This is a genomic window from Pseudomonas sp. LH1G9 (assembly GCF_002949975.1).
Taxonomy (GTDB): domain Bacteria; phylum Pseudomonadota; class Gammaproteobacteria; order Pseudomonadales; family Pseudomonadaceae; genus Aquipseudomonas; species Aquipseudomonas veronii.
In genome coordinates this window covers 683,786-799,128 of record NZ_CP026880.1, presented here as the reverse complement: position 1 = coordinate 799,128, position 115,343 = coordinate 683,786, and the positions used below count along the sequence as shown (strand labels likewise).

95 protein-coding genes and 3 pseudogenes (2 of these 98 running past the window's edge) are annotated in these 115,343 nt (G+C 62.6%); 49 read left to right on the top strand and 49 right to left on the bottom strand.

Annotated elements, in window-relative coordinates; genetic code table 11:
- A protein-coding gene (locus C5F70_RS03745) for a LysR family transcriptional regulator (protein WP_017845874.1) crosses the window boundary here: on the bottom strand, positions 1–820 show its 5' portion. It extends 65 nt beyond the left edge of the window; only the first 820 of its 885 coding nucleotides appear in the window; its start codon is at positions 818–820; its stop codon lies off the left edge, out of view.
- A gap of 101 nt (positions 821–921) precedes the next feature.
- Between C5F70_RS03745 and lldD the strand changes: the two genes are divergently transcribed.
- Complete coding sequence (lldD, locus tag C5F70_RS03740) at positions 922–2,064, top strand: FMN-dependent L-lactate dehydrogenase LldD (RefSeq protein ID WP_017845873.1); 1,143 nt, start codon at positions 922–924, stop codon at positions 2,062–2,064.
- A 303-nt stretch (positions 2,065–2,367) separates the two neighbouring features.
- Entirely contained in the window at positions 2,368–3,294 is a 927-nt protein-coding gene (locus C5F70_RS03735; protein WP_017845872.1) for a GGDEF domain-containing protein, read from the top strand.
- Between the two features lie 21 nt (positions 3,295–3,315).
- On the opposite strand, the gene C5F70_RS03730 is transcribed toward C5F70_RS03735, so the two are convergent.
- From C5F70_RS03730 to C5F70_RS03710, 5 genes are all read right to left on the bottom strand, one after another.
- A complete protein-coding gene (locus C5F70_RS03730) occupies positions 3,316–4,086 on the bottom strand; it encodes a TenA family transcriptional regulator (protein WP_186355089.1) in 771 nt (256 codons plus the stop codon).
- Positions 4,087–4,164: 78 nt separating this feature from the next.
- Complete coding sequence (locus C5F70_RS03725; RefSeq protein WP_079444414.1) at positions 4,165–6,627, bottom strand: EAL domain-containing protein; 2,463 nt, start codon at positions 6,625–6,627, stop codon at positions 4,165–4,167.
- A 71-nt stretch (positions 6,628–6,698) separates the two neighbouring features.
- Complete coding sequence (locus C5F70_RS03720; RefSeq protein WP_046382588.1) at positions 6,699–8,516, bottom strand: ABC transporter ATP-binding protein; 1,818 nt, start codon at positions 8,514–8,516, stop codon at positions 6,699–6,701.
- Positions 8,509–9,111, bottom strand: coding sequence for a DsbA family protein (locus C5F70_RS03715; RefSeq protein ID WP_169883702.1), 603 nt, complete (start codon positions 9,109–9,111; stop codon positions 8,509–8,511). Before C5F70_RS03715 ends, C5F70_RS03720 begins: the two co-directional genes overlap by 8 nt.
- 36 nt (positions 9,112–9,147) lie before the next feature.
- Positions 9,148–10,089: a rhodanese-related sulfurtransferase gene (locus tag C5F70_RS03710; RefSeq protein ID WP_017845867.1), complete on the bottom strand. Its 942-nt coding sequence runs from the start codon at positions 10,087–10,089 to the stop codon at positions 9,148–9,150.
- An 86-nt stretch (positions 10,090–10,175) separates the two neighbouring features.
- Here C5F70_RS03710 and C5F70_RS30945 point away from each other — a divergent pair.
- Positions 10,176–10,298 (top strand): annotated as a pseudogene (locus tag C5F70_RS30945) (outer membrane lipoprotein carrier protein LolA); the annotation flags it as partial.
- A 17-nt stretch (positions 10,299–10,315) separates the two neighbouring features.
- Here the strand turns inward: C5F70_RS30945 and C5F70_RS03705 are convergent.
- Entirely contained in the window at positions 10,316–10,609 is a 294-nt protein-coding gene (locus C5F70_RS03705) for a BolA family transcriptional regulator (RefSeq protein WP_026139887.1), read from the bottom strand.
- A 6-nt stretch (positions 10,610–10,615) separates the two neighbouring features.
- Positions 10,616–11,134 (bottom strand): DUF2059 domain-containing protein, encoded by a 519-nt coding sequence (locus C5F70_RS03700; RefSeq protein ID WP_010567461.1) that lies wholly within the window; start codon positions 11,132–11,134, stop codon positions 10,616–10,618.
- 193 nt (positions 11,135–11,327) lie between these two features.
- Between C5F70_RS03700 and C5F70_RS03695 the strand changes: the two genes are divergently transcribed.
- Positions 11,328–12,716, top strand: coding sequence for a class II fumarate hydratase (locus C5F70_RS03695; RefSeq protein ID WP_046483948.1), 1,389 nt, complete (start codon positions 11,328–11,330; stop codon positions 12,714–12,716).
- A gap of 495 nt (positions 12,717–13,211) precedes the next feature.
- Here the strand turns inward: C5F70_RS03695 and C5F70_RS03685 are convergent, their stop codons facing one another.
- From C5F70_RS03685 to pap, 3 genes are all read right to left on the bottom strand, one after another.
- Positions 13,212–14,168 carry a DMT family transporter gene (locus C5F70_RS03685; RefSeq protein WP_017845864.1) on the bottom strand — a complete coding sequence of 319 codons (957 nt, stop codon included), beginning with the start codon at positions 14,166–14,168 and terminating at the stop codon, positions 13,212–13,214.
- Between the two features lie 108 nt (positions 14,169–14,276).
- The gene (locus tag C5F70_RS03680; RefSeq protein WP_046483950.1) at positions 14,277–15,461 is read right to left on the bottom strand and encodes a thiolase family protein; all 1,185 of its coding nucleotides are present in this window, start codon (positions 15,459–15,461) and stop codon (positions 14,277–14,279) included.
- Between the two features lie 92 nt (positions 15,462–15,553).
- A complete protein-coding gene (pap, locus tag C5F70_RS03675; protein ID WP_017845862.1) occupies positions 15,554–17,071 on the bottom strand; it encodes a polyphosphate:AMP phosphotransferase in 1,518 nt (505 codons plus the stop codon).
- A 141-nt stretch (positions 17,072–17,212) separates the two neighbouring features.
- Here pap and mnmC point away from each other — a divergent pair, with 141 nt between their 5' ends.
- From mnmC to C5F70_RS03650, 5 genes are all read left to right on the top strand, one after another.
- Entirely contained in the window at positions 17,213–19,198 is a 1,986-nt protein-coding gene (gene mnmC / locus C5F70_RS03670; protein WP_046382582.1) for a bifunctional tRNA (5-methylaminomethyl-2-thiouridine)(34)-methyltransferase MnmD/FAD-dependent 5-carboxymethylaminomethyl-2-thiouridine(34) oxidoreductase MnmC, read from the top strand.
- A 284-nt stretch (positions 19,199–19,482) separates the two neighbouring features.
- The gene (locus tag C5F70_RS03665; protein ID WP_104902736.1) at positions 19,483–21,255 is read left to right on the top strand and encodes an N-acetylglutaminylglutamine amidotransferase; all 1,773 of its coding nucleotides are present in this window, start codon (positions 19,483–19,485) and stop codon (positions 21,253–21,255) included.
- Between the two features lie 3 nt (positions 21,256–21,258).
- Complete coding sequence (gene ngg / locus C5F70_RS03660; protein ID WP_046483957.1) at positions 21,259–23,004, top strand: N-acetylglutaminylglutamine synthetase; 1,746 nt, start codon at positions 21,259–21,261, stop codon at positions 23,002–23,004.
- Between the two features lie 75 nt (positions 23,005–23,079).
- Positions 23,080–24,264, top strand: coding sequence for an osmoprotectant NAGGN system M42 family peptidase (locus C5F70_RS03655; protein ID WP_017845858.1), 1,185 nt, complete (start codon positions 23,080–23,082; stop codon positions 24,262–24,264).
- Between the two features lie 59 nt (positions 24,265–24,323).
- Positions 24,324–24,551 carry a YheU family protein gene (locus C5F70_RS03650; RefSeq protein WP_003236706.1) on the top strand — a complete coding sequence of 76 codons (228 nt, stop codon included), beginning with the start codon at positions 24,324–24,326 and terminating at the stop codon, positions 24,549–24,551.
- A gap of 9 nt (positions 24,552–24,560) precedes the next feature.
- Here C5F70_RS03650 and csrA read toward each other — a convergent pair whose 3' ends face one another.
- Both csrA and C5F70_RS03640 read right to left on the bottom strand, forming a co-directional pair.
- A complete protein-coding gene (gene csrA / locus C5F70_RS03645) occupies positions 24,561–24,758 on the bottom strand; it encodes a carbon storage regulator CsrA (RefSeq protein WP_017845857.1) in 198 nt (65 codons plus the stop codon).
- 169 nt (positions 24,759–24,927) lie between these two features.
- A complete protein-coding gene (locus C5F70_RS03640; RefSeq protein ID WP_046382578.1) occupies positions 24,928–25,743 on the bottom strand; it encodes an SDR family oxidoreductase in 816 nt (271 codons plus the stop codon).
- 331 nt (positions 25,744–26,074) lie between these two features.
- On the opposite strand from C5F70_RS03640, the gene C5F70_RS03635 reads away from it, so the two are divergent.
- A complete protein-coding gene (locus C5F70_RS03635) occupies positions 26,075–26,227 on the top strand; it encodes a DUF3309 family protein (RefSeq protein ID WP_010208879.1) in 153 nt (50 codons plus the stop codon).
- Between the two features lie 54 nt (positions 26,228–26,281).
- On the opposite strand, the gene C5F70_RS03630 is transcribed toward C5F70_RS03635, so the two are convergent.
- The 5 genes from C5F70_RS03630 to C5F70_RS03610 form a co-directional block, all read right to left on the bottom strand.
- Positions 26,282–28,369 carry an LTA synthase family protein gene (locus C5F70_RS03630; protein ID WP_046483963.1) on the bottom strand — a complete coding sequence of 696 codons (2,088 nt, stop codon included), beginning with the start codon at positions 28,367–28,369 and terminating at the stop codon, positions 26,282–26,284.
- A 353-nt stretch (positions 28,370–28,722) separates the two neighbouring features.
- Positions 28,723–28,914, bottom strand: a complete 192-nt coding sequence (locus tag C5F70_RS03625; protein WP_010567448.1) for a PLDc N-terminal domain-containing protein — start codon at positions 28,912–28,914, stop codon at positions 28,723–28,725.
- Between the two features lie 67 nt (positions 28,915–28,981).
- Positions 28,982–29,512, bottom strand: coding sequence for a hypothetical protein (locus C5F70_RS03620; protein WP_046483965.1), 531 nt, complete (start codon positions 29,510–29,512; stop codon positions 28,982–28,984).
- A 41-nt stretch (positions 29,513–29,553) separates the two neighbouring features.
- Positions 29,554–30,069 carry an ankyrin repeat domain-containing protein gene (locus tag C5F70_RS03615; protein WP_017845853.1) on the bottom strand — a complete coding sequence of 172 codons (516 nt, stop codon included), beginning with the start codon at positions 30,067–30,069 and terminating at the stop codon, positions 29,554–29,556.
- 111 nt (positions 30,070–30,180) lie between these two features.
- On the bottom strand, positions 30,181–32,007 hold the full coding sequence (locus tag C5F70_RS03610) for a long-chain-acyl-CoA synthetase (RefSeq protein ID WP_104902735.1): 1,827 nt from the start codon (positions 32,005–32,007) through the stop codon (positions 30,181–30,183).
- A 395-nt stretch (positions 32,008–32,402) separates the two neighbouring features.
- Between C5F70_RS03610 and C5F70_RS03605 the strand changes: the two genes are divergently transcribed.
- Positions 32,403–32,681, top strand: a complete 279-nt coding sequence (locus C5F70_RS03605) for a DUF3509 domain-containing protein (RefSeq protein ID WP_016970113.1) — start codon at positions 32,403–32,405, stop codon at positions 32,679–32,681.
- A gap of 55 nt (positions 32,682–32,736) precedes the next feature.
- Here the strand turns inward: C5F70_RS03605 and C5F70_RS03600 are convergent, their stop codons facing one another.
- From C5F70_RS03600 to aroC, 4 genes are all read right to left on the bottom strand, one after another.
- Positions 32,737–33,003: a response regulator transcription factor gene (locus C5F70_RS03600; RefSeq protein ID WP_017845849.1), complete on the bottom strand. Its 267-nt coding sequence runs from the start codon at positions 33,001–33,003 to the stop codon at positions 32,737–32,739.
- A 210-nt stretch (positions 33,004–33,213) separates the two neighbouring features.
- The gene (locus tag C5F70_RS03595; protein ID WP_104902734.1) at positions 33,214–33,744 is read right to left on the bottom strand and encodes an acireductone dioxygenase; all 531 of its coding nucleotides are present in this window, start codon (positions 33,742–33,744) and stop codon (positions 33,214–33,216) included.
- On the bottom strand, positions 33,741–34,904 hold the full coding sequence (locus C5F70_RS03590) for an MFS transporter (protein WP_017845847.1): 1,164 nt from the start codon (positions 34,902–34,904) through the stop codon (positions 33,741–33,743). Before C5F70_RS03590 ends, C5F70_RS03595 begins: the two co-directional genes overlap by 4 nt.
- Positions 34,905–34,956: 52 nt before the next feature.
- Entirely contained in the window at positions 34,957–36,048 is a 1,092-nt protein-coding gene (aroC, locus tag C5F70_RS03585; RefSeq protein WP_104902733.1) for a chorismate synthase, read from the bottom strand.
- 142 nt (positions 36,049–36,190) lie between these two features.
- On the opposite strand from aroC, the gene C5F70_RS03580 reads away from it, so the two are divergent.
- Together C5F70_RS03580 and C5F70_RS03575 are read left to right on the top strand one after the other, a co-directional pair.
- Positions 36,191–37,153: an alpha/beta hydrolase gene (locus tag C5F70_RS03580; RefSeq protein WP_104902732.1), complete on the top strand. Its 963-nt coding sequence runs from the start codon at positions 36,191–36,193 to the stop codon at positions 37,151–37,153.
- A gap of 99 nt (positions 37,154–37,252) precedes the next feature.
- On the top strand, positions 37,253–38,059 hold the full coding sequence (locus C5F70_RS03575) for a hypothetical protein (protein WP_017845844.1): 807 nt from the start codon (positions 37,253–37,255) through the stop codon (positions 38,057–38,059).
- 105 nt (positions 38,060–38,164) lie between these two features.
- Here C5F70_RS03575 and prmB read toward each other — a convergent pair whose 3' ends face one another.
- The gene (prmB, locus tag C5F70_RS03570; protein ID WP_057003896.1) at positions 38,165–39,073 is read right to left on the bottom strand and encodes a 50S ribosomal protein L3 N(5)-glutamine methyltransferase; all 909 of its coding nucleotides are present in this window, start codon (positions 39,071–39,073) and stop codon (positions 38,165–38,167) included.
- A 240-nt stretch (positions 39,074–39,313) separates the two neighbouring features.
- Between prmB and C5F70_RS03565 the strand changes: the two genes are divergently transcribed.
- From C5F70_RS03565 to C5F70_RS03545, 5 genes are all read left to right on the top strand, one after another.
- A complete protein-coding gene (locus tag C5F70_RS03565; protein WP_026139885.1) occupies positions 39,314–39,904 on the top strand; it encodes a cysteine hydrolase family protein in 591 nt (196 codons plus the stop codon).
- 140 nt (positions 39,905–40,044) lie between these two features.
- On the top strand, positions 40,045–40,365 hold the full coding sequence (locus C5F70_RS03560) for a hypothetical protein (protein ID WP_046382569.1): 321 nt from the start codon (positions 40,045–40,047) through the stop codon (positions 40,363–40,365).
- A 75-nt stretch (positions 40,366–40,440) separates the two neighbouring features.
- Positions 40,441–40,998, top strand: coding sequence for a Smr/MutS family protein (locus C5F70_RS03555; protein WP_017845840.1), 558 nt, complete (start codon positions 40,441–40,443; stop codon positions 40,996–40,998).
- A 78-nt stretch (positions 40,999–41,076) separates the two neighbouring features.
- Positions 41,077–41,622 (top strand): GTP cyclohydrolase I FolE, encoded by a 546-nt coding sequence (gene folE, locus C5F70_RS03550; protein ID WP_017845839.1) that lies wholly within the window; start codon positions 41,077–41,079, stop codon positions 41,620–41,622.
- Positions 41,623–41,722: 100 nt separating this feature from the next.
- Positions 41,723–42,094 carry a glutathione S-transferase N-terminal domain-containing protein gene (locus C5F70_RS03545; protein ID WP_017845838.1) on the top strand — a complete coding sequence of 124 codons (372 nt, stop codon included), beginning with the start codon at positions 41,723–41,725 and terminating at the stop codon, positions 42,092–42,094.
- A 16-nt stretch (positions 42,095–42,110) separates the two neighbouring features.
- Here the strand turns inward: C5F70_RS03545 and C5F70_RS30940 are convergent.
- The 4 genes and pseudogenes from C5F70_RS30940 to C5F70_RS03525 form a co-directional block, all read right to left on the bottom strand.
- Positions 42,111–42,236 (bottom strand): annotated as a pseudogene (locus C5F70_RS30940) (outer membrane lipoprotein carrier protein LolA); the annotation flags it as partial.
- Positions 42,206–42,523 carry a hypothetical protein gene (locus C5F70_RS03535; protein ID WP_046483978.1) on the bottom strand — a complete coding sequence of 106 codons (318 nt, stop codon included), beginning with the start codon at positions 42,521–42,523 and terminating at the stop codon, positions 42,206–42,208. The pseudogene C5F70_RS30940 and the gene C5F70_RS03535, both read right to left, overlap by 31 nt.
- Entirely contained in the window at positions 42,520–43,845 is a 1,326-nt protein-coding gene (locus C5F70_RS03530; protein ID WP_104902731.1) for an acyclic terpene utilization AtuA family protein, read from the bottom strand. The genes C5F70_RS03535 and C5F70_RS03530 overlap by 4 nt, the downstream gene beginning before the upstream one ends.
- A gap of 1 nt (position 43,846) precedes the next feature.
- The gene (locus C5F70_RS03525; protein WP_102618018.1) at positions 43,847–45,139 is read right to left on the bottom strand and encodes a CitMHS family transporter; all 1,293 of its coding nucleotides are present in this window, start codon (positions 45,137–45,139) and stop codon (positions 43,847–43,849) included.
- A gap of 111 nt (positions 45,140–45,250) precedes the next feature.
- On the opposite strand from C5F70_RS03525, the gene C5F70_RS03520 reads away from it, so the two are divergent.
- Positions 45,251–46,147, top strand: coding sequence for a LysR family transcriptional regulator (locus C5F70_RS03520; protein ID WP_057003892.1), 897 nt, complete (start codon positions 45,251–45,253; stop codon positions 46,145–46,147).
- A gap of 42 nt (positions 46,148–46,189) precedes the next feature.
- Here the strand turns inward: C5F70_RS03520 and C5F70_RS03515 are convergent, their stop codons facing one another.
- Positions 46,190–46,792, bottom strand: a complete 603-nt coding sequence (locus C5F70_RS03515; protein WP_017845833.1) for a glutathione S-transferase family protein — start codon at positions 46,790–46,792, stop codon at positions 46,190–46,192.
- Positions 46,793–46,802: 10 nt separating this feature from the next.
- Positions 46,803–47,969, bottom strand: coding sequence for a PLP-dependent aminotransferase family protein (locus C5F70_RS03510; protein ID WP_046483985.1), 1,167 nt, complete (start codon positions 47,967–47,969; stop codon positions 46,803–46,805).
- Between the two features lie 81 nt (positions 47,970–48,050).
- Between C5F70_RS03510 and C5F70_RS03505 the strand changes: the two genes are divergently transcribed.
- The 3 genes from C5F70_RS03505 to C5F70_RS03495 all read left to right on the top strand — a co-directional run bounded on the left by C5F70_RS03505 (position 48,051) and on the right by C5F70_RS03495 (position 50,721).
- Positions 48,051–48,485 carry a MarR family winged helix-turn-helix transcriptional regulator gene (locus C5F70_RS03505; RefSeq protein WP_046382563.1) on the top strand — a complete coding sequence of 145 codons (435 nt, stop codon included), beginning with the start codon at positions 48,051–48,053 and terminating at the stop codon, positions 48,483–48,485.
- Positions 48,486–48,681: 196 nt separating this feature from the next.
- On the top strand, positions 48,682–50,013 hold the full coding sequence (locus tag C5F70_RS03500; RefSeq protein ID WP_177410573.1) for an NCS2 family permease: 1,332 nt from the start codon (positions 48,682–48,684) through the stop codon (positions 50,011–50,013).
- A gap of 66 nt (positions 50,014–50,079) precedes the next feature.
- Positions 50,080–50,721 carry a LysE family translocator gene (locus C5F70_RS03495; protein WP_104902729.1) on the top strand — a complete coding sequence of 214 codons (642 nt, stop codon included), beginning with the start codon at positions 50,080–50,082 and terminating at the stop codon, positions 50,719–50,721.
- On the opposite strand, the gene C5F70_RS03490 is transcribed toward C5F70_RS03495, so the two are convergent.
- The 6 genes and pseudogenes from C5F70_RS03490 to uraH all read right to left on the bottom strand — a co-directional run bounded on the left by C5F70_RS03490 (position 50,702) and on the right by uraH (position 61,142).
- Complete coding sequence (locus tag C5F70_RS03490) at positions 50,702–55,966, bottom strand: dermonecrotic toxin domain-containing protein (RefSeq protein WP_104902728.1); 5,265 nt, start codon at positions 55,964–55,966, stop codon at positions 50,702–50,704. The two genes, C5F70_RS03495 and C5F70_RS03490, sit on opposite strands and share 20 nt — an antisense overlap.
- Positions 55,967–56,553: 587 nt before the next feature.
- Entirely contained in the window at positions 56,554–58,899 is a 2,346-nt protein-coding gene (locus C5F70_RS03475) for a DUF2235 domain-containing protein (protein ID WP_104902725.1), read from the bottom strand.
- The gene (locus C5F70_RS03470) at positions 58,887–59,402 is read right to left on the bottom strand and encodes a DUF3304 domain-containing protein (RefSeq protein ID WP_082643800.1); all 516 of its coding nucleotides are present in this window, start codon (positions 59,400–59,402) and stop codon (positions 58,887–58,889) included. Before C5F70_RS03470 ends, C5F70_RS03475 begins: the two co-directional genes overlap by 13 nt.
- Before the next feature lie 102 nt (positions 59,403–59,504).
- Positions 59,505–60,260, bottom strand: coding sequence for a DUF4123 domain-containing protein (locus C5F70_RS03465; RefSeq protein ID WP_104904523.1), 756 nt, complete (start codon positions 60,258–60,260; stop codon positions 59,505–59,507).
- 291 nt (positions 60,261–60,551) lie between these two features.
- Positions 60,552–60,659: pseudogene (locus tag C5F70_RS03460) on the bottom strand (IS110 family transposase); the annotation flags it as partial.
- Positions 60,660–60,788: 129 nt separating this feature from the next.
- Positions 60,789–61,142 carry a hydroxyisourate hydrolase gene (gene uraH, locus C5F70_RS03455; protein WP_017845823.1) on the bottom strand — a complete coding sequence of 118 codons (354 nt, stop codon included), beginning with the start codon at positions 61,140–61,142 and terminating at the stop codon, positions 60,789–60,791.
- Positions 61,143–61,531: 389 nt separating this feature from the next.
- Here uraH and puuE point away from each other — a divergent pair, with 389 nt between their 5' ends.
- The 6 genes from puuE (at position 61,532) to C5F70_RS03425 (ending at position 67,280) form a co-directional block, all read left to right on the top strand.
- Positions 61,532–62,458, top strand: coding sequence for an allantoinase PuuE (puuE, locus tag C5F70_RS03450; RefSeq protein WP_017845822.1), 927 nt, complete (start codon positions 61,532–61,534; stop codon positions 62,456–62,458).
- Entirely contained in the window at positions 62,455–62,970 is a 516-nt protein-coding gene (gene uraD / locus C5F70_RS03445; RefSeq protein WP_017845821.1) for a 2-oxo-4-hydroxy-4-carboxy-5-ureidoimidazoline decarboxylase, read from the top strand. The genes puuE and uraD overlap by 4 nt, the downstream gene beginning before the upstream one ends.
- 41 nt (positions 62,971–63,011) lie before the next feature.
- Positions 63,012–64,013 carry an allantoicase gene (alc, locus tag C5F70_RS03440; protein ID WP_017845820.1) on the top strand — a complete coding sequence of 334 codons (1,002 nt, stop codon included), beginning with the start codon at positions 63,012–63,014 and terminating at the stop codon, positions 64,011–64,013.
- A 141-nt stretch (positions 64,014–64,154) separates the two neighbouring features.
- On the top strand, positions 64,155–64,658 hold the full coding sequence (locus tag C5F70_RS03435; RefSeq protein ID WP_017845819.1) for an ureidoglycolate lyase: 504 nt from the start codon (positions 64,155–64,157) through the stop codon (positions 64,656–64,658).
- A 51-nt stretch (positions 64,659–64,709) separates the two neighbouring features.
- Positions 64,710–65,993, top strand: a complete 1,284-nt coding sequence (locus tag C5F70_RS03430) for a urate hydroxylase PuuD (RefSeq protein WP_104902724.1) — start codon at positions 64,710–64,712, stop codon at positions 65,991–65,993.
- Positions 65,994–66,494: 501 nt separating this feature from the next.
- Positions 66,495–67,280 (top strand): outer membrane protein OmpK, encoded by a 786-nt coding sequence (locus C5F70_RS03425; protein WP_104902723.1) that lies wholly within the window; start codon positions 66,495–66,497, stop codon positions 67,278–67,280.
- Between the two features lie 46 nt (positions 67,281–67,326).
- Here the strand turns inward: C5F70_RS03425 and C5F70_RS03420 are convergent, their stop codons facing one another.
- Both C5F70_RS03420 and C5F70_RS03415 read right to left on the bottom strand, forming a co-directional pair.
- Positions 67,327–68,481 (bottom strand): patatin-like phospholipase family protein, encoded by a 1,155-nt coding sequence (locus tag C5F70_RS03420; RefSeq protein ID WP_017845816.1) that lies wholly within the window; start codon positions 68,479–68,481, stop codon positions 67,327–67,329.
- Between the two features lie 30 nt (positions 68,482–68,511).
- Positions 68,512–69,447 (bottom strand): lipid A biosynthesis lauroyl acyltransferase, encoded by a 936-nt coding sequence (locus tag C5F70_RS03415; protein WP_046483992.1) that lies wholly within the window; start codon positions 69,445–69,447, stop codon positions 68,512–68,514.
- Positions 69,448–69,566: 119 nt separating this feature from the next.
- Here C5F70_RS03415 and minC point away from each other — a divergent pair, with 119 nt between their 5' ends.
- The 7 genes from minC (at position 69,567) to C5F70_RS03385 (ending at position 76,319) form a co-directional block, all read left to right on the top strand.
- Positions 69,567–70,304 (top strand): septum site-determining protein MinC, encoded by a 738-nt coding sequence (gene minC, locus C5F70_RS03410; protein ID WP_017845814.1) that lies wholly within the window; start codon positions 69,567–69,569, stop codon positions 70,302–70,304.
- Between the two features lie 200 nt (positions 70,305–70,504).
- Positions 70,505–71,317 (top strand): septum site-determining protein MinD, encoded by an 813-nt coding sequence (minD, locus tag C5F70_RS03405; protein ID WP_003209098.1) that lies wholly within the window; start codon positions 70,505–70,507, stop codon positions 71,315–71,317.
- A 3-nt stretch (positions 71,318–71,320) separates the two neighbouring features.
- Entirely contained in the window at positions 71,321–71,575 is a 255-nt protein-coding gene (gene minE, locus C5F70_RS03400) for a cell division topological specificity factor MinE (protein ID WP_003175252.1), read from the top strand.
- Positions 71,576–71,671: 96 nt separating this feature from the next.
- Positions 71,672–72,307, top strand: a complete 636-nt coding sequence (locus tag C5F70_RS03395) for an RluA family pseudouridine synthase (RefSeq protein ID WP_015885133.1) — start codon at positions 71,672–71,674, stop codon at positions 72,305–72,307.
- A 161-nt stretch (positions 72,308–72,468) separates the two neighbouring features.
- Entirely contained in the window at positions 72,469–73,758 is a 1,290-nt protein-coding gene (locus C5F70_RS03390) for a M18 family aminopeptidase (protein ID WP_104902722.1), read from the top strand.
- Between the two features lie 143 nt (positions 73,759–73,901).
- Positions 73,902–74,078 (top strand): hypothetical protein, encoded by a 177-nt coding sequence (locus C5F70_RS30755; protein ID WP_017845812.1) that lies wholly within the window; start codon positions 73,902–73,904, stop codon positions 74,076–74,078.
- Positions 74,079–74,150: 72 nt separating this feature from the next.
- Positions 74,151–76,319 (top strand): mechanosensitive ion channel family protein, encoded by a 2,169-nt coding sequence (locus C5F70_RS03385; protein ID WP_104902721.1) that lies wholly within the window; start codon positions 74,151–74,153, stop codon positions 76,317–76,319.
- 72 nt (positions 76,320–76,391) lie between these two features.
- On the opposite strand, the gene C5F70_RS03380 is transcribed toward C5F70_RS03385, so the two are convergent.
- The 5 genes from C5F70_RS03380 to C5F70_RS03360 form a co-directional block, all read right to left on the bottom strand.
- Positions 76,392–76,613, bottom strand: coding sequence for an MbtH family protein (locus C5F70_RS03380; protein ID WP_017845810.1), 222 nt, complete (start codon positions 76,611–76,613; stop codon positions 76,392–76,394).
- An 82-nt stretch (positions 76,614–76,695) separates the two neighbouring features.
- On the bottom strand, positions 76,696–78,108 hold the full coding sequence (locus tag C5F70_RS03375) for an aspartate aminotransferase family protein (RefSeq protein ID WP_046382551.1): 1,413 nt from the start codon (positions 78,106–78,108) through the stop codon (positions 76,696–76,698).
- Positions 78,109–78,281: 173 nt separating this feature from the next.
- The gene (locus tag C5F70_RS03370) at positions 78,282–79,049 is read right to left on the bottom strand and encodes an N-acetylmuramoyl-L-alanine amidase (RefSeq protein WP_104902720.1); all 768 of its coding nucleotides are present in this window, start codon (positions 79,047–79,049) and stop codon (positions 78,282–78,284) included.
- 124 nt (positions 79,050–79,173) lie between these two features.
- Positions 79,174–80,493, bottom strand: coding sequence for an ATP-binding protein (locus tag C5F70_RS03365; RefSeq protein WP_046382549.1), 1,320 nt, complete (start codon positions 80,491–80,493; stop codon positions 79,174–79,176).
- Positions 80,493–81,173 (bottom strand): response regulator, encoded by a 681-nt coding sequence (locus C5F70_RS03360; protein ID WP_046382548.1) that lies wholly within the window; start codon positions 81,171–81,173, stop codon positions 80,493–80,495. The genes C5F70_RS03365 and C5F70_RS03360 overlap by 1 nt, the downstream gene beginning before the upstream one ends.
- A 176-nt stretch (positions 81,174–81,349) precedes the next feature.
- Between C5F70_RS03360 and dsbD the strand changes: the two genes are divergently transcribed.
- From dsbD to dsbG, 3 genes are read left to right on the top strand one after another with little or no spacing between them, the layout of a single operon-like run.
- Positions 81,350–83,077: a protein-disulfide reductase DsbD gene (gene dsbD, locus C5F70_RS03355; protein WP_104902719.1), complete on the top strand. Its 1,728-nt coding sequence runs from the start codon at positions 81,350–81,352 to the stop codon at positions 83,075–83,077.
- Positions 83,077–83,937 carry a TlpA disulfide reductase family protein gene (locus C5F70_RS03350; RefSeq protein WP_046382546.1) on the top strand — a complete coding sequence of 287 codons (861 nt, stop codon included), beginning with the start codon at positions 83,077–83,079 and terminating at the stop codon, positions 83,935–83,937. The genes dsbD and C5F70_RS03350 overlap by 1 nt, the downstream gene beginning before the upstream one ends.
- Positions 83,913–84,674 carry a thiol:disulfide interchange protein DsbG gene (gene dsbG / locus C5F70_RS03345; RefSeq protein WP_017845803.1) on the top strand — a complete coding sequence of 254 codons (762 nt, stop codon included), beginning with the start codon at positions 83,913–83,915 and terminating at the stop codon, positions 84,672–84,674. The genes C5F70_RS03350 and dsbG overlap by 25 nt, the downstream gene beginning before the upstream one ends.
- 115 nt (positions 84,675–84,789) lie before the next feature.
- On the opposite strand, the gene C5F70_RS03340 is transcribed toward dsbG, so the two are convergent.
- A complete protein-coding gene (locus C5F70_RS03340; RefSeq protein ID WP_104902718.1) occupies positions 84,790–97,686 on the bottom strand; it encodes a non-ribosomal peptide synthetase in 12,897 nt (4,298 codons plus the stop codon).
- A 46-nt stretch (positions 97,687–97,732) separates the two neighbouring features.
- Positions 97,733–98,485 carry a thioesterase II family protein gene (locus tag C5F70_RS03335; protein ID WP_017845801.1) on the bottom strand — a complete coding sequence of 251 codons (753 nt, stop codon included), beginning with the start codon at positions 98,483–98,485 and terminating at the stop codon, positions 97,733–97,735.
- Between the two features lie 303 nt (positions 98,486–98,788).
- On the opposite strand from C5F70_RS03335, the gene C5F70_RS03330 reads away from it, so the two are divergent.
- Positions 98,789–99,340, top strand: coding sequence for an RNA polymerase factor sigma-70 (locus tag C5F70_RS03330; protein ID WP_017845800.1), 552 nt, complete (start codon positions 98,789–98,791; stop codon positions 99,338–99,340).
- Between the two features lie 36 nt (positions 99,341–99,376).
- Here the strand turns inward: C5F70_RS03330 and C5F70_RS03325 are convergent, their stop codons facing one another.
- Positions 99,377–100,165 (bottom strand): ABC transporter substrate-binding protein, encoded by a 789-nt coding sequence (locus tag C5F70_RS03325; protein WP_104902717.1) that lies wholly within the window; start codon positions 100,163–100,165, stop codon positions 99,377–99,379.
- A gap of 92 nt (positions 100,166–100,257) precedes the next feature.
- Positions 100,258–100,881 (bottom strand): TetR/AcrR family transcriptional regulator, encoded by a 624-nt coding sequence (locus C5F70_RS03320; RefSeq protein ID WP_046484016.1) that lies wholly within the window; start codon positions 100,879–100,881, stop codon positions 100,258–100,260.
- 154 nt (positions 100,882–101,035) lie between these two features.
- Between C5F70_RS03320 and C5F70_RS03315 the strand changes: the two genes are divergently transcribed.
- The 7 genes from C5F70_RS03315 (at position 101,036) to C5F70_RS03280 (ending at position 109,811) form a co-directional block, all read left to right on the top strand.
- On the top strand, positions 101,036–102,814 hold the full coding sequence (locus C5F70_RS03315) for an acyclic terpene utilization AtuA family protein (protein WP_102618027.1): 1,779 nt from the start codon (positions 101,036–101,038) through the stop codon (positions 102,812–102,814).
- A gap of 75 nt (positions 102,815–102,889) precedes the next feature.
- Positions 102,890–104,506 (top strand): geranyl-CoA carboxylase subunit beta, encoded by a 1,617-nt coding sequence (atuC, locus tag C5F70_RS03310; protein ID WP_104902716.1) that lies wholly within the window; start codon positions 102,890–102,892, stop codon positions 104,504–104,506.
- 508 nt (positions 104,507–105,014) lie between these two features.
- Entirely contained in the window at positions 105,015–106,172 is a 1,158-nt protein-coding gene (gene atuD, locus C5F70_RS03300; RefSeq protein WP_102619013.1) for a citronellyl-CoA dehydrogenase, read from the top strand.
- Positions 106,169–106,936, top strand: coding sequence for an enoyl-CoA hydratase/isomerase family protein (locus tag C5F70_RS03295; RefSeq protein WP_104902715.1), 768 nt, complete (start codon positions 106,169–106,171; stop codon positions 106,934–106,936). Before atuD ends, C5F70_RS03295 begins: the two co-directional genes overlap by 4 nt.
- On the top strand, positions 106,933–108,846 hold the full coding sequence (locus tag C5F70_RS03290) for an acetyl-CoA carboxylase biotin carboxylase subunit (RefSeq protein ID WP_371920058.1): 1,914 nt from the start codon (positions 106,933–106,935) through the stop codon (positions 108,844–108,846). The genes C5F70_RS03295 and C5F70_RS03290 overlap by 4 nt, the downstream gene beginning before the upstream one ends.
- A gap of 73 nt (positions 108,847–108,919) precedes the next feature.
- Entirely contained in the window at positions 108,920–109,462 is a 543-nt protein-coding gene (locus C5F70_RS03285; RefSeq protein ID WP_017849401.1) for an exonuclease domain-containing protein, read from the top strand.
- Between the two features lie 64 nt (positions 109,463–109,526).
- Positions 109,527–109,811, top strand: a complete 285-nt coding sequence (locus C5F70_RS03280) for a pyrimidine/purine nucleoside phosphorylase (protein ID WP_017849400.1) — start codon at positions 109,527–109,529, stop codon at positions 109,809–109,811.
- Positions 109,812–109,877: 66 nt separating this feature from the next.
- Here C5F70_RS03280 and C5F70_RS03275 read toward each other — a convergent pair whose 3' ends face one another.
- Positions 109,878–110,684, bottom strand: a complete 807-nt coding sequence (locus tag C5F70_RS03275) for an MOSC domain-containing protein (RefSeq protein WP_104902713.1) — start codon at positions 110,682–110,684, stop codon at positions 109,878–109,880.
- Between the two features lie 39 nt (positions 110,685–110,723).
- Positions 110,724–111,659, bottom strand: coding sequence for a chemotaxis protein CheV (locus tag C5F70_RS03270; protein ID WP_017849398.1), 936 nt, complete (start codon positions 111,657–111,659; stop codon positions 110,724–110,726).
- A 552-nt stretch (positions 111,660–112,211) separates the two neighbouring features.
- Between C5F70_RS03270 and C5F70_RS03265 the strand changes: the two genes are divergently transcribed.
- The 3 genes from C5F70_RS03265 (at position 112,212) to C5F70_RS03255 (ending at position 114,490) form a co-directional block, all read left to right on the top strand.
- On the top strand, positions 112,212–112,661 hold the full coding sequence (locus tag C5F70_RS03265) for a hypothetical protein (RefSeq protein ID WP_173677847.1): 450 nt from the start codon (positions 112,212–112,214) through the stop codon (positions 112,659–112,661).
- A gap of 279 nt (positions 112,662–112,940) precedes the next feature.
- A complete protein-coding gene (locus tag C5F70_RS03260) occupies positions 112,941–113,834 on the top strand; it encodes a sensor histidine kinase (RefSeq protein WP_017849396.1) in 894 nt (297 codons plus the stop codon).
- The gene (locus C5F70_RS03255) at positions 113,831–114,490 is read left to right on the top strand and encodes a response regulator transcription factor (RefSeq protein WP_017849395.1); all 660 of its coding nucleotides are present in this window, start codon (positions 113,831–113,833) and stop codon (positions 114,488–114,490) included. The genes C5F70_RS03260 and C5F70_RS03255 overlap by 4 nt, the downstream gene beginning before the upstream one ends.
- Here C5F70_RS03255 and yegS read toward each other — a convergent pair.
- On the bottom strand, positions 114,449–115,343 hold the 3' portion of the coding sequence (yegS, locus tag C5F70_RS03250; protein WP_046382530.1) for a lipid kinase YegS. 26 nt of this gene lie beyond the right edge of the window; 895 of the gene's 921 nt are visible here — the last part of the coding sequence; its start codon lies off the right edge, out of view — the gene reads right to left on this strand; it ends in the stop codon at positions 114,449–114,451. The genes C5F70_RS03255 and yegS overlap by 42 nt on opposite strands.

The following is a 115,343-nucleotide window of genomic DNA, read 5'->3' as shown; positions in this document are numbered from 1 at the left end:
CGCTGGCGCGCCAGGCCAGGGCGATGTGCCAGTCGGTGTGGGGTTCGTCCAAGGGGATCAGGGCGATGCCGGCGTGCTGGTGCTTGTGCGCGAGCATGCGTGGCAGGAAGGCGACGCCCAGCCCTGCCGCCACCAGGTCGACGATGAAGTCGATCTGCCCACTACGGGCGGTGACGCGGGGCATCACGCCCTTGCGTTCGCAGGCGGCGAGGATTAATGCGTTCAGGGCAAAACCGGCTTCGAACAGAATGAACGGTGAATCCGCGAGGTCGGTGAAGTCGATGCGCTGGCGCCGCGCGAGCGCATGGCTCATGGGCAGCACGGCCATCAGCGGCTCATTGCGCACGGGCTGGTAGTCGAAGCCATCGTCTACCGGCAGCAACAGGGCCGCCAGGTCGACCTCCCCGGCTTCCAGACATTCGTGCAGTTTTTTGCTGCCGTGCTCGGTGAGTTCGATATCGATGTCCGGGTAGCGGTTGCGGTAGGTGGCGAACATAGACGCGAACAACACGCCGCATCCCACCGGCGGCAGGCCGATGCGCAGCACGCCGCGCTTGAGGTCGCGCAGGTCGTTGATCTCGGCGACCAGATCGCTGCGTTCGGCGAGCAGCACCAGGGCGCGGCGGTAGGCAATTTCGCCTGCGGCGGTAAGTTCGTTCTTATGCCCAAGACGATTAAGCAGCGGCGCGCCCAGTTCTTCTTCCAGGGTCTTGACGGCCTTGCTCACCGTCGACTGGGTCAGCGACACCACCTGCGCCGCCTGGGAAAACCCGCCCTGGCGCACCACCTCGACGAAGACACGCAGTGTTCTCAGGTTCATCGGTATTCCTTTTGCGACTGGGCACTAGCGATAAAAGTTGTTTTTATCATGCCAGAAGTTTGCTTACCGTAACCCCCCTTTGCCCTGTGGAGTCACTGCTCATGATCATTTCGTCGGCATCCGATTACCGTGCCGCCGCCAGGCGCAAGCTGCCGCGCTTCCTGTTCGACTACATCGACGGTGGCGCCTACGCCGAACACACGATGCGCGCCAACAGTTCGGACCTGGCCGAGATCAGCCTGCGCCAACGCATTCTGCGCAACGTGGATAGCCTGAGCTTGAAGACCACGCTGTTCAGTCAGGAACATGCCATGCCGATCATCCTCAGCCCCGTTGGCTTGACCGGTATGTACGCACGGCGCGGCGAGGTGCAGGCGGCCAAGGCGGCGGCCAACAAGGGGATTCCCTTCTGTCTGTCGACGGTGTCGGTGTGTTCGATCGAGGAAGTGGCGTCGCAAAGCGCGCAGTCGATCTGGTTCCAGCTCTATGTGCTCAAGGACCGCGGCTTTATGCGTAACGCGCTGGAACGGGCGCAGGCCGCCGGGGTGACGACGCTGGTGTTCACCGTCGATATGCCGACGCCGGGCGCGCGTTACCGCGACGCACACTCGGGCATGTCCGGGCCGTATGCCTCGGCGCGCCGGATGCTGCAAGCCGTCACCAAGCCACAATGGGCCTGGGATGTCGGCGTGCTGGGCCGCCCGCACGACCTGGGCAATATCTCCAAGTACCTGGGCAAGCCCACCACCCTCGAAGATTACGTCGGTTGGCTGGCCAACAACTTCGACCCGTCGATCAGTTGGAAAGACTTGGAGTGGATACGCGAGTTCTGGAAAGGCCCGATGATCATCAAGGGCATCCTCGACCCGCAGGACGCCAAGGACGCAGTGAGCTTCGGCGCCGATGGTATCGTGGTCTCCAACCATGGCGGCCGCCAGTTGGACGGCGTGCTCTCCACCGCCAAGGCACTGCCGCCCATTGCCCAGGCAGTCGGCGATGACCTGACGGTGCTGGTGGACTCCGGCATCCGCTCCGGGCTCGACGTGGTACGCATGCTCGCCCTGGGCGCCAAGGCATGCCTGTTGGGACGTTCGACCGCCTATGCGTTGGCCGCCGATGGCCAGCACGGGGTGGAAAACCTGTTGGATATCTTCGCCAAGGAAATGCGTGTGGCCATGACGCTGACCGGCGTGACGTCGATCGAGCAGATCGACGCCACCACGCTGGTTCAGTACGGCGGGTAAACCGCCGTCACCTGCCAAATAACTGACATCCTTTCGCCATGGCTGTTTTTTACCCCATAAACAGCCTTTGATTTATAAGGATTTTATTAAAAATAAAACAAAGTGGCATGAATCTCGCTCTAGCCCTTTCAAGCAGGTTAAGCGATGACAAGACGTGTGGCAGTGCCCAAGGGTTATAACCCCTGGCAAAGCGGTTTAAACTGTTTCCAATGTTTTACGGAACTGAAGGAACAGTAAGACGCTTGGCACTCGCCACTCTCATCGAGCCTGTAAGACAGCTAAGTGCTTAGAGGCCGACTGCTTATGAAAACCCCGCCCCAGCTCCACGCAATTGACTTCGACAGTGCCAAATTGCAACGCCTGGGCTTTAGTCAGCCATCCCCTCTCTCGCACCGCCCCACCACGGTTGCTCAACTGCGCCAACAACTGGGCCTGCAACTGCAGACCAGCCTGGAACCGCAACGCATCCTCGGTCTGTTCTTTCGCGAGATCCAGCGCCTGGTGCCCCTGGACGCTCTGCACTACAGCCATCAGGCCAGTGACCTGCGCCTGGAATTCGGCCATCGCGGCCATCATTCGGTGAGCTACGCCTTGAGCCATGAAGGCGAACATCTGGGCGAGCTGGTATTCCGTCGCAACCAACGCTTGATGGAAGAAGAACTGAGTCAACTCGAATCGCTGCTGGCCACCCTGCTCTACCCGATGCGTAACGCCCTGCTCTATCGCGCCGCGACCCGCAGCGCCCTGCGTGACCCGTTGACCGAAACCGGCAACCGCATCGCCATGGACCAGACCCTGCAGCGGGAAATCGACATGGCGCGACGACACTCGACCCCGTTGTCCCTGCTGATGCTCGACATCGATCACTTCAAACGCATCAACGACACTCACGGCCACGCGGCCGGCGACAAGGTACTGCGCGCCGTGGCTGCGTCGATCAAGGGCCAGTTGCGCAATGTGGACATGGTGTTCCGCTTTGGCGGGGAAGAGTTCCTGATCCTGCTCTCCAACACCGGCCGGGATGCGGCGGCGGTCGTCGGCGAGCGCCTGCGCCAGGCGGCACAGGCCCAGGAATATTGGGCGGATGACATACGCATCGATCTGACGGTGAGCCTGGGCTGCTCGACGTTGTTGCCTGCCGAGTCTGCCGAAAGCCTGTTGCGTCGGGCCGACAGCGCCTTGTATGTGGCCAAGCGCGAAGGTCGCAACCGCTTGGCAATGGCGGGGTAAACCCCCGCCACGCGTTTCACATCACGCTTCGCTGGCGACGCGCACCAGGCGCTCGCGAACAGGCGCGGCCGCCGGTTTGTCTTTCTCCAGGCGCATGCAGTTTTCCAGGAACAGGTACATGTAGTTGTAGCTCTTGCACACGGCCTGGCGCAGCTCTGCCTGCAGTTGTCGGCTGGGGTTCGTACCGGCCAGGGTGCAGACGATTTCCAGCGCTTCCCAAGGGTGGGCGTCGTCGTACTGGGCATGCATCTTCAGCCACTTCATCGCGCGCTTGCGGTCTTCCTCGGGGAAGGCTGCCGCATAAACGCCGGTGGAGCACACCAACGCGGACCACTCCCCCGTCGCGCCCTCGATAGCATAGTTGGTGGCGGCGATCGCAACGATCAACGAATCGGCCGAACTGGTGTGCCAGCACCAATGGCTCAGTGCATGCAATTCCGGGGGTACGTTCTGTGCTTGCAGGTCTTCGAGGCTGACGCCGTGGGCGCGGGCCCAATGCAGCCAGTAATCGGCGTGGTTCAATTCCACCCGAATATTGCGCATCAGCCAACGCCGCGCCATATCCTCGCCAGGATGACGGGCAAACTTGGTCTTGGTGAGGTTCTGTGCCATATATAAGGCAAACTGTTCGACCACCGGCCAGCCACCGATCAGGTATTGGCGCATGGTCTTGGCGCTCAGCGTGTTATCACGCATGCGCTGATACAGTTCGTGTTCGACAACTCGGCGCTTGCTCTCGCTACAGTCCTGGATCAATTGCTGAGCCCAGGCGGGGTAACTCGAGGCTTCCATAAGCGGGCCGGTTCGGTTGAAGGTGTCGATCACTGTAAGGCTCCTTTTTAAGTGTGATTGTACAGACCAGCAAATGTTTCAGCGGAATGTGCCGGGCGCCTTGAATAACAGAGGCTGCGGCCGCACAGGTCGACACTGCAAACTATCAAAGGTAAACAATTGCGGGCGTTCAATCACATAGCCCTGAGCGTAATCCACACCAATCTCAAGCAATGCCTGTTCGATGTGCGGCGTTTCAACAAACTCAGCAATTGTGCGCTTACCCATGACGTGGCCGATGTGGTTGATCACTTCGACCATGGCGCGGTTAATCGGGTCGTCCAGCATATCCTTTACGAAACTTCCATCGATCTTCAGGAAGTCTACAGGTAAATGTTTCAGATAAGCGAATGAGGACATTCCGGCGCAGAAGTCATCCAGTGAGAAATGGCAACCTAAGGCTTTGAGTTCATTAATAAAGCGAATCGCACTGCCCAAATTGGCAATAGCGCAGGTCTCAGTTATTTCAAAACAAATCATTTCTGGCGGAACACTGTAAGCCGCGAACTTCTCGCGCAAAAAACCGAGAAAAGCGTCATCACCAATCGTTATGCCTGACAGATTAATCGCACACATTGCCATGGGCCGGCCCGGGCGCTCATGCATGCAACGGGCAATCAGGTTGAACACGTTGTCCACCACCCAGCGATCCAGGGAACTCATCAACCCGTAACGTTCGGCGGCCGGAATGAAACTGTCGGGCAGAATGATGCGGCCGGCCTCGTCATGCAGGCGCAGGAGGATTTCAATGTGCCCATTGTCGGCGTCGGTGGGCCCCAGGGGCGCGATTTCCTGGGAGTACAGGCAAAAGCGGTTTTCTTCCAGGGCCATGTGCAGGCGCTGCACCCAGGCCATCTCGCCAAAGCGCAAGGACAGCTCGGAGTCGTCCGCGTGGTAGACCTGCACGCGGTTGCGGCCCTTTTCCTTGGCCATATAGCAGGCCATGTCGGCGGCGCGCAGCGATGTTTCCAGGGTGGTCGGCACCTGGGAGATATGCACCAGGCCAATGCTGACGGTGGTCATGAACGGCCGGCCCTTCCACACGAAATGCAGGTTCTGCACCGTGTGGCGCAGGCTTTCGGCGATTTTTTCCGCCACCGACGCCGGGCAGTTCTCCAACAGGATGCCGAACTCGTCGCCCCCCAGTCGCGCCAGGGTGTCACCTTCACGCAGATCCGATTGCAACAGTGCGCAGATATGCCGCAACAGCTCGTCGCCTGCCGCATGGCCGCAGGTGTCGTTGACCAGCTTGAACTGGTCCAGGTCGAGGAACATCAAGGCATGCCGCCCGCTGTGCTCACGCGCGACCTGTTGCAGCACCTGTTCCAGGCGGAACTCGAACTCGCGACGGTTGGCCAGGCCGGTCAACGCGTCATGGGTCGCTTGCCACGACAGGTTGGCGATGTACTGACGTTCCTGGGTCATGTCGTGCAGCACCAGCACCGCGCCGCTGACTTTGCCGGCGCTGCGGATCGGCGCGCCCACCAGGGTCACCGAAACAGTGCTGCCGTCCAGACGCTGGATGGTTTTGGAGTGTTCGCTGCCGCCGCTCAAGCGGCCCTTGGTGATGTGCTCGATCAGCGCAAAACCATCGGGCTGAGCATTTTCATCCAGCAGGTTGAACAGTGCCGCCAGGGGCAGGCCCTGGGCATGGGCCGACGTCCAGCGCGTCAGGGCCTCGGCGGCCGGGTTCATGTAGGCAATGGCGCCATCGACATCGGTAGTGATCACCCCATCGCCGATCGACTCCAGGGTGATCTGTGCCCGCTCCTTCTCCACTTGCAGGGCATCGGCGAACGCGTGCCGCTGCGCCAACAACTTGTGGGTACGCAGCAGCGCCAGGGCGATCAGGCACAAGGCCGTGGCCAGGTTGGTGATCAGCAACAGCCGCAGGACGACGCGCGAGCCTTCACCCAAGGCATCGCTGAACGCCTTGGCCGCCGGCGTCACGCCGTCGTTGATGGCAAAGATATGCGCCTTCCATTGCCGCACATCGTCGTCATGGACCTGACCCGCGGTGATCGCCCGGTGCATCGACCGGGCCAAATCATCCAGCTGGACCAGGTAGCCATCGCCCACGGTCCACAGTTCGATGGCTTTCTCCAGGTAGCTGAAATGGCGAAAGTTGAGGTACAGCCAGATCACGCTGGAGACGTCGTCCGGGTGGTTGCCACCCTTGATGATCCCCTCGCGCGCCGCCTTGAGGTCGGGGGCGGGACGGTCCAGGGCGACACGCAGTTCATGCCCGCCCTGGGGCACGGCAATGGCTTGCTGGTATTTGAGGTAGGTGGCTTCGTCGCGATTATCGGCGTACAGCGTCAGATAGTAGATGGCGTCTTTCTGGCCCTTGGACCACAGGCTTTCGCCGCCCACATAGACGCGCACCGCTGAAAGCACATACAGACTGACACAGCCTAATAATGCCTGGAACAATACGACGGCAATAAAGGGCCAGACAATGCCCAACAACCTTGGCGTTCCGAGAGTCCGCTTCTGCTTCATGAAGTCCCTTGCACATGCACAGCTGAATACGCACGCGAACATCCGCTCCTAATAGCACAGCGTAGGCTAAATCAACGCACTTGTTGCAAGTGCCCGTAAAGTTTGGCGTACAAGCCACCCTCCGCGATCAGTTGCTGATGGTCGCCGTCCTCGGCGATATGCCCACCGTCGAACACCAGCACCCGATCAGCTTGTTTCACCGCCGAAAGCCGATGGGCAATAATCAGTGTAGTCCGCCCACTGAGAAACCGCGCCAACGCCTGGTGCAGGTTGTACTCGGTGGCGGCGTCCAGGGCCGAGGTTGCCTCATCCAGGATCACCACCTTCGGCTCGGCCAAGACCATGCGCGCAATCGCCAGGCGTTGGCGCTGGCCGCCGGAAAAGCGCACGCCAGAGCGCCCCACCACACTGTCCAGGCCCAGAGGCAACGCCTTGACGGTCGCCTCCAACTGGGCGATTTCCAGGGCCTGCCAACACGCCTGGTCACTGCGGTTGCGGCCCATGGTCAGGTTGGCACGCACGGTATCGTTGAACAGCGCGGGGTGTTGCAGCACCACCGCGACGTGCTCGCGGATGGTCTCCAGGCCGATTTCCTGCTGGGTTGCACCACCGAAACGAATACTGCCGGCCTGCGGTGTATACAACCCCAGCAGCAGTTGCACCAGGGTACTTTTACCGCCGCCGCTGGCGCCGACAATCGCGACCTTCTCACCAGGTTCGATGCTGAGGTTCAACTGGTCGAGCACCCGCTCTTCGCCATAGCCGAACGTCAGGCCACGCACGTCGATGCCGACCGTTTCGCGCCCAGTGAACGGGTCTGCGCCGCCGACATATTGCGGCTCATCGGCACGGGCGAGCAGCTCGTTGATCCGCGTCAGCGCCCCGCCCGCCGCGTAGTAGGCATATTGCAGGTTCAACAACTGCTCCACCGGGCCGATCATGAACCACAGGTAGCTGAACACGGCGAGCATCTGGCCGATGGACAGGTCGGAAAACAGCACGGTGAGCATGGCCGCCGCGCGAAAAATATCGATCCCGAACTGGAACAGCAAACCGCTGGCGCGGCTGGAGGCGTCGGTTTTCCATTGGGAGTGGATAGCATAGTCACGCACTTCCTGGGCGCGCTGGCCGAGGCGCCCGAGGAAAAAGCCCTGGCGATTGCCGGCACGCACTTCCTGGATGGCGTCGAGGGTTTCGGTCAACGCCTGGGTGAAGCGCGAAGTGCTGTCGTTTTCCAGTTTTTTCAGGTGTTTGACGCGCTTGCCCAACTGCACCGTGGCATAGATCACCAGCGGGTTGAACAGCAGGATCAGCAACGCCAGTTGCCAGTGCATCCACACCAGAATCGCCGAGGTGCCGACCAGGGTCAGCATGGCCACCAGGAAACGGCTGAGGGTTTCGCCGACGAATTTGTCCAGCGTGTCCAGGTCGGTGACCAGGTGCGTGGTGACGGTGCCGCTGCCGAGGCTTTCGTACTCGCCGAGGGAAATACGCTTGAGCCGCTCGATCAGACGCACGCGGATGCGGTAGACGATGTCCTTGGCCAGCCGCGCAAACAAGCGCGCCTGCACCACGTTGAACACCAGCGCACCACAGCGCAGGGCCAGCGTCACCAGCAGCATCAGGCCGATATAACCGGCGGCTTTCTGCCAGCCCAGGGGCAGCGCGTGGTTCATTACCTTGAGCGCGGCATCGCCATGGCCCAGCAGCACTTCGTCGACCAGCAAGGGCAACAACAGGGGGATGGGCACGCTGCACAGGGTCGCCAGTACGGCGACACCATTGGCGATCCACAGGGATTTCTTGTGACGCAAGGCCAGGCGGCGGATTTCCGCCCAGGTCAGTCGATCGACGCGGTGGGAGGGCTCTGTGTCAGGCTGATCAGGCACAGGCGGCTCGCTCCAGCCAGCGACCGAGCAGCGGCGACAGCTCGGACAGCGGCTGGTAGCCATTGGTCAGCAAGGCCAACTGGCCATTGCGCTCGGCCAGCAACGTCGGAAAACCGGCGATCCCCAAATCCTGCACCCAGGTGAAATCGGCAGCGGTGGCGGCGTGCTGCTCGGCGCGGTCAAACGCCCCGGCGAACTCGATACGCGGTATGCCGGCTTTTTCCGCCAGCTCCACCAGAATACTGGCGAGGGTCACGTCGCGCCCCTCGACATAAAACGCATGCTGGATCAGCCCCAGCAGCTTCCACGCGCAATCCGGCGCCAGGCTGCGCGCGGTGACGATGGCGCGGCACGCCGGCTCAGTGTCGTAGACAAAACCGTCGGGCAGCGCGCCTTCATGCTTGAACGTCTGCCCGGTGGCGTCGGTGACCGCCTGCCAGTGTTCCAGGATATAGCGCCGGGTCGACGGGTCCAGCGCCGCGCCGCTGCCGGTGCGCAAGCCGCCCACCACCAGGTGCAGCTCCACGCCGGCCGCCCGGGCCTGCTCGACCAACGCCTCGGCTACCGGAGCAAAGCCCCAGCACCAGGAACACATCGGGTCCATTATGTAGAGCAGGCGCGCGGACATGGTTCAGGCCTCGGAAGGGGTTTGCTTGTAGTTGTAGCCAATCGGGTGCGGCATATTGCGAGCCTTGGCCAATTCAATCTGCTTTTGCCGGTCGATCGCGCTGCGACGGGTTTTCTCCGGCAGCTTATCCCAGCAATGCGGGCAACTGATGCCTGCCACGTAGTGCTCGGATGCGCGGTCTTCCACACTAACCGGTGTGCGACAGGCATGACATTGATCGTAGTCGCCTTCGCTCAAGTCGTGGCGCACAGTGACGCGGTTGTCGAACACAAAGCAGTCGCCCTGCCATTTGGTCTCGGCCTGCGGCACCTCTTCGAGGTACTTCAGGATGCCGCCCTTGAGGTGGTAAACCTCATCGAAGCCTTCGCTGAGCATATAGCTGGAGGCCTTCTCGCAACGAATGCCGCCAGTGCAGAACATGGCGACTTTCTTGTGCTTGGCCGGGTCGAAGTTGGCTTTGATGTAGTCGGGAAATTCGCGAAAACTGGTGGTTTTCGGGTCGATCGCGCCTTCAAAGGTGCCGATGGACACCTCATAGTCGTTACGCGTATCGATCAACAGCACTTGCGGGTCGCTGATCAGCGCGTTCCAGTCCTGCGGCTCGACATAGGTGCCGACTTTTTTGTTCGGGTCGACGCCTTCGACGCCCAGGGTCACGATCTCTTTCTTGAGCTTGACCTTGGTGCGATAGAACGGCTGCTCGTCGCAGTACGACTCTTTGTGGTCGATATCGACCATGCGCGGGTCGTTCTTCAGCCAGGCCATCAAGCCATCAATGCCTTCGCGGCTGCCGGAAACGGTGCCGTTGATGCCTTCTTCGGCGATCAGCAAGGTGCCTTTGATGCCGTTGTCGACCATCGCCTGCAGCAGGGGCTCGCGCAGGGCGACGTAATCTTCAAGGGTGACGAACTTATACAGTGCCGCCACGACAATCGGTTGAGTCATGGGTGTTCTCTCCAGGTGGCTACCCTCGTAAGGGGTGAACCGGATGCAAAAAAAACGCGCCGGCTAAGCGGCGCGTTGCGGATTCTATCAGGGATGAACCGTTAACTGTAGGAGCGAGCTTGCTCGCGAAGGTCGTGAACGATGACACGGATAACCTGACGCCCAGCGGCGCTCTGAGTTTTTTCGCGAGCAAGCTCGCTCCTACAGTAGATTCAACATCAACCCGTCAATGGCCGCCAGCGCAGGTCGGCGAGGCCGGGGCTGCGTCGGTTTTCGCCCATTCCTCAGGCGTATAGGTATGCAGCGCCAGCGCATGAAACTCGCTCATCAGGTCACCCAGGGTGGCGTAGACCTTCTGGTGGCGCTTGACGCGGTTAAGCCCTTCGAACTGCTGGCTGACCAGCACGGCCTTGAAGTGGGTCTGCAACCCACGGCTGTGCATGTGGCTTTCGTCCAGCACGCTCAGGTGGTCCGGGCCCAGGGCGGCAAGCGCCGTTTCGATACGCTGTTGCATGGTCATTCCTGCTTACTTCTTCTTGGCCGGTGCGGCGGCTTTAGGTGTCAGCTCGTTGGTCATGTCTTCCAACAACTTGTTCACCACCGGCACGGCGCTTTCCAGCTTGGCCTGGGTCATCTGGGCCGATTGCTGGGTCAGTTGCGGCATTTTTTCCAGGACTTTCTTGCCCAGCGGCGACTGGTAGAAGGCAACCAGATCCTTGAGTTCGGATTCGCTGAAGTTGCTGGTGTAGAGCTTGACCATGTCCGGTTTCAGTTTTGGCCAGCCGATGGCCTGGTCCAGGGCGGCGTTGGCCTTGGCCTGGTAGCTGTCCAGTACGGACTGCTTGGCGGCAGGCGCTTTGGTCTGTTCGAAACGCTGGGCGAACATTTGCTGCACTTGCATGTACACCGGGGTCCCCAGCTTGTCAGCGTGGGCCAGGGTAAGGAAGGCTTCGGCACTGGCGTTGTGGCTGGCGGTATCGGCAAAAACCTGGCCGCTGGCGCAAACCAGAGCAACCGCGGTACAGATGGCACGAAGACGAGTCATCAAGTTTCCTTTTCTAGCAGGCGAGGTAAGACCCCAAGGGCGCCCATTCTGCGCCTAAAAAACGCCATGGCTCAACCCCACCGCTTGTCAGGCATGGATTTGCGGTGGATGAATCCGATGAAACGGCTTTTATGGAACCCCCAGGGCCGATCACGGCCTAAACTGCGCAAACGAACCTGAAGGAGTGTGCCCGATGAGCCGTATCGAAACCGACAGCCTGGGAGAAGTCCAAGTCCCGGATGATGCTTACTGGGGCGCGCAGACCCAACGCTCGCTGGTGAACTTCGCCATCGGTGAGCAGCGCATGCCCCTGGCGGTGTTGCACGCCCTGGCCCTGATCAAGAAAGCCGCCGCCCGGGTCAACAGCCGCAACGGCGACCTGCCCGCCGACATTGCGCGCCTGATCGAACAGGCCGCCGACGAAGTGCTCGACGGCCAGCATGACGACCAGTTCCCGCTGGTGGTGTGGCAGACCGGCAGCGGCACCCAGAGCAACATGAACGCCAACGAAGTGATCGCCGGGCGTGCCAACGAGCTGTCGGGCAAGACGCGCGGCGGCAAGAGCCCGGTGCATCCGAACGACCATGTGAACCGCTCCCAGAGTTCCAACGACTGCTTCCCCACCGCGATGAGCATCGCGGCGGTGCAGGCGGTCAACCAGCGACTGTTGCCAGCGATCACGCACCTGTCCGGCGGGCTGGCGGAATTGTCGGCGCGGCATATGAAGCTGGTGAAGACCGGTCGCACCCACATGATGGATGCCACGCCGATCACCTTTGGCCAGGAACTCTCGGCGTTCATCGCCCAGCTCGATTACGCCGAACGCGCGATCCGCAGCGCCCTGCCCCAGGTGTGCGAGCTGGCCCAGGGCGGCACCGCCGTCGGCACCGGGCTCAATTCGCCCCACGGCTTTGGCGAGGCGATTGCCGCCGAGCTGGCAGCCTTGTCGGGTTTGCCGTTCGTGACCGCACCCAACAAATTCGCCGCCCTCTCCGGCCACGAACCGCTGGTGACGCTGCACGGCGCCCTGAAAACCCTGGCCGTGGCCCTGATGAAAATCGCCAACGACCTGCGCCTGCTCGGCTCCGGCCCGCGCGCCGGGCTGGCGGAAGTCAAACTGCCGGCCAACGAACCGGGCAGCTCGATCATGCCCGGCAAGGTCAACCCGACCCAGTGCGAAGCGCTGTCGATGCTCGCCTGCCAGGTCCTGGGCAACGACGTGACCATCGGCATTGCCGCCAGCCAGGGGCATTTGCAGTTGAACGTGTACAAACCGGTGATCATCCACAACCTGCTGGAATCGATCCGCTTGCTGGCCGACGGCTGCAACAACTTCCAGGAACACTGCATCACCGGCCTCGAGCCCGACGCCGAACAAATGGCCGCGCACCTGGAACGCGGGCTGATGCTGGTGACCGCGCTCAACCCACACATCGGCTACGACAAATCGGCGCAGATCGCCAAAAAGGCTTACGCCGAAGGCCTGACCCTGAGGGAAGCCGCGCTGGCCCTGGGCTACCTCACCGACGAACAGTTCGACCAATGGGTACGCCCGGAAAACATGCTGGAGGCCGGACAATAAGCGCATAGCACGTGCTTTTGCTTTGCTCTTGATCTTGCTCTTGATCTGCTTTTGATCTTGATCTTAGGCGCCCCGTTAAACCACGCTGGCCGAACGCAGGTTTGAATCCGTGGGTAACCCGGCAGGACGCCGGGTTAGCCGTCCTGGGCCATGGATGGCCCATGACGGCGGCCCACGGATTCAAGCCTGCGTTCGGGCACACCGAGCCTAGGCGAGGTGCCGAGTGGTGGGGCAAGAGCCCTTTTGGTTACTTTTGGGGCTCTTTTCCAAAAGTGACCCGCTGTAAGAGCGGAACCCATAGCAGCCGTTACCAAAGAAACGGATATGTACTCAACCCAAAAAAATGGTCGGCCCAGAGGCCGCCATCGGGGGCAAGCCCCCTCCCACATTTAGAACGAGGTGAACCTGTTGGATATGTATCGGCTGTCAGGCCGCCATCGCAAGCCCGCTCCCACACTTAGGCCCGCGTACACCCGATAAAAACACCTGGGCCAATCAAGACACCAACCGCGCCCGCCGCGCCTTGAGCCCCGCAAACAACGACGGCGCCAACGCCACGGTCGCCGACCCCAACACCACCACCAACGCCCCCACATACCCCAGCGCATTGATCTCTTCAGCCTGCACAAAATCCGGCCACCACCACGCCGCCAGGGCCACCGCCACAAACGTCACCAAGGGCGTCAGCGCCAGGGTCGCACTCACCCGCGAGGCTTCCCAATGGGCCAGGGCCTCGGCAAATGCGCCGTAGGCCACCAGCGTGTTCATGCAGCACGCCAGCAGCAGCCAGCCTTGCAGCGGGCTCAGTTGCAGGGCCTCCAGCGGATGCGCCCAAGGCGTGAGCAACACCGCGCACGACAGGTAGATCACCATCATCACCTGCAGCGAATTCCACACCGTCAGCAATTGCTTCTGGCCCAAGGCGTAGAACACCCAGATAGTAGTGGCGAGCAGAACCGTCAGTACCCCGGCGGTGTAGGTGCCCAGGGACGTCAGCAACTCCACCAGACGCTGGTTGAAGAACAGGCCAAAGCCGATGACCAGCACCACCAGGCCCAACACCTGGCCCAGGCTGAAGCGCTCTTTAAACACAAACACGCTGGCGACCATCAGGAAGATCGGCCCCATCTGCACCACCAGTTGCGCCGTGCCGGGGCTGAGCATGTTCAGACCCACCAGGTACAGCACGTAGTTGCCCACCAGCCCGCACACGGCCATCGCCACCAGCCAACCGCGGCGCGGCCCGAGCACGCGCAGGCTGGGCAAGCGCTTGACGGCGGCGAGATAGACGAACAGGCAACTGCCGGCGACCGTCAGGCGAAACCAGGTGACGGTGATCGGGTCCATCACCTGCAACACTTGTTTGAGTTTGACCGGAAGAATGCCCCAGAGCAGCGCGGCCAGCAGGGTCAAGCAAAAGCCATAGACCCAGCGGCCGGAAGAGATGTGCATGAGTGCCCCAGAAGCCAGAGGAAGTGGAACCGGCATTCTAGGGGCAAGTACACGGATTGGGATACGGCACTGTACAAGTGCGGGAGCCGGCCTGCCCCCACAGTGGGCTCAGCGCACAGCTTCGAACAGCCCGGTCGCCCCCATGCCGCCGCCCACGCACATAGTGACGATGCCGTAACGCAGATTACGCCGCTGCAACTCACGCACCAGGTGCCCGACTTGCCGCGAGCCGGTCATGCCGAACGGGTGGCCGATGGAGATCGAGCCGCCGTTGACGTTGTATTTGGCATTGTCGATTTCCAGGCGGTCGCGCGCATACAGGCACTGGGAGGCGAACGCCTCGTTGAGTTCCCACAGGTCGATATCCGCCACCTGCAAGCCCTTGGCCTTGAGCAACTTGGGCACCGAGAACACCGGGCCGATGCCCATCTCATCGGGCTCGCAGCCAGCCACGGCAAAGCCACGGAAAAACGCCTTGGGCTTGAGCCCCAGGGCCAGGGCTTTTTCCAGGCTCATCACCAGGGTCATCGAGGCGCCGTCGGACAATTGCGAAGAGTTGCCCGCGGTCACCGAGCCGTCTTCGGCAAACACCGGCTTCAAGCCCTGGAGACTGGCCAGGGTGGTGTCGGGGCGGTTGCAGTCGTCGCGCTCGACCACACCGTCGAGCACCTGCACGGCGCCGCTGTTCTTGTCCTCGACGGCGTACTTGACCGCCATCGGCACGATTTCATCGTTGAACAAGCCATCGGCCTGGGCCTGGGCGGTGCGCTGCTGGCTTTGCAGGGCATACCGGTCCTGGTCCTCGCGGCTGACGTGATAGCGGCGCGCAACGATTTCGGCGGTCTGGCCCATGGGAAAATAGAGGCCCGGCACCTGCGCTTTGAGCAACGGGTTGATAAGGTTGTCGGTGTTGACGCTCTTCATGGTCAGGCTGATGGACTCGACGCCGCCGGCGACAATGATATCGCTGCAGCCCGAGGCGATCTGGTTGGCCGCGATGGCAATCGCCTGCAAGCCCGAGGAACAGAAACGGTTGAGGGTCATCCCCGCCGTGCCGGTGCCCAGTTGCGACAGCACCGCGACGTTGCGCCCGATGTTGTAGCCCTGGGCGCCCTCGTTGGAGCCCGCGCCGACGATGCAATCTTCCACCGTGGCCGGGTCGATGCCGTTGCGTGTCAGCAGCGCGTTGACGCAATGGGCCGCCATATCATCCGGTCGGGTCTGGTTGAACTTGCCGCGAAAGGACTTGGCCAGGCCGGTTCGCACGCTGTCGACGATCACTACTTCACGCATGGGGCTACCTCGATCTTGTCGTTGTTGGGAGAGCACTCGAGAATAAATCCAGGCCCGCCCAACCGCGATGATCATTCACCCCGCCTATAGGCCTACTTCTTCTTGCCTTTCTGGTCGTGCTTGTCGGACTGGGCGAACGCCTCCTCCAACGCCAGGTTGATAGTGCGCAACACCTTGACCCGCGCCCAGCGCTTGTCATTGGCTTCGACCAGGGTCCACGGCGAGACCTCGGTGCTGGTGCGGTCGACCATATCGCCCACGGCGGCACGGTATTCGTCCCACTTCTCGCGGTTGCGCCAGTCGTCGTCGGTGATCTTGAAGCGTTTGAACGGGATCGCTTCACGGGCCTGGAAGCGCTCCAGTTGGGTCTGCTTGTCGATGGCCAGCCAGAACTTGACCACGATCACTCCGGCATCGCGCAGTTGCTCTTCGAAATCATTGATCTCGCCATAGGCGCGCATCGAGTCCATCGGGGTGCAGAAGCCTTCGATGCGCTCCACCAGCACACGGCCGTACCAGGAGCGGTCAAACACGGTGAACATGCCCCGTGCCGGAATCTGCCGCCAGAAACGCCACAGGTAAGGCTGGGCGCGCTCGTCTTCGGTGGGCGCGGCGATCGGCACGATGCGGTACTGACGAGGGTCGAGGGCTGCGGCGACCCGGCGGATCGCGCCCCCTTTGCCGGCCGCATCGTTGCCTTCGAATACCGTGATCAACGCGTGCTTGCGCATGCGCTTATCCCGCATCAGGCCGGAAAGACGCGCCTGCTCGGTGATCAACTGCTCTTCGTAGTCTTCTTTTTCCAGGCTCAGGGTCATGTCGAGACTGTTGAGCAGGCTCACTTGGTCCACGGCCGCCGGCAACGGCGCCGGGTTCATCCCGCTGACTTTGCCCTTGGGTTGTCTCAGGGCGTTTTGCAGGCCCTCGAGCAGAATCTTGCCGACGGTGAGACTGCGGTAATTGCTGTCGACCCCTTCGATCACATGCCAGGGCGCGTAGTCGCGGCTGGTGCGACGCAGCATACGTTCGCCGAAGTGAACGAACTTGTCGTAGGTCTTGGACTGCTGCCAGTCCAGCGGGCTGATCCGCCAACTGTGCAGCGGGTCGTCGGCCAGGGCCTTGAGCCGCGCCTTCATCTGTTTCTTGGACAGGTGAAACCAGAACTTGAAGATCACCGCGCCTTCGTCGCAGAACATCTTCTCCAGGCGTTCGGCGCCGGCGATGCCCTGGTCGAGCCGGGCGTCCTTGATTTCGCCCTGCACCCGGCTCTGCAGCATCTGGCTGTACCAGTTGCCGAAGAACACCCCCATGCGACCTTTTGCGGGCAACTGCCGCCAGTAACGCCAGGCAGGCGGGTGGGCCAGTTCTTCGTCGGTCTGCTGGTCGAAGGTACGCACTTCGATCAGACGCGGGTCCATCCATTCGTTGAGCAGTTTGACCGTCTCGCCCTTGCCGGCACCTTCGACGCCGTTGATCAGGATGATCACCGGGAAACGTTTCTGCTGTTGCAGCTCGAACTGCACTTCCAGCAAGGCTTCGCGCAGGGCCGGTACTTCGGTGTCGTAAGTGTCTTTGTCGATGGCATGACCGATTTCAGCGGATTCGAACATGAGCAGCTCCGTTTCAAGATCGCTCAAGACTAGCGGATTGAGCAGCAACACGCGGGAGGAAATTCCACGTGCGCTTGCCGTGGGTCAATTCATTGCCGGTTGATCGGCTAGAATGGCCACCTTGCCTTTGCCGAGTCGCCCATGAACCCTGTAACCCACGCCCAGCTCGACTGGGATGACCAAGGTCGCCCGCATTCGCGGGTCTTCGACGATGTGTACTTTTCCGACCAGTCGGGCCTTGAAGAAACGCGCTATGTGTTCCTCGAACAGAACCGTTTGCAGGCACGGTTTGCCGCCTTGCCGGCGGGCGGGCGCCTGGTGATCGGCGAAACCGGGTTCGGCACCGGGCTGAATTTTCTCTGCGCCTGGCAGTTGTTCGAACAACACGCGGTGGCCGGCGCGCGCCTGCATTTTGTCAGCGTGGAAAAATACCCGCTGAGCCACGCCGACCTGCAACGCGCCCTACTCCTCTGGCCGGAACTGCAGCCGTTCGCCGCGCAATTGCTGGCGCAGTACATCGCCATCCACCCAGGCTTCCAGCGCCTGGTGCTGGATAACGGCCGCGTGACCTTGACCCTGCTGATCGGCGACGCGCTGGAGCAGTTGCCGCAGTTGGATGCGCAAATCGACGCGTGGTTTCTCGACGGTTTCGCCCCGGCGAAGAACCCCGACATGTGGACCGCCGAGCTGTTTGCCGAACTGGCGCGCCTGGCGGCCCCGGGGTCGACCATCAGCACCTTCACCAGCACCGGCTGGGTACGACGCCTGATCAATGCCGCCGGGTTCAAGATGAAGCGCACGCCGGGCATCGGGCATAAATGGGAAATCCTGCGCGGTGAATTCCTCGGCTGGCCGGCCGAGACGCCGTTGCCTGCCGCGGGTAAACCGTGGTTCGCCCGCCCGGCGCCGCTGCACGGCGAACGCAGCGCCCTGGTGATCGGCGGCGGCCTGGCCGGCTGCACCACGGCGGCCAGCCTCGCCGCGCGCGGCTGGAACGTCAGCCTGCTGGAACGCCATGCCCGCCTGGCCGAGGAAGCCTCGGGCAACCCGCAAGGGGTGCTGTACCTCAAGCTGTCGGCCCACGGCACCGCCCTTTCGCAATTGATTTTGAGCGGGTTCGGCCACACCCGGCGCCTGCTCGAACACCTGCACCGGGGCGTCGACTGGGACGGTTGCGGCGTGTTGCAACTGGCGTTCAACGCCAAGGAAGCCGAGCGCCAGGCACAGCTGGCCGCGGCGTTTGCGCCCGGCCTGCTGCAGCCGTTGGACCAGGCCCAGGCTCAAGCGCGCGCCGGGGTGGCGCTGGAACACGGCGGGCTGTTTTTCCCCGAAGGTGGCTGGGTACACCCGCCGGCCTTATGCGAATGGCAAGCCCGGCACCCGTTGATCAACGTGCTGACGCATCACGAGGCGCTTGAGTTGCAACGAGTCGACGGGCAATGGCAAGCCCTGGCCGGCGACACCCTGCTGGCCAGCGCCACGGTGGTGGTACTGGCCGGCGCGGCCGAGATCAAGCGGTTCCCGTTCAGCGCCGAGCTGCCCCTCAAGCGCATTCGCGGGCAAATCACCCGCCTGGCGCAAACCCCAGACAGCCAGGCGCTGGCCACCGTGGTCTGTGCCGAGGGCTACGTAGCTCCGGCGCGTCTCGGCGAGCACACCCTGGGCGCCAGCTTCGACTTCAAGAGTGACGACCTGACGCCGACAGTCGCCGAGCATGTCGGCAATCTGGAGATGCTGCAGGAAATCTCCGTCGACCTGGCCCACCGCTTGAACGCCGACACACTGGCCGCCGATCAGCTCGAAGGGCGCGCCGGGTTCCGCTGCACCAGCCCGGACTACCTGCCGATTATCGGGCCGCTGGCCGATCGCGCCCTCTTCGACCAGGCCTACGCCGCGCTGCGCAAGGACGCCCGTCAGCCCCCCGAAGCCGAGTGCCCGTGGCTCGACGGCGTGTACATCAACAGCGGCCACGGCTCACGCGGCCTGGTGACCGCGCCGCTGTGCGCCGAACTGCTGGCGGCCTGGCTGGACGATGAACCCCTGCCGCTGCCCAGAAGCGTGGCCGACGCCTGCCACCCCAATCGATTCGCCGTGCGCGCGTTGATTCGCGGCACCGGCGGGTCATAACAACGGCGCGGTCAAGCGTCCGAGCGACACACTGTTGGCCCTCTTCAAACAGCCGGTCCACAACGGCAAACCGCGCAAAACTTGTATATTCACCAAGCCTATTTACCACCCGCAAATCCGCCGCCACACGCGGCGCAGGCTCACGTCCGAACAGTCAAGGCGGTTTGCCTTATAACAGATTGATCTAAAACTCCACTGATAGCCGTGTGTCAGTTTCTGGGTACGCGCCTTTTGGGCGTATTGAGTATTGACCCCTCCCCAACGGAAAAACCGGTAAGGAATTTATGTGCGGATTAGCTGGAGAACTACGTTTCGATGCCCAACCTGCCGACCTGGCTGCGATTGAGCACATCACCCATCACTTGGCCCCACGCGGCCCCGACGCCTGGGGCTTCCATGCCCAGGGGCCGATTGCCCTGGGCCATCGACGCCTGAAAATCATGGACCTGTCGGACGGTTCTGCCCAACCGATGGTCGATGCACAGCTGGGGTTGTCCCTGGCCTTCAACGGCGCGATCTATAACTTCCCGGAACTGCGCCAGGAGCTCGAAGCCCTGGGCTACGCCTTCTATTCCGGCGGCGACACCGAAGTGCTGCTCAAGGGCTATCACGCCTGGGGCGAAGCTCTGCTGCCCAAGCTCAACGGCATGTTTGCGTTTGCGATCTGGGAGCGCGATGCCCAGCGTCTGTTCATCGCCCGTGACCGTCTCGGCGTGAAGCCTTTGTACCTGTCGCGCACCGGCCAGCGCCTGCGCTTTGCCTCGACATTGCCGGCCCTGCTCAAGGGCGGCGATATCAACCCGGTGCTCGATCCGGTGGCGCTCAACCACTACCTGAACTTCCACGCCGTGGTGCCCGCCCCGCGCACGCTGCTGGCCGGCATCGAAAAACTGCCGCCAGCCAGCTGGATGCGTATCGACGCCCACGGCAACACCGAGCAGAAAACCTGGTGGACCCTGCCTTACGGGCCGCGTGAGGATGAGCAGCACCTGACCCTCGAAGACTGGACCGAGCGCGTACTCGACAGCACCCGCGCAGCCGTGGCCATCCGCCAACGCGCCGCGGTGGATGTCGGCGTGCTGCTGTCCGGCGGCGTCGATTCGAGCTTGCTCGTCGGCTTGCTGCGCGAGGTCGGCGTGCAGGACCTGTCGACCTTCTCCATCGGCTTTGAAGACGCCGGTGGCGAACGCGGCGACGAGTTCCAATACTCGGACCTGATCGCCAAGCACTACGGCACCCGTCACCACCAACTGCGCATCGCCGAGGGCGAGATCATCGAGCAACTGCCGGCGGCGTTCCGCGCCATGAGCGAGCCGATGGTCAGCCACGACTGCATCGCCTTTTACCTGCTCTCGCGGGAAGTGGCCAAGCACTGCAAAGTGGTGCAGAGCGGCCAGGGCGCCGATGAACTGTTCGCCGGTTACCACTGGTACCCGCAGGTGGACGGCGCCAGCGACCCGTATGCGGCGTACCGCGAAGCGTTTTTCGACCGCAGCCATGACGACTACGCAGCCACCGTCGCGCCGAAATGGCTGACCGCCAATGACGCCGCCGGCGACTTCGTGCGCGAGCATTTCGCAATGCCGGGCGCGGACGCGGCCGTGGACAAGGCGCTGCGCCTGGACAGCACGGTGATGCTGGTCGACGACCCGGTCAAGCGCGTCGACAACATGACCATGGCCTGGGGCCTGGAAGCGCGCACACCGTTTCTCGACTACCGCCTGGTGGAACTGTCGGCCCGCGTACCGGGCAAATTCAAATTGCCCGATGGCGGCAAGCAGGTCCTCAAAGAGGCGGCGCGTCGGGTCATCCCGAGTGAAGTCATCGACCGCAAGAAAGGTTACTTCCCGGTGCCCGGCCTCAAGCATTTGCAGGGCGATACCCTGAACTGGGTCCGCGAGTTGCTGCTGGACCCGAGCCAGGACCGCGGCCTGTTCAATCCGGCCATGCTCGACCGCTTGCTCACCGACCCACACGGTCAACTCACCCCGCTGCGCGGCTCCAAGCTGTGGCAACTGGCGGCGCTGAACCTGTGGCTCAGCGAACAAGGAATCTGATCGATGAAACCTCTCGCAGCGGCTTACAGCCAACGCTTGCTCAAAGGCCAGGCGCCGACCTACGAGCGCCTGCAAGCGCGCCTGGCCGAAGACGGCAGCCCACTGGCCGCCGAGCCGATCGCGGTGCATTGCGGCTGGGGCCGGTTGTTGATCGGCCACACGTTTCCCGACCCGGCCAGCCTGGCCGAGGAACTGCTCAACGAGCAGGCCGGCGAGCGCGACATCGCACTGTACGTGGCGGCGCCCCAGCAGATCCTCGGGATCGATCCGCAGCAACTGTTCCTCGACCCGTCCGACACCTTGCGCCTGTGGTTCTCTGACTATCGTCCGTCGACCCGCGTGTTTCGTGGCTTCCGTATTCGCCGCGTCCAGACCGCGGCCGATTGGCAGGCGGTCAACCAGCTCTACCAGGGACGCGGCATGCTGCCGGTCGACGCCGAGCGCCTGACGCCCCGCCACGCGGGCGGCCCGGTGTATTGGCTGGCCGAGGACGAACACAGCGGCGCGGTGATCGGCAGCGTGATGGGCCTCAACCATCAAAAAGCCTTCCACGACCCGGAACACGGTTGCAGCCTGTGGTGCCTGGCGGTCGACCCGCACTGCACGCGCCCAGGCGTTGGCGAAGTGCTGGTGCGCCACCTGGTGGAACACTTCATGAGCCGTGGCCTGAGCTACCTGGACCTGTCGGTGCTGCACGACAACCGCCAGGCCAAGAGCCTCTACGCCAAGCTCGGCTTTCGCGCCCTGGCCACCTTTGCGATCAAGCGCAAGAACGGCATCAACCAGCCGCTGTTCCTCGGCCCGGGCCCGCAGGCGGGGTTCAACCCCTACGCGCGGATCATCGTCGAAGAAGCCCATCGCCGCGGCATCGACGTGCAGGTAGACGACGCCGATGCCGGCCTGTTCACCCTCAGCCATGGCGGGCGCCGCGTGCGCTGCCGTGAATCGTTGAGCGACCTGACCAGCGCCATCAGCATGACCCTGTGCCAGGACAAAAGCCTGACCCACAAGGTGCTCAAGGGCGCCGGATTGAAACTGCCGGCGCAACAGCGGGCGGGCAGCGCCGACGACAACCTGGAGTTCCTCGACCAACACCAGCGCATCGTGGTCAAACCGCTGGATGGTGAACAGGGCCAGGGCGTGGCGGTGGACCTGCAGACCATCGAAGAGGTGCAACAGGCGATTGAAGCAGCGCGTCAGTTCGACAGCCGGGTCTTGCTCGAAAGCTTCCACGAAGGCCTGGACCTGCGCATCCTGGTGATCGGCTTCGAGGTGGTCGCCGCGGCGATCCGCCGCCCGGCCGAAGTGGTCGGCGACGGCCAGCATTCCATCCGCGCCCTGATCGAGGCGCAAAGCCGCCGGCGCCAGGCCGCCACCGACGGCGAAAGCAAAATCCCGCTGGACGCCGAAACCGAACGCACCCTGCACGCGGCCGGTCATGACTACTCCAGCATCCTGCCCCGTGGCGCGCAATTGGCCGTGCGCCGCACCGCCAACCTGCACACCGGCGGCTGCCTGGAAGACGTCACCGGCATCCTCCATCCGACGCTGGTCGACGCCGCCGTGCGCGCCGCGCGTGCCCTCGACATCCCGATGGTCGGCCTCGACCTGATGGTGTCGGCCGCCGATCAACCGGAGTACGTGTTTATCGAAGCCAACGAACGGGCCGGGCTGGCCAATCATGAACCGCAGCCAACGGCAGAACGGTTTGTCGATTTGTTGTTTCCGCACAGTCAGCCCAGCGCCTGAACGAAGTATTGCCTGGGCCGGCGCCGCTCCACCCTCATCGAAACCATCGATGCCCTCAACCCATCAGGAGTTTCCATGACCCGAACCCTCCCCGAACCGGACCTCAACTACCTGCAAAAAGTGCTGCTGGAAATGCTCGCCATTCCCAGCCCGACCGGGTTTACCGACACCATCGTGCGCTATGTCGCCGAACGCCTGGAAGAACTGGGCATCCCCTTTGAAATGACGCGCCGCGGCACCATCCGCGCCACCCTCAAGGGCCAGAAAAACAGCCCCGACCGCGCAGTGTCGGCGCACCTGGACACCATCGGCGCCGCCGTGCGCGCGATCAAGGACAACGGTCGCCTGACCCTCGCTCCGGTGGGCTGCTGGTCGAGCCGCTTCGCCGAGGGCAGCCGCGTCAGCCTGTTCACCGACAACGGCGTGATCCGTGGCAGCGTGTTGCCGCTGATGGCTTCCGGGCATGCGTTCAACACCGCCGTGGATGAAATGCCGGTGAGCTGGGACCATGTCGAACTGCGCCTGGACGCGTACTGCGCCACCCGCGCCGATTGCGATTCCCTGGGGATCGGCATCGGTGACTATGTGGCGTTCGACCCGCTGCCCGAGTTCACCGAGAGCGGGCATATCAGCGCGCGTCACCTCGACGACAAAGCCGGTGTCGCCGCGCTGCTCGCCGCCCTCAAGGCGATCATCGACAGCGGCGAACCCTTGCTGATCGACTGTCACCCGCTGTTCACCATCACCGAGGAAACCGGCAGTGGCGCGGCCGCCGCCCTGCCCTGGGACGTCAGTGAGTTCGTCGGCATCGACATCGCCCCGGTCGCCCCCGGCCAGCACTCCAGCGAACACGCGGTCAGTGTGGCGATGCAGGATTCCGGCGGGCCGTATGACTATCACCTGTCGCGCCACCTGCTGCGCCTGGCGGCGGATAACGACCTGCCGGTGCGCCGCGATCTGTTTCGTTATTACTTCAGCGACGCGCACTCGGCGGTCACCGCCGGCCACGACATCCGCACCGCCCTGCTGGCGTTCGGGTGCGATGCGACCCACGGCTACGAGCGCACCCACATCGACAGCCTCGCGGCCCTCAGCCGGTTGTTGAGCGCTTACATTCTCAGCCCGCCGGTGTTCGCCAGCGACGCGCAACCGGCGCAAGGGTCACTGGATCGGTTCAGTCATCAGATCGAACACGAGACCCAGATGGAGAGCGATACCCGCGTGCCGTCGGTGGACAGCCTGGTCGGCCAGAAGTCCTGACACTGGCAACAACGGTCCCGGCGCAGTAGCATCGCCGGGACTTAACCCCAGAGGCTTGTATGCTGATTCCCTACGACGCACTTGAAGTCGACACCCTGACCCGCCTCATCGAAGACTTCGTGACCCGCGACGGCACCGACAATGGCGACGACACGCCCCTGGAAACCCGCGTACTGCGCGTGCGCCAGGCACTGACCAAGGGCCAGGCATTGATCGTCTTCGACCCCGACAGCGAGCAATGCCAGTTGATGCTCAAGCACGATGTGCCCAAGCACCTGTTCGACTGAAGGTGCAGTTCAGGGATTGGGCAGCGGATGGCTGGCGGTGTCCTGGCGTTCGACGATCTTCTGGTACACCTCGGCGCGGTGGACCGACACCTCGGCCGGGGCTTGAACCCCGAACTTCACCTGGGAACCGTTGAGTTCGAGGATGTGCAAGGCGATGTCATCGCCGATGGAAATGATTTCGCCTACGGTGCGGCTTAAGACCAGCATGGCGGTTGTCCTTTTCGAGTGACAGGACCCCGACCTTGCGCGCTTGGGTGATGCTCAGCAACGGCTTGCGGTCAAATCAGGCACCACCTACAACAGTAGGTAACTTGCCTGACAGACCACATGTTTTTTTGCGCCGAGCCCCGCTCCGAGATTTACGACAGTGCCCCACTCAGCCTTTAATCGCCTGGGCCTTGGCGCGCATTTTGTCGGCCATCACGGTCATCTCGTCATACAGCAACTGCGGGTTTTTCTGCTTCAACGCCCAAGCCATCCGCCCTTGCTCGTGGGGCAGGATCATGAACTCGCCCTCGGCCACCCGCTGATAGATGTAATCGGCGATATCCGCCGCCGAGATCGGCGAGCTTTCCAGCAGCTTGCCCACCTGCGCCTTCATCGCCGGGGTCGGCCCACGGAACGAGTCCAACAGGTTGGTCTGGAAGAACGACGGGCACACCACGTGAACCCCGATTTCCTGTTGTTTGAGTTCCACCAGCAGGCTCTCCGACAACGCCACCACGCCCGCCTTGGCCACGTTGTAGTTGCTCATCGCCGGCCCTTGCATCAGCGCCGCCATCGAGGCGATGTTGATGATGCGGCCCTTGCTCTTTTCCAGCAGCGGCAGAAAGGCCTTGCAGCCCTTGACCACGCCCATCAGGTTGATTGCGATCTGCCAGTCCCAGTCTTCCAGCGACAGTTCCGCGAAGAACCCGCCGGAGGCCACGCCGGCATTGTTGACGATCACATCGATCCCGCCCAGCTTGACCTCGCAGGCCTGGGCAAAGGCGGTGAGCTGGCTGTAGTCGCGCACATCGCAGCGCTGGACAAAGCCATCGCCACCCGCCTCGCGCACCAACCTGAGAGTCTCTTGCAAGCCTGGCTCGCTGACATCCGACAAGGCCAACTGCCAACCCTCGCGGGCCCAGCGCAGCGCGATTTCGCGACCCAGGCCGGACCCGGCACCGGTGATCATCATGCGATTTTGCATAGGAAAATAGCCTTGTGGTTCACAGAAGAAGTGATCGGCAGTGTAGCGAAGGTTTTTCCTACACCCACGCACCATCCAATTGATGAATGCCCCGAGCAAACCACGGGCCGGGTCGGATACCACGGCACGCCCTAAGTTCAATCTTTTTCAACTAAGCGCAGGCATTCAGCGACGCATTAAAAGAAATAAGCAGGTCTTCGAAATGCTTTAAAAAAACACGGAATTTTCTGCGAAGCGGCACAGTCGGAGTTATTAAGGCGTCCGCGATTAAACCCACGGGCCTAACTTTAAACAACCGGTCCTTGCAGAAGGCCTATAAGGAAATACAATTATGAGCCTCATTTTAATCATCATCCTGATTCTCCTGTTGGTCGGCGGTTTGCCAGTGTTTCCGCACTCCCGTAGCTGGGGTTATGGTCCGTCGGGTATTCTCGGCGTAGTCCTGGTGGTGCTGCTGGTGCTGTTGTTACTCGGCAAGATATAAACGCCGGGCAAAAAAAGAGGCCTTCATGAAGGCCTCTTTTTTATTGCCGGTCAATCAGTCCGGCTTGCCATCGACAACACCGGCGGTGTTATCCAGCAAACTTTTGGTCGCGGTCTGCAGGAACGATTCGAGCTTCTGTTTCAGCCCTGCCTCGTCCGGCGATTCCGCGATCACTTTACCGGTCGGCTCGGCGCCCAGTTCGTATTCCCACAGCTTCGGTGGCATTTCCTTAGGCAATACCAGCACGCGGTCGCCGGTGATCAGCGCCACGGTCTGATCGCTGCCCGAAGGCTTGATCACGCCGAAGCCCTTGTCGCCTTCCGGCAGGTTGAGCAGGTCACGCCCCCAGCACTGGTGCAGGGTGTCGCCACCCAGACGGCCCATGATGGTCGGCACGATGTCGATCTGGGTGCCCACGGTGTGGTCACGCACGCCGAACTTCTCTTGCATGCCCGGAGCAATCATCAGCATCGGCACGTTGAAGCGGCCCAGGTCCATCTCGGTGATCTGCTGCTCGTTGCCGAAACCGTGGTCGCCCACGATCACGAACAGGGTTTCCTTGAAGTACGGCTCCTTGCGGGCCTTTTCAAAGAACTGGCCGAGGGCCCAGTCGGAGTAGCGCATCGCCGTCAAATGCTCGTTGAGGCTGCCACGGTCGGTGACTTTCTCCACCGGCAACGGGGTCGGCAAGGCATACGGCGTGTGGTTGGACAGGGTTTGCAGCAGGGCGTAGAACGGCTTGCCGCCTTCACGCGCTTTCAGTTCTTCCAGGCCACGGTTGAACATGTCCTGGTCGGACACGCCCCAGGTCGGGTCGGAGAACACCGGGTCGACAAAGTCGTTGCGGCCGATGAAGTTGGTCATGCCCTGGTTGCTGAAGAAACCCGACTGGTTGTCCCAGGCGAAATCGCCGTTGTAGACATACACGTCGTCAAACTTGCGCGCACTGAGCAGCTGCGGCAGGCCCGACAGCTTGTGGCTGCCTTCCGGGGTCTGCATCAGGTATTCGAAACCCGGCAGGTTCGGGAAGCACGCCATGGTGGCAAACATACCCTGGTGGGTGTGGGTGCCGTTGGAGAAGAAGCGGTCGAACAGCAGGCCTTCCTTGGACAGTTTGTCGAAGTACGGCGTGATATTGCCCGGACGCCCCAGGGCGCCCACCGAGTGACCGGCGAAGCTCTCCATCAGGATCACCACGACGTTCTTGATCGGCAGGGTTTTCTCGGCCGGTGGCGTGAAATCACGGCGCACGGCGGCGGTGTCGGTATCCACCAGCTTCTCTTGCGGCAACACCAGCATGTCGCGCACGGTCTGGGTGGCCAGTGGTTGTTCCAGGGTAGCCTTCCAGATGTTGGTGCGTTCTTCGGAGAAGCGCGACTTGGCCGCGGCGATCAACGACAACGTGCCATTGAGGCCCAATTGGTTGGCGAAGTTCGAGTCGGTGGTGTAGACGTCACCCCAACGCAGCGGCGGGCCCTGGCGCAGGGTGCCGCGAGCGGCGACCACGGCGACCAGCAGGCACACCACAAACACCGCGATGCGCGAATACCACGGCGCCACCTGGCGGGTGCCGATACTGCCGCCGCTGAACGGGCCGCGTGGGCGCGTCGCCCGGTCGGCGCCCTTGAAGGCCACGCTCAGGATCAGCGTGCCGACGGCCCAGGCCAGCAGGTAGCGCACCACCGGGAAACCGTACCAGAGCATGCTCATCACGGTTTTCGGGTCTTCCTTCACGTACTGGAAGACCAGGCCGTTGAGGCGCTGGTGGAATTCGCGGTAGAAGTCCATCTCCATCAGGCCCAGGAACAGCGCGATGCTGGAGGCAAGGGTCAGCCAGAAACGGAAGAACCCCCGCGCGGCCATGGCCCGCACGCTGAACAGTGACAGCAGCAAGGGGATCGTCAGGTACACCACCAGGCGAATGTCCAGGCGCAGGCCGTTGGCGAACGCTTCCAGGAAGGTCGAGGCCGGTGTATCGAGGATCATCTCGCGGTTGTAGGCCAGCAGCGCCAGGCGCAGCAGGGAGAACATCACCATCATGACCAGTGCACAAAGCAGCGTGTATGCCAGATGGGATTTGACGGTCGGTTGCAGCAGGCGATTAGAAGCTCGCTGCTGATTCAGGGCGTCCGGGTTAGCCATGTCGTTTCAGGACCCATTGGAGGTTTAAGTTGCGAAAAAGAGTGCAGTGGCGTCCGGCCCTCGCCCAGGCTGGCTGGGGTAGGCGGTAAACGCGATGGCGCAAATGGTGCCCGATCACTGCCGGCAACGCCATTAATTACTGAACGCGTGCCGCAAACCTGCAACTGGCGGTGCTTGAGATAGAGCCGTTGCAGGGAGATAAAGCCGGCGAATTGTCTTGGATGAGATGTGAAAATTTCGTACAGCGAATATTTCGACACACAATATCAAGGCATTTGCTGAAACCATTGTGGGAGGGGGCAAGCCCCCTCCCACATTTTCCGTGCCCGCTTCAGCTTGAGTGAAGCTGGAGCTCAGAACCGCACGTTGCCCCGCGGCCCGGCAATCGCCCAGATGATCAGGCCCAGGACCGGCAGCAGCAGGATCAACAGAATCCACAACACCTTGGCACCGGTGCTCGCGCCGCTTTTGAACACATTGATGATCGCCCAGATATCCAGCGCGAGGATGATCAGCCCGACCAGACCGTTGAAAGTGGAACCCATGGTGTCGCTCCTAAGTGAGGGCATGCCCTTGTAGGATAGCCAGCCCTGGCCGGGGTTCCGTTTTATTTCAGACGTGGACCGCGACCCGCAGGGCTTCCAGGGACGGTTCGCCGTGGATGCCGACTTCGGCGCACAGTTCCAGCACGCGCGGCAGGTCGTTGCCGAACACCAGCACGGCCTGGATCTCGTCATCCAGCGGCTGGCTGAAGTTCAGCAACACATAACCACCGTCTTGCGGGCTGAGCGCACTCATCTGGATCTGGATGCGATTGAGCGCGGTGAGGGCTTCGGTCTTGGCCAGTTGCTTGGGCTTGAGGTTGAACGCCACGCCGGGGCCGAACGAGGCGACGATCTGCGCAAACAGGTCGCCATAGGTGTCGGCCTGGAACAGCACCGTGTCCGGCAGGCTGCCGACCACCACCCACTCGCCCAGCGGAATCGGGAAAGTATCGTCGTAGTTGATGTCCGGGTTCGCCGCCAGAAAGGCCACCGGGTCGGCGTAGGCCTGCGCCGCTTCCTCGGCGATGCGCGCCACCTCGTCGTCGCCCATGACGCCGGCGCTGATTTTACGGATGAGTTCGACGAGGGCGTTTTTCATGAAGGGGTCCTGTGGCGGGCGGGTTTTCGAGGGCGCGTAGCCTACACCAGTTTCTGCAACTGCGCCGCCGTATCCACCGCACCCATGGTCTGTGCCGCGGCCAATGCCGTGGCGCCCTGGGCGTCGGCAGTCTTGGGGTTGGCGCCCTGGCTGAGCAGGTAGTCGACCATTTCGACGCGGTTGAACATCGCGGCCATCATCAATGCCGTGCGGCCGTCGGAGGACGACGCGTCAACCGGCGCGCCGCCTTCGATCAGCGCCTTGACCACGGGCAAGTTGCCCTTGAACGCCGCGCCGGCGATCGGCAGTTGATGCTTGTCGTTGGCGATCTGTGGGTCGGCCTTGAACTCCAGCAGCACTTTGACCGCGTCGGCGTGGCCGTGATAGGCGGCCAGCATCAGCAAGGTGTCGCCATTGTGGTTACGCAGGTTGGCTGGCAAGCCCTTGGCCAGCAGCGCGGCAAGCAAGGCGGCATCGCCTCTGCGCGCGACGTCGAAGACCTGCTCGGCAAATTCGGCGGCTTCGTCTTCGGTCATTTGTTTGGCATGGTCTGACATGTGGGGGCTCCTTGTCGGGTACGGCTTCGGGTACTGAAGAGTAGGCGCCCAGTGTCGCGAGGGAGTTCCCCACTGTCATGTTTTTTTTGTCAACAGCCACCATAGGCAGAATCAATAGCGGAACTGTCCGCCCTGGATCTGCGCCAACAATTGCCCGGTGACCGGCACATAGCAATCCGAACCGGGCAGCCAGGCGTAGACCGGGTCGTTGCCGGCCTTGGCCGGGTCGAACGCTTCTTCCTTGAGCCGCACTTTCTGGTATTTGAACGTGCCCGTTGTCTCCATCTTCATCTTGATCCGCAGGAACAGCGGCACCGCATAGTGCGGCAACTGGCCATGAGCGAACTGCAGCAACTCGCGCATATCCAGGGCGGCCAGGGATTCGCTGGGGGTGATGGCGACCATGCCGGCGCGGCCATTGGTGTTTTCGATCTCGACACCGTAGGCCACCACTTCGGCGATCTGCGGGTGTTGCAGCAGGATGTTCTCGACCTCGGTGGTGGAAACGTTTTCGCCTTTCCAGCGATAGGTGTCGCCCAGGCGATCGACAAATTGCGCATGGCCGAAACCGATGCTGCGCAGCAAATCGCCGGTATTGAAGTAGCGGTCGCCCTTTTCGAACACGTCGGTCAGCACCACCTTGCGGTTCTTTTCCGGGTCGGTGTAACCGTCGAACGGGGCCTTTTCATCGATCCTCGCCAGCAACAGGCCCTCCCCGCCCGTTTGCACCTTGCGCATGAAACCATCGGCGCCACGCAGCGGCTCACCGTTGTCGTGGGCGTAGTCCACCAGCGCCCAGCGCTGCAGGCAGAAGCCGATGGTGTTGTCGAAATTCAACACATTGGTGAAGCCGATATTGCCGTCACTCGCGGCATACAGCTCACAGATATGCTCGACGCCAAAGCGTTGCTTGAACTGCGCCCATACACCGGGCCGCAGGCCATTGCCGACCATCTTGATCACCCGGTTGTCACGGTCTTGGGCGCTGGCCGGCTGGTCGAGCAGGTAACGGCACAGCTCACCGACATAACCCAGGGTGGTCGCGTTGAACTTGCGCACATCGCCCCAGAACTGGCTGGCGCTGAATTTGCGGCGAATCGCGAACCCCGACGCGCCGACGATCGCCGAGCCCCAGCACACGCAAAGGCCGGTGGCGTGGTACAGCGGCAAGGTGCAATACATGACGTCGGCGGGGCCCATGTCGAGGGCGATGCTGGCGAAGCTGACCGCGGTTTTGGTCCAGCGGCCATGTTTCATGATGCCGGCCTTGGGCAAGCCCGTGGTGCCGGAGGTATAGATATAGAAGCACGGGTCGTTGAAAAAGATCTGCCGGGAACTGGCCGGGTTGTCCAGCGCGCACTCGGCGCTGGCCGCCATCAGGTCGACATAGCCGGCAGGCACCGCGCTGCTGGGTTGATCCGCGACAAACCAGGTGCGATCGGCCGCGATCACCACTTGATCGCGCACCGCTGTGTAGGCCTCCACCAACTCCGCTCCCACCACAATCGCCACCGGGTTGACCAGATTCAGGCTGTGTACCAGCGCCGCCTGGGTTTGCGAGGTATTGAGCATGGCGCAGATGCCGCCCAGCTTGGCCACGGCCAGCACGTTGAGCAGCAATTCGGGGCGATTTTCAATAAACAGCGCCACCACATCGCCTTTGCGGATGCCCTGGCTCCGCAGGTGGTGGGCGATGCGGTTCGCACGCTGGTTGGCATCGCGGTAACTGAGCACGCTGTCGCCGTACAACAACGCCGCGCCGTCAGGGTTGCGCAGAGTGGCTTGCTCAAAATGCCAGCCCAGGCCACAGGGTTGCGCGGGGTCGGTGACATTCGCGGCACGCATGCCGCGGACCACCCGTGGCAAGGCGCGGACGATGGCGGGCACCTTACGCAGCAGCATGCTCCAGGTAATCATGTCGTTTTGCGGATGGCGCATGGAGGAACGTCCTTTTTCTTATTCTTCGTCGGGGCCAGAAACTCCGGCATTTTTTGTAGGCAGGAAGCCAAATGCTCAGGGGAAAATACGCCAGCGGTTCTTCGGCTGTACACGCGGGATTTGAAATGTTTTGTATCCCGAAGCCGCAACCGCCCCACAGGGAATTTTGCGACACATCGGCAGTCCCTATCAGTGACGAGGCGCCCGCCCGGCCGGATCGAGTAGCGCAAAATGCAGGATGCATGATGGCCATTCATGCAATTTGCACGAAATCAAAAATCCTGACTTTTTACAAGTTATTGATTTTTAAAGACTTTATATAAAATCGTGAGATGGCACAATCACTGCACCTATCACTCCATGCTTGCCAACTTGAGCCAACGGAGCTGATAGACATGAGCCTGATCCAAGATAAATTCGCCTCAGTATTCTCCCAATACGACGTCACCACTCAGCCACGGCCGGACGGCGGTATCCTGCTGACCCTGCGCAACAGCGAAGGCAAGCAGGTCAAGCGCTCGATTTCCTACCAGCAACTGCACACAGCCGATCAACTCACCTGGGTGATCAGCGCCATTCGCCGCGACCTGGCCGAACAAGCCAGCGAACTGCCGCAGATTTCCATGCTGCAGAGCCAGAACCGCTTTGCCCTGCCGACTTACCATTCGGCCTAAGACACACAAAAAAGGGCCGCGACGCCATCCAGCGTCGCGGCCCTTTTTCATGGGTTCAGGACAGGCCCAATCGGGCGGCTTCATTCATCGCTTGTACACGATTGCTGACTTGCAACTTGCCATAGATGTTACGCAGGTGGAATTTCACCGCGGCTTGGGACGTTTCACGAATCCGGCTGATTTCCCAGATGGTCTTGCCTTCGGAGGCCCAGCGCAAGATCTCCAATTCGGTCGGAGTCAGGGGCTTGCCGGACAGGGCCAAGCGTTTTCTGACATCGGTGGGCACGCTCAACGGCGCACCTGACGCCTCTGGATCACTCATCGCTTTCTCTCCTTATTGTTGGCTGATGCTTATCGCCTTTCGGATTCCTCCTATTGACAGGCGATACAAACATTAAGACCGGAGAGAGTTACATAATGGAGCGCGTCAAAGCGTAAGGCCGGCGATAAACAGCCAGGCCTTACAGATAAATAAGCTTCTTCCCACAACAACTTCCAACTCGTCGGGGTTGAAGATTCAAGTCGATTAAGCCTAGTCATCCAACCCAGGGAAACCAGCGGCGATATCGTCCCCGCTGAATTCAGGCACCCCGCCGCCTGCCGCATGGGACAGGCGCAGCGTCACAAAATGTGGGTGCTCGCCCATATCGAACCAATGGGGCATGCCGGCCGGGATCAGCAGCAGGTCATTTTTTTCACAGCGCACGCCGTACACATAGTCACCAATGTGCAAGGCAAACAGGCCTTGGCCGGCGATGAAAAAGCGCGCTTCATCTTCGCTGTAACGCCGTTCGGCAAGGAACTGATCGCGCAATGCCGCCTTCTGCGCAGGATCGCCGGGGGCATGCAGCACCTCGACGCAGGCGTAGCCGAGGGCGTCGATGCGTGGCTGGTACGCCGCGATCATGGTGGCGTCGTCCGCGCTTTTTTCAATAACGGCGGGCTGCCAGCGCTCGAATCGCACGCCATGCTCGGCCAGGGTCGACGCGATATCGTCGAAGTGGGTCAGGACTTTGTTCGGTGTATCCGGTGTGGCGACGTGGTAAACGGCTACATAACTCATAGGACGGTTCCTTGGTTCTGCTCGTGCAATCGAAAACCGATGATAAGGGCGGCGGCCAGGGCCGCGACGCTGGCGATACTGAAGGTCAGGGCCGGCCCCAACAGGTTCCAGCTGTAACCGGCGTACAGCGCGCCAAGCGCGCCGCCGGTGCCGGCCAAGGCCGCGTATAACGCCTGGCCCTGACCTTGCTGGCGGGCGCCGAAGCTGCGCTGCACAAAGGCAATCGCCGCCGCATGAAAACTGCCGAAGGTAGCCGCGTGCATCACCTGCGCCAGCAGCAGCACCCAGAAAAATTCCGCGAACGCGCCCAGCAACAACCAGCGCAGCGCCGCCAACAGGAAGCTCGCCAGCAGCACCCGGCGCACCGAGAAACGCGTGAGGATGCGGCTCATGCCCAGGAACATCAACACTTCCGCCACCACCCCAAGGGCCCACAGCATGCCGATCACGCCACGGCTGTAGCCCAAGTGTTCCAGGTGCAGGGTGAGAAAGGTGTAATACGGGCCATGGCTCATTTGCATCAACGCCACGCAGGCGTAAAACGCCAGGACACCGGGGCTGCGCAACTGCTTGAGGAAGCCCTCGCCGGCCAGGCGGGGGCCGTGGTTCGCCGGCTGCGCATTCGGCACCCACAGGCTGGCACCGATGATCCCGGCCATGATCACCACGACCACCACCGGGTAGATATCCAGGCTCAGCCAGTCGAACAGGCGGCCCATGATCACCACCGTGAGGATGAAGCCGATGGAGCCCCACAGGCGGATCTGGCTATAGCGCGAGGTCTGCTTATGCAGATGGGCCAGGGTGATCACTTCAAACTGCGGCAGCACCGCATGCCAGAAAAACGCATGCAGGGCCATGACCAGGGCCAGCCAGGCATAGGTCTTGCTGACGAAAATCAACGCAAAACTCACCAGCGTACACAGTGCGCCCACACGCACGATGGCCAGGCGCCGGCCGGTATAGTCGCCCAGCCAGCCCCACAGATTGGGGGCCACGCAGCGCATCAGCATGGGGATGGCCACCAGTTCGCCGATACGCGCGCTGGAGAACCCCAGGTGATCGAAGTACAGCGCCAGGAACGGCGCCGTGGCCCCCAGCAGGGCGAAGTAGAAGAGGTAGAAGCTGGAGAGTCGCCAGTACGGAAGTGCTGGAGTCATGCAAGAGGCCGCTTTGCGGCAAGGCGCGAGCAAGCTCGCGCGCCACACACCGTCACAACTGGCCCAGTACCGGAGTACTCACGCGCACATCGGCGTTTTGCCCACGGTTGCGCAGCAGGTGGTCCATCAACACGATCGCCATCATCGCTTCGGCGATCGGCGTGGCGCGGATGCCGACGCACGGGTCGTGACGGCCCTTGGTGATCACGTCCACCGGGTTGCCGTGTACATCGATCGAACGGCCCGGGGTGGTGATGCTCGACGTGGCCTTGAGCGCCAGGTGCGCAACGATCGGCTGGCCGGAGGAAATACCGCCGAGGATGCCGCCTGCATTGTTACTGAGGAAACCCTGCGGGGTCAGTTCGTCGCGGTGCTCGGTGCCGCGCTGGGACACGCAGGCGAACCCGGCGCCGATTTCCACGCCTTTGACGGCGTTGATGCTCATCAGCGCGTGGGCCAGCTCAGCGTCCAGACGGTCGAAGATCGGCTCGCCGAGACCCGGTTTCACGCCCTCGGCGACCACGGTGATTTTCGCCCCGACCGAATCCTGGTCGCGGCGCAACTGGTCCATATAGGCTTCCAGCTCCGGCACTTTGTCCGGGTCCGGGCTGAAAAAGGCGTTGTCGTCGACGCTGTCCCAAGTCTTGAACGGGATTTCGATCGGGCCCAGCTGGCTCATGTAGCCACGGACGACGATGTCCTGGGTCGCCAGGTATTTCTTGGCGATGGCCCCGGCAGCCACGCGCATTGCGGTTTCGCGGGCCGAGCTGCGGCCGCCGCCACGGTAGTCGCGCTCGCCGTATTTGTGGTGGTAGGTGTAGTCGGCGTGGGCCGGGCGGAACAGGTCCTTGATCGCCGAGTAGTCCTTGGACTTCTGGTCGGTGTTGCGGATCAACAGGCCGATGGCGCAGCCGGTGGTGCGACCTTCGAACACACCGGAGAGGATCTCGACTTCATCGGGTTCCTGGCGCTGGGTGGTGTGGCGGCTGGTGCCGGGCTTGCGGCGGTCGAGGTCACACTGCAGGTCTTCCAGGGACAGCTCGAGGCCGGGCGGGCAGCCGTCGACAATGGCGACCAACGCCGGGCCATGGCTTTCGCCCGCGGTGGTGACAGTGAACAGCTTGCCGAAGGTATTGCCGGACATGCAGGGCGCTCCGTGAAATCAGTTGTAATCACTCAGCGGTGATAACCAAGCGCACCAGTATACGCGGGCCAACCGACTAGTTCATCCTCGAAACCTTACCGGTAGACGTTGGTCGAACCGGCACCTCCTGAATAATGGCCCGATGATGCTTCGAGTTTTGCTGTTTACCCTCACCCTGTTCACTGCCGTAGCCCATGCCGCGTCCTCCGTGGTGTTGCAACGGCCCATCAGCCTCGACACCGGCAGCGGCGAGCTGTTCGGCTCGCTGCTGCTGCCGCAGTCCGACAAACCGGTGCCGGTGGTGCTGATCATTGCCGGCTCCGGCCCGACCGACCGCAACGGCAACAGTGCCGACGGCGCGCGCAACGACAGCCTCAAGCGCCTGGCCTGGGTGCTGGCCCGGCATAACATCGCCAGCGTGCGCTATGACAAGCGCGGCGTGGCGGCCAGCCTGGCCGCCACGCCCGATGAACGCGACCTGACCCTCGACGCCTACGTGGCCGACGCTGTGGCCTGGGGCAAGCTGCTCAAGGCCGACAAGCGCATGGGCCCGCTGATCGTGCTGGGCCATAGCGAAGGCGCGCTGGTGGCAGCCCTGGCGGCACCGCAACTCGACCCGGCCGGGGTGATTTCCCTGTCGGGCAGTGCCCGCCCGGTCGACCAGGTGATCCGCCAGCAACTGGCCGGTCACCTGCCCCCGGCCCTGCAGTTGCGCAGCAATGAAATCCTCGATCACCTCAAGGCCGGCCAAGTGGATACCGATGTGCCTGGCCCGCTTGAAGGGATTTTCCGACCCAGTGTGCAACCGTATCTGATCAGCCTGTTTCGCGCCGACCCGTCGGCCGCCTTTGCCAGACTGCACATGCCCGCGCTGATCATCCAGGGCACCAACGATATCCAGGTGGGTGTGGGCGATGCGCGGCAATTGAAGAACGCCAAGCCCGATGCCGAGCTGACGGTGATCGAAGGCATGAACCATGTGATGCGTATCGTGCCCAAGGAGGTGAAGCAACAGTTGGCGTCCTACAACGACCCGCGATTGCCCCTCGCCGCCGAGCTGGAAACCTGCCTGGTTGGCTTTATCGACGGACTTCAGCCCCGTTAACCGACTAATTGCCTCCAGTACTGGGAAAAACGGCCGATAAGCCGAAAGTCGACAGCAAAAAGCCTGTCGACTGGCTGGGCTAGGACAGGATCGCGCCGCATGACTAACACCGAAGCAACACCAGAACCTACCGCCGACACCCCGGCGGAACACACCGAGGTCGTCGACGCGGCGCCCCTGCCGTGGGCGGACGTACAGGCCGAACATTTCAAAATGCTGCGCCTGGCGCCCCTGCCCACCGACCGCTCCACCGGGGTACGCCCCTTGCGGTTTGTGCAATTTGGCTATGTCGAACGCCACGACCACCATCACAGCCTGTTGCGCATGGTCATCCAGTTGCCGGGCCAACGGGTGCGCCGCGAGCAGAATCACCTGGATATCTGGGTCGATCACGCTAAACACCGTGTGCATTTCGGCCCGGGCAACAGCCTGGAAATCGAACCGGCCAACCGTGGCATCGGCCGTTTCCTGGTGGCCCAGGGCGCCGCGTGGGCGAAGAAGAAGTGGTCGCACTACCGCGTCGACGGGGTGGACCTGGCCAACAAGGACGCCCTCAACGAAGCCACACGCCTGCGCCGCGATCACTTCCTGCGTATCCAGGGCTTTGATGTGGCCTACGCCGACGTGCAGCATCTGAAGGGCAACGTGCAGCCCGGCAAGGTCAGCGACGTGCTCGATAGCTGGAACACCGAGAAAGTGCAGTTCGTGGAAATCCTCGAAGCCGCGCAAATGCTGCAACAGGCCGAGCAGAACCTGACGGAGCAGGAAGTGAAGCTGCGCAAGGAAGAAGAAAAGGTCACCAAGTTCAAGCGTGAGGACAGCGGGCTACGCTTCACCATCACCTGTCTGGTGGCGTTTACCGTGTTTCAGGCGGGGTTGTTGATCTGGATTGCCACCCATCGGTGATGTGGGAGCGGGCTTGCTCCCGATAGCGGTGCATCAGTCAATGCATTCAGTGACTGACACGCCCTCATCGGGGGCAAGCCCCCTCCCACACGTCAGAGCGGTCGATTAAACCCGGGCGGCGAATACCGCCTGATGGTTGCGGCACTGCTCGGCCGTGAGCATGAACACACCGTGCCCGCCGCGCTGGAACTCCAGCCAGGCGAAGTCGACTTCCGGGTACAGCGCCTCGACATGCACCTGGCTGTTACCCACTTCGACGATCAACAAGCCCTTCTCGGTCAGGTGGTCCGCCGCTTCGGCGAGCATCCGCCGGACCAGGTTCAAGCCATCGTCGCCGCAGGCCAGGCCCAGTTCCGGTTCGTGCTGGTACTCGTCCGGCATGTCGGCGAAGTCTTCGGCGTCCACATACGGCGGGTTCGACACGATCAAGTCGAAGCGCTGGCCCGGCAGCCCGTCAAAACCGTCGCCCTGTACGGTATACACACGCTCGTCGACGCCATGGCGCTCGATGTTCTGATTGGCCACTTCCAACGCTTCGAACGACACGTCACCCAACACCACTTCGGCGTCCTGGAACTCGTAGGCACAGGCGATGCCGATGCAACCGGAGCCGGTACACAGGTCGAGAATGCGTGCCGGCGGCTGGGCCAGCCAGGGTTCGAAGCGGCTTTCGATGAGTTCGCTGATCGGTGAACGCGGGATCAGCACGCGCTCGTCGACGATAAACGACATGCCGCAGAACCAGGCTTCGCCAATCAAGTAGGCTGTCGGCACCCGCTCATGAATGCGACGGTGCAGCAGCCGTTGCAAGTGGGAAACTTCCTCTTCTTCCAGGTTGCAATCCAGGTAGCTGTCGGCAATTTCCCAGGGCAGATGCAAGGCGCCGAGCACCAATTGCCGGGCGTCGTCCCAGGCGTTGTCGGTACCGTGCCCGAAAAACAGCTCTTCCCCATGGAAACGGCTGACAGCCCAACGGATATGGTCGCGCAAGGTGCGCAGGCGGGAAGTGATCACGGGGGCAGACTCCTGGAAAAAACGACTGGCGATTCTAACAGCCTTCGTCTGTAGCGACGACGTGCGAAGAGCCTCAACCGTATGTCGGATTTCATCCAATTTGCCATCATTGCGTCAAACAACCGCACCGCTTGACACGGCTGCACGCCAGCAACGGCGTAGCTTACGATGGAAGCGATTCACAGAACCGCTCAGCCAGTGGACAATGGCGCAAAAGCCCCCCTCACAGGAGCCCCCAGAATGTCCGTTCCAAAGACGATGTTTCAAATCAGCGGTCGAGGTTATGCAGCGGCCAATCTCAGCCATGCGACCCTCGTGATCATCGACGCCCAGAAGGAATACCTCAGCGGTCCACTCGCCCTCGCGGGCATGGATGCGGCGGTGGGCAATATCAAGCAACTGGTCGCTGCGGCGCGCAACGCCGGTCGCCCGATCGTGCATGTGCGCCACCTGGGCACCGTCGGCGGCCTGTTTGACCCACAAGGCGAGCGCGGCGAATTCATTCCCGGCCTGGAGCCAATGGGTAACGAAACCATCATCGGTAAACTGCTGCCCAGCGCGTTCCACGGCACCGGCCTGGAAAAACACCTGCAGGACCTCGGCTCCCTGGACCTGATCGTCTGCGGCTTCATGAGCCACTCCAGCGTCAGCACCACCGTGCGCGCCGCCAAGAACCTGGGCTTTCGCTGCACCCTGGTGGAAGACGCCTGCGCCACCCGCGACCTGCCTTACAAGGGCGGTGTCCTGAGTGCCGAGCATGTGCAACAAACCGAAATGGCCATCATGGCCGACAACTTCGCCACCCTCGCCTTGACCAAAGACCTGATCTGATTGCCCCGAAATGAGCGGTGCGGCCGATTCGAGGCCCCGCTCATCCGCAAATGCCTGTCATTTGCTGCAATTACCTCTGGCGCCGGAACAACCTGTGTATCTTCCGGTCGAAGGGCCGATACCCTGGAGGAAAGGTCGGAATGAAGATATCCGATGGTTTTGATGCTCGTCGCTTGCGCCCCAAGGGCCCGAGCAACTGGCGTCTGCGCCTGGTAGCCGGCATTGCCGCGCTGCTGGCGATCATAGGTGTGCTGCTGGCGGTCGCCGGTGGCGCGGGCTTGTCGGGGCATTCCCCGGCGCTGGGCGAACTGAATGCCAGCCCCGGTGGCTCGGCGATGCTGTTGGTGGGCGGCCTGCTGGTGCTGTGGTTCGGCGTGTGGTTATGGCGCCGCAGCCGGCGGCGGATGCGCCAGCCGTTGTCGCTGAACATCGCCTCGCACCTGATGAAAAAGCACGACTGATGGCGCTTGGATAGCGTTTCCTGCGCCCCGGCCGCCGCGATTTAGGTAAACTGCCCGCCCCTCGCGGAGGCTGACATGCAAGACGACGATTTTTCCCTGTTCAAAAACGAGCTGCGCGGCGTCAAGCCGATCAAGCACGACCGCGCCGACACCGGCAAACCCAAGAGTGACCGAGCGCAGATCGCCAAGCTGCGCCAGGCCGCGACTGTACGCACTGACGCCACCACCGTGGACGGTCTGTCGGACCAGTTCGTGATTGACGTCGGCCCCGAAGACGAGCTGATGTGGGCCCGCGACGGCGTGCAGGAAAGCCAGATACGCAAGCTCAAGACCGGCCAGATCCCCTTCGAAGGCAGCCTCGACCTGCACGGCATGAGCGTGGAAAAAGCCCGGGAAACCCTCTGGGCCTTCCTCGCCGAAGCCACCCGGTTCGAGATCCGCTGCGTGCGCGTCACCCACGGCAAGGCCGTGCGCCTGGATGGCAAGCGGCCGATGATCAAGAGCCACGTCAACACCTGGCTGCGCCAGCATGCCCAAGTACTCGGCTTTACCTCCTGCCAGCCCCGCCACGGTGGCGCCGGCGCGGTGTATGTGATGCTCAAGCGCACCATGCTGGAAGGGCGCGACGAGTAACCAGTGCCATCGTCAGGCTTGCAGCGATGGGTCGGCCACCGTACCCTTGCGCTTTGCGAAAATCCCACAGGTAGTTTCATGTCCCTGGAACAGAATTACACCGCGATCCTCGGCCAACTCGGCGAGGACGTTACCCGCGAGGGCCTGCTCGACACGCCAAAGCGTGCCGCCAAGGCGATGCAGTACCTTTGCCGCGGCTATGAACAGACACTGGAAGAAGTCACCAACGGTGCCTTGTTCAGCTCCGACAACAGCGAAATGGTGCTGGTCAAGGACATCGAGTTGTACTCGTTGTGCGAACACCACCTGCTGCCGTTTATCGGCAAGGCCCACGTCGCGTATATCCCGAGCGGCAAAGTGCTGGGCCTGTCGAAGGTCGCGCGGATTGTCGACATGTATGCGCGCCGCCTGCAGATCCAGGAAAACCTCAGCCGCCAGATCGCCGATGCCGTAATGCAAGTGACCGGCGCCCTGGGCGTGGCCGTGGTGATCGAAGCCAAGCACATGTGCATGATGATGCGCGGTGTGGAGAAACAGAATTCGTCGATGATCACCTCGGTGATGCTGGGTGAGTTCCGCGAAAACGCGGCGACCCGCAGCGAATTCCTCAGCCTGATCAAATAACCGGTCGGGTAGGAAAAAGCCGGCGTTCATCGCCGGTTTTTTTTCGCCCCCACAAATCAAGTAAGATGCTGCCCTCTGTTCTGGGCAAGAGGTTTCAGCCATGTTCGTCAAAGCACTTCGAGTGGGCCTCGGCCACGTCATCATCGCGGGCGACTACATTACCCGTCCACGCAAAAAGCAGCGCCCCGCCGAGCAGCAAGCGCAGGTCAACGCGGCCGCCAAGGAACTGACCCTGTATCAGTTCCACGCCTGCCCGTTCTGCGTGAAGACCCGTCGCACCCTGCATCGCCTGAATGTGCCGGTAGCGTTGAAGGATGCGAAGAACAACGAACAGGATCGCCAGACCCTGCTGGAGCAAGGCGGCAAGATCAAAGTGCCGTGCCTGCGCATCGAAGAGAATGGCCAGACCACCTGGATGTATGACTCCAAGGTGATCATCGATTACCTGGACAAGCGCTTCGCCGCCGCCTGACAAACGCCCTCTCCTCTGTAGGAGCGAGCTTGCTCGCGAAAAACCTGAGGACGCCGCTGGGTGTCAGGTTCCCCTCGTTATCGTTGACGATTTTCGCGAGCTGGCTCGCTCCTACAGAGCGGGGATTTCCATGTCCAGTAATGCGGAGCCCAGGCACTTGCCATGGGCGTCCAGCGCCAGCGAACGGGTCACGCCGCCGCGCAAGATCCCCGGCAACACGAAGTTCAGCGCCTGCACGTTGGGCAATTCATAGCGTCGCACCGGCGCCGCCCCCGGCTCCAACAGCCCGGCGAAGAACGCCGCCACGCGCGCGGCCGTGAGCTGTTCGCAGAGCAGCGGATAATCCTCAGGGCGATAGGCAATGATCGAAATGTTCGAGGTGTCGCCCTTATCCCCGGTGCGGGAATGGGCCAGGGTATGCAGCTTCATGCTTCGATCCTCGGGTTGACGGCGTCACGCGGCAACAACAACGAGGCCACCGCCACCACCTGACGCACGCTCTTGCTGGCACCGCCGCCGCCGGACGGGCCGTTGGTGTAGAGGGTTTCCACTTCATTGCCGACCCGCACCGCTTCGCTGCGTTCCTCACAACGCGCAGCGACGCGCAGGCGCACTTCCCACGGCTCGACGCGGCTGCGCGGGCCGTGCAGCGAGTCCATGCCGATCAACTCGGCGCGCACGTCCTGCATCTTCACCCCCATCAGTTCCAGGCGCTTGAGCACCACCTCTCGCGCCAGTTGGGCGCGTGCGACGGCTCCCGGCCCGCCGTAGGACATCTGCCCCTCGCCGATCCAACCGTCCAGGTAACCCACGCTGACTTTCAACCGTTCCGGCCGCGCCCGTCCCGCAGCGCCCTGGGCGCGTACCCGGTCGACGCTTTCCTCGACAAAGCTCACCTGGGAAAAGTCGGCCGTCACGTCCGGCGTCAGATAGGCCGCCGGGTCGTGTACTTCGTAGATCAATTGTTCAGTACACGTAGCGCGGCTGACGCGCCCGCCCGACCCGCTCACTTTGGTGATCACGGCGTTGCCCTCGGCATCGATCTCGGCCAGGGGGAAGCCCAGGCGCGCCAGGTCGTCTACGTCCTTGAACCCGGGATCGGCGAAATAGCCGCCGCTGACCTGCCCCGCGCATTCGAGCAAATGCCCGACCAACGTGCCGCGCCCCAGGCGCAACCAATCGTCAGCCGCCCAGCCGAACGCAAACATCTGCGGCGCCAGAAATAGCGACGGGTCGGCCACGCGCCCGGTGATCACTACATCAGCCTCGGCGCGCAACGCCTGCAGAATGCCGTCGACGCCCAGGTAGGCGTTCGCGGAAATCAGCCGCGCACCCAGCGAGCCAAGGGTCTGGCCGTTATCCAACACCTGCTCGGGGCGCAACACGTCGAGCACATCATCGCCCACCACCGCCACGACCTTGAGGCTCAGGCCCAGCTCATTGGCAATGCGCCGCACTTCAATGGCCGCCGACACCGGGTTGGCCGCGCCCATATTGGTGATCACGCGCAAGCGCCGGCGACCTGCCTGCTCACCGACAAAGGGCAGTACCCGGCGCATGCGCTCACTCAGCAACGGGTCATACCCACCCTGCGGATCGCTGATGCGTGCCTGTTGCGCCAAGGCGATGGTGCGTTCGGCCAGGCATTCGAAGACCAGGTAATCGAGGTCGCCCTGTTCGGCCAGTTCCACGGCAGGTTCGATGCGGTCGCCGGAATAGCCGGCGCCGGAACCGATGCGCAAGGTTTTCATCTCAAAATACTCCCAGGAGCAACGCGGTCAGGGTCATCAACACCGACGCGGCGAACAGAAACGGAATGGTGAAGCGCTGGTGATCGGCCAGCTCGATCTTGCACAGCCCCACCAACAGGAAGGTCGCGGGGGTCAGCGGGCTGACCGGGAAACCGGTGGTGTGTACGCCCAGCAGCGAGGCCTGGGCCACTTGCAGCGGGTCGACGCCCAGGGCCTTGCCGACTTCGGCGATCACCGGCATCACCCCGAAATAGTAGGAATCGGGGTCGAACAACATGCTCAGCGGCATGGAAATAAAGCCCACCACTGCCGGGATCAACTTGCCGTGGCCGGCCGGAATCTGCGCCACCGCCACTTCGGCAATCGCCTTGAGCATGCCGGTGCCTTGCATGATGCCGGTGAACACCCCGGCGGCGAGCAGGATACTGGCCATGGTCAGGGCGGTCTTGGCATGGGCGTCGATGCGTGCGCGCTGGGCGTCGACATCCGGGTAGTTGATGCACAGCGCGACCACGGTGCCGAGCATGAACATCACCACCGGGTCGACCCAGCCGGCGATCATCACCACCATCACCAGCACGGTGAGCATCAGGTTGACCCAGAACAGCCGTGGGCGTCGCAGCTTGATGTCGTCGTCGCTGAGCACCCGTTGCGGCACGGCATCCACCGTCGAACCGGCGCCCAGGCCAAGGCGTTTTTCTTCACGATGGCCGAGCCACCAGGCGCAGGCGAAGACAAAGATCAGGCCGACGATCTGCACCGGGATCAGCGGCTGGAACAGATCTGCCACTGGCACATGCAACGCCGCCGACGAGCGCAGCACCGGGCCGGTCCACGGCAGGAAGTTGACCCCGGCAGCCATCGCGCAGACGCAAGCGAGGATGCGTTTGTCGATGCCCAGCCGCGTATACAGCGGCAGCATCGCCGGCACCGTCACCAGAAACGTCACCGCGCCGGAACCGTCCAGGTGGACCAGCAAGGCGAGGGTCGCGGTGCCAACGACAATTCGTGTAGGACGCGTCCCTACCGTGCGCAGGATGCGATCAATGATCGGGTCAAGCATGCCGGCATCGGTCATGATCCCGAAAAACAGAATCGCGAACACAAACATGCCCACCACCGGGGCAACGTTCTTGATCCCGGTAATGATGAAGGCACTGGTTTGCAGGCCGAACCCGCCGAGCAGCGCAGCGATGATCGGCAAGGCGATCAGCGCCACCAGGGGCGAGAGGCGTTTGCTCATGACGGCAGCGAGCAAGCAAAGGATGGTAATGACACCCAGGGTAGCGAGCATGGGTTACTCCAGAGCGGCCTTGGTGGCCGGTTATTGTTTTCCCTGGAGTATTGGAAACGCGTTAGTCTTTGTAAATTGGAATATTCACCAGCTATTGTTCGGAAAAACAAAATGAAGAACTCTATCCAACACATCCAAGCCTTCCTCGCTGTCGCGCGTACCGGCAGCTTTACCAAGGCAGCCAACGAACTGCATCTGTCGCCGTCCGCGCTCACCGTGCAGGTTCAGCAACTCGAGGACTGGCTCGGCGTCGCCCTGCTCGACCGCAGCCCGCGGCATGTCAGCATCACGGCCGCCGGCCAGGAAGCGCGCGGGCCGATGGAAAAGCTGCTGCTGGACCTGGACAACATCGTCACCGGCTCCCGCGACCTCGCGGCGTTACGTCGTGGCGTGGTGACCATCGCCGCCCTGCCCTCGGTGTGCGCCGGCGCCCTGCCGCCCGCGCTGCGCCTGTTTCGCGAACGCTTCGGCGGGATCGAAGTGCGCCTGCATGACCTGGTGGCCCATCGCATCCATGCCCAGGTGCGCTCGGGCGAGGTGGACTTCGGCATCGGCGTGCGCGCACGGCTGAACCACGGGCTGGCGTTCGTGCCGGTATTGAATGATCGGCTGTGCGCGTTCGTACCGCTGGATCATCCCCTCGCCCGCTATCCGGCGCTGACCCTGAAGCAACTGGCGGATCAGCCGATCATCCTGACCGGGCGCGACAGCAGTGTGCGCGAACACGTCGAAGCGCTATTTGATGAGACACGCCTGACGATGAACGCGGGCATGGAGGCCAACTACATGTCGACGGTATTGGCGCTGGTGCGTCAGGGCTTGGGGATCAGTGTGCTGCCGGAGTCGGCGGCGGACAGCCTGGAGGGGTTGAAGCGCATCAGCATCGATCATCCCGGCGTGAACCGCGAGATCGGGCTGATCAGTCGCAGCGCGATGGCGCTGAGCCCGGCGGCGCAGCGCTGTTTCGACTTGCTGCATGACAAATTATCCGACACACCACTGAGCTAAATGTGGGAGGGGCTTGCCCGCTCCCACAATTGACCGAGTGAGTCAGTCGAGCATCGCCACATGTCTGGGATGGCTGGCCACACGCTTCAGCCATGCCTGCAGCGCCGGGTAAGGCGTCAAGTCAAAACCGCCTTCATGCGCCACATGGGTGTAGGCATACAACGCAATATCCGCAATCGAATACTGCTCGCCCACCAGGTACGGCGTGCTTTGCAGTTGGCGCTCCATGACCTTCAACGCCTTGTAACCGCCCTTGTGGGTGGTTTTGTATTCGTCGAGGCGATCCTCTGGCATCCCCAAGTACAGTTGGATAAAGCGCGCCACCGCAATGTACGGCTCGTGGCTGTACTGCTCGAAGAACTGCCACTGCAACACTTGGGTACGCAAGCGCGGTTCGGTCGGCAGAAACTCGCTGCCATCGGCGAGGAAGTTGAGGATCGCATTGGATTCCCACAGGCAGGTGCCGTCTTCGAGCTCCAGCACCGGGATCTTGCCGTTGGGGTTCTTGGCCAGGAATTCGGCGGTCTGGGTGTCGCCCTTGAGGATGTCGACATCCACCCATTGATACGGGATGCCCAACAGGTTGAGCATCAATTTGACCTTGTAGCAGTTGCCCGACTTGTAATCGCCATAAACCTTGTACATGGGGCTCCCCTTATGCCGCTCGCGCGTGCTGTGCTTGACGGACCACCGCAGCCAGGCGCTTGAGACCTTCGTCCAGACGGGACGGGTCGATATGGCTGAAATTGAGCCGCAGTGAGCCAAGGTGCTGGTCCGGCTCGGAAAAGAACGGTTCACCGGGCATGAACGCGACGTTCTGATCGAGCGCAGGTGCCAACAAGGTGCGGGTGTCGAGCGGCTGTTTCAAGGTCAACCAGAAGAATAATCCGCCCTGGGGCACTTGCCAGTCGGCCAATTCGCCGAAATGCCGCTCAAGCGCCGCCTGAAAAGCATCCCGGCGCGCGCGATAGAAACCGCGCAGCTCGACCAGATGCTGTTGATATTTTTCGCTGCCGAGCCACTGCATCGCCTGCCACTGGCCGACGCGGTTGGTGTGCAGGTCGGCCGACTGCTTGAGCTTGAGCAAGTGCGGGAACAGGTCGGGGCTGGCGATCAGGTAACCGACGCGCAGGCCGGGCAACAAGGTTTTCGACACGGTGCCGGTGTAGATCCAACTGGCCTTTTTCAGGCGGCCGGCGATGGGCTGCGCACTGCCGCCGTCGAAGGTCAGTTCGCGGTACGGTTCGTCTTCGATCAGGGTCACGTCGAACTCATCGAGCAGCGCCGCGACGGCTTCGCGCTTGGCCTCGCTGTAACGCACGGCCGACGGGTTCTGGAACGTCGGGATCAGGTAGATGAACGCCGGGCGGTAGCGTTCGAGACGTGAGCGCAACGCGGCCAGGTCCGGGCCGTCGGCTTCCAGTTGTACGGTGAGGCACTCGGCGCCGAACAGTTGGAAAATCTGCAAGGCCGCCAGGTAGGTCGGGCCTTCCAGGAGGATGTTCGTGCCCTTGTCGATATACAGCTTGGCCGCCAGGTCCAGGGCCTGCTGGGAACCGCTGACCACCAACACCTGGCTGGCCTGGCACGGCACACCCAATGCACGCGCCTCGGCGGCGAGCAATTCACGCAGCTGCGGCTCGCCTTCGCTCATGCCGTATTGGCCGATGTTCACCGGCATGTCGTCCCAGTTCAACGCGGGCAACATCGCTTCGGCCGGCAGCCCACCGGCGAACGACATCATTTCCGGGCGCTGGGCCGCCGCGAGGATTTCACGGATCAAGGAGCTTTTGAGGCGCGTAACACGTTCTGAGAAGGCCATAGGGTCACCGGTAGCAAAGCCTGTGGGAAATACGTCAAACTGGTTGACCGAAATTACGACGACTTGCGTGGATACGTCAATATGCTTGACCTTAAAAACCAGACCAGCCAGCAAACCGCCATGGAAGCGTTCTTCTTCGGCTACCAGGCGTTCACCGCCAAGGCCGACGAAATGCTGGAGCGCCGCGGCCTGAGCCGGGTGCATCAGCGCATCGTATTTTTTATCGCGCGCTACCCCGGCCTGAGCGTGAAGGAACTGCTGGAATTGCTCGGCGTGAGCAAGCAGGCGCTGAACATGCCGCTGCGCCAATTACAGGAAATGCACCTGGTGCAGAGCGTCGCGTCGGAGACCGACAAGCGCAAACGCCTGCTGGAATTGAGCGCCGAAGGTCTGCGTTTCGAGCAGTCCTTGCGCCGCGAACAGGTGAAGTTGTTGCAGCGCGCCTTCAATGAAGCGGGGGAAGCCGCGGTGAACGGCTGGCTGGCGGTCAATCAGGCGTTGAGTGCGGTGAATTAGCCTTTCATCCTTTTTTGCGCAGACAATCGAAAACATTATTTGCTTTTTTTGTATACAAAAGCATAATTCGCTTCGTGCGAGTTCCTGACCTATCAGTCAACAAACCCGCCAGTACCTCACAGCGCCTGCGCGCTGACCATAACAATAAAATGCTTGAGGAGTACTTGCTGTGGATAGCCGCAAATCCGAAGCCCCGCTGGACCTCGCCGCGCCGAACCTCTCCGCCGCCGACAGCGGCTGGCTCGAACGCCTGTTCAAACTGCGCGTGCATGGCACCACAGTGAAGACCGAGTTGATCGCCGGCCTCACGACGTTTATCACCATGGCCTACATCATCTTCGTCAACCCGAACATCATGGCCGATGCCGGTATCGATCACGGCGCCGCCTTTGTCGCCACGTGCATCGCTGCCGCGCTGGGGTGCCTGTTGATGGGCCTGTATGCCAACTGGCCGGTGGGCCTGGCGCCGGGCATGGGCTTGAACGCGTTCTTCACCTACACCGTGGTCGGGACCATGGGCTACACCTGGGAGACGGCCCTCGGCGCGGTGTTTATCTCCGGCGTGTTGTTCATGGTGCTGACGCTGTCGCGCATCCGCGAATGGCTGCTCAACAGCATTCCGGTGAGCCTGCGCCATGCGATGGGCGCCGGTGTCGGCTTGTTCCTCGGGGTGATCGGCCTGAAAACCGCCGGCATCATCGTCGACAGCCCGGCCACCCTGATCAAGCTCGGTTCGCTGCACGAGCCGGCACCGTTGCTGGCGGCCATCTGCTTTCTACTGATCGCCATGCTCAGCTACCACCGGGTGTTCGGCGCGATTCTCATCAGCATCATCGCCGTGACCCTCGCCGGCTGGGGCCTCGGGCTGGTGCACTACAACGGCATCCTCGCCACCCCGCCGAGCCTGGCACCGACCTGGTTAGCCATGGACGTGATGGGTGTATTCAATGTGAGCATGATCAGCGTGGTGTTCGCCTTTCTGTTTGTACACATGTTCGACACCGCCGGCACCCTGATGGGCGTCGCGCAACGGGCCGGGCTGGTCAACCCCGACGGCAAGATCCACAACCTGTCCCGTGCGTTGAAGGCCGACAGCGCCTCCAGCGTGTTCGGCGCCATGGTCGGCGTGCCGCCGGTGACCAGCTACGTGGAAAGTGCCGCCGGTGTCGCCGCCGGCGGCCGTACCGGGCTGACCGCCGTGACCGTGGGCGTGCTGTTTGTGGCGGCGATGTTTTTCGCGCCGCTGGCGGGCATGATTCCTGCGTATGCCACCGCCGGCGCGCTGATTTATGTGGCGATGCTGATGATGGCGAGCATGGCCCATATCAATTGGGACGACGCCACCGACAGCATTCCGGCGATCGTCACCGCGATCATGATGCCGCTGACCTTCTCGGTCGCCGACGGGATCGCCCTGGGCTTTATCACTTACGTGGCGCTCAAGGCCGGCAGCGGCAAGTACCGCGAAATTTCCGTCAGCCTGTGGGTGCTGTGCGCGATCTTTATCGCGAAATTCATCTTCCTCTAGGTCGGCAACCCCCGAAGAAACCGCCTCACCTTTGGGTGAGGCTTTTGCATGAAAGGAGCACTGTGAATGAACCTGGAAACCTGGCTGCTGTTCAGCGGCGCCGCGCTGGTGGTGATCCTGATCCCCGGCCCCCTGTCGTTGCTGATGATCAGCAACAGCTTGAACTACGGCCTGCGCCGTTCGTACCCGGCGTTCCTCGGCGGCGTGTTTGCCTCGATCTGCCTGTTGAGTGCCTCGGCACTCGGCCTGGGTGCGCTGTTGCTCGCGTCGGAACAATTGTTCAGCGCCTTGAAGATAGTCGGCGCGCTCTACCTGTTTTACCTCGCCTGGCAGAGCTGGCAGCAATCGCGCCAACCGGCCCACGGCGCGGTGGTGCCTCTGGCCGTCGCCACGCCGCGTTTTCGCGCCTTGTTTGGCCGTGCGTTTGTGCTGGGCGCCAGCAACCCCAAGGACATCCTGTTCTTCGCCGCCTTCCTGCCGCAGTTCCTCAGCAGCCAGCAGCCGTTTCTGCCGCAACTGCTGGTGATGATCGCCACCTGGACCGTGCTCGACCTGTTGTGCAAGCTCGCCTACGGCCTTGGCGCCCACGGCACGGCACGCTATCTGCGCAGCGGCAACGGCCAGAGCTGGTTCAACCGCACCAGTGCCGGGCTGTTCGGGGCGGCTGGCGCGGCCTCGCTGCTCAATGTCAGAGCGGGGTCACTTTGACAAAATACACGCTGGGGCGGACCGACCCCGTCGCCTGCCACTGAATGCCGGCGGCGATCCGAACCAGGCGGTTTTCCCGCAGCGCACTCTTGACCGCAGCCAACGCCAGCGAGGTCGGGTGTCTGATGATTGCGGCATTGAACCAATGGTCTGTCAGGCGGTTTTCCAACGGCACAGAGCCGCGCCCAAGCCAATGCAACGACACGTAGTACAGTTTGTTTGAACCGCAGCGCGAATGTGTCACGAGCAATTCATGGCTGGGCTTTTTGCCGCGCATGACCTGCAGTTCCTGCACGTCGAAGCCCTGCTGTTCGAGCACGCGCTTGACGGCTGCGCGCTGTGCAATCTCCCGCTGCGGCGCACGCGCGCGGCCGCCGGTGCGCAGGGTCGGGTCCAGGCCGGCCACGTTGAAGTCGACGCGAGTGAAGCCCGGTGCCTTGCCGTCGAAGCCGATATAGATCGATCGGCCGCTGCTTTCGGTGGGCCGCAGCATTCTCAACAAATCATCGGTCTGGCCCAGCCGGTTGGCGGTGGGGGTCAACCAATTGTCCAGCGCTGCACGCACATTGAGCAGGTGGCTGGCCGTCGCCGAGCGAGAAGTATCGGCCAGTTCGACCAGCCGGGCGACGGCCATGCTGCGGCTATGGGTAGTAAGGTTCGGGAACGCCGTGGCGACAGATCGTTCCAACGGCGTGTCGAACAACGGCGCATGGAGCTGCCACTCGCCCGCCTGGGTGCGTGATACCGGGATGGGCTGTTCCTCCAGCGCAGTGTCTGTCCAACGCTCAAGGTCCGCCCGGGCCAGTGACACCAGCGGTTCATCCTTGGTAATGAATGCAAGGCCGCTCCAGGGCGCACTGTCCCCCGGCGCCAGCACCCGGTAATAGCCCACCCCCGATGCCGTCGGGCGGTCGTACTGGGCGCCGATATAGATGACATCGTAGGGAAACCCCGGCGGGTCCATATGCACATGAAACGTGCCGAACGCCGAGGAGCCAGGCACTTGGCCCGTGGGCACGCGCGCGCGCCAGGCGAACCACTCGGTGTTCGGCGCGGACGAGCGATAAATGCGGCTTTCCGTAGCGGCGCGCACCGTCGGTGGGCGCCAGTCCGGTGGCGGCGTCACGGGTGGACGCCATGGGTTGAGCACCCCGGAACTGGTGCCCGCGACCGGTTGCGGTGCATCCGCGCCGAGTAACCATTCCTTGGACTGGTGGATGTGCAAAATCAGTTCGTCCTGCCCCGGTGTCTGCGGGTTCTTCAGGCGGAACGCCGGTTCGTCTCCACGTCGGTAAAGGGGGTAAGTGTGGGTGTCGTCCGCCACAAAGAGCTCACCGTGTTTCACCTGCACGCCTGCCGTGTCCGGCCCTTTCAGCGCAACGGCGCCCTCAGGCACGCCGTTGATTTTGAAGCGATCCAAGGCCTTGAGCCGAGTCACGGGCGGCGTTGCCACGCGGGAAACCCCGGCATCCGTCGCCATCCGTAAACGATGTAGCCGCCCCAGCACGGCCCTCAGCGCCGGCCGCGCGACACCTGCGCCGACACGTCCGACTTTCCTGGGGCCGGGGACAAAGTTCAGCAACACGTCGATCACCATAAAGGCGCTCATGAAACCCACATCGACCGCGTCCCGGGGGTCGCCGAAACGGTGATAACGCCGTGATACCAGCAGCAGCTCATGGAAGTCATTGAACGTCCCGTACAACGGCGAAAAAAACCCCACCAGCGCCCGTGCGCGGGTATCACCCTGCTCATTCAGGCGCTGGTTCCGATAGTGCTCCAACGCCTTGCCGGAATGACTGGCCGCTTGAGTGCGGCGTTGCAGCTCCTGCACGCTGGCGTGGTAGAGCAATGCCTGGGCGTTGCAGTGGGGCACGGCCACAAGCGCGAGCCAGTCCTGCGGAGCACTGGCGATCTGTTCAAGGGTCTGGGCTTCGATCTCCTCGAGCACCACCGCAGGTTCCAGGTGCTTGATGCCAAATGAGCGCACGAAGTCGATCCCCCGCCAGATGCCCTTCATCATGAAAAACGCCGGTATGGCGTTCAGCGTTTTGGCGGCCTGGGCGCGCGCATCGACCCCCTCCGGTGGCTGGGGGAGCGCCTCGAATGCCCAGCCCGGCGCGACCTGCCGCGCCAGTGTCTTGACGTTATCCGCTAACGCACCGATGCGGTTCAATGCAGCATGGGCCTGTTGCAAGCTGCCGTACTCGGTCAGGACCAGGGCCGACGGCGCATCGGGCCAGTAAACCACGCACAGGTCGGTACGCGGGTCATGTACCGCGACGATCCCTGCGACATAGCGATCATGCTGCAGGGTGTGGCCGACCAGATGGACCACGTACAACTGCAGCGGGTGCTGACTGCTCGACAGGTCCTGCGGCGTGCGTGCCGCCATCGCCGTCTTGAACAGGCTTTGTGCCGTTGCCGTCAGCCCCCGTTGCACCGCATCGAACAGGTGATATGCAGCGCCCGCTTGCAAGGCGCGATTCAATAACCCAGGGATACGTCCGTCGCTGAGCACACGGTCGGTTTCACGACGGGGATAATAAACTTGGTGGATCAGGGCATCGTAGCGGCCACCGATGTCCAGTGAAGACACCAGCCCGATCAAGTAAGCGGCATTGAGGCGCTGCTTCCACTCGGGTTGCAGATAACGCGCATGATCGAATCGCCACTGCGTCCAGGGTGCCAGCGGGTCCAGGTTATGCAGCGCCAGTTGCAGCAGGCTGAAGGAGGTGCGCGTCGCGGTCGGGGTCAGCACGATGCGGCGGTCGCCCACGGCGCAGCCACTGGTCCAGCCACAGAAAGCGCCGTGGACATCATCGGGCATCTCAATCAACGCTTGGTCGATATCCAACTGCGGAAAAAAACCGTCCTCGCGCAAACGGGCGATCAAGGTGCGCCGGGCAAAGGTGTTCAGATCAGGCAGGCATTGCTCCAGCCGGCTTTTGAAGGCCAACGCGTTGCCCAGGTACAAGCGCAGCAAGCGCTTGAAGTGTTGACGCTGGGCCCGTGGTGCGTGCGCGAGCCAAGCGGGCAGCGTTTTCGCCTCAGACGCCGCCGTGCGCAGCAGCTCAATATTGGCCAGCGCCTGGCTCAGGGCATTATTGGGCGGGATCTTCAACTGCGCTTCCAGATCGACCATCAGCAGCGCGCGGCTCAGGTCGGCATCCGTCACTTCGCTGAACACCCGCGTGATGTCCTCGCTGCTGCGGTGTAAGCGGTCGTAGCTCCCCAGCAGTTTCTTGAGCGCAGCCAGCGCGGGCTTGCCGTTGATTTCAACGTAGCGCACGTCGAGTGTTTGCGCGGCGGCATGGGCGCGCAGGTCGGCGCGTTTATCGTGCTCGACGCAGCGCCACAACACCGAGTCGTCTGGGCTGTTCAGGCTTGCCTTGAGGCTGCGGGTCAACGCGTCCAGCCCGGCAAACGCCTTGATCCCGCCCTCCACGCCGAAAGCGTAAAGCACCACCGGCAGTTGGCGCGACGAGCGCTCTAGCGCCGCAGCCGTGGTCACCACCCACACGTTATGGAGCGGGTAGAAAGCGTCCGGCGCGCAGCCCACCGCGATCGACAGCACTTGGGCAAGACTGCCCGGGCGACGGCTGGCCAAGGGTTGGTCGACCACCTCGATCATCAGGTCGCGATGCGCCGTACTGATCAGCTTGAGGCGGTGTTGCAACTCCACCTCGCAACGCAGGGCTGCGGTTTGGGCCTGCATAAACAACGACACGCGCCTGGGCGTACCCGCTCCCCCCGGACGCTCAGCCCAAAAAGCCAACTCCAGCAGCCGTTGCCCGGCATCTTGCATCAACGTATTCAACGCTTGGATATGCACGTCAATTTGGCTCATCAGCGACGCAATGACCCGGTACGCCAGGGTATCCGCGCTGGGATCAGCCGGGACCAGCAGCGCGAGCAGCGCATCTTCGTAGCGTGCGACCTGACGCTGTGCCGTGTGCAGGGCCAGGCCGGAGGCCGTGCTGGCGAAGATGATTTCTGCGCCTCGGCGTTGCCGGTCCCACTTGAGTAATTGCGCGCCGATCACGCCAAGCCGAGCGCCGCCGACCCATTGCTGCCTCGCCCCTTCGACCGCGGCCAGAAACGGTGCGGCATCCGGCAGTCGAGGCCGCCCTTCGGAAAACACGTAGCCGTCATTCATCTTCGCCGCACACGCCAACTCGTTGCTCCATTGCCCACTCAGCAAGGCCTCGGCACCCAGCGCCAGCGCATCGGCCATCAGCGGCAGGCCGCGCATAAAGGCGCTCGTCGCAGACAAGGCAGCGGGGCGGTACACGTTATCGCGCCGACTTAACGGCAGGCACTGCCAGAGCGCGTGGAACCGCGACCGGTCCAGCGCCAGCAGGCCGTCCTGCAGGGCGGCGAAGGACGGGTACTCGTAGAAGTTGCGGCCCCCACCCGGCAGGTAAACCACGTGCGGCGCATCGCTGGGGTCGCCCTCGCGATACAGATGCAGTGCCCCTGGGATCGCGACCGCCGATGCCCCCGGCCACAGCAACTGGCCGACGCGCAGCGTAGCCCAAGCCCCGCCCGCACGACGGCGCGCCTCGGCGCTGGGCGCATCGATCAGGGCCTGAACCATGGCGAATCCCGCACGCGATAGCTCGTCCAGTTGCCACGCCAAAAAGGCCCGGTCCGCAAACAGCTCCGTGTGCAACTCGACCCAGCGTTCCCGGCGTGTGAGCCAGGTGCCCTGCGCCAGGCAGTCCCAGTAGGCGCTCACCGCATGGGCGAGCCGCTCGAACAGCTGCAGCGCGACGACGCGGCGCAGGGCTTCCAGCGGCGTATACGGCAAGCGCCGTTCCGGCGCGTCTTTGACACTCAGGGAGGTGAATTGATTGACGTTGATCAGCACCGTCGGCAGAACCAGCAACGCCAGCGCCCGCTCGGTCAGGCTCTCGACTTTGCGCGGCGCGGCGGGCGGCTTGGGCTCGCTGAACAAGAGGTGGTCCGGGTCCATTTCGAACGCTTTGCGCAGCTCGGCGCGGATGACCGTCAAGACTTTCGGCGAACGGCCTATCAGCCGCGCCAGTGCGCGTGTCGCGGCGACGCAACGCGCGTCGGCAAGCGCAATTCGATTGATCAGGCGACTGGGGTGCGTGTAGGCGTTGATCCGCCGTATCAGTTGCTCGCGAATCGCCTGCGCTTGTACTTGGGCGGCAAGGTCCGGGTCGTCGGCATTAACGGTGTCGGGTGAAGCACTCGCGTGGTCGGGGGACGAGGTCATGGGGTTTTCTTCTGCATGAGGAAAACACCCAGCCTAGGCAGCGCCGCAGGGCAAAAGGCGCTAGATAGTTGCATGCGCAAGCGGCATAAAATCTATGGTCACCCCCATTTTTGCAATACTGATTAACGGGTGGTCCAGACAAAGCGTCAGCCAAGAGAGTTCGAATTCCCTACGGTTATTGAAGTCACCGAATTCCTCGCGATATGTCAGCGCTTGAACATCCCCTCCGATATTGCTCCCATCGCAGAACATTGCGCAGTGGTTATCGAGCCGACGTCCATATATCTGGCAACTGCTCGCAGATCGACAGCAGGAAGTCGCTGATGACAATGCGATCCGCATTTTGCTTGAACAGCTACACAGCCATGAAGGTTTGCCGCCCAAGGCCGACAGCGTCTGCCATTTGATCAATCAGCATCTGTTGGAACACCCTCAACTGCTCTGGCCAATTGGTTGGGCAGCCGAGAACAGTTGCGGGCTGAATGGGGTGGGAAGCGAGAAGGTGCAGCTCGATTATCAAAGCCATCAGTTGAAGTTGGAACTGAGGTTTGTAGGGTAATCGACCAGAATGATTTATTTTTCGCGTCTTAAACGACACTATCCGGTTCGAACAAGCTGCCCGTCTTGCGCAACATGGCTGTGGTTCGTTCCATGCGTCGGGCAAAGTCATCCAGTTCAATCTGATGCTTTTGCTCCGACGCGATCTGACCCACATGGCTGCTTGGTTGCAGGAGTTGTTCCGCGCCTGGCAAGAACGGTACCACTAGGCCAGTGGCCTTATCGATCACCTGGTAGCCGATGGTCGCCGCCCCAATGCCCGCCGCCAGTCCGCCAACACCACCTAATACACCACGGCGCTTGATGCCATACACCGTAGCCCCGGCAATCATCGCCACGCCCAATATGCGACCGGCCACTACGACTGGGGACAGATCACGGCTATTGTCATTGCCGAAATAGGTCATGCGGTAAAAGAAATAACCGGCCCACAACTCCCTCGACTTCAACTTGTCGTGCATGAACCAGGCCCGCGAGTCGTGTATCTGGTCATCGAACAACGCCACCAGTAGGGCCATCTCAGGGTCTGCACCGGACGTGCCTTGAGCATCACGGAACAGTTGCTTACTGCGCAGATCACCTGCCGTCTTGAGGGCGTCATGGTCCTTGGACTCGTCATTCTCGTTAAGTAAATAGATCGCATCGCGTAACACCACGTCGGTCACCGTGCCTTGCCAACTGGATTGCTCACGCTTCTGGCCGGTGTAGTCAGACTTGAATTCCTCGGCAGCTTGGCTGAGTTGGGTCTGATCAATCTGCGGCTCATAGATTCGTGGGCCGGGATACTGAGGGTTCTCCCGCCGCATTTTCACGGCATCAGCCTGGTCTTTTTTATACTGTTCGCGCTCAGTAGTTTCCTGATAGGGCGTCGCCTCTTTGGCTTGGGTGAAAAAAGGCTGGCGCTTATAGCTGTCGTTATTACCTTGAGGATCATTGACGTAACGACCAATACGCCAACCGGTGATCCAGCCCAGTTGATCGGCAAGGGTGTCTTCTACGGTGGTGTTCAGACGCAGCGGCTTATAGGCCGAGTCCTCGACGGATTCGTCAGCCGCAACACCTGGTAGGATTTTGAGGCGCCAGGCGTTGAAGCGCTCAATCAGTTGCTGACTGACCACAAACTCTGAGGAAGTCCCAGGCCCCATTTTTCTCCACAACCTCTCCGAGCTAGTATTAAACGTGTCCGGCAGTACCTCTTCTGGCACTTGCAGAGGGGCACCCGCTGCAAAAGCAGCGGCATACAAGTCGTGCAAGACAATCTGCGACACCAGCTCATGAGTACCTTCACGAGCTTTGCCCTGGTCATTTTTCGGGTAGCCGCCGCCCACATCCGAATGCACACCGGGGTACACCACTTCGTAGGTATTGGCCGGATACTGGCCGTTTTCGTTACGAATCGAATCCAACGGAAAGCATGAGCGTTGCTCGAAGCCCGCGACAAAATGCCGACAACACTTGACCAGTTCCGGGAACCGCTGCGCATCCGGTAGCAACTGGGTGTTATCGGCCCAGTCCATATGCCCAGCAAAGAATGGGGCTACATGGGCAATACCCACCGAGGCCACCGTGTCCAGCACGCCAAGAAACTCGACGCTGACAGGCAAGCCCAACAGTTCCTGTTTTGGCAGTTCATCCCCTTCTGGGGTGTCGAACAACTGACTCAACCAGGTAACAAAAGTGCGAGCCTCTGCCGCTCCCCGAGAGAAACCGTACACGTACAGTTTGACCGCCAGCACTTTAGGCTGGGCCTCGTCCTTGCGAACGTGTAAAGGGGCCAGCAGCTCTTTCATGATTCGGCGGCGATTGCCTTCACCCAGAGCACTCATCAGCGGTGCCTTCCAGGTGCTCATGGCCTCGACCTTGGTCTTGGCGACAATGTCATCAATTCCGCTTTTATTGTTCAGAGCATAAGATAACGCGCTGGCCACCTGTACCAAGGCCCAGTTGATCCGGTCTTCCCCCCCAGTGGCATATTGCAGCCCGCTATCGCTGTAATCCAGTTCGCCAACTTCGGGGAATGGCGTGCCGACACCGGGCATATAATACGAAAAATAACCCTGCCCCATCGCGTCTTTACCTCGTAGTGAGGCATGAAACAGCTTGGCGATATTAGTGGGATGCCCCTCCTGGGTGTCGCTCTTTTCGTTATTGTTGGTGCCATCGAAAAACAGACTGATATGCAGGCTATGACAACAGGTAAAACGTTGTGTGCGACGCCCTTGATCGTCACGTTTTTGTTGAAGCCGATTTTGCTCAGCAATTTGCTTATTGTAGTTATCTGTCACATCCGATGTTTTCGTCGGGAAACGCCCTGCAGCAGGAAAAACTGGCGGTCCCCAAGCTTTGTCTTTTGAATTATTATTCACTTCGGACATACGGCCGGCTCCTTCATTTGCGAGGGTTCTTTAATCGGGTAATGCTCTGAGTTAAATGCCCAACATGAGCTCGTAACCTTGATCTGGTTACAAACCAAAAAGTGTACCTTCAGGCCGCATCGCTCCGTTCCAGGCCACTCTGGAATATCCACGGTGGTGCTGTGGCGCTGATAGTTGGCTGCATGTTTGGCATAAACCTCTCTGAACTCATCTGATGTTACAGAGGGCATTTTTGCAGACGGCTCAGGATCGACCTCCCATTCAATCTGGGCCTTTAAGCCAGGACGCCATTTGACGGGCATGATGATGCAACACGAGCTTCCACCACCACCGTCCGCTCGGTAACCATTGACCGACATCCAGTTAATACCGTGCATGGTATGGTTGATGGCTTGCAGGTTTCCCCCTGCCATTTCATTGTTCGCTGAAGAACACCCAGATAACGCGAACCCCAACAAGTAAAACGCGACTTTTTGTGTTGTTTTTTTTATTATCGATTGCATCGCTAGCAACTTCCTTGCTGATCACCTTGATCGCGTAAACCATTCAAACCACTTGTGCATGCAATACACTCTTGTCCCAGCGCAAAGTGGCTATCCAGGCACCTAGGTTCTGCTTAAGTTCTGTTTCACATACTCGGTCAAATCGCCGAAATAATTTTCCTGACCCGCTTGCACAACAAGTGAGTGAATTAGCGCGAAACGCCGCTCTCGGCTCTCATCCAGGAAATCAAAGTTTTTGCCATTTAACAGTTGCTGTGCATCGCTGATACAACCAAGCAGGTCAAATTGTTGATCGTTCATTTCCACGAAGGGACTGACCTGGATATTGCTCTGATGGGTGAGCCTCGTGCCTTGTAACCACTGCGGCTGGTTATCCCGATCAAGCCAGCCCCAATAAGCAGCGGCTTGCAGAAACTCGGCGCGCTGCTGATCGGTGAGGATCGAGGACATCAGCAGGGGAAAGATGCGTGAGTCGTAATACCGTAACAAACCGGTTTGTCCACCCCAAGCCAATTGCGAAAACCCTTGCAGGGCTTTACTCAAAACTTCGAAGGGCAATGACGAGATCACCACCATTAGGCGGCCATCGGTGGCATGCTCCACCAACTGTTCCAGCCAGGCCTTATGTCGCCACTGCGTCAAGTCCAGACGCATCAACAGAGGGGCCTGATCCAACAGGTTTTGCTCTGACGTGCCGGTGAACAACGAGAACCAGGGGACTTTTGGCGTTAGCATCTCCAAGGCAGGCACAGCACGGTGGCTCCATCCTGCCTGGTCGAGCAGTAAGTCAATCTGGCTTATGCCAATGTGGGCGCAAACATGTTCGATCTGTTCTTGCCATTGAGTGGGCATCGTCATGTCCATATTCCCTCGATTAATTATCGCGGATCAGTCCGGTCGAGGTTCTCGCGTCGGCGGGCAGACGCTCAAACGATGCGCCAAAGGCTGCACACATAAAAATCGAGAGTAAATAGGACATTTCCCAAAGATGAGAGCCTAGTCATGCAAAATATTTCATGGCGATCACACTGGAAACTACTCCCTGATGCAATTGCCACAAAGCAGCACTGATGTACTTAGCGTGTCAGAAAGTCGATGAATGCGAGTCGCATATTTTTCAAGCGCGAACCGTTACAAGTAGGCAGAATTTTGGTGTGAGCATTTTCTGCGAAAGACCTCGCGGCCCGACTTATCCTCGCCGTGCAGGTGGAAAGTGTGTTTACCGAGACCGATACCGATCAGTGCTGACTCGCTCATGATGATGGCCTCCGAAAACAAAACACCCCGTGAAAACGTAGCCCTCACAGGGTGTTGGGAGTGACCATCTCATTAGCCCGCAGTGTGGGCGGGCAAAAAAACCAACGAAGAGCGTCGAGGGGATGATGCTCAGCTACCGCGATAGGTGGAATAGCTGTAGGGCGAAATCAACAGCGGCACATGGTAGTGCTCCTGTTCGGCGCTGATGCCGAAGCGCAGCACCACCACGTCGAGGAACGCCGGCTCCGGCAATTGCACGCCACGCGCCCGGTAATAGTCGCCGGCGCTGAATTGCAGTTGGTACACACCGCTGCGGTAGGCGTCGCCTTGCAGCAACGGTGCGTCGCAGCGGCCGTCGCTGTTGGTGACGGCAGTGGCGACCAGTTCCAGTTGCGCGCCGTCGACGCGGTACAGCTCAACCGTGATGCTGCTGCCGGGACAGCCGTGAGCGGCGTCCAAAACGTGTGTGGTCAAACGTCCCATGGCGTGTACGCGCCTCCCGAGGTCAGTAGAAATGAGTGCCGCACTTTTTCAGGGCAGCGAAAAAGCTGGTGCGGGCCGATTAAGACACTTTCCAAAAAAATTGTACACAATAAAAATCACAAACCTTGCGATCCTTCCACTGGCCTGGCGCGACCGGCCGATTCATGAGTCATCCTTGCTTTTAAACGACCTTTTGTCCATTAGCTGACCAGTCAGGCAAGTTTCTTGCTACACCCTTGAAGGTGAGCGTTGCGGAAAAAATGCAGAAATCCAGGCTTACAAAGTGGCGAATAAGTTGTATACAATCACTCATCGCTGTGACGCCACTCAGTCTTTTCACTGCCCGGCCGCCACACCCACCGCTACCACGCACAAGAAGGAAGACTGCAGTGAGCGCTGACTACCCACGCGACCTGATCGGTTACGGCAGTAACCCTCCTCACCCCCACTGGCCGGGCAAGGCACGCATTGCGTTGTCTTTTGTACTCAACTACGAAGAAGGCGGCGAGCGCAATATCTTGCACGGTGACAAAGAGTCCGAAGCCTTCCTTTCCGAAATGGTCTCGGCCCAGCCGCTGCAAGGCGAGCGCAACATGAGCATGGAGTCGCTGTACGAATACGGCAGCCGTGCCGGCGTGTGGCGCATCCTCAAATTGTTTAAAGCATTCGATATCCCGCTGACCGTCTTCGCCGTGGCCATGGCCGCCCAGCGCCACCCGGACGTGATCCGCGCGATGGTCGCCGCCGGCCATGAAATCTGCAGCCACGGTTACCGCTGGATCGACTACCAGTACATGGACGAGGCCCAGGAGCGCGAGCATATGCTCGAAGCCATCCGCATCCTCACCGAACTGACCGGCGAACGCCCGCTGGGCTGGTACACCGGCCGCACCGGTCCGAATACGCGGCGCCTGGTGATGGAGGAAGGCGGCTTCCTCTACGACTGCGACACCTACGACGACGACCTGCCCTACTGGGAACCCAACAACCCCACCGGCAAGCCGCACCTGGTGATCCCTTACACCCTGGACACCAACGACATGCGCTTCACCCAGGTGCAAGGCTTCAACAAGGGCGATGACTTTTTCGAGTACCTCAAAGACGCTTTCGACGTGCTCTACGCCGAAGGCGCCGACGCGCCGAAGATGCTTTCCATCGGCCTGCACTGCCGCCTGATCGGCCGCCCGGCGCGCCTCGCGGCGTTGAAGCGCTTTATCGAATACGCCAAGGGCCATGAACAGGTGTGGTTCACCCGCCGGGTCGACATCGCCCGCCACTGGCACGCCACTCACCCTTATAAGGGTGCGGCGCAATGACCAGGTTCCAGACCGTCAAACCGTCGACCTTGAGCCGCGATGCATTCATCAGCGCCTTTGCCGACATCTACGAACATTCGCCCTGGGTGGCCGAAAAAGCCTTCGACCTGGGGCAGGACGCTTCGCTCGACGAGATCGAAACCCTGCACCAGCGCATGCGCGATATCCTGCTCAGCGCCGATCACGCCACGCAACTGGCGCTGATCAACGCTCACCCGGACCTGGCAGGCCGTGCAGCCGTCCAGGGCCAACTGACCGAAGCCAGCACTCATGAACAAGCCGGCGCCGGTATTCACCAATGCACGGCCGAAGAGTTCTCACGCTTCACCGAGCTGAATGAGGCCTACAAAGCCAAGTTCAAGTTTCCCTTCATCATGGCGGTAAAAGGCAGCAACCGGCATCAGATCATCAAAGCGTTCGAAACGCGCATCCACCACCCGGTCGACACCGAGTTCAAGTGCGCGCTGGACGAGATCAACAAGATCGCGTTGTTCCGCTTACTGACCCTCTAAACGACCATCCCCAGCCACTCTATCCAAGGCAGACAAGAAGAATGAAAGCGCAACCCGTACCTTTCGAAAAGTTCGTCAACCTGGCCGACGCCCGCCTCGGCACCAAAATCATCTCGGTGACCGATGACTGGTTCGCCGACGCCAACCGCCTGTTCCAGCCGACCCCGGCTGTGTGGAAGGAGGGCGTTTTCGATGACAACGGCAAGTGGATGGACGGCTGGGAGTCGCGCCGCAAGCGCTTCGAAGGCTACGACAGCGCGGTGATCCGCCTGGGCGCACCCGGCTCGATCAAAGGCGTGGACATCGACACTTCATTCTTCACCGGCAACTTCCCGCCGTCGGCCTCCCTGGAAGCCTGCTTCCTCGCCTCGGGCGAGCCGGATGACAGCACCCAGTGGGTGGAAGTGCTGTCGGCCGTCGAGCTGCAAGGCAACAGCCACCACTACCACGCAATCAACCATGACCAGGCGTTCAGCCACCTGCGCTTCAACATCTACCCGGATGGCGGCGTGGCCCGTCTGCGCGTGTACGGCGTACCGTTCCGCGACTGGTCCGCAGTGGGCGACAACGAACAGGTCGACCTGGCGGCAGCGCTGAACGGCGGTCGCGCCCTGGCCTGTTCCGACGAACACTTCGGCCGCATGGGCAACCTCCTCAACCCCGGCCGTGGCGTCAACATGGGCGACGGCTGGGAAACCGCGCGGCGTCGCACACCAGGCAATGACTGGGTGATCGTCGCGCTGGGGCATGCGGGCGAGATCGAGAAAGTCATCGTCGACACCCTGCACTTCAAGGGCAACTACCCGGACACCTGCTCGATCCAGGCCGCGTTCGTGAAAGGCGGCACCGACAGCCAGATCGAAACCCAATCGCTGTTCTGGCGCGAACTGCTGCCGGCGCAGAAGCTGGAAATGCACGCCGAACACACCTTCGCCGAGCAGATCAAGGCGCTGGGGCCGATCACCCACATCCGCCTGAACGTGTTCCCGGATGGCGGTGTGAGTCGCCTGCGCGTCCTGGGCAAGGTCGCCAAGTCATGCTGAACCTGTAGAAGCGAGCTTGCTCGCGAAAAACTCAAGGACACCGCGTTCATTCAGGATGCACGCGTTATCGTTGATGACCTTCGCGAGCAAGCATGCTCCTACAACGGTCCATCAATAACCCAACAGATTAAGAAGCCAGCCATGCGCACACTGATGATCGAACCCCTGACCAAAGAAGCCTTCGCCCCCTTCGGAGACGTGATCGAAACCGACGGCAGCGAGCACTTCATGATCAACAACGGGTCGACCATGCGTTTTCACAAGCTGGCAACGGTGGAAACCGCCCAGCCGCAAGACCACGCCATCATCAGCATCTTCCGCGCCGACGCGCTGGAAATGCCACTGACCGTGTGCATGCTGGAGCGACACCCGCTGGGCAGCCAAGCCTTCATTCCGCTGCTCGGCAACCCCTTTCTGATCGTGGTCGCGCCACTTGGCGATGCACCTGTATCAGGCTTGGTCCGCGCCTTCGTCACCAACGGCAGGCAGGGCATTAATTACCATCGCGGCGTCTGGCACCACCCGGTGCTGACGATCGAAAAGCGGGATGACTTCCTGGTGGTTGATCGCAGTGGCACAGGCAATAACTGCGATGAGCATTTTTTCAAAGAGGATGAGCGGTTGATCCTCGCCCCCCACCAATAAGAGAAGGCCGGATCACCCGACAACAAGGGTGACAGGCGAGAGGTAAAGACTGTGGAAGCACATCTGTTGGAATGGCTGAACCTCAGCGTGCGCTGGGTTCATATGATCACTGGCGTGGCCTGGATCGGCGCGTCGTTTTATTTCGTCTGGCTGGAAAACAACCTCAACCGCGTCAACCCCAAGGACGGTCTGTCCGGTGACTTGTGGGCGATCCACGGTGGCGGTATCTACCACCTGGAAAAATACAAACTGGCCCCGCCGACCATGCCGGACAACCTGCACTGGTTCAAATGGGAAGCCTATTTCACCTGGATGTCGGGCGTCGCGCTGCTGTGCGTGGTGTTCTACCTCAACCCGACGCTGTACCTGCTCGCCCCCGGCAGCAGCCTGAGCGGCACCGAAGGCGTGTTGCTGGGCATCGGCTCACTGTTCGCCGGCTGGTTCATCTACTCCTTTCTCTGCGACTCGGCCCTGGGCAAACGCCCGGCCCTGCTCGGCTTGATCCTGTTCGTGCTATTGATCGCGGCGGCATACGGCTTCAGCACAGTGTTCAGCGGTCGGGGCGCGTACCTGCATGTGGGGGCGATCATCGGCACCATCATGGTGGGCAACGTGTTCCGCATCATCATGCCGGCACAACGCGCGCTGGTAGCGGCGATCGCGGAGCAGCGCACGCCGGACCCGGCCCTGCCGGCCAAGGGCTTGCTGCGTTCACGGCACAACAACTACTTCACCTTGCCAGTGCTGTTCATCATGATCAGCAACCACTTCCCGAGCACCTACGGCAGCCACTACAACTGGCTGATCCTGGCGGGGATCGCCGTGGCGGCGGTGTTGGTGCGGCATTATTTCAACACCCGGCACAACAGCCAGAAATATGCCTGGACCTTGCCGGTGGGCGCGTTGGCGATGATTTGCCTGGCGTATGTCACCGGGCCCAAGCCGATCGCCGAAGTGGCCAAGGCACCGGCGGCCATCGAGTACCAGCCGTTGCCGGAGACCGCATTGGGCGGCGGCGAGAAACCCGTCGCACCGGCCGCCCCCGCTGCGGCACCCGTGCCGGCCCAGGCGACGGTTGACTTCGACAAGGTGCATGGGGTGATCCAGGCACGCTGCGCCGTGTGCCATTCGGCCAAGCCCACCAGCCCGCTGTTCAGCACCGCACCGGCGGGGGTGATGTTCGACACGCCGACGCAGATCCAGCAACAGGCCGCGCGCATTCAGGCGCAGGCCGTGGCGAGCCAGATCATGCCGCTGGGCAACATCACCCAGATGACCCAGCAGGAACGCGATCTGATCGGCACCTGGATCAACCAGGGCGCCCGCACGAACTGACTGACTCACACAGATCCCAATGTGGGCGGTTCTGAACGACCCGCCGTCGCCCACACTCATTGATTCCTTCGTCACAACAAAAACAATAACGAACAGGGAACGCCCACATGTACACCTTTGACCTGGGGACGGCCACAAGCCGTGCCCCATTCTCGCCCCACGCGCGCTCTAACAGCGCACTTGAGCCAAGGCTTTGGAGCCAGTATTCTCCGCGCCCGCTCGAATCGACTGAAAAAAAAAACAGCGAATGTAAAAGCTGACTGCAAGGCCAACTTATCCCGGCCTGCGGGCAGCGGCCCAAGTGCGCAAAAGCCCTCTGAATTCGACTGCAGCCGTTGCAGCCGACGGGGATTTTTTTGGCTTTTTTTACACCTTGGCGCAGCTCTTGCTAAAAGCATTAAAGCTGACCGAACAGACGATTTTTTCAGCGAACCAAAAGGCGCCACACCAGAGCGCCTGCTTAGAAGAAAAACCATAAAACTTTAACTCGGGAGCAACCGAATGAAACCTATGTTCAAAGGCCTGATGCTGGCGGGAACCCTGCTGGCGGGCGGCCAAGCCGTTGCCGGCGACTTGTTGCAGTGGCAGAACAACAGCCTGACGTACCTGTGGGGCAAAAACTTCACCGTCAACCCGCAGATCCAACAGACCGTCACGTTTGAACACGCCGATGCGTGGAAGTACGGCGACAACTTCTTTTTCCTCGACCGCATCTTTTACAACGGCAAGGAAGACGGCAACGTCGGCCCCAGTACTTACTACGGCGAGTTCAGCCCGCGTCTATCGTTCGGCAAGATTTTCGACAAGGACTTGTCCTTCGGACCGATCAAAGATGTATTGCTGGCATTCACTTATGAGTTCGGCGAAGGCGATAACGAATCGTACCTGCTGGGCCCGGGCTTCGACCTGAACATCCCTGGTTTCGATTACTTCCAGTTGAACTTCTACCAGCGCCAGACCGAAGGCAATCGCCCGGGCGACGGTGTGTGGCAGATCACCCCGGTGTGGTCGTACACCCTTCCCGTGGGCAACTCCAACATCCTGATCGACGGCTATATGGATTGGGTGGTCGACAACGACAAGAACGCCCGTGGCACTTATCACGCCAACCTGCACTTCAACCCACAAGTCAAATATGACCTGGGCAAGGCGTTGAACTGGGGCGAGAAACAGCTGTACGTCGGCTTTGAATACGACTACTGGAAGAACAAGTATGGGATCGAAGATTCCGGCGCGTTCAAGACCAACCAGGATACCGCGAGCTTTTTGGTCAAGTACCACTTCTGACCACACCGCGGGCCTGATGGGGGAGCTGGCGTGCCTGCTCCCAAATTCAGCTAGGGGACAGCCCCAAAAACCGGGTTATCTCCTCGCGCTTGGCCAGCGCATCACTGCGCCCCAACTCGATCAACTCGCTGCAATACCCCGCCTCGAACAGCAAGTAACTGAGCACCCCCGCCCCGCTGGTCTTGGTCGCACCCGGCCCGCGCAGGAACAGGCGCAACGCCGCGGGCAATTCCTGCCGATGCCGCGCCGCGATTTCATCGATCGGCTGACTCGGCGCAATCACCAGCACATCCACCGGCGCCAGGCCCCGGGCCGCGCTGTCGGCGGGCTGGAAATGGCTGAACTGGTTCAAGCGCTCCAGCAACTCGATATCGCTTTCCAGGCTGTCAATGAACGTGCTGTTGAGCATGTGCCCACCGATCTGCGCCAGGGTCGGCTGCTGGCCGGTGTAGGCGCGCTGCGAGGCGTGTTCATGCTCGACGCCGCGCGGGTTGCCGCTGACACCCACCACCAGCACGCGGCTGGCGCCCAGGTGCAAAGCCGGGCTGATGGGGGCCGATTGCCGCACCGCGCCATCGCCGAAATATTCCTGGTCGAGCTTCACCGGAGCAAACAGCAAGGGGATCGCCGAACTGGCCAACAGGTGTTCGACCGTGAGTCGGCTGGGCACACCGATACGTCGATGGCGCAGCCAGGCATCGATGGTGCCGCCGCCCTGGTAAAAGGTCACTGCTTGCCCGGACTCGTAACCGAAGGCCGTGACCGCCACCGCCTTCAGGTGTTTTTCGCGGATGGCCTGGTCGATGCCATCCAGGTGCAGCATCTCGTGCAGCAGATCCCGTAGCGGCGCGCTGTTGAGCAGCGCCACCGGGACCTGGGCGCCCAGGCCGAGCAGGCTGTGGAAACAGAAACGAGCGGCCTGGTGAATCACCCCCGGCCAATCGCTGCGCAGCACCAGGTGGCTGCGAAAGCCCTGCCAGAACGCCGTCAGACGCTCGATCGCCGCGCTGAAGTCCATGGCGCCGCTGGCCAGGCTCACCGCGTTGATCGCGCCGGCCGATGTGCCGACGATCACCGGAAACGGATTGGCCGCGCCCGGCGGCAGCAACTCGGCAATCGCCGCCAGTACCCCCACCTGATACGCCGCACGCGCCCCGCCGCCGGAAAGAATCAAGCCTGTAACCGGTTCAGCTGGGCGCATTGCGTCACTCCATGTAGAGAAAGGCGGGTCTTACCGACGGCGTTTTTCGTACAACCTGGGCTCACCCGGCGGCCGGCTCTTGAAGCGGCGATGGGTCCACAGGTATTGCTCGGGGCATTCGCGCACCGAGGTTTCGACCCACTGGTTGATGCGCAGGCAATCGATCTCATCGGTTTCGCCGGGGAAATCGCTCAACGGCGGGTGGATCACCAGGCGATAACCGCTGCCGTCGGCCAGGCGCTCCTGGGTAAACGGCACCACCAGCGCCTTGCCCAGGCGGGCGAACTTGCTGGTAGCGGTCACGGTGGCGGCCTGGATGCCGAACAGCGGCACGAAGATACTTTGCTTGGCGCCGTAATCCTGGTCCGGCGCGTACCAGATGGCGCGGCCGGCGCGCAGCAGCTTGAGCATGCCGCGCACGTCTTCACGCTCCACGGCCAGGGAGTCGAGGTTGTGGCGCTCGCGGCCACGGCGCTGGATAAAGTCGAACAGCGGGTTGCCGTGCTCGCGGTACATGCCATCGATCGTGTGTTTTTGCCCGAGCAGGGCCGCGCCGATTTCCAGGGTGGTGAAATGCAGGGCCATGAGGATCACGCCCTTGCCGTCCAACTGAGCCTGCTTGAGGTGCTCCAGGCCTTCGACGTGGGCCAGCCGCGCCAGGCGCTGGCGCGACCACCACCAACTCATGGCCATTTCAAAGAAGGCGATGCCGGTGGAGGCGAAGTTTTCCTTGAGCAAATGTTTACGCTCTTGCGCGGACTTTTCCGGGAAGCACAGTTCCAGGTTGCGCGCGGCGATGCGGCGACGTTCGCCGGCCACGCGGTACATGCCCGCGCCCAGCAGGCGACCAATGGTCAGCAGCACGCGGTATGGCAATTGAGTGACCAGCCACAGCAGGCCGAGTCCCAGCCATAGCAGCCAAAATCGCGGGTGAAAAAATACAGCTCGAAAACGCGGGCGATCCATTACAGATTCCGGTAAAGACAAGGGCCGCGCATTCTACAACGGTTCGACTCGGCTTGCGGCCAGTGGTTGTTCTCGTTATAAGTCTCGACACTTTTCGTGACAAGCCGCTTTTGCCGACCATGAGCCAAACCGAACCGCTAGACCAAGATCCCGTGTTCCAGCTGAAAGGCAGCATGCTCGCCATTACCGTGCTGGAATTGGCCCGCAATGACCTCGACGCCCTGGACCGCCAGCTCGCCGCCAAGGTCGCCCTGGCACCGAACTTTTTCAACAACGCGCCGCTGGTGCTGGCCCTGGACAAGCTGCCAGCCGGCCAGGGCGCAATCGACCTGCCGGGCCTGATGCGCGTGTGCCGCTCCCATGGCCTGCGCACCCTGGCGATTCGTGCCAGCCGTATCGAAGACATTGCCGCCGCCATCGCTATTGAACTGCCAGTACTGCCACCGTCCGGTGCCCGCGAGCGCCCACTCGATCCGCTGGCCGGTGAAGTGAAGAAAAAACCGGAAAAACCGCCGGAGCCGACGGTCAAGCCGACCAAGATCATCACCTCCCCCGTGCGCGGCGGGCAGCAGATTTACGCCCAGGGCGGCGACCTGGTGGTGATCTCGTCGGTCAGTCCGGGCGCGGAACTTCTGGCCGATGGCAACATCCATGTATACGGCCCCATGCGCGGACGTGCCCTCGCCGGCATCAAGGGTGATACCAAGGCACGTATTTTTTGCCAGCAGTTGACCGCTGAACTCGTGTCGATCGCAGGTCAGTACAAGGTTTCAGAAGATTTGCGCCGCGATCCACTGTGGGGCGCCGCGGTACAAGTCAGCCTGTCGGGCGATGTGTTGAACATCATCCGTCTTTAACGGATACTGCCGCATTTTCCAAGCATCTCTAGACTCTGATAGCACAGCGAAACCGGCAAGACTTGCGTAGGACTCATTTGAAGTTGGCGTTTCCCCGCGGAAACCACCTCTTTTCCCTACAAAGGCTGTCCGCCTGCAGCGAGTTCCAAGAGATGTTTTTCGGGGGCTGAAAAGTCCTTTTTCCTTAGGGGTGAAACACCTTGGCCAAGATTCTCGTGGTTACATCCGGCAAGGGTGGTGTGGGTAAGACCACCACCAGCGCCGCTATCGGTACCGGCCTCGCTCTGCGCGGCCACAAGACAGTCATCGTCGACTTCGACGTCGGTTTGCGTAACCTCGACCTGATCATGGGCTGCGAACGCCGCGTGGTGTACGACTTCGTCAACGTGGTCAACGGTGAAGCCAACCTGCAACAGGCCCTGATCAAGGACAAGCGCCTTGAGAACCTGTACGTACTGGCCGCCAGCCAGACCCGCGACAAAGATGCGCTCACCAAGGAAGGCGTAGGCAAAGTCCTCGCTGAACTGAAGGAAACCTTCGAATACGTGGTGTGCGACTCCCCGGCCGGTATCGAAACCGGTGCTCACCTGGCGATGTACTTCGCCGACGAAGCCATCGTGGTGACCAACCCGGAAGTCTCCTCGGTACGTGACTCGGACCGCATGCTCGGCCTGCTGGCCAGCAAGTCCCAGCGCGCCGAAAAAGGCGAAGACCCGATCAAGGAGCACCTGCTGCTCACCCGCTACAACCCTGAGCGCGTCAGCAATGGCGAGATGCTCGGCGTTGAAGACGTCAAAGAGATCCTCGCAGTGACCCTGCTGGGTGTCATTCCCGAGTCCCAGGCGGTGCTGAAGGCCTCCAACCAGGGCGTCCCGGTGATTCTGGACGACCAGAGCGACGCCGGCCAGGCGTACAGCGACGCGGTTGATCGCTTACTGGGCAAGACCGTGGAACACCGCTTCCTCGATGTCAAGAAGAAGGGATTCTTCGAGCGTATCTTTGGAGGCAACTAAACAATGAAATTTCTCGACTTCTTTCGCGCCAACAAAAAGCCAAGTACCGCGTCGGTAGCGAAAGAGCGTCTACAGATCATCGTGGCGCACGAACGCGGCCAACGCAGCACCCCGGACTACCTGCCAGCCTTGCAGAAGGAACTGGTCGAAGTGATCCGCAAGTACGTCAATATCGGTAACGACGACGTACATGTCGCCCTGGAAAACGACGGCAGCTGCTCGATTCTGGAACTCAATATCACCCTGCCCGATCGTTGATCGAAAGGGCGGTCGCCACGGCGGCTCCGTCACCTTGATCCCTTTGCGGGAGCCGGGTGATCGAGCCGCCGTTGGCGTTTGTTACGAGGCTGTTTAATGCCGTTGTCCAACATCCATATCCTCTACCAGGACGCCGCCGTCCTGGTGGTGAACAAGCCGACTCTGCTGCTCTCGGTGCCCGGCCGCGCCGACGACAACAAGGACTGCCTGATCACCCGCCTGCAGGAAAACGGCTACCCAGAGGCCCGAATCGTCCATCGCCTGGATTGGGAAACTTCCGGGATCATCCTGCTCGCGCGGGACGCCGACACCCACCGCGAACTGTCCCGCCAGTTTCATGACCGCGAAACCGAAAAGGCCTACACCGCCCTGGCCTGGGGTCAACCGGAATTGGACAGCGGCAGCATCGACCTGCCCCTGCGCTACGATCCGCCGACCAAGCCACGCCATGTGGTCGACCACGAGTTCGGCAAGCATGCGCTGACCTTCTGGAAGGTGCTGGAACGTTGCGGTGACTGGTGCCGCGTCGAGCTGACGCCGATCACCGGGCGCTCGCACCAGTTGCGGGTACACATGCTTTCCATCGGCCACCCGCTGCTCGGCGACGGCTTGTACGCCCATGAACAAGCCCTGGCCGCCTGGCCGCGCCTGTGCCTGCACGCGAGCATGCTGAGCTTCACCCACCCGCAAAGCGGCGAGCGGCTGCGCTTCGAGTGCCCGGCCCCCTTCTAAAGCTGTAAACACCGTCAAATGTGGGAGGGGATTGCAGTGGGTCAGTGAACAAATGCAGTGATTGACACTCCGCCATCGGGGGCAAGCCCCCTCCCACATTTGTTTTGTGCACTTCTTGCCATCGAACGGTAAACTTGCGGCATTGCTGTCTGGAGCTATTTATGCGCGAAGCGTTGAATCAAGGCCTGATCGACTTCCTCAAGGCCTCCCCTACTCCTTTTCATGCCACTGCGGCCCTGGCCCAACGCCTCGAAGCGGCCGGTTACCAGCGTCTCGACGAGCGCGACACCTGGACCACCGAAGCCAACGGGCGCTATTACGTGACCCGCAACGACTCCTCGATCATCGCCTTCAAGCTCGGCCGCCACTCGCCGCTGCAGGGCGGTATCCGCCTGGTCGGCGCCCACACCGACAGCCCGTGCCTGCGGGTCAAGCCGCAACCCGAGCTGCAACGCCAGGGTTTCTGGCAACTGGGCGTCGAAGTCTACGGCGGCGCATTACTGGCGCCGTGGTTCGACCGCGACCTGTCCCTGGCCGGCCGCGTGACCTTCCGCCGCGACGGCAAGGTCGAAAGCCAGCTGATCGACTTCAAGCTGCCGATTGCCATCATCCCCAACCTGGCCATCCACCTGAACCGTGAAGCCAACCAGGGCTGGGCGATCAATGCCCAGACCGAACTGCCGCCGATCCTCGCGCAATTCGCCGGCGACGAGCGCGTGGACTTCCGCGCCGTGCTCACCGAGCAGTTGGCCCGCGAGCACGGGCTGAACGCCGATGTGGTGCTCGATTACGAGCTGAGCTTCTACGACACCCAAAGCGCCGCCGTGATCGGCCTCAATGGCGACTTCATCGCCGGCGCCCGCCTGGACAACCTGCTGTCGTGCTACGCCGGCCTGCAAGCCTTGCTCACCAGCGAGACCGATGAAACCTGCGTGCTGGTGTGCAACGACCACGAAGAAGTCGGCTCTTGCTCGGCCTGCGGTGCCGATGGCCCGATGCTCGAGCAGACCCTGCGCCGCCTGCTGCCCGAAGGTGATGAATTTGTCCGCACCATTCAGAAATCGCTGCTGGTATCGGCCGACAATGCCCACGGCATCCACCCGAACTATGCCGACAAGCATGACGCCAACCACGGCCCGAAACTCAATGCCGGCCCGGTGATCAAGGTCAACAGCAACCAGCGCTACGCCACCAACAGCGAAACCGCCGGTTTCTTCCGCCACCTGTGCATGGCCGAAGAAGTCCCGGTGCAGAGCTTTGTGGTGCGCAGCGACATGGGCTGCGGCTCGACCATCGGCCCGATCACCGCCAGCCACCTGGGCGTGCGGACCGTCGACATCGGTTTGCCGACGTTCGCCATGCACTCCATTCGCGAACTGTGCGGCAGCCATGACCTGGCACATCTGGTGAAAGTGCTCGGCGCGTTCTACGCAAGCCGCGATCTGCCCTGATCCAAAGGCCGGATGCAGTTAAACATGTGGGAGCAAGCCCCCTCCCACATTTGGCTTTGCGTGGGCCTGATCTATATCACCTGCATTTCCCGCAATCCCACCTAGACTTGTCAGTATTCCCACTCTGAGAAGGCCATCGCCTCATGATCACCATGTCCTCCTTCCACGCCATGCTCATCCCTATCCTGATCGGCATGATCATGCTCGCGGTCGGCTTCAATTTTCGCGACAAGCCCCTCGGCGTGTTCGGCATGTGGATCGGCATGCTGTTGATTCTGGGCACCGTGGTTTACAAGATCCTCGCTAAACTCGCTGAATAACAAATGCACTCGCATTGGGCATAGGGGCCTCGTACACTCGGTCAATTCGTCGTTTTCAAGGTTGACCGCCTCGTGCTTTCCCGTCTGCTTGCCCTGCCCTGCTGTTTGCTGATCGCCCTGCTTACCCTGCTCCCGCTCGCCCCGGCCCAGGCCATGGGTTTGCCCGGGCTGCTGGGTGGCACCAGCAAGCCGCAACCCCAGGCCGAGCTGCCGCTGGGGCAGTCGCTGGACGAGGTGATCAAGACCCTGGAAAACGACCAGCAGCGCACCCAGTTGCTGAACGACCTGAAAAAGCTGCGTCAGACCACGCAAAAGGCCCAGCCGGCCGCCGAACAAGGCGTGCTCGGGCTGATCGGCAGCACGTTGTCCGGCCTTGAGCAGCAGTTTTCCGGCGCCGACAGCCCACTGGGACGCTGGTCCGACGAAGTGGACATGGCCACGGATGAACTCAAGGCCTTGATGCTGCCGGCCAGCGAATGGCTGCCGATCATCTTCGGTTTTGCCCTGATCCTCGCCGTGTGGAGCCTGCTGGCTGCCGCGCTGATCTGGCTCAGCCACCGGGTGCGCGAGCGCTTCGGCCTGACCGAAGAACTGCCGCAACACCCGCGCACCTGGGACTTGCTGCGCTTCGCCCTGCGCAAACTGGGGCCGTGGCTGATCGCGCTGGTGATCACCGTGTACCTGAGTTACGCGCTGCCCTCGTCCCTGGGCAAATCCCTGGCGATGGTGCTGGCGTATGCGCTGGTGGTCGGCACCTGTTTCTCGGCGATCTGCGTGATCGCATTCTCCGTGCTGGACGGCCCCCATCGCCGTCACGCGTTGTATATCCTGCGGCGCCAGGCGTTCCGGCCGTTGTGGTGGATCGGCAGTTTCGCCGCCTTTGGCGAAGCCCTGGGCGACCCCAGGCTGGTCGCTGCGCTGGGCCAGCACCTGGCGCACACGGCGGCAACCGTCGCCAATGTGATGGCCGCGTTGTCCACCGGCGTGTTCATCCTGCGCTTCCGCCGGCCGATTGCGCACCTGATCCGCAACCAGCCGCTGTCCCGTCGCCTGACCCGCCGCGCCCTCAGCGACACGATCGAAATCATCGGCACCTTCTGGTATATCCCGGCCCTGCTGTTGGTCGGCATTTCACTGTTCGCCACCTTCGTCTCCGCCGGCGACACCAGCACCGCCTTGCGCCAGTCGCTGCTCTGCACGGTGTTGCTGGTGCTGTGCATGGTGATCAACGGCCTGGTACGCCGCCATGCCCTCAAGCCGCAACGCGGGCACAAGCGCCATGCGCTGTACTCCGAGCGCTTGAAGAGTTTCGTCTACACCCTCGCCCACCTGCTGGTGTGGCTGACGTTTATCGAGCTGGGGCTGCGGGTCTGGGGCCTGTCGCTGATCCGCTTCACCGAAGGCGACGGCCATGAAATCAGCGTCAAGCTGTTCGGCCTCGGCGGCACGCTGCTGTTTGCCTGGCTGATCTGGATTCTCAGCGACACCGCGATCCATCACGCCCTCACCCGTTCGCGCAAAGGCCTGGCCAACGCCCGTGCGCAAACCATGATGCCGCTGATCCGTAACGTGCTGTTCGTGACCATCTTCATCATTGCCGCCATCGTCGCCCTGGCCAACATGGGCATGAACGTCACGCCGCTGCTGGCCGGTGCCGGTGTGATCGGCCTGGCCATCGGTTTTGGCGCGCAGTCGCTGGTGGCGGACTTGATCACCGGCCTGTTCATCATCATCGAAGACTCCCTGGCCATCGACGACTACGTCGACGTCGGCGGCCACCTCGGCACGGTCGAGGGCCTGACCATCCGTACCGTGCGCCTGCGCGACATCGACGGCATCGTGCATACCATCCCGTTCAGCGAGATCAAGAGCATCAAGAACTACTCCCGTGAGTTCGGCTACGCGATCTTCCGGGTAGCAATCCCCTACAACATGGAAATCGACGATGCGATCAAGTTGATGCGCGACGTCGGCCAGAAAATGCGCAACGACCCGCTGCAACGCCGCAATATCTGGTCACCGCTGGAGATTCAGGGCGTGGAAAGTTTCGAGTCGGGCAGCGCGATTCTGCGGGCGCGCTTCAAGACCGCGCCGATCAAGCAGTGGGAGGTGTCGCGGGCGTTCAACCTGTCGCTGAAACGTCATCTGGACGAGGCCGGGCTGGACCTGGCCACGCCGCGCCTGAGTGTGCAAGTGGTGACCGGCGCGTCGGGCGGGCTGGAGAAAGACAAGAACGCCTGAGTCCTGAGGGTCAATGTGGGAGCAAGCGGTCGAGCCCCACATTGGATCTTCGCTGATGTCAGTGTCGCGGGCTCAAGCCAGTGCGGTGCCGTCCATTTTCTGGCGCAGGCTCAACGGACGCATGTCGGTCCAGACCTCTTCGATGTAGGCCAGGCACTCCTTCTTCATGCCGCTCTTGCCCACGGTGCGCCAGCCTTCCGGCACGGCCTTGTAGTCGGGCCAGATCGAATACTGTTCTTCATGGTTGACCACTACCTGAAACAGGATGTCGTCGCGGTCGAATACTGAGGTCATTGCTGTTCTCCATCGCTCAAAGGCCGGCTGCGCACCACGCGCAGCGCTGATATCTGTAGGAACGTACCAGGCGGGTAAAAAATTAGAGGCTGGCGACCGCCGCAGCCAGGGCACGCCCGAAGATCTCGGCGACCTGGTCGATCTGGGCGGCACTGATCACCAACGGCGGCAGGAAGCGCACCACGCTGCCATGGCGGCCGCCCAGTTCCAGAATCAGGCCGCGCTTGAGGCATTCGCGCTGCACCAGCGGCGCCAGTTGGCGGTGGACCGGCGGGTGGCCCTGGATATCCGGCGCGCCGTTCGGGTCCACCAGTTCCACGCCGAGCATCAACCCGCGCCCGCGAATATCGCCCAATTGCGCAAAGTCGCGCTGCAGGATGCGCAACTGCTCCGCCAGGCGCTCGCCCATCGCCGCCGCATGGCCGGCCAGGTCGTGCTCCTTGAGGTAGCGCATCACCGCCGACCCTGCCGCCATCGCCATCTGATTGCCACGGAAGGTGCCGGCATGGGCGCCCGGCAACCAGGTGTCGAGCCAGTCGCGGTACACCACCACCGCCAACGGCAGGCTGCCGCCGATGGCCTTGGACATCACCACCACATCCGGAATGATGCCCGCGTGTTCGAAGGCGAACATCTTGCCGGTGCGCGCGAAACCGCTCTGGATTTCATCGACGATCAACGCCACACCCGCCTGCTCGGTAATCCGCCGCAGGCCGCGCAGCCAGTCGAGGTCCGCCGGGATCACGCCACCCTCGCCCTGCACCACTTCGACAATCACCGCCGCCGGCAACAGCACCCCGGCTTCCGGGTCGTTGAGCAGGTTTTCCAGATAATGCAGGTTGACCCGCACGCCTTGCGCGCCGCCCAGGCCGAACGGGCAACGGTAATCGTAGGGGAACGGCAGGAATTGCACGCCATTGCCGAGCAAGGCGCCCAAGGGTTTCTTCGGCCCCAGGCTGCCCATCAAGCTCAGCGCGCCCTGGCTCATGCCGTGATAACCGCCCTGGAACGACAGCACCGTGCTACGCCCCGTGGCGGTACGTACCAGCTTCAACGCGGCCTCCACCGCGTCAGTGCCGGTGGGGCCGCAGAACTGGATTTTCGCTTCCTGCGCCAACGCGGCCGGCAACAGGCCGAACAGGTCTTGCACGAATTGATCCTTGACCGGGGTGGTCAGGTCGAGGGTGTGCAACGGCAGTTCGTCGCTCAACACCTGCTGGATGGCGGCGATCACCACCGGGTGGTTATGCCCCAACGCCAAGGTGCCCGCTCCGGCCAGGCAGTCGATGAAACGGCGGCCTTCCACGTCTTCCACGTAGATGCCCTTGGCGCGCTTGAGTGCCAAAGGGATGCGCCGCGGGTAGCTGCGGGCGTTGGACTCCTGCTGGCGCTGGCGTGCCAGCAGCGGGCTTTCGTCGAACTGGTAGAGCGTTTCCACGGGCGCCGGGCTGACCTGCACCCGAGCGTCTGCGATTTGGCTGGTAGCGACTGACATCTCTGGATCCCTCGATACGCGGGTGATGGTGACCAAACTGCCGATCCGTTGGCGTCTGGCCCAAGGGCCTGCGCGCGGATTGCCTGTTGTGGAAACGCACCAGCGTCGAATGGATTTAGGTGTTGTGGCGGTTAACAGACGGATCAATCGCCCCAATTAAGCCGCGCTCGCTGTCAAAGGCCCCGGTACTTGTCATTCAGTGCATACAAAATCGCACACGTCTCAGCATCCAGGGCTCCGCCGTAATCCCTGGGCCGAAAGTGCATTTGAAACGCACGGGTCCGCAGCTCGAACGCCTGGCGATTCTGCGCCGGTTTATACCCGTAGCGCTGAAACGCCCGCTCCACTTCCACCTCGGGCGGTAACCCGACACAAAAGCGGCGCTGATACATCGCCCGCGTTGCTTCATCGAACCAGGCCCCTACGCCCGCCTCGAACAGGCCGCGCCAAGGCAAGCGAGGCCCCGGATCGCTCTTGCGCCAGTACGCCACATCCGAATGCCCGAGGATGTCGCTCGGGCCGATGTGCGGGTAACGCGCGAGAATGTCGCGCAGCAGTTCGATCAATACCTCCAACTGCTCCCGAGGGTACGCAGGAAAGGTAAACACCCCGCCCTCATCCCGCGCCAGGTTGACGACCTCGATGCCGATCGCGCGGCTGTTGAGGTTGTCCCGTCCGCCCCAGTGGCTCGCCCCCGCATGCCAGGCGCGCTGGCTCTCATCCACCAGGCGGAACACGCGCAACTCGTCGTAACCGGCGGCGCGGTAGCCGGGCTCGGCCGGATCGGGCAGCAGATAGTGCGCGCTGACGCCGTGTCGCGTCAGGGTGTGCAGGGATGACATAAAGGGCGCGGCGGTGTAATGCAGGACCACTTGCGCCACGGGCTCGCCGTTGCGTGCGTTGAAGTCCTTGGCGGGAAAACTGGTATCGATGACCAACATAAGAAGCGTCCTTTTCGGTACAGGCCGAGTCATTCGGCCCGTTCAAGCGCAAAACAATGACCGCCATCCTGAAGGGTTGAACGTCAGGCGGGCGGTAACTATTTGGCACACGAAAGAACGCGGGTCAGCGCCGCAGCGGCATACCCAGATCGACCCGCAGGCCATCCGGCTGGCTGTCGAACGTCAACGAGCAGGAGCAGCGCTGGACGATCGCCTGCACAATCGCCAGGCCCAGGCCGCAGCCCTCGCTGTTGCCGTTGCGCCAGAAGCGCTGGGTCAGGTATTGCAGGTCTTCGCTGGCGATCTGTTTGCCGTGGTCGCGCACGCGGAACACCACCTGATCGCCGGCCATCAACACACTCAGCTCCACCCGGGTATCGGCCGGGGTGTGGCGCAGGGCGTTGTCCAGCAGGTTGCGTAGGGCCGCAACGGCCAGGCCCACCGGCATTTCCAGCGGGGTATCGCTGAGGTCGTCCGGCAGGATCAGGTCGATGCGCTGGTTGTCGCCGGCGTTGGCATCCTGGATCGCCAGCCGTGCGACTTGCTCGGCACTCGACTGCACGCCGTCGTCGAACGACAGGCTGCCCTCCACCCGTGCCAGCAACAGCAATTGCTCGAGGGTGCGGTGCAGGCGGTCGGCGCCCTCCTCGGCATGGGCCAGGGACTGGTCGCGGGCCGCGCCGTCGGTCATGCGCGCCACTTGCAGGTGGGTCTTGATCGCAGTCAGCGGGCTGCGCAGTTCGTGGGCGGCGTCGCCGGTGAGACGGCGTTCGCGCTCGATGGTCTTGGCAATGCGCTGCAACAGCTGGTTCTGGGTGTCGAGCAGCGGTTTCAGCTCGCTGGGCAGCGGGTGGATCTGCAACGGTTCGAGGGAATCGGCGCTGCGCCGCATCAATGCATCGCGCATGCGATTGAGCGGCTGCAGGCTTTGACCGATCCCCAGCCACAGCAGGCACAGGCAGCCCAACAACGCCACGCCGACCGGCACCGAGGCCGCCAGCAGGATCGACAGGTTCAACGCCTCGCGCTCCACCTGGCGGTCGGCGGTGGTAATGAACAGATCGCCACGGGCCAGGGTGAAGCTGCGCCACGCCGCGCCGTCGATGATCTGGTCGCGAAAACCGCTGCGATGGGATTCCAGCCCCTGGTCCGGCGTGGTGTGGCTGCGCGCCAACACTTCGCCGCGCAAGGAACTGACCTGACAGGCCATGCCGCCCGGCACGTTCAGTTGCTCGGCGCTGAAGTGCTTGCCCTCGGCGCTGCTCGCCAGGCCCGGCATCTGCTCCATCAAACCGGCGACCATACGCGCCGACGCGACCAGGCGCTGGTCGAGGGAGAACATCATCTGGTTGCGCAGATCGTTGAGCATCCAGGCCGCCGCCAGCGCCCAGATCAACACAAAAGCGGCGCCGAGCTTGAAGGTCAGGCGCAGGCGCAGGCTCATCACGAAGCGCTCTCTCCACCATCCGCCGGCCCCAGGCGGTAGCCCAGGCCACGCACCGTTTCGACGATGCCGTTGCCCAATTTGCGCCGCAGATGGTGGATATGCACGTTGAGGGCGTTGCTTTCCAGTTCGTCGTTGAAGCCGTAGACGCTGTCTTTGAGCTGTTCGCTGGAGAGCACGCGACCCTTGTTGTGCAGCAGTGCCTGCAACAGCGCTTGTTCACGGCGGGAAAGGTCCACGGGCTGCCCGGCCAGCAGGGTTTCGCGGCTGCTCGGATCGTAACTGAGGCGGCCGTGTTCGATCAGGTTGACGCTGCGCCCGGCCACGCGCCGCAGCAAGGTTTGCAGGCGCGCGGCGAGCTCGCGCAGGTCGAAGGGTTTGAGCAGGTAATCATCGGCGCCGGCTTGCAGGCCGTCGACGCGGTTGGTCACCGAATCCCGCGCGGTGAGGATCAGCACCGGAATTTCCAGGCCCTGGCTGCGCTGTTGTTGCAGCAACTTGAGGCCGTCTTCGTCGGGCAGCCCGAGGTCGAGCACCATGATGTCGAATTCGGCAGCCTTGAGCATCGCCCGCGCGGCGGCGGCGGTGGCCACGCGCTCGACGGTAAAGCCCTGGGCACCGAGGCCGGCCACGATGCCGCTGGCGATCAATTCGTCGTCTTCACAGACCAGTACGTGCATGCTGAACCCTTCATGAAAGATGGGGGGATTAGAAGACAGATCGATTAAGCGCGCATTATGCCGGCAAAGTTCGCAACATCAGATAATCCCTACGCTCTAGAATAGCGTCCGGTTAATCATCGGTTAATCAACACCACACATTGTGTGCCTCACTTGCATCGAACTAAGGCTTGACCATGCGGCATCTATTTACCTTACTGCTGATGTTGTTCGCGGGATTCGCCCAGGCTGCGCCGGGTAACCCGTTCGAGACCAAACCCGACTTCCTCCCGGTGGGCAAGGCCTTCACCTTGACGTCCGAACGCCTGGAGTCCGGCGAAACCCAGCTGTTCTGGCAGATAGCCGATGGTTATTACCTGTACCAACAACGCATGAAGTTCGACGGCCTCGCCGAAAAACCCGCGCTACCCGAGGGTGAAGCCCATAGCGATGAGTTCTTCGGCGAACAGCAAGTATACCGCCAAGGCCTCGAAGTGAAGATTCCGGCGGGGACGACCGGCCAGGTCAAGCTGGGCTGGCAGGGCTGTGCCGATGCCGGCCTGTGTTACCCGCCACAGTCAATGACCGTGGACCTGGGCGGCAACCCGGCCGTCGCCGCCACCGCACAAGCCCAGGACCAGAGCCTGGCCAGCGGCCTGCAGCAGCGCAGCCTGGGGTGGAGCCTGCTGGTGTTCTTCGGCCTGGGCCTGTTGCTGGCGTTTGCCCCGTGTTCGTTGCCGATGTTGCCGATCCTCGCCGGCCTGGTGGTCGGCAGCGGGGCCAACCCGCGTCGCGGTTTTGCGTTGGCCGGCAGCTACGTGGTGTGCATGGCGCTGGTGTATGCCGCGCTGGGCGTACTGGCCGCGCTGCTCGGCAGCAACCTGGCGGCGCTGCTGCAAACCCCGTGGATACTCGGCAGCTTCGCGGCCTTGTTCGTGATCCTGGCCCTGCCGATGTTCGGCTTTTTCGAACTGCAACTGCCGGTGGCCCTGCGCGATCGCCTCGACAACGTCAGCCGCAACCAGAGCGGCGGCAGCCTGATCGGCGCCGGAGTGCTCGGCGCGCTGTCCGGCCTGCTGGTCGGCCCCTGCATGACCGCGCCCCTGGCCGGCGCCCTGCTCTACATCGCCCAGAGCGGCAATGCCCTGCACGGCGGGCTGATCCTGTTCGCCATGGGCATCGGTATTGGCGTGCCTCTGTTGCTGCTGGTGACCGTGGGCAACCGCTTCCTGCCCAAGCCGGGCACCTGGATGAACGTGCTCAAGGGCGTGTTCGGCTTCCTGTTCCTGGCCACCGCCGTGTTGATGATCCGCCCGGTGGTCGGGGAAAACCTGTGGCTCGGCCTGTGGGGCGCGCTGGCCATGGCCATGGCCTATTGCGGCTGGCGCCTGGCCCAGGATTTCGGGCGGGTTGCCATGCTGTCCGGCGCCATTTCCGTGGTGCTCGGGTTGTGGGGCGGCCTGCTGCTGGTCGGTGCGGCCGGCGGCAGCGACGATGTGTGGCAACCGCTGAAGGTCTACAGCGGCTCGCGGATCAGCGGCGCGCCGAGTGCCCACGATGCGTTCATGACGATCAACGACCCGGCCGTGCTGCAAAGCCAGCTCGACAGCGCCAAGGCCCAGGGCCAATGGGTGCTGGTGGATTACTACGCCGACTGGTGCGTGTCATGCAAGATCATGGAAAAACAGGTGTTCGGCAAACCCCACGTAATGGACGCCCTGAAAGACGTGCGCCTGCTGCGCCTGGACGTCACCGCCGACAACGCCGCCAGCCGCGCACTGCTTGATCGCTACAAAGTGCCGGGGCCACCGAGCTTCGTATGGATCGGCCCGGACGGTGAAGAACGCCGCGCCCGGCGCATTACCGGCGAAGTCGATGCCGATACGTTCCTGCAACGCTGGACCCAGACGCGGGACGCCCGCTGATGCTGACCCTGACCATCGGCACCTTCGCCATCGCCCTGAATCACATCCTGCTGATCGGCGCGCTGATTCTTGCCACCCTGGTGGGCTGGCGCGTGGCCAAGCGTGGTGGGGAAAACCCGGAGTCGGTGCTGTTCAGCCTGTTCCTGCTGGGCATGTTGACGGCCCGCGTCAGCTTTGTGCTGATGTACTGGAGTTACTACCGCAACGACCCGTTGCAGATCGTCGACCTGCGCGACGGCGGTTTTCTCGCCTGGCCTGGCGTCATTGCACTGATCCTCGGCGCGCTGCTGTATGGCTGGCGCCGCCCGGCCCTGCGCAAACCGTTGAGTGCCGGGGTCATCACCGGCCTGCTGTTCTGGGGCATGACCAGCCTGTCGCTGAGCCTGTATGACAAGGGCTCGCGCCTGCCGGACATCACCCTGCGCAACGCCAATGGCGAAGTGGTGCAACTGGGCGATTACCAGGGTGGTCCGCTGGTGATCAACCTGTGGGCCACGTGGTGCCCGCCGTGCCGTCGGGAAATGCCGGTACTCGAACGCGCCCAACGCCAACGCCCCGACGTGACGTTCCTGTTCGTCAACCAGGCCGAAAGCATGCAAAGCGTCAGCACTTACCTGGCAACCCAGGGCCTGACCCTGGACAACGTCTTGTTCGACGCCAGCGGCCGCCTCGGTCAGGCCGTGGGCTCCATGGCCTTGCCGACCACGCTGTTCTACCAAGCCGATGGACGCCTGATCAACAGCCACCTCGGTGAACTGTCCCAGGCCAGCCTGGCCCGTGCCATGGAACCCTTCGACACCGCCCCTGCCGTCACGCCCCCTACAAGGAAACCGACATGCCCCGCCTCCGCCACCTGCTGACCCTGTTATCACTGAGCATGGCCGCCACCCTGGCCCAGGCCGAAGACTGGCCGGCCCCAATCAAACAGATCGAAGCCAAGGGCGCCAAGATCCTCGGCAAGTTCGACGCCCCCAGCGGCCTCACCGGCTACGCCGCGCAGTACCAGAACCGTGGCATGGCGCTGTACCTGAGCGCCGACGGCAAAAGCGTGCTCGCCGGCACCCTGTACGACGCCCAGGGCAATGACCTGAGCAGCGCGCCCCTGGAACAACTGGTGTACGCGCCGATGGCCAAGGAAGTCTGGGCGAAGATGGAAAAAAGCAGCTGGATCCAGGACGGCGACACCAACGCGCCGCGCACGGTCTACCTGTTCAGCGACCCTAACTGCCCGTACTGCAACATGTTCTGGGAACAGGCGCGGCCCTGGGTCAAGGCCGGCAAGGTGCAGTTGCGTCACATCATGGTCGGCATCATCCGCCAAGACAGCCCAGGCAAATCCGCCGCCCTGCTGGCCAGCCCAGACCCGCAAAAAGCCCTGCAAGAACACGAAGCCGCCGGCAAGGGCAGCAAGTTGCAGGCGCTGGACAAAATCCCGGCGGCGATTGAAGCCAAGCTCGAGGCCAATATGAAGTTGATGGATGAGCTGGAGTTGTCGGCGACGCCAGCGATTTTCTATCTGGATGACAAGGGCGGCTTGCAGCAACAGCAAGGGGCGCCGTCGCCGGATAAGTTGGTGAAGATCCTTGGGCCGAAATAGGCGGCGTCTGGACTGACGCTATCGGGGGCAAGCCCCCTCCCACATTTGAAAGCATGAACCCGGTCGAGTGTGGGAGGGGGCTTGCCCCCGATGAGGCCCATGCAGGCAACGAAAACTACAAGCCCTCCAACTCCGCCATCAAATCACTCAACCGATCCACCTTCTCGGCACTGATCGCTGTCGCCGCCAGCCCATCGATGTACTCGGCCAACTGCGCCACCGTGCTGCACTCGAACATCGCCCGCAACGGCACATCCCGTTGCAACGTCTTCTGCACGCGCGAGGCGATCTGCGTGGCCAGCAACGAGTGCCCGCCCAGTTCGAAGAAGTTGTCCTGCACGCCCACCCGGTCGACCTTGAGCACCTCGGCCCAAATCGCTGCCAATGTCCCCTCCAGTGCCGTGCGTGGCGCCAGGTAGGCCTGGTCGTGCAACTGGCCGATTTCCAGGGCCGGCAGGGCGTTGCGGTCGAGTTTGCCATTGGCGTTGAGCGGCAGGCGCTCGAGCCAGAGCCAATGCAGTGGCACCATGTATTCCGGCAGTTCAGAACGCAGGTGTTGCTTGATGCGCTCCAGGCACTCGCCAGGGTTGAACGCAGCATCAGCGGCCACTAGATAGCCGACCAGATGCTTGCCATTGACGCCCTCCTGCACCCCGACCGCCGCGTCGCGCACTGCCGCTTGTTCATGCAGACGCGCTTCGATTTCCCCCAGCTCGATGCGGTAGCCGCGGATCTTCACCTGATGGTCGATACGCCCGACGTACTCCAACACCCCATCGCGGCGCCGCCGTGCCAGGTCGCCGCTGCGGTACAGACGCTCGCCCGCGGCGCCGAATGGGTTGGGCACGAACACCTGGGCGGTGCGCAGCGGGTCGCTGACGTAACCGCGCCCTACGCCGGTACCGGCGACGCACAGCTCACCCACCGCGCCCTGCGGCACCAACGCCAGCGCAGCGTCCAGCACGTACAAGCGGTTGTTGTCGGTCGGCGCACCAATCGGCAGGTAAGTGCCCCGGGTCGAGGCCAGGTCGACACGGAAGAACGCCACATCATCCGAACATTCCGCCGGACCATAAGCGTTGACCAAGCCAACCTCGGGGTAACGCAGCAACCACTGTTGCGCCAGCTCCGGCGGCATGGCTTCACCGGTCGGCAGCATCCAGCGCAGGCCGTCCAGGCGGATGCGTGCCTCGGCCAGCATGCCCTGGATCAGCGACGGCACGCTTTCCAACACGCTGATGCCCTGGGCCTGCACATGGGCGAGCAAGCCCTGGGGATCGTGGGCGACGGCATTCGGCACGATATCCACCCGCGCGCCGAACAGCGGCGCGGCAAGGAACTGCCACACCGAAATATCGAAACTCTGCGAGGCGGTTTGCGCGATCACGTCCACCGGGCTCAGGTCCAGGTACGGCACCTTGCTCAACTGGTTGTTGAGCATGCCGCGCTGTTCGACCATCACGCCTTTGGGCTGGCCGGTGGAGCCCGAGGTATAGATCACATAGGCAAGGTTGTCCGGGCCACTGTAAATGCCGGGGTTCGCCCCACGAGCAGGCACCTCCTCCCACACCAGCAACTGGCATTCCACGCCTTGCAGCAGCTCAATGGCCTGTTCGCGACACGCCTCGGTACACACCAGCAACGGGGTGCGGCTCAGCTCGATAATCCGGCTCAGACGCTGACCGGGCAGCCCCGGGTCGAGCGGCAGGTAACCGGCACCGGCCTTGAAGCTACCAATGATCATGCCGAGCAAATCGAGACTGCGCTCCGCCAGCAATGCCACCGGCTGGTCCAGGCCGACACCCGCGGCGATCAGTGCGTGGCCCAGGCCGTTACTGCGCCGGTTCAACTCGGCATACGTCCACTGTCGGTCGAGGCACGTAGCGACGGTGCGTTGCGGATGCTGCGCCACCTGGGCTTCGAACAGCTCGATATAGCTGCGCTCCAGCGGGTAGGCGTGCTCGCTCCGGTTGCAGCCGTGTACCAGGAATTCACGCTCCTGCGCGCCCATCAATGGCAGCTCGGCCATGTCGCCATGAAAACCCTGCATCAGCGCCAGCAGCAGGCGCTTGAACTCGCCCAACATGCCCTGCACGGTGCTTTCATCGAAGTAACGCTGGTCGTAGGACAGGTGCAAACCAAGCTCATCCCCCGGATAGCACACGGCCGTCAGCGGGAAGTTGGTGTGGGTGCGGCCGGAGTCCGAGGTGGCGTTCAGGCTTTGCGCACGGTCGAGTACCGAGACTTCCACCGGGGCGTTTTCGAACACGAACAGGCTGTCGAACAGCGGTTGGCCCTTGGGCAATTCGCTGTGTTCCTGAAGGGTCACCAGCGGCAGGTATTCGTACTCGCGCAGTTGCATATTGCTGTCGAGCAGGCCATTCAACCAGTGGCGCACGCTGCACTGTTGGCCCTCCTCGGGCAGCTTCACGCGCAGCGCGATGCTGTTGATGAACAGGCCGACGGTCCGTTGCATGTCCGGCATGTCCACCGGACGCCCGGCCACGGTGACGCCGAACAGCACGTCACGCTCGCCGCTCAAGCGCCGCAGCACCAGGGCCCATGCGGCCTGGGCAAAGGTGTTGACGGTCAGTTGATGGGCCTGGGCCAGTTCGCGCAGGTGTATACCGTCGCGGGCATCGAGGCGGATGTAGCAATCGCCCACTACCATGCCGCCGCTGCCACCGGCGTGTTCGCGCAGGAACGGGCGGTCGCTGGGGATCGGCGTGGTGCGCTCGAAGCCCCGCAGGTTGTGCTGCCACCACTGGCGCGCCGCACTCAGGTTCTGGCGTTGCAGCCAGGCGATGTAGTCGCGATAACGCGGCGGCGTGGCCAGTTGCGCGTCGTGGCCTGCGCCGAGGGCCGTGTAGAGGTCGAAGAAATCATTCATCAACAGCGAACGGCACCAGGCATCGATGAGGATGTGGTGGTTGCTCATCATGAACCAGTAGCGCGCTTCAGCGACGCGGATCAGACGCAGGTGGAACGGCGCCTGGTTGAGCAGATCGAAACCGGCTTCGCGCTCGGCCTTGAGCAGCGCTTGCAGGCGCGGTTCCTGTTCGGCCTCGGCAACGGCGCGCCAGTCCAGGTACTCGATCGGCGTGCTGCCGGGTTTGTGGATCACTTGCAGCATGTCCTCGCCGACGTTCCAGCAGAACGAGGCGCGCAAGGCTTCGTGACGGGCGATCACCGCTTGCCAGGCCTGGGCGAAACGCTCGGGGTCGAGGGCGCTGTCGATGCGGTAGCGGTCCTGCATGTAGTAGAGGCCGGTGCCCGGTTCAAGCAGGGTATGCAGCAGCAGGCCTTCCTGCATTGGGGTCAGCGGGTACACGTCTTCGATCGCACTGGCGGGCACCGGCAAGGCGTCCAACTGCGCCTGGGTCAGGCGCGCCAGGGGGAAGTCGGAAGGCGTGAGGCCGCCGGCACCGTCCTTGAGGCAATGGGCGATCAGGCTGTGCAGTTCGTCCAGGTAGGCCGCGGCCAACTCGCCAATCGTCTGCTGATCGTGGCGTGCGCGGCTGAAGGTCCAGCGCAGCACCAGTTCGCCGCCGTACACCTGGCTGTCGACACTCAGTTCGTTGGGCAGCGGCGCATCCGGGTCATGGGCGAGGCCGGCGGATTCCTCCAGCGGGTGGAACAGTGCATCGGCGCCGAAGCTCTGGTCGAACTGGCCGAGGTAGTTGAAGGTGATGTCGGCACTCGGCAGTGCGGCCATCGTCTGTTTGCACAGGTCGTCCGCCAGGTAGCGCAGCACGCCGTAGCCCAGGCCTTTGTGCGGCACGCCGCGCAGTTGCTCCTTGATGGCTTTGATCGATGCGCCCTGCTCCGCCAGCGGCGTCAGGCGCACCGGATAGGCGCTGGTGAACCAGCCGACGCTGCGGGTCAGGTCGATCTCATCGAACAGGGTTTCGCGGCCGTGGCCTTCCAGCTGGATCAGCGCCGAGGCGTGACCGCTCCAGCGGCACAGCACGCGGGCCAGGGCGGTCAGCAGCAGGTCGTTGACCTGGGTGCGATAAGCGCTGGGGGCTTGTTGCAGTAACTGGCGGGTGCGTTCGGCGTCCAGGCGCACACTGAGCGTCTCGGCATCGCGATGGCGCAATGCGCCGTGCGGGCGCGCCACCGGCAAGGGCACCGCCGCACCGGCCAAGCGCTCCTGCCAGACGCACAATTCTTCGCGCAGGGATTCGCTGCCGGCATAGGCCTGCAAGCGGGCGGCCCAGTCGCGCAAGGCACTGGTCTTGGCCGGCAGGCTGACGGATTGGCCGTCGCTCAATTGGCGATAGACGTTTTGCAGATCCTCGAGCAACACACGCCACGACACACCATCCACCACCAGGTGATGGATCACGATCAGCAGGCGCTGCTGGCCTTGCGGGCCGTCCACCAGCAATGCGCGCAACAGCGGGCCGTGGGCCAGGTCGAGGCTGCGTTGGGTGTCGCTGAACAACGCGCTGCACTGTTGCAGATCACGCACTTGCGCCTGCATCAGCACGCCGCCCTCCGGCACGGCCAGGTGTTCGGCGTGCCATTGCGCGTCGCGCCGGGTGAAGCTCAGGCGCAGCGCGTCATGCTGTTCCAGCACCGCCAGCAGGGCTTGCTCCAGGCGATGGGGATCGAGCAGTTGCAGCGGTTTGAGCACCAGCGCCTGGTTCCAGTGTTGACGCGCGGGAATCTCTGTCTCGAAGAACCACTGCTGGATCGGCGTGAGCCCCGAGCGGCCGCTCAGCACGCCTTGCTCGGCGCTGACCTGCTCGGCGCGCGTGGCGACGGCGGCCAGGGTCTGTACGGTCTGGTGCTGGAACAAATCCCGCGGGCTGAAGTGAATCCCGGCCTGGCGCGCACGGCTGACCACCTGGATCGACAGGATCGAATCGCCGCCCAGTTCAAAGAAGTTATCGTCGAGACCGACCTGCTGCACGTTCAACACCGCGCACCAGATCGCCGCCAACGCCTGCTCCAGCGCGTTGCGCGGCGCCACGTAATGTTGGCGATTCGCCTCGGCATCCGGCGGCGGCAAGGCGCGGCGGTCGAGCTTGCCGTTGGCGGTCAGCGGCATGCTGTCCAGCACGAGCCAATGGGCGGGCACCATGTAGTCCGGCAGTTGCGCTTTGAGGTGCGCCTTCAAGGCGTCGCGCAAGGGGCCGTGCTCGGCGTCGCTGGCCAGATAGGCCACCAGCTGTTTGCCGCTCGGCGAATCCAGCGCCAGCACCACCGCTTCAAGCACGGCGGGATGTTCGAGCAGGCGCGTTTCGATCTCGCCCAGTTCGATGCGGAAACCACGGATCTTCACCTGATGGTCGATCCGCCCGAGGTATTCCACCTGGCCATCGCTCAGTTGGCGCACCAGATCGCCGGTGCGGTACAGGCGACCGCCATGGGCCGCGAAGGGGTCCGCGACAAAACGCTCCGCGGTCATCCCCGGACGCTGGTGATAACCCTGCGCCAGCCCTGCCCCGCCGACGTACAACTCGCCGCTCGCGCCTTGCGGCACCAGGGCCAGGTCGGCGTCGAGAATATAGGCCACGCGGGCGCCGACGATGCTGCCGATCGGCACGCTGCCGACGCCCTCCGCCAAGTGCTGCGGTGCGAGGCCGGCCAGCGGCATCACCACGGTTTCAGTCGGGCCGTAGGCGTTGAAAAACACCTGCGGCTGGAACGCCGCGCGGATGCGCTGCAGGTGTTCGCCGGTCAGCGCCTCGCCGCCGGTGATGCACAACCGCACCGGCAAGGTCTGCCGCTGGGTCGCCAGCCATTGCGCCAACTGGCTGCCATAGCTCGGGGTGAAGCCCAGCACATTGATGCGGTGGGTGCGGATCAGCCCGCAGATCTGCTCGGCATCCCACTGGCCCTGGGCGCGCAATACCAGTTGTGCGCCGCTGAGCAACGGCACCAGCAAACGCTCGGTGGCGGCGTCGAAGTTGATCGAATAGAAGTGCAGCTCACAGTCATCCGGGCGCATGCCGAAACGCTCGATCACGGCCTGGCAGTGCATGGCGATTTCGCCGTGGCACACCACCACGCCTTTCGGCTTGCCGGTGGAGCCGGAGGTGTAGATCAGGTACGCCGGGTGTTGCGGCAGGCTGAGAAACGGCGGCTCACTGGCCGGGTAGTTCGCCAGCACCGGCAGGTCGTCTTCCAGGCACCAGCACGCCAGCGTCGCCGGCAGTTCACCGAGGGCGGCGAACATCGCCGCATCACTGAGCAGCAAGCCGATGCCGCTGTCTTCGATCATGTAATGCAGGCGGTCCAGCGGGTACTCCGGGTCCAGCGGCACATAGGCGCCGCCGGCCTTGAGAATCGCCAGCAGGCCGATGACCATTTCCAGGGAGCGCGGCAACGCCAGGCCGACGCGCACCTGCGGGCCGACGCCACGCTCGCGCAGCATCCAGGCCAGGCGGTTGGCGCGGGCATTCAGTTCGCGGTAGCTGAGGGTCTCACCGGCAAACGTCAGTGCCGGCGCGTCGGCACGAGCTAGTGCCTGCTGGTTGAACAGTGAGTGAAGGCACTGGTCGAGGCGCTGTTCAGCCGCGTCGCTCCCCAGGCTGCGCTGCAATGCGTGCTGCTCGTCGGCACCCAGCATCGGCAGTTCGCTGAGGCGTTGCTGCGGGTCGGCGATCAGCGCTTCGAGCAGGTTGCACCAATGTTCGGCCATGCGCGCAACGCGCGGCTCATCGAACAAATCGGTGCTGTAGGTCAGGCAGCATCCCAGGCGATGGTCGAGGTCGGTGACTTCCAGGTTGAGGTCGAACTTGGTCGCACGCGCATCGTTGGCCAGGTACTCGACGCTCATCCCGCCCAGTTGGCGGCGCTGCTGGAATTCCCAACGCTGCACGTTGCACATCACTTGGAACAGCGGGTTGTACGCCGCGCTGCGCGGTGGTTGCAGCGCTTCCACCAAATGGTCGAACGGCAGGTCCTGGTGAGACTGGCCCTCGATCACGGTGTGACGAACTTGCTCGAACAACTCACCGACGCTCATCTGCCCGTCGAGCCGGCAACGCAGTACCTGGGTGTTGAGGAAAGCGCCGATCAGCCCTTCGCTTTCCGGGCGAATCCGATTGGCCACCGGAGCGCCGATGCGCAGGTCGGTCTGGCCGCTGTAGCGGTAGAGCAACACCGCCAGCGTGGCAGTCATGCTCATGAACAGGGTCAGGCCGTGCGCAGCATTGAAGGCCCGAACGCGCGCGGCCAGTTCGTCGCTCAAATCAAAACGGTACAGCCCGCCGCGGTGGCTTTGCACCGGCGGCCGCGGGCGGTCGCCGGGCAGTTCCAGCAGCGGATGCTCATAACCCAATTGCGCGATCCAGTAATCGAGCTGGCGCTGGCGCTCGCCGGACTCCAGCCACTGGCGCTGCCACACGCTGTAGTCGAGGTACTGCACCGGCAGCGGCGCCAGCGGCGAGTCGCGCTCATCGATGAAGGCTTCGTACAGCGCGCTGAGTTCACGGGCAAAGATGTCCATGGCCCAGCCTTCGGTGACGATATGGTGCAAGGTCAGCACCAGGTAATGCTCCTGCGCGCCGGCCTTGACCAGGCACACGCGCAACAGCGGCCCGGTTTCCAGGTTGAACGGCGTGTGCGCCTCGACATCGGCCAGCTGCTGCAAGCGTTGCTCGCATTCGAGGTGGCTCAGCGCCGAGAAATCCTGCCAGCCCATGCGCAGGCCGGTCTGCGCCGACACCTGCTGATGGGCCACGCCATCGACGCTCGGGAAGGTGGTGCGCAGGGTTTCGTGACGCATGACCAAGGCCTGCAACGCGGCCTCGAAACGCCCCACGTCGAGCACCCCGCGCAAACGCGCCATGCCGCCGACGTTGTACGCCGGGCTGTCCGGCTCCAACTGCCAGAGGAACCACATCCGCTGCTGGGAATAGGACAGCGGCACCGGCCGGCTGCGGTCGACCTGGGCGATGGCGGTCTGTTGGTTGCGTTGGCCAGCGGCCTGGATCAGCCCGACCTGCTCGGCAAACGCGCCGAGTTCGCTGGCTTCGAACAGGGTGCGCAACGGCAGCTCGACGTCACACGCCTGGCGGGTGCGCGAGATGATTTGCGTGGCCAGCAACGAATGGCCGCCGAGGGCGAAAAAATCATCGCGCAGGCCGATCCGCGGCAGGCCCAGCACTTCGCGCCAGATCGCCGCAATCTGCTGCTGCAACGGGCTCTCGGGTTCAACGTGTTCGCGGGTTTGCCACACCGGCTCGGGCAGCGCACGGCGGTCCAGCTTGCCGCTCGGGCTCAGGGGCATGGCGTCCAGGCGCATCAGGTGCGCGGGCACCATGTATTCCGGCAGCGCGGCGGCCAGGGCGGCTTTGACGGTTTGGGCGTCGAGCGCGGCAGTGGCGGTGTAATAGCCGATCAATTGGTCATCGCGCACCAGCACCACGGCCTGGGCGATACCGTCGAGGGCCAGCAGGCGCGCTTCGATTTCTTGCGGTTCGACGCGAAAGCCGCGCAACTTGACCTGCTGATCGAGACGACCGAGGTAGTCGAGCACGCCGTCAGCGCTCCAGCGTGCGCGGTCACCGCTGCGATACAGACGGCTGCCCGGCGCGCCCAAGGGGTCGGCGACAAAACGCTCGGCGGTGAGCCCGGCGCGGCCGAGGTAACCGCGTGCCAGGCCGATGCCGCCGATGCACAGCTCGCCCGGCACCCCCGCTGGCAACGGGTTGAGCTGCTCGTCGAGCACGCGGCAGATCACATTGCCCAGCGGTCGGCCAATCGGCGAGCGCTCGCCATCCTCGGCGCGGCAGTGCCAATGAGTGACGTTGATCGCGGTTTCGGTCGGGCCATAACGGTTGTGCAACTGCACCGCCGGCAACCGCGCAAGCACACGGTCACGCAACTCGGCGGGCAAGGCTTCGCCGCCGCAGAACAGACGGCGCAGGCTGGTGCATTCGGCCGTCAACGGCTCGTCGATAAACAGCTGCAACAGCGGCGGCACAAAGTGCAGAGTGGTCACGCCATGGGCCTGCACCAGTTGCGCGATGCGCTGCGGGTCGCGCTGCTCGCCCGGCCCCGCCAACACCAGGCGGCAGCCGGTGATCAGCGGCCAGAAGCACTCCCACACCGACACGTCGAAACTGATCGGAGCTTTTTGCAGCAGCACGTCGCTGTCATTCAGCGCGTAGGTGGCCTGCATCCACTGCAAGCGCTCGGCCAGGGCCGCATGGGTGTTGCCCACGCCCTTGGGCTGGCCGGTGGAACCGGAGGTGTAGATCACGTAGGCGAGGTGCTCGCCGTCCAGATGCAGGCCCGGCGGCTGGGTCGGCCAGCGGTCGAGGTGCAGGCTGTCCATGGCAATCACGCACACGTCTTCGGCCGTGGGTAATTGCGCCAGCAACGCGGTCTGGGTCAGCAGCAGGTGGACGCCGCTGTCCTTGAGCATGTAGGCCAGGCGCTCGGCGGGGTAATCCGGGTCCAGCGGCACGTAGGCGCCGCCGGCCTTGATGATCGCCAGCAGGCCGATCAACAGTTGCGGCGAACGCTCGGCGGCGATGGCCACGCACACGTCGGGGCCGACGCCTTTGTCGCGCAGGTAATGGGCCAGGCGGTTGGCCTGGGTGTGCAGTTGGGCAAAGCTCAGGCTGCCGCCCTGCCAGACCAGCGCGGTGCGGTCCGAGGTGTGTTGGTTGAGCTGTTCGGGCAACCATTGCCGGGCCGGCGCGCAAGGCGCTTCGCTCCAGGGCCGCTGTTCGTCGTGTTGCATCAATTTGAGGTCGCCGAGAGCCCGCTGCGGTTGCTCGCACACGGCGTGCAGCAGGTTGATGAAGTGCTCGGCCAGGCGTTGGATGGTGGTGCTTTCGAACAATTCGTCGGCGTAGTCGAACGCCAGGCTCAGGCGCCCGTTGCGGTCTTCTTCGCTGTGCAATTGCAGGTCGAACTTGGCTTCGCGGCTGTGCCACGCCAGCTCTTCGGCGAGCAGGCCCGGCAGGCGACGCAAAGCGCCGAGGTCGCGCTGCTGATGGTTGAACATCACCTGGAACAGGCCCTGTTCGCGGGCGTGGGGGAACGCTTCGAGCAGTTGTTCGAAGGGCAGATCCTGATGGGCCTGGGCGCCCACTGCCGCCTGGCGCGTGGCCGCCAACAGCTGGTTGAACGGCAGGCGCCCGTCCAGCTCGGCGCGCAGTACCAGGGTGTTGATAAAGAAGCCGACCAGGCCTTGGGTTTCCTGGCGCGGGCGGTTGGCGCTGGGCACGCCGATGCGGATGTCGCGTTGGCCGCTGTAGCGGTAGAGCAAGGTCTGGAACGCCGCGAGCAACAGCATGAACGGCGTCGATTGGTTGGCCTGGGCAGTCTGGCGAATCGCCGCGCTGAGGCTTGCGCCCAGACGCACGTTGTGGCGCGAAGCACTGTTGCGTTGCCGCGCCGCACGCGGGTGATCGGTGGCCAGGCTCAAGGCCGGGTGTTCGTCTCCCAACTGCGCCTTCCAGTACGCCAGTTGCCGCTGGCCTTCACCCTCGGCCAACCATTGGCGCTGCCAGTTGCCGTAGTCGGCGTATTGCACGGCCAGTGGCGGCAGTTGCAGGGGCTGGCCCTGGGACGCCGCGGCGTACAGGCGCGAGAACTCATCGATGAGGATATTCAGCGACCAGCCGTCGGCGATGATGTGATGCAGCGTCACCAGCAACTGATGGTCTTCGTCGTCCAGGCGCACCAGGCTCACCCGCAGCAACGGGCCGTTTTCCAGGTCGAACGCGGTGTGCGCCTGCTCCTCGCGGATCTGCTGCGCACGGGCTTCGCGCGCGGCGGCGGGCAGATCGCCAAGGTCGATGACGTGCAAGTCGAATGCGCTGCTGGCCAATACCCGTTGGAAGGCTTGCCCATCCCGTTCGTAGAAGCGCGTGCGCAGGGCTGGGTGGCGCTGGATCAGCTGCGCGAAGCTGGCGCGCACTGCGTCTGCATCCAGCTCGCCGCGCAGGCGCAGGGCACCGGGGATGGTGTACGCGTGGCTCTGCGGGTCGAGTTGCCAGGTGATCCACAGGCGATTCTGTGCGAGGGATTGCGGCAGTTCATCCTCATGCGACAAGCACTGGATCGCGCCTTGGGCGACGCCGCCATCCTGCTGCAGCTGTGCCACATCGGCGGCGAAGGCCGACAAGGTCGGCGCTTCGAACAGCAGGCGCAGGTTCAGTTCCAGACCCAGGGTTTCGCGCAGGCGCGCAACCACTTGGGTCGCGCTGATGGAGTTGCCGCCGAGCAGGAAGAAGTGGTCATCCGCCGCTACCGTCGCAACCTGCAACTGCTCGCACCAGATCGCCGCGATCTGGGTCTGCAAGGTGGACCCCAGCGCGACATCACTGGCCGCCCCTTGCAGACCGGGGAACTGCGCATAGCTGTCGAGGCTGCCATCGGCGTAACGCAACGCACATGCCGAGCGCTGCAGCTTGCCGCTGGAGGTCTTCGGCAACGCGCCGGGGTTGAGCAACACCACCACGCACGGCGCCTCTTGATAGGCTTCGGCCACGGCTTGGCGGATCGCCGTGATCAGCGCTTGCGGCGCGAGGATTTTCTGCACGCTGCGGCTGATCTCAGCGGCGATACCGATGCCTTCCTGGCCCTGCTCATTCACCGCGAACGCCGCGACCCGACCTTTGCGCACCACCTCCACTTCGCGCTCGATGGTCTGCTCGATGTCCTGCGGGTAGAGGTTGTGGCCGCGCACGATCAGCAGGTCTTTCAAGCGCCCGGTGATGTACACCTCGCCCTCGCGGATAAAGCCCAGGTCGCCGCTGCGCAGCCAGGTGCGGCCGGCGTGCTGGACGAAGGTCTTGGCGCTGGCTTCGGGGTTGCGCCAGTAGCCGTGGGCAATGCTCGGGCCGCTGGCCCAGAGTTCGCCGACGCAGTTGTCAGGCAGTTCGCTCAAGGTATGGGGATCGGCGATCAGCACCGCGTGGTCCGGCTGATGCGTGCCGCAACTCATGATCGCCGCGCCCGGCCCCGGCTCGGCGCGGTTGGCGGCCAGCGCCTGTGCATCCAGGCGCAGCGCCGGGATGCCGTGGCCACGGCGGCCGCCGGCGACAAACAGAGTTGCTTCGGCCAGGCCGTAGGAGGCGAAGAAGTTGTTCGCGGTGAAACCGCACGGGGCGAACTTCTCGGCGAAGCGTTCCAGGGTGTCGAGGCGGATCGGTTCGGAGCCGGAATACGCCACGCGCCAGCGCTTCAAATCCAGGCGTTCCAGGGCCGATTCGCTGACCCGTTCGCTGCACAAGCGGTAGGCGAAATCCGGGCCGCCGCTGATGGTGCCGCCGTATTCGCTGATCGCTTCCAGCCAGCGCAAGGGCCGGCCGAGGAAGTACGCCGGCGACATCAATACGCAGGGCACGCCGCTGAAGATCGGTTGCAGCAGGCCGCCGATCAGGCCCATGTCGTGGTACAGCGGCAGCCAGCTGACGATCACGTCATCCGGGTTCAGGTCGATGCCGAAACCGCGCCGGATCAGCAGTTCATTGGCAACCAGATTGCCGTGGCTGACCTGCACGCCCTTGGGCAAGGCGGTGGAGCCCGAGGTGTATTGCAGGAAGGCGATGTCGTCGGCTTGCACATCGGTGGCGACCCAGCGCTCGGCAAGCGCGCTGTCGAGGGTGTCGACCGCCAGCAGCGGCGGCGCGTTTTCGATCTGCGCCAAGTCGTCGCCGAGGCTGGCGATGGTCAGCAACAGGCGCGGTTCGGCGTCGGCGATGATCGACAGCAAGCGCGCCTGGTGATGGTGACGAGCGGACTCCGGCGGATAGGCCGGCACCGCGATCACCCCGGCGTACAGGCAGCCGAAGAACGCCGCCACATAGTCTGGCCCGCTGGGGAACAACAACACGGCACGGTCGCCCAGGTCGGCGTTGGCCTGCAGGGCGGCGGCGATGGTACGGGCGCGCCGGTCGAGGTCGCGGTAGCTGAGGACCACGTTGTGTTCGGCGGACTCAGCGAGGAAACGCAGAGCGATCCGCTCCGGAGTCTGCGCGGCGCGGCGTTGAAGGGACTGGGCCAGGGTGCGGGGAAGTTCGAAGGCGTCCATCATGGGGGGTTCCTGCCTGAAATCGGCTTACGGGAAAATCGGGAAGGGTTCAGCCGGCGGTCAGTCGCCGCGCCGCGCCATTGCGCCAGCGCGCCAGGTGTTCCTCGGCGTAGCGCCGCACACAGCGCAGCACCGCGCTTTCGTGCTGCACCAGAAAGAAGTGGTGGCCGTCGAACAGGTCCAGGGAAAACCCGCTGGCGGCGTCTGCCTGCCAGTCGAGTAACTGGTCGGCGCGCACGCTGTCCTGCTTGCCGCCGAACACATGGATCGGCATGCCCAGCGGCTCGCGTCGGCCGTAGGCGAAGCTGCCGCAGAGCAGGAAGTCGGCGCGCAGGATCGGCAGCATCAACTGCATCAATTCGCGGTTGGCCAGGGCTGCTTCGGCGGTGCCTTGCAGGTCGCGCAGACGGGCGATCAGTTGCTCATCGGTCTTTTCGCGGGCGTACTCGCTGACGTCGCGCCGCGCCGGGCCGGCGGTGCCGGACGCAAACAGCGCCAGCGGCGCAGGTACGTTGCGCGCTTTGAGCGCGTGCGCCAGCTCGAACGCCAGCAGGCCGCCAAGGCTGTGGCCGAACAACGCGTAGGGGCCGTTCAGGTCACGACTGATTTCATCCGCCAACTGCGCGGCCAAGGCGCCGATGTCGCGTTGCAACGGCTCGTCCATCCGCATGCCGCGCCCCGGCAACTCCAGCGGGCACACCTGCAACCAGTCCGGCAGAACACGCCGCCAACGCACGTACACCATGGCGCTGGCCCCCGAATAAGGCAGGCAGAACAGGCGCAGTCGAGTCGGCGCGCTCATCGCTCGGCGCCCCCCACCTGAAACGCGCCATATGCACGATAAAAACCCATCTCGCCCTCCTGCGGGTGCTGATCCTTGGCCGTTTTACCAACGAACCTGTCACCCAGAAGAACGGACGGCGTCGCCAAATAATTAGTCGTCGAGGACGAGCGAGACGGGGTTCACACCTTCAGCCCACGGACAAAATCAGTCAGACTTCTCATTTGACAATAATTATCATTCAGCATAATTTGTTGCCCGATGTGTAGGAGGCCTCAGCACGGACGCCCTCCCCTAACCTCTTTTGCGATCAAGGTGATTTCCATGACGGAACAAGTATCCACAGGCAGGTGCGACTCACCGCTGCTCCAGGCATTCGTCGATAATCGGCTGATTCTGGTAAAGATCGCAGCACGTATTACCGGCTGCCGCTCCCGGGCCGAAGACGTCGTGCAGGATGCCTACTTCCGGCTGCAATCGGCGCCGACGATCACCTCATCGTTCAAGGCGCAATTGAGTTATCTGTTCCAGATCGTGCGCAACCTGGCGATCGATCACTATCGCAAGCAGGCCCTGGAGCTCAAATATTCGGGGACCGAAGAGGAAGGCTTGAATGTGGTGATTCAGGGCGCGTCACCGGAAACTTCGCACATCAATTTCAACACCCTGGAGAACATCGCCGACGCCCTGACGGAACTGCCCCAGCGCACCCGCTACGCGTTCGAGATGTACCGTCTGCACGGCGTGCCGCAAAAGGACATCGCCAAGGAACTCGGCGTCTCGCCGACCCTGGTCAACTTCATGATTCGCGATGCGCTGGTGCATTGCCGCAAGGTGTCGGGCAGTCACAGCGATACATTTGCACGGCGGCTCTGAAACTCGCCCCGGCGCGAAGCCTGGTCTCCCGAAACCTCAGGGCACCGCCGTCACATCGATGCGATAGGGCTCGAATATCTTCAACAGCTCGCCGTCATCACGCAAACGTTTGAGCAGGCCGGCAAACGCTACGCTGCTGATCGGCGCCTTGGGCCGCAGCAACGCGTAGTGGTGGTACACCTGGTCGACGCGCTCCGAGATCAGGAACTGGGCGGCCATGTCGACGTTGCGCGCCAGAAAATCACTCAGGTACGAGCGGGTCACCAGGGCGATATCGGCGCGACCGCGCGCGACCATCAGCAGGTTACTGTCATGGGAGTAGGTCAACGTCGCGTTGAAGTGCTCGGCCATGAACTTGGGGTCGGCATTGAAGTTGGCGAAGGCGTAGTGATAACCGCTGAATACCGCCAGGCGCTTGCCGCCAAGGCTGGCGAAATAATTCTGGTCGCGATCGGGCTCACGCTGGGCGACGAAGATTTCGGCATCTTCCAGGCCCATGTCGACCGTGGTGTGAGGAATCTTCTGCCAGCCCCAGTCGGGGTTTTCGAAAATCGCCACGTCGACCCGGCCCTGCTCGAAATCGCGAAAGCGTCGCGGGATCGAGGTCGGCACCAGCACGAACTGATAGTCGGTTTGCGAGGCGTTCAGGGCTTCGACCAACTGCGGCAGCAATCCGGTGTCGGCGCCCTGCTCGGGGCGCACGGTGTACGGCGGAAAATGCGCAGCGCCGATCCTCACCAATTGCGCAGCCGAAGCCGGCATCCACGCAACGGTGCCCAGTGCCCATAAAGTAAGTCCTGCAGCCAGTCGCCATGGCGAAAACATTAAGGCACACACCGTTTAACCTGCTGATGGCAATAAGCTAGGCGTTTTTGTCTGGCGAGACAACTTCCACCGGAAAATTAATAGCTTGCGCCTCAATCAGCCTTCAAAACCATCAACAACGCCTCTTCGGCCAACTGCTCGAGGGTCAAGCTGCCCTCGGCGCGGAACCAAGTGGTGGTCCAGGACAAGGCACCGGTGAGGAAGCGCCGGGCGATAAACACATCCCCCTTGATATAGCCGGCGGCCTTGGCCTCGCCCAGCACCTGCAGCCAGATCGCTTCATAGACATCACGCAAGGCCAGCACCCGGGCCTGGCCCTCGGCCGACAGCGAACGCCACTCGTACACCAACACCGCCATGGCTTCGCCACTGCCGCCCATGATCGACTGCAATTCGCAGCGAATCAGCGCCAGCACGCGCTCGCGCACCGTGCTCGCCTCTTCCAGCGACGCACGCATCAGCGCAGTGTTGTAGCGGATGGTTTCTTCCATCACCGCGCGCAGGATCTCGTCCTTGCTCTTGAAGTGATGAAAGATGCTGCCGGACTGGATGCCCACGGCACCGGCCAGGTCGCGCACGGTGGTGCGCTCGAAGCCCTTGTTGCGAAACAGGTGAGCCGCGGTTTGCAGCAACTTGCCCCGGGCACTGTCGGGGTCGGTCAATTGGCCGCCGTCGACCATGGCGCGCATCACCCGCAGGGCTTTGTGCTCATCCATGCTGCTCTCCTTTACGTCTGCTGACATCTTGGGCGGCAATTTAGGCCGTGCCTGCCAGCCAAGCAAGCGCTTGGCTGAAAACTTGTGTCCGGAGTTTACAAACCAAGCGCTTGCTTGGTAGTCTCGTCGCCAGCCATTCGAGGAAGGATTTCTCATGAGCAAGACGGTTCGCATCGGCTGCGCCAGCGCCTTCTGGGGCGACACCTGCACCGCCGCCGCCCAGTTGGTACACGGCGGCAAGCTGGACTATCTGGTGTTCGACTACCTGGCGGAAGTCACGATGTCGATCCTCGCCGCTGCGCGGATCAAAGATCCCCAGGCCGGCTACGCCACGGACTTTGTCGAGGTGCTGTCGCCGCTGCTGGCCGAAATCCAGCGCCAGGGCATCCGCGTGATCAGCAACGCGGGGGGCATCCACCCCCAGGCCTGCGCCGCCGCCCTGCAAGCGGCCTGCGACGCGGCGCAACTGCCGCTGAAAATCGCCGTGCTGCTGGGCGATGACCTGCAGCCCCAACTCAAACACCTGCGCGACAGCGTCGACATGTTCAACGGCGCGCCGCTGCCGCCGTTGTGCGTGTCCGCCAATGCCTACCTCGGCGCGCCGGGCATTGTCCGCGCGCTTGAGCTGGGGGCGGATATCGTCATCACCGGGCGGGTGGTCGACAGCGCGGTGGTCAGCGCCGCGTTGGTGCATGAATTCAACTGGTCATGGCAGGACTACGACCGCCTCGCCCAGGCCGCCCTGGCCGGGCATATCATCGAATGCGGCGCGCAGTGTACCGGCGGCAACTTCACCGACTGGCGCGACGTGCCGGATTACGAGCACATCGGTTTTCCCATCGTCGACGTCAGCGCCGACGGCCAGTTCACCGTGAATAAAGTCGCGGGCAGCGGCGGGTTGATCAGCGAGCTGAGCGTGGCCGAACAACTGCTCTACGAAATCGGCGACCCGCGCGCCTACTTGCTGCCCGATGTGATCTGCGATTTCAGCCAGGTCAAATTGCAGCAGCAAGGCAAACACAGTGTGCGTCTGCACGGTGCCAAGGGTTTGCCGCCGACCGCTCAATACAAGGTCAGCGCCACTTACCCGGACGGCTTTCGCTGCACCGCCAGTTGCCTGATCGCCGGGATCGACGCGGTGGCCAAGGCCGAGCGGGTCGCCCAGGCGATTATCGACAAGACGTCGGAGCTGTTCAGCCAGCGCGGTTGGGCGCCCTACACCGAGGTGAACATCGAACTGCTCGGCAGCGAAGCCACCTACGGCGCGCATGCGCGACGCCGGGACTGCCGCGAGGTGGTGGTGAAGTTGGCGGTGCGCCACCCGAGCAAGCCGGCGCTGGTGCTGTTCGCCCGCGAAATCGCCCAGGCCGCCACCGGCATGGCACCGGGGCTGACCGGCATCGTCGGCGGGCGGCCGACGGTGTATCCGTTGATTCGACTGTTTTCGTTCCTGATCGATAAATCGTCCTGTGAGCTGGCGATTGATTTGCAGGGTGAACGCCACGCTTGCGCGCTTCCGGCCAGCCACGCACTGGGCACGCCGGCCGCCGCCCTCGAACCGCCCAAACCCCAAGGCCGCGCCGATGCCAGCGTACCCCTGGTGAAACTCGCGGTGGCCCGTTCCGGCGACAAGGGCAACCACAGCAACATCGGGGTGATTGCCCGCGACCCGGCGTACCTGCCGTGGATCGCCGAAGCCCTGACCCCGGCCGTGGTCGTCGACTGGATGGGCCACGTGCTCGACCCGGTCCACGGTCGCGTCGAACGCTGGTACCTGCCCGGCAGCCACAGCCTCAACTTCCTGCTGGAAAACGCCTTGGGCGGCGGCGGCATCGCCAGCCTGCGCATCGACCCGCAGGGCAAGGCCTTTGCCCAGCAGTTGCTGGAAATCCCCATCGCCGTGCCGCAGCACATCGCCGATCAACTCACGTAAAGGAGCGTTGCCGTGGCCTTCGACTCGATCTTCAAAGCCGACCTGCCGGATGTCCTCAAAGGGGAGTCATAAACCATGCCGGTGATCGAAACCCTGATCGACGCCCACAGCCCAGACTTCGTGCGCAACCGCGAAGCGCTGCTGGCGAGCCTGCAGCAACTGCGCCTGTTGGAGCAGAACCTGTTGAGCAAGGCGCTGGAAGCCAAGCCCAAGTTCGACAAACGCGGGCAATTGCTGCCGCGTGAACGCCTCAACCTGCTGCTGGACCCTGGCGCGCCGTTCCTGGAACTGGCCAGCCTGGCCGGCTACAAACTCCATGACGACAAGGACGGCAGCGCCGCCGGCGGCGGGTTGATCGCCGGCATCGGTTACGTCAGCGGCGTGCGCGTGCTGGTGGTGGCGAATAACAGCGCGATCAAGGGCGGCACCATTTCCCCCACGGGCCTGAAGAAATCCCTGCGCCTGCAACAGATCGCGATGGAAAACCAACTGCCGGTGGTGACCCTCGCCGAAAGCGGCGGCGCCAACCTCAACTACGCGGCGGAGATTTTCGTCGAAGGCGCGCGCAGCTTCGCCAACCAGGCGCGCATGTCGGCCATGGGCTTGCCGCAGATCACCGTGGTCCACGGCTCGGCCACGGCGGGCGGCGCGTATCAGCCGGGGCTGTCGGATTACGTGGTGGTGGTGCGCGGCAAGGCCAAGCTGTTCCTGGCCGGCCCACCGCTGCTCAAGGCCGCGACCGGCGAAGTCGCCACCGATGAAGCACTGGGCGGCGCCGAGATGCACGCGCAAATCGCCGGCACCGCGGAATACCTGGCGGAAAACGATGCCGACGGGGTGCGGATCGTGCGCGAGATCGTCAGCCTGCTGCCGTGGAACGAGCGCCTGCCGTCGATGCCCAAACGCACGTATGCCGAGCCGCTGTACCCCATCGACGAACTGCTCGGGCTGATCCCCGACGACCCGAAAAAACCCTACGACGTCCGCGAAATCCTCGCACGCCTGGCCGACGGTTCGAACTTCCTCGAGTTCAAGGGCGAGTTCGACGCACATACCGTGTGCGGCCACCTGCACATCCAGGGCCGCGCCGTCGGCGTGATCGGCAATAACGGCCCGATCACGCCCAAGGGCGCCAGCAAGGCCGCGCAATTCATCCAACTGTGCGACCAGAGCCGCACGCCGCTGCTGTTCCTGCACAACACCACCGGCTTTATGGTCGGCACCGAGGCGGAACAGCAAGGCGTGATCAAGCACGGCGCGAAGATGATCCAGGCGGTGGCCAATGCCCGTGTGCCCAAACTCACCGTGGTGGTCGGCGGCTCCTACGGCGCCGGCAACTACGCCATGTGCGGCCGCGGCCTCGACCCGCGCTTCATCTTCGCCTGGCCCAACAGCCGCACCGCCGTGATGGGCGGCGCCCAGGCCGGCAAAGTGCTGCGCATCGTCACCGAAGCCAAACAACGGAAAGACGGCCTGACCCCCGACCCCAAGATGCTCGACATGCTGGAACAAGTCACCGCACAAAAACTCGACAGCCAATCCACCGCACTGTACGGCAGTGCAAACCTATGGGATGACGGCCTGATCGACCCACGGGATACCCGCACGTTATTGGGGTTCCTACTGGATATTTGCCAGGAAGCCGACATGCGGACGTTGCAACCGAACAGCTTTGGCGTAGCACGGCTCTAAAGTCATCAAGACAACAAAACCCTGCTTTTGCTCTGCTTTTGATCTTGATCTTGATCTTGATCTTGATCTTAGGCGCCCCGTCAAACCACGCTGGCCGAACGCAGGCTTGAATCCGTGGGTAACCCGGCAGGACGCCGGGTTAGCCGTCCTGGGCCATGGATGGCCCATGACGGCGGCCCACGGATTCAAGCCTGCGTTCGGGCACACCGAGCCTAGGCGAGGTGCCGAGTGGTGGGGCAAGAGCCCTTTTGGTTACTTTTGGGGCTCTTTTCCAAAAGTGACCCGCTGTAAGAGCGGAACCCATAGCAGCCGTTACCAAAGAAACGGATATGTACTCAACCCAAAAAAATGGTCAGCCCAGAGGCCGCCATCGGGGGCAAGCCCCCTCCCACATTTGGAGCGAGGTGAGCCCATTGGATATCTACCCGCTGTAGGACCGCCAGCAAACCAGCTCCCACAGACGGAGCCATGCACACCCGAAGAACGCCCACACGGAGAACAATAAAAAATGATCTTCACCCAGGAACACCAAGCACTGCGCCGCACCGTCCGCACCTTCGTCGACCGCGAGATCAACCCCCACGTCGACGAATGGGAAAAAGCCGGTCGCTTCCCCATCCACGATATCTTGCGCAAGGCCGGCGACCTCGGCCTGCTGGGCATCTCCAAACCCGAACAATTCGGCGGCATGGGCCTGGACTACAGCTACTCCATCGTCGCCGCCGAAGAATTCGGCAGCATCCGCTGCGGCGGCATCCCCATGTCCATCGGCGTACAGACCGACATGTGTACCCCCGCCCTCGCCCGCTTCGGCTGCGACGCACTGCGCGAAGAATTCCTGCGCCCGGCCATCAGCGGTGCGCAAGTCGGTTGCATCGGCGTCTCGGAAGCCGGCGCCGGTTCCGATGTGGCCGGGCTGAAGACCCAGGCACGCAAGGACGGCGACGACTACGTGATCGACGGCAGCAAAATGTGGATCACCAACTCGCCGAGCGCCGACTTCATGTGCCTGCTGGCCAACACCTCCGACGACAAGCCGCACCTCAACAAGTCGCTGATCATGGTGCCGATGAACACACCGGGGATCAGCGTCAGCCCGCCCTTGGAAAAACTCGGCATGCACAGCTCCGAGACCGCCCAGGTGTTCTTCGACGGCGTGCGTGTGCCGCAACGCAACCGCATCGGCCATGAAGGTGCGGGGTTCATGATGCAGATGCTGCAATTCCAGGAAGAACGCCTGTTTGGCGCGGCCAATATGATCAAGGGCCTGGAGTCCTGCATCGACAGCACGATCGAATACTGCAAGGAGCGCCAGACCTTCGGCAAAGCGCTGATCGACAATCAGGTGATTCACTTTCGCCTGGCCGAACTGGCCACCGAAATCGAATGCCTGCGCGCCCTGGTCTACCAGGCCACCGAGCAGTACATCAAAGGCCAGGACGTGACGCGCCTGGCCTCCATGGCCAAGCTCAAGGCCGGGCGGCTGGGCCGCGAAGTCAGCGACAGTTGCCTGCAATACTGGGGCGGCATGGGCTTTATGTGGGACAACCCGGTGGCCCGCGCCTATCGCGATATGCGCCTGGTGTCGATTGGCGGCGGCGCCGACGAAATCATGCTGGGCATCATCTGCAAACTGATGGGCACCTTGCCGGGGAAAAAACCATGAACACCCTGCTGCTCGAACCTCATAACGGTGTGCTGCACATCACCCTCAACCGTCCGCAAAGCCGCAACGCGATGAGCCTGGAGATGGTCAATGAACTGCGCGCGGTGCTGGCGCAGTTGGACGATCAGGTGCGCGCGCTGGTGATCAGCGGCGCGGCCGGGCATTTCTGTGCCGGGGCGGATGTGAAAGACCTGCTCGGCGCCAGCGACAAGGCGCAATTGCAGACGCTGAACCGCGCGTTCGGCACCTTGCTGGAGGAAGTTGAAGCCGTGCCCCAAGTGGTGATCGTGGTGCTGCAAGGCGCGGTGCTGGGCGGTGGCTTTGGTTTGGCGTGCGTCAGTGATATTGCGCTGGCCGATCACCACGCGCAGTTCGGCTTGCCCGAGACCAGCCTGGGCTTGCTGCCGGCGCAGATCGCGCCGTTTGTGGTCAAGCGCATCGGTCTGACGCACGCGCGCCGGCTGGCGCTGACGGCGGCGCGGTTCGACGGGGTCGAGGCTGAGCGCTTGGGCGTGGTGCATTTTGTCGAGCGTGATCCGCAGGCGTTGGCCGAACGCCTGGATGAAGTGCTGGGCCAGGTATTGCGTTGCGCGCCGGGGGCGAATGGGCGGACCAAGGCCTTGCTGCTGGCCAGCGCGGAGCAACCGCTGGGGCCATTGCTGGATCAGGCCGCCGCGTGGTTCGCCGAGGCGGCGACGGGCGAAGAAGGGATCGAAGGCACCCAGGCCTTTGTGCAACAGCGCAAGCCACGGTGGGCCGAATGAACAAGATCCTGATCGCCAACCGCGGCGAAATCGCCTGCCGCATCCAGCGCACCGCCCAGGCCTTGGGCTACCGCACCGTAGCGGTCTACAGCGACGCCGACGCCCAGGCCGCGCACGTGCAGATGGCCGACGAAGCCGTGAATATCGGCCCGGCACCGGTGCAGCAGTCCTACCTGAATATCCCGGCGATTCTCAGCGCAGCTCAACGCACGGGTGCCGACGCGGTCCACCCCGGTTATGGCTTTCTCTCTGAAAACCCCGATTTCGCCCGCGCCTGCATAAACGCCGGGCTGACCTTCATCGGCCCCAGCGTCGAGGCCATCGAACTGATGGGCAGCAAGCGCCGGTCCAAACTCGCCATGCTCGAGGCCGGTGTCCCGTGCGTCGCCGGCTACCAAGGCAGCGCCCAGGACGACGCCACGTTGCAAATAGAAGCTGAACGCATCGGCTTCCCGCTGATGATCAAGGCCAGTGCCGGCGGCGGCGGCCGAGGTATGCGCCTGGTGCATCAGCGCGAACACCTGCAAGAGCAACTGCGCAGCGCCCGCTCCGAAGCCCTGAATGCGTTCGGCAGCGACGAACTGATCCTGGAACAGGCGCTGATCGAGCCGCGCCACGTCGAAATCCAGCTGTTCGGCGACAGCCACGGCAACCTGATCCACCTCGGCGAACGCGACTGCTCGGTCCAGCGCCGCCATCAGAAAATCATTGAAGAAGCGCCCTGCCCGGTGATGACCCCGGCCCTGCGCCAGGCCATGGGCGAGGCGGCGCTCAAGGCCGGGCGTGCGGTGAATTACGTCGGCGCAGGCACGGTGGAGTTCCTGCTCGACCGCGACGGCCGGTTCTACTTCCTGGAGATGAACACTCGCCTGCAAGTCGAACACCCGGTCACCGAACTGATCAGCGGCCTCGATCTGGTCGACTGGCAACTGCAAATTGCCGCCGGCCAACCGCTGCCGTTACAGCAAGCGCAGGTCAGCCTCAGCGGCCACGCCATGGAAGTGCGCCTGTACGCCGAAGACCCGGCCCAGGGCTTTCTGCCGCAAACCGGTGCGGTGCTGCGCTGGGAACCGGCCGCGGGCGTGCGGGTCGACCACGGCGTTCTCGAAGGTCAGCGCATCAGCCCGTTCTATGACCCGCTGCTCGGCAAGATCGTCGCCCATGGCGCCACCCGCGAGGAGGCGCGGCGCAAGCTGCTGCGCGCCGTGGAGGACACGGTGCTGCTGGGCGTGGCGAGCAACCAGCAACTGTTGACCGTCCTGCTCAAGCACCCGAAGTTTATCCACGGCGATTTCAGCACCGCGTTGATCGCCGAACACTTCAGCGAGATCCGCCGCCCCCGCGCATCCGCCGAACAGCTGGCCCTGGCTGCCGCGCTGTTTTATCAACACAGCGCTCAGGCCCATGCCCCGGCCTTATCGGGGTGGCGCAACGGCGCTGACGTGCCGTGGAGCTATCAGTTGGCCGTCGACGATGCGGTCCAGGACATCACGGTCAGCGTCCTCGCCGACCATCACCTGCAGGCCAACGGCATCGACATCCGCCACCTCAGCAGCGACGGCCGCTGGGCCACCGCAGTGATCAACGGCATCCGCCGCCGCAGTGCCTACCACCTCGACGGTACCCAGCTGTGGCTACCGGGCGTGAGCGTGACCAACCGCACCCACCACGTTGCCAACCGCCAGCCCCCGGCCGGCGGCGGCAGGGTCGAGGCGCCGATGGACGGCGCCATCGTCGATGTGCGCGTGCGCGCCGGTGAACGCGTCACCCAGGGGCAACTGCTGCTGGTGCTCGAAGCGATGAAAATGGAGCATCCGCTGAAGGCCGGCATCGACGGTGTGGTCAAGGCCGTGCAGGTCATGGCCGGCGATCAGGTGCGCAATCGCCAGGTGTTGCTGGAGATCGAATAAAGCCTGGGCGGAACTACGCGGCCGGGCTACGCTCTATCCCCATCAGGACGGGAAGAGTACGGGAATCTGCACGATGCCTCATTGGCTGATTATTGACCTTGAAGCCACAACGGATGACGGCGGCTGGCCCGTGACGGAGATGGAAGTCATCGAGATCGGCGCAAGCCTGGTCAACCGCCAGGGCCGCGAGTTGGATCATTTCCAGCGTTTTGTGCGACCGCAGCGGCGTCCATTGCTGACGCCCTTCTGCCGCAAGCTGACCCATATCAGCCAGGCGAACATGGACAGCGCCGCGCCTTTCGGTGATGTGTGGGCGCTGTTCGAGCGCTGGCTGGGCCAGCATCAGGCACACCTGGAAGGTTGGGCCAGCTGGGGCGACTATGATCGCCAGCAGCTCGAGCTGGAGTGGCAGCGCCATGGCCTGAGCAGCGCGCTGGCCCAAACGCCCCATATCAACCTCAAGCAACGCTTCGCCAAGGCCCGGCGCCTGGACAAGCCAACGGGGCTCAATAGCGCCCTGCAATTGGCGGGGATGCAGTTCAATGGCCAGCAACACCGGGCGCTGGAAGATGCGCGCAACACCGCACGCCTGTTACCGCTGATTTTGCCGGTCTAGGCAGCTCCCTTGCCCTTGGGCATACTGGCCGACCTTTCCAGACCCTTTTTCCGAGGATTCGCCCATGTTTAAAGTCAACGAGTACTTCGACGGCACCGTCAAGTCGATCGCTTTCGGCACCGCAGAAGGTCCGGCGACCATCGGCGTCATGGCCCCGGGTGAATACGAATTCGGCACTGCCCAGCGTGAGATCATGCACGTGGTATCCGGCGCCCTGACCGTCAAGCTGCCCGACAGCAGCACCTGGGAAACCTTCGCCGCCGGCAGCCTGTTCCACGTTCCGGCCAACAGCAAGTTCCAACTGAAGGTCGCCGTGGACACCGCTTACCTGTGCGAATACCGCGGCTAAGCAATTCCCGCGCGCGAAAAAAATGCCCGTCTCGCAGGAGACGGGCGTTTTTTTTATGGGGGCGTATTATTCGAGGACAGTCACCGGCATGCCCACTTCCAGGCGGCCCACGCCATCGTTGACCAAGTTCTGGCCGAACATCGCGCCGTCTTCGGTCTTGCGATAGGCCTCCAGCGTCACGAACGGTTCGCGGTCGGCACTGCGCTCGCCGGTCTGCGGGTCGATGGTGGTCAGAATGCAGCGTGAGCACGGCTTGACCACGCGAAACTCGACATCGCCGATGCGCAGGCGTTTCCAGCCGTCTTCGGCGAACGCATCGCCACCGTCGATCACCAGGTTGGGGCGAAAGCGCAGCATTTCCATGGGCCGACCGACGTGCCGGGACAGGTCGTCCAGGGAGGCCTGGCCGATCAGCAGCAACGGGTAACCGTCGGCGAACGCGACCTGATCATCGTCCTTGCCATAACCGGCTTGTGTGGTTCGCGCGCGCTCCAGGGGGATGTGGACCAGCCGCGTCGGCTTGCCGATAAAGTCGCTGACCCAGGCGGCGGCGGCATCGCCCGCATCCGGCACGCGCAAGGTGTCGCGCCAGATGGTCACACCGCGCAGTTCAGCCTCGCTGCCGGGCAACACCACGTCCAGCGCTGCGTAGCCAGGCGAACTGAGGGTCAGGCCACCGCTGCGGTTCCACAGGGCCGACAGCTGGCTCATCGTCGCCACGGCGCGCTGCGTCAAGAAACGCCCGCTGGCTTCGTCCACCAGCATCCAGCGTCGATCGCCATCCAACCCGAGCTTGTCCAGGCCGATCTGCTGCAACGTTTCGGCCTTGCCGGATTTCAAAGGGTAACGGTACAGCGCGCTGAGACGGAGCATGAGCCTGCATTCCTGAGGGGCAAAACCGTCACCCTAAGGTCAAGCCGACGCTTCGTCCAGCATCAGTCGCTGACGCACCACATCCACCAGCTTGTCCGGCTGGAATTTGGACAGGAAGTTATCGCACCCGACCTTCTTCACCATTGACTCGTTGAAACTGCCCGACAGCGAGGTGTGCAGCACCACGTACAGCTCACGCAGGCGTGGGTCATTGCGGATCTCGGTGGTCAGGCGGTAGCCGTCCATCTCAGGCATTTCGGCGTCGGTGAAGATCATCAGCAATTTGTCGGTCATCACCTGGCCGCTGTCGGCCCAGGCCTTGAGCATGTTCAGCGCCTTGAGGCCGTCACTGGCGATGTGCATCTTCACGCCCAACTGGCCCAGGGTGTCGCGCAACTGCGACAGCGCGACATTGGAGTCGTCCACCAGCAGCACTTCACGGCCACGGGCGCGCTCCAGTATCGGGTCATCGAGTTTATCGCGGGAGACCTTGGCGTTGTATGGCACGATCTCGGCGAGGACTTTTTCCACGTCGATGATTTCTACCAACTGGTCATCGACCTTGCTGATGGCCGTGAGGTAGTGCTGGCGCCCGGCGCTGGTCGGCGGCGGCAGGATGGCTTCCCAGTTCATGTTGACGATGCGATCGACGCCGCCCACCAGGAACGCCTGCACCGAGCGGTTGTACTCGGTGACGATGATGGTGCTGTTGGGCCCCGGCACCAGCGGGCGCATGCCGATGGCCTGGGACAGGTCGATCACCGGCAGGGTCTGGCCGCGCAGGTTGACCACGCCGCACACAAACGGGTGGCGCTGAGGCATCAGGGTCAGCTTGGGCAGTTGCAAGACCTCCTGCACCTTGAACACGTTGATCGCGAACAGCTGCCGCCCGGCCAGGCGAAACATGAGAATCTCCAGGCGATTCTCACCCACCAATTGCGTGCGTTGATCTACGGTGTCGAGAATGCCGGCCATTAAAAAGCTCCTGATATGCGCGCAAGTCGCGCTAAGGGATTATGCAGTTCACTAGGCTTGTTATCGGCGGCAAGCGCCAGACCTTGACCCCTGTAAAATGCCACGTAAATCCATTGATGTCACACTGACATCATGCTTTACTTCGCTGGCCTCTTAATTCGGCAGAATAGCGACATTGCGCGACACTCACATCGACGCAAGGTTCCGCTATATAAGGGATTCCCCTAGGCACAATCAGGCCCAACCTGATATTCGCGATATCTAATTGCCATTAATGTGACGCCATTCTCATTGCATGAATGGAGTCAGGCTTTTGTTTGCCATCGCAAGCCCACGGCCCACGGGTCTTCAAGACACTCACCTGTCGGCAATCGAAGTTGCGCAATCGGCCCCGATGACGAGGGCAGTGTGCGCCTCGCATGACCATTCAAATAAACGTCCTACTAAAGTCTCAGAAGCGCCCTACAGATTTCAGTCATCTTTCAGCGGTAGTTTTACGCTATTCACGCAGTGCGACATCTCATCACCCGACCTTATGTTGCGGAGACTTGCATGATGAATAGCGCGAACGAGTGGCAAGCTGCACTTCCCGAATTCTTGCTCGAGGCCGAAAAGCTGCTGAACAAGTCGGAGGAGTGCCTGAGCCATCTGCATTTGATTCGTAACGACAGCGATGCCATCGACTGCATGAACTTCAGCCTCGCGACGCTCGCCGAAAAGGCCGACGACCTGGCGCTGCGGGCGATCAGCGAGTTTTCGCGGCATATCCAGTACCTGATTGCCAACGCGGCGAACCCGCTGCAACTGCACGATCAGGCCCTCGATGCCTTGCACAATTGTCTGACATTACTGGCGTGGCAACTGGAGCTGATCGACACCCGCACCGGTGAATTGAGTTTGGACGAAAGTGAACAAACTTCACTGATTGCGACGGTCACTCTCCAGATCCCGCAAAAGGACTTCGCCAACAAGCCTCAGCAGCGTCTGCACCATGTTTCATGAAAGACTGCGCCGTTAACCGCTAAGGTGTCGCTTTCATCCAGCGTCTTGCCCAAAAACGACAAGAATAACTAATGTGTCCTGCAATAAGTGGCGACAACCAAGTTGCCCGCGCTATAAAGCCAACCCATACAAAACAACCGCCAACATATAACTATTCTTAATAGGCATGCCCCCACTCCGTGCAAATGACGCCTGGCGACCAACGGTAAGCAAAGTGTTACCATGCCGCCCTCGAAGTGACCTAACGTCATGATGCATAAAACGTGAAAAGCATCCGCTATGTACGCCAGCCTCAAGTCACTCCTCGTCAAATCCGCTTCCCGCAGCAATGCCCGTCGACTGGTTCTCGTGTTGTGCCTGTGCTCACTGCTGCTGGGGCTGTGGGCCTACGCTCACTCCGCGCCCTTGCCATTGATGGTGTTGCTGATCAACGTGGCCACCCTGGTGCTGATGGGCCTGCGCCAGTGGAGCTCACGTAAATCGATCAAGTTCCAGCCCCAGGAACTGGCCGATCGCCTGTTGCAAGTCCAGGAAAACGAGCGGCACCGCCTCAGCCGTGAGCTGCACGACGATATCGGCCAATTGCTCACCGCCGCCAAGCTGCAAAGCGAATGGCTCAAGCGCCGCCTGCCGGAAGACCTGCAGGGCCAATGCACAGTGCTGTGCAACACCCTGAACGAGACCTTGGCCAAGGTGCGCGACGTGTCCGCCATTCTCAACCCGCGTCAGTTGGCCAGCCTCGGCCTGGAAGCCAGCCTGCGCGCGCACCTGCTCAAGACCCTGGGAAACACCTCGATTCATTGGAGCCTGGAATGCCAGCAACGGCTGACCGGCATTCCCGAAGAAATGGCCGTGGCCGCTTTTCGCATCACCCAGGAAGCGGTGACCAACATGCTGCGCCATGCCCAGGCGCAAAACCTGCTGGTTCGCCTGCAACGCCTGCCCCAGGGCCTGTCGCTGTTTATCAGTGATGACGGCCAGGGCTTTTCGCCCGCCAGCAACCCAGGCCTGGAAGGCCAACGGGGCATGGCGGGCATGTCCGAGCGGATTGATCAACTGGGAGGCACCTTGTCCGTCAGCAGCCAGCCAGGCAAAGGCACCCGGATCGACGCGCTTTTCCCCTGGGCGCCGCGCGCCCTCGAACGGGCCAGTCCCCTGAAGGTTCTCGAGTGACCCGCACTTTACTCCTGGTGGATGACCACGCACTGATCAGGGCCGGCGTCCGCGCGCTGGTCCTGGACATTCCCGGCTACACGGTGATTGGCGAAGCCAGCGATGGCGCGCAGGTGCTGGAAACATTCAGCGCCCTGCTGCCGGATATCGTGCTGCTGGACCTGTCGATGAAACACACCGGCGGCCTGGATGCGTTGCACCAGCTCAAGACGGCCTACCCCAAGAGCAAGGTGCTGATCCTGTCGATGCACACCGACCCGGAGCTGATCATGCGAGCCCTGGAGGCCGGCGCCCATGGCTACCTGCTCAAGGACACCAGCGCCAACGAACTGGAGCAGGCACTGCTGGCGCTGAGCAATGACGAGCGCTACCTGAGCCCGGCGATTGCCCACACCGTGATCAGCCAGGCGCTGGTACGCAATCAGGCCCCGTCCTCCCCGGTCGTCCACAACCACAACCTCACCGCTCGCCAGTTGGAAATCCTGCGCCTGGTGGTGCGTGGCAAATCCACCCGGGAAATCGCCCACGGCCTCGGGTTGAGCATCAAGACCGTGGAAGCCCATCGCTCGCAAATCATGAAGCGCCTGCAGATTTTCGATGTGGCGGGCCTGGTGTTATTTGCCGTGCGCGAGCAGATCATCAGCCTGGACGACTAAGGGCGAACCCGGCGGCAGGTGGACGCGCAGGGCCTTGGGCACGACCTCGAAATGCAGGTCATCGCCTTGCAGCGGTTCGCCATCCAGGTTGATATACAAACCTTGCGCGACCTTGATCTTGACCCACGGCAGGCGCGCGCGGACAAACATGGTGTCCAGGCCCCAGCCATTGTTCATCAGTTCACGCAGGGTGCCGACCACTTCCTGGGGGGCCGGCAAAATGCTGATGTCCAGCAGCCCATCGTCCGCCAGTGCGTCGGGACACAGCACATGCCCACCGCCCGCCTGGCGGCCATTGCCGATGCCCAGCGCGAGCAGCTCGCCTTTCCAATGGAAATCCGGGCCTTCCAGCTCGCCATACGCGGCCTTCAACTCACTGAAGCGCGACAAGCCGGTGAACAGATAGGCCGCGCCGCCCAGCACTTTCTTCAGTTCTTCGGAGGTATTGGCGGTGACCTGGCTGCCGAAGCCGCCGGTGGCCATGTTGAGGAATACTTGCCCGCCGACGCGGCCGAGGTCGATCGCCCTGGCCGGCACATCCAGCAACGCCAGGGCCTGGTCGGGCTGCAGCGGCACACCGGCGGCGCGGGCAAAATCATTGGCGGTGCCCAACGGCATCAGCACCAGGCTCGCGTCGGTCCCGGCCTGGGCCATCGCCTCGGCCACATCGCGCAAGGTGCCGTCACCGCCGCCGGCAATGATGTGCGTGTACCCGCCGTCCAGGGCCTCGTTGACCAGCCGCTGCGCGTCGCCGCCCTCCCACGTCACCCGCACCGCCAGCTCCCAGCCCTGCTCACGCCGAGCCAGCACCGCAGCGCGCACGTCCTCGTTGAGGGCTTGCTTGCCGTGGAGG

Coding starts and splice junctions, on each gene's coding strand:
- lldD (WP_017845873.1), top strand. CDS start 922: ATGATCATTTCGTCGGCATCCGATTACCGTGCCGCCGCCAGGCGCAAG.
- C5F70_RS03735 (WP_017845872.1), top strand. CDS start 2,368: ATGAAAACCCCGCCCCAGCTCCACGCAATTGACTTCGACAGTGCCAAA.
- C5F70_RS03730 (WP_186355089.1), bottom strand. CDS start 4,086: ATGGAAGCCTCGAGTTACCCCGCCTGGGCTCAGCAATTGATCCAGGAC.
- C5F70_RS03725 (WP_079444414.1), bottom strand. CDS start 6,627: ATGAAGCAGAAGCGGACTCTCGGAACGCCAAGGTTGTTGGGCATTGTC.
- C5F70_RS03715 (WP_169883702.1), bottom strand. CDS start 9,111: ATGTGTTCCTGGTGCTGGGGCTTTGCTCCGGTAGCCGAGGCGTTGGTC.
- C5F70_RS03710 (WP_017845867.1), bottom strand. CDS start 10,089: ATGACTCAACCGATTGTCGTGGCGGCACTGTATAAGTTCGTCACCCTT.
- C5F70_RS03705 (WP_026139887.1), bottom strand. CDS start 10,609: ATGACCATGCAACAGCGTATCGAAACGGCGCTTGCCGCCCTGGGCCCG.
- C5F70_RS03700 (WP_010567461.1), bottom strand. CDS start 11,134: ATGACTCGTCTTCGTGCCATCTGTACCGCGGTTGCTCTGGTTTGCGCC.
- C5F70_RS03695 (WP_046483948.1), top strand. CDS start 11,328: ATGAGCCGTATCGAAACCGACAGCCTGGGAGAAGTCCAAGTCCCGGAT.
- C5F70_RS03685 (WP_017845864.1), bottom strand. CDS start 14,168: ATGCACATCTCTTCCGGCCGCTGGGTCTATGGCTTTTGCTTGACCCTG.
- C5F70_RS03680 (WP_046483950.1), bottom strand. CDS start 15,461: ATGCGTGAAGTAGTGATCGTCGACAGCGTGCGAACCGGCCTGGCCAAG.
- pap (WP_017845862.1), bottom strand. CDS start 17,071: ATGTTCGAATCCGCTGAAATCGGTCATGCCATCGACAAAGACACTTAC.
- mnmC (WP_046382582.1), top strand. CDS start 17,213: ATGAACCCTGTAACCCACGCCCAGCTCGACTGGGATGACCAAGGTCGC.
- C5F70_RS03665 (WP_104902736.1), top strand. CDS start 19,483: ATGTGCGGATTAGCTGGAGAACTACGTTTCGATGCCCAACCTGCCGAC.
- ngg (WP_046483957.1), top strand. CDS start 21,259: ATGAAACCTCTCGCAGCGGCTTACAGCCAACGCTTGCTCAAAGGCCAG.
- C5F70_RS03655 (WP_017845858.1), top strand. CDS start 23,080: ATGACCCGAACCCTCCCCGAACCGGACCTCAACTACCTGCAAAAAGTG.
- C5F70_RS03650 (WP_003236706.1), top strand. CDS start 24,324: ATGCTGATTCCCTACGACGCACTTGAAGTCGACACCCTGACCCGCCTC.
- csrA (WP_017845857.1), bottom strand. CDS start 24,758: ATGCTGGTCTTAAGCCGCACCGTAGGCGAAATCATTTCCATCGGCGAT.
- C5F70_RS03640 (WP_046382578.1), bottom strand. CDS start 25,743: ATGCAAAATCGCATGATGATCACCGGTGCCGGGTCCGGCCTGGGTCGC.
- C5F70_RS03635 (WP_010208879.1), top strand. CDS start 26,075: ATGAGCCTCATTTTAATCATCATCCTGATTCTCCTGTTGGTCGGCGGT.
- C5F70_RS03630 (WP_046483963.1), bottom strand. CDS start 28,369: ATGGCTAACCCGGACGCCCTGAATCAGCAGCGAGCTTCTAATCGCCTG.
- C5F70_RS03625 (WP_010567448.1), bottom strand. CDS start 28,914: ATGGGTTCCACTTTCAACGGTCTGGTCGGGCTGATCATCCTCGCGCTG.
- C5F70_RS03620 (WP_046483965.1), bottom strand. CDS start 29,512: ATGAAAAACGCCCTCGTCGAACTCATCCGTAAAATCAGCGCCGGCGTC.
- C5F70_RS03615 (WP_017845853.1), bottom strand. CDS start 30,069: ATGTCAGACCATGCCAAACAAATGACCGAAGACGAAGCCGCCGAATTT.
- C5F70_RS03610 (WP_104902735.1), bottom strand. CDS start 32,007: ATGCGCCATCCGCAAAACGACATGATTACCTGGAGCATGCTGCTGCGT.
- C5F70_RS03605 (WP_016970113.1), top strand. CDS start 32,403: ATGAGCCTGATCCAAGATAAATTCGCCTCAGTATTCTCCCAATACGAC.
- C5F70_RS03600 (WP_017845849.1), bottom strand. CDS start 33,003: ATGAGTGATCCAGAGGCGTCAGGTGCGCCGTTGAGCGTGCCCACCGAT.
- C5F70_RS03595 (WP_104902734.1), bottom strand. CDS start 33,744: ATGAGTTATGTAGCCGTTTACCACGTCGCCACACCGGATACACCGAAC.
- C5F70_RS03590 (WP_017845847.1), bottom strand. CDS start 34,904: ATGACTCCAGCACTTCCGTACTGGCGACTCTCCAGCTTCTACCTCTTC.
- aroC (WP_104902733.1), bottom strand. CDS start 36,048: ATGTCCGGCAATACCTTCGGCAAGCTGTTCACTGTCACCACCGCGGGC.
- C5F70_RS03580 (WP_104902732.1), top strand. CDS start 36,191: ATGATGCTTCGAGTTTTGCTGTTTACCCTCACCCTGTTCACTGCCGTA.
- C5F70_RS03575 (WP_017845844.1), top strand. CDS start 37,253: ATGACTAACACCGAAGCAACACCAGAACCTACCGCCGACACCCCGGCG.
- C5F70_RS03565 (WP_026139885.1), top strand. CDS start 39,314: ATGTCCGTTCCAAAGACGATGTTTCAAATCAGCGGTCGAGGTTATGCA.
- C5F70_RS03560 (WP_046382569.1), top strand. CDS start 40,045: ATGAAGATATCCGATGGTTTTGATGCTCGTCGCTTGCGCCCCAAGGGC.
- C5F70_RS03555 (WP_017845840.1), top strand. CDS start 40,441: ATGCAAGACGACGATTTTTCCCTGTTCAAAAACGAGCTGCGCGGCGTC.
- folE (WP_017845839.1), top strand. CDS start 41,077: ATGTCCCTGGAACAGAATTACACCGCGATCCTCGGCCAACTCGGCGAG.
- C5F70_RS03545 (WP_017845838.1), top strand. CDS start 41,723: ATGTTCGTCAAAGCACTTCGAGTGGGCCTCGGCCACGTCATCATCGCG.
- C5F70_RS03535 (WP_046483978.1), bottom strand. CDS start 42,523: ATGAAGCTGCATACCCTGGCCCATTCCCGCACCGGGGATAAGGGCGAC.
- C5F70_RS03530 (WP_104902731.1), bottom strand. CDS start 43,845: ATGAAAACCTTGCGCATCGGTTCCGGCGCCGGCTATTCCGGCGACCGC.
- C5F70_RS03525 (WP_102618018.1), bottom strand. CDS start 45,139: ATGCTCGCTACCCTGGGTGTCATTACCATCCTTTGCTTGCTCGCTGCC.
- C5F70_RS03520 (WP_057003892.1), top strand. CDS start 45,251: ATGAAGAACTCTATCCAACACATCCAAGCCTTCCTCGCTGTCGCGCGT.
- C5F70_RS03515 (WP_017845833.1), bottom strand. CDS start 46,792: ATGTACAAGGTTTATGGCGATTACAAGTCGGGCAACTGCTACAAGGTC.
- C5F70_RS03510 (WP_046483985.1), bottom strand. CDS start 47,969: ATGGCCTTCTCAGAACGTGTTACGCGCCTCAAAAGCTCCTTGATCCGT.
- C5F70_RS03505 (WP_046382563.1), top strand. CDS start 48,051: ATGCTTGACCTTAAAAACCAGACCAGCCAGCAAACCGCCATGGAAGCG.
- C5F70_RS03495 (WP_104902729.1), top strand. CDS start 50,080: ATGAACCTGGAAACCTGGCTGCTGTTCAGCGGCGCCGCGCTGGTGGTG.
- C5F70_RS03490 (WP_104902728.1), bottom strand. CDS start 55,966: ATGACCTCGTCCCCCGACCACGCGAGTGCTTCACCCGACACCGTTAAT.
- C5F70_RS03475 (WP_104902725.1), bottom strand. CDS start 58,899: ATGTCCGAAGTGAATAATAATTCAAAAGACAAAGCTTGGGGACCGCCA.
- C5F70_RS03470 (WP_082643800.1), bottom strand. CDS start 59,402: ATGCAATCGATAATAAAAAAAACAACACAAAAAGTCGCGTTTTACTTG.
- C5F70_RS03465 (WP_104904523.1), bottom strand. CDS start 60,260: ATGACGATGCCCACTCAATGGCAAGAACAGATCGAACATGTTTGCGCC.
- uraH (WP_017845823.1), bottom strand. CDS start 61,142: ATGGGACGTTTGACCACACACGTTTTGGACGCCGCTCACGGCTGTCCC.
- uraD (WP_017845821.1), top strand. CDS start 62,455: ATGACCAGGTTCCAGACCGTCAAACCGTCGACCTTGAGCCGCGATGCA.
- alc (WP_017845820.1), top strand. CDS start 63,012: ATGAAAGCGCAACCCGTACCTTTCGAAAAGTTCGTCAACCTGGCCGAC.
- C5F70_RS03435 (WP_017845819.1), top strand. CDS start 64,155: ATGCGCACACTGATGATCGAACCCCTGACCAAAGAAGCCTTCGCCCCC.
- C5F70_RS03425 (WP_104902723.1), top strand. CDS start 66,495: ATGAAACCTATGTTCAAAGGCCTGATGCTGGCGGGAACCCTGCTGGCG.
- C5F70_RS03420 (WP_017845816.1), bottom strand. CDS start 68,481: ATGCGCCCAGCTGAACCGGTTACAGGCTTGATTCTTTCCGGCGGCGGG.
- C5F70_RS03415 (WP_046483992.1), bottom strand. CDS start 69,447: ATGGATCGCCCGCGTTTTCGAGCTGTATTTTTTCACCCGCGATTTTGG.
- minC (WP_017845814.1), top strand. CDS start 69,567: ATGAGCCAAACCGAACCGCTAGACCAAGATCCCGTGTTCCAGCTGAAA.
- minE (WP_003175252.1), top strand. CDS start 71,321: ATGAAATTTCTCGACTTCTTTCGCGCCAACAAAAAGCCAAGTACCGCG.
- C5F70_RS03395 (WP_015885133.1), top strand. CDS start 71,672: ATGCCGTTGTCCAACATCCATATCCTCTACCAGGACGCCGCCGTCCTG.
- C5F70_RS03390 (WP_104902722.1), top strand. CDS start 72,469: ATGCGCGAAGCGTTGAATCAAGGCCTGATCGACTTCCTCAAGGCCTCC.
- C5F70_RS30755 (WP_017845812.1), top strand. CDS start 73,902: ATGATCACCATGTCCTCCTTCCACGCCATGCTCATCCCTATCCTGATC.
- C5F70_RS03380 (WP_017845810.1), bottom strand. CDS start 76,613: ATGACCTCAGTATTCGACCGCGACGACATCCTGTTTCAGGTAGTGGTC.
- C5F70_RS03375 (WP_046382551.1), bottom strand. CDS start 78,108: ATGTCAGTCGCTACCAGCCAAATCGCAGACGCTCGGGTGCAGGTCAGC.
- C5F70_RS03370 (WP_104902720.1), bottom strand. CDS start 79,049: ATGTTGGTCATCGATACCAGTTTTCCCGCCAAGGACTTCAACGCACGC.
- C5F70_RS03365 (WP_046382549.1), bottom strand. CDS start 80,493: ATGAGCCTGCGCCTGCGCCTGACCTTCAAGCTCGGCGCCGCTTTTGTG.
- C5F70_RS03360 (WP_046382548.1), bottom strand. CDS start 81,173: ATGCACGTACTGGTCTGTGAAGACGACGAATTGATCGCCAGCGGCATC.
- dsbD (WP_104902719.1), top strand. CDS start 81,350: ATGCGGCATCTATTTACCTTACTGCTGATGTTGTTCGCGGGATTCGCC.
- C5F70_RS03350 (WP_046382546.1), top strand. CDS start 83,077: ATGCTGACCCTGACCATCGGCACCTTCGCCATCGCCCTGAATCACATC.
- dsbG (WP_017845803.1), top strand. CDS start 83,913: ATGCCCCGCCTCCGCCACCTGCTGACCCTGTTATCACTGAGCATGGCC.
- C5F70_RS03340 (WP_104902718.1), bottom strand. CDS start 97,686: ATGATGGACGCCTTCGAACTTCCCCGCACCCTGGCCCAGTCCCTTCAA.
- C5F70_RS03335 (WP_017845801.1), bottom strand. CDS start 98,485: ATGAGCGCGCCGACTCGACTGCGCCTGTTCTGCCTGCCTTATTCGGGG.
- C5F70_RS03330 (WP_017845800.1), top strand. CDS start 98,789: ATGACGGAACAAGTATCCACAGGCAGGTGCGACTCACCGCTGCTCCAG.
- C5F70_RS03325 (WP_104902717.1), bottom strand. CDS start 100,165: ATGTTTTCGCCATGGCGACTGGCTGCAGGACTTACTTTATGGGCACTG.
- C5F70_RS03320 (WP_046484016.1), bottom strand. CDS start 100,881: ATGGATGAGCACAAAGCCCTGCGGGTGATGCGCGCCATGGTCGACGGC.
- C5F70_RS03315 (WP_102618027.1), top strand. CDS start 101,036: ATGAGCAAGACGGTTCGCATCGGCTGCGCCAGCGCCTTCTGGGGCGAC.
- atuC (WP_104902716.1), top strand. CDS start 102,890: ATGCCGGTGATCGAAACCCTGATCGACGCCCACAGCCCAGACTTCGTG.
- atuD (WP_102619013.1), top strand. CDS start 105,015: ATGATCTTCACCCAGGAACACCAAGCACTGCGCCGCACCGTCCGCACC.
- C5F70_RS03295 (WP_104902715.1), top strand. CDS start 106,169: ATGAACACCCTGCTGCTCGAACCTCATAACGGTGTGCTGCACATCACC.
- C5F70_RS03290 (WP_371920058.1), top strand. CDS start 106,933: ATGAACAAGATCCTGATCGCCAACCGCGGCGAAATCGCCTGCCGCATC.
- C5F70_RS03285 (WP_017849401.1), top strand. CDS start 108,920: ATGCCTCATTGGCTGATTATTGACCTTGAAGCCACAACGGATGACGGC.
- C5F70_RS03280 (WP_017849400.1), top strand. CDS start 109,527: ATGTTTAAAGTCAACGAGTACTTCGACGGCACCGTCAAGTCGATCGCT.
- C5F70_RS03275 (WP_104902713.1), bottom strand. CDS start 110,684: ATGCTCCGTCTCAGCGCGCTGTACCGTTACCCTTTGAAATCCGGCAAG.
- C5F70_RS03270 (WP_017849398.1), bottom strand. CDS start 111,659: ATGGCCGGCATTCTCGACACCGTAGATCAACGCACGCAATTGGTGGGT.
- C5F70_RS03265 (WP_173677847.1), top strand. CDS start 112,212: ATGATGAATAGCGCGAACGAGTGGCAAGCTGCACTTCCCGAATTCTTG.
- C5F70_RS03260 (WP_017849396.1), top strand. CDS start 112,941: ATGTACGCCAGCCTCAAGTCACTCCTCGTCAAATCCGCTTCCCGCAGC.